The organism is Novosphingobium pokkalii (assembly GCF_014652855.1).
GTDB lineage: Bacteria > Pseudomonadota > Alphaproteobacteria > Sphingomonadales > Sphingomonadaceae > Novosphingobium > Novosphingobium pokkalii.
This window is the reverse complement of record NZ_BMZP01000010.1, coordinates 57226-146801: the sequence shown is the minus strand read 5'-3', so window position 1 is coordinate 146801 and position 89576 is coordinate 57226. Positions and strand designations below refer to the sequence as shown.

Here is an 89576-nt window from a genome sequence, read left to right as displayed (position 1 = left end):
AGAATCCTATTCAATCAGCAGCGCAAGCCCATATGCGATTCCCCTGCTCTTCAGAGGAGGGGATGGGGGTGGTGCGAAGCCTTGCGCCGGGTTTCAAGCACCACCCCCCGACCCCCTCCTCTGAAGAGGAGGGAGAGTATCAGCTAAATCAATCCCTTGGCTTTCAGCGACGTATGCCCCTCGCGGCCGATGATCACGTGGTCGTGCACGGTCACGCCGAGCAGGCGCGCGGCTTCCATGATCTTGTGGGTGATCTGGATATCGGCGCGGCTGGGCTGGGTGCTGCCCGAGGGGTGGTTGTGCACCAGGATCAGCGCGGCCGCGCCGATGGCGAGGGCCTTGGCGATGATCTCGCGCGTGTAGATCGCGCTTTCGTCCAGCGTCCCGTCGCTCACGATCTGGTCGAGCAGCAAGCGGTTCTGGGTGTTGAGATAGAGCACGCGCACCCGTTCGTGGTTGAGGTGCGCCATGTCGATGGTGAGATAGTCGATCAGCGCCTGCCAGCTCGACAGCACCGGCATTTCCTGCACTTGCGCACGGGCCAGGCGCCGCGCGGCCACCCCGGCAATGCGCAGTGCGGCGGCGGCGGCTTCCTTGATGCCCGGCACCGCTTGCAGCGCGCGCGGATCGGCGTTGAACACGCCGGGCAGCGAGCCGAAGCGTTGCAACAGCATGCGTGCCAGCGGTTTCACGTCCATGCGCGGGATCACGGTCATCAACAGCGCCTCGATGACCTCGTGATCGGCCAGAGCGTCGTCGCTGCCGTTGAGCAGGCGCCGCCGCAGCCGGGCGCGATGGCCGGACGGATCGTGCGCCGCCTCGCGCACCCGGTCCGGAATCGGGTCTACCGGCTGGGCGGGCCGTTCAGGAAAGAGTCGGGGTTCGTCCGGCATGACCTCTGACGGGCAAGATGGCGGGCACCGGAGCGACCGGCGCGCGTTGGCGGCAAGAATGTTGCAGTGATTTGCATTGCCCAAGCGCGGGCCATGCGCAAGAAGGGGGCGAATGGCGGATAATACCGATTTGGCGAAACCCGACGCATTGCCCCCTTCACGGCGGCCCCTTGTGCGCGGACGTTGGCGTGTGGCGCTCTGGGCCACCGGCACGGCGCTGCTGGTGGCGGGCGGTGGCCTGTGGCTGGCGCGCAACCGCATTGCCGATGGGGTGATCGCCGATGAACTGGCGAGCCTGGGCCTGCCGGCGCGCTATACCATCGTTTCGATCGGGCCGGGCCGCGAAGTGCTGGCCAACGTGGTGGTGGGCGATCCGCGCCGGCCCGACCTGGTGATTGACCGCGCCGAACTCAGCCTGGCCTGGAGCCTGACCGGCCCGCGCATCGGCCAGATCACGCTGGTGCGCCCGCGTCTCTACGGTACGCTGCACAACGGACACGCCAGCTTCGGCGCGCTGGACAAGGTGATCTATGCCCGCCCCGCGAGCAAGACGCCGTTCCGCCTGCCCGAGTGGCGCCTGTCGATCGTCGACGGGCGCGGGCTGATCGATGCCGACCAGGGCCGCGTGGCGTTCAAGGCCGATGGCGCGGGGGCGCTGCGCGATGGCTTTGCCGGAACGCTCGCGGTAGTGGCGCCGCGCCTGGCGCTGGGCACTTGCACCACCGGCCGCGCCACGGCCTTTGGCGAAGTGACGATCCGCGGCGAGCAGCCGCGCTTCGTCGGCCCGGTGCGGGTGGCCAATCTCGCCTGCGCGGCTTCGGGGCTGCTGGTGCGCGGCGCGGATCTCGATCTGGAAGCCCAGGCCGACCGCGATCTTGCCGGGCTGACCGTCAAGGGCCGCGTGCGCTCCAGCGCGTTCCGCGCCGGCACGGTTTCGGGCGAGACGCTGGGGCTGGATACTGCACTGGCGTGGCGTGACGGGGCCTTGTCGGGCCGCATGGCCGCCACCGCCGGCGGGGTCCGCTCCGCGCAGGGCGCCATCGGCCTGCTCGGGCTCGATGGCCTGGTCAAGGCGCGGCTGGCGGGCGGACCGGGCGGGGCGCCCGATGCCGAGTTTCGCGGCACGGTGGATGCGCGCGGCTTGCGGCGTGGGCCATTGCTCGACCAGGCGCTCGCCTCTGCCGAACAGGCCGTGGCCGGCACGCTCGCCGCGCCGATGGTGGCGCAAGTGCGCCGCCGCCTGCGCGAGGAAGAGCGTGGCAGCCGCTTTGCCGCCGATCTTACCGTCCGCCACACGCACGATGGCGCGTGGGACGTGGTCGTGCCGCAAGGCGCGCTGCGCGGAGGCAGTGGCGAGGCGCTGCTTTCGCTGGGCAAAGTGCGCGTTTCCGGCAGTGGCAGCACCACCCCGCGCTTCGCCGGCAATTTCGCCACGGGGGGCAAGGGACTGCCGCGCATCGATGGCACGATGGAGCGCCAGGGGCGCGGCGGCGCGCAGTTCCATCTCGCCATGGCCGATTATGCAGTCGGTGGCGGCCGCCTTGCCGTGCCCGAACTGGTGGTCGTGCAGATGGCGGACGGGGCGCTGGGCTTTTCGGGCGAAACGCGGCTTTCTGGTGCCATTCCCGGCGGGCGGGTGGAGAACCTGCGTCTTCCGGTCAGCGGGGCCTATGGCCGGCACGGAGCGTTGGCGCTGTGGCGGCGGTGCATCCAGCCCGCGTTCGATTCGCTCGAACTGGGGCAGATGGCGCTCGATGGCCAGGCGCTGACCATCTGCCCGGTCGATGGGCAGGCCATCGTTTCGGCCGGAAGTGGGCCTTTGCGCGTGGCGCTGGGCACGTCGGCGCTGCGCATGTCCGGGCGCCTGGGCGAAACGCCGTTGCGGCTGGAGACCGGCGCGGTCGGCCTGGCCTGGCCGGGCACGCTGACCGCACGGGGCGTGCAAGTCGCGCTGGGGCCAGAGGCGACCGCCACGCGCCTGACCCTGGCCGATCTGACAGCCAAGCTCGGGCGCGATTTCACCGGCACGTTCGCCGGCGTGGAAGCGCGCATGGCCGCCGTGCCGCTCGACATTACCGGCGCGACCGGCACCTGGCGCTATGCCGATGGCCGGCTGGCCCTGACCGATACCAGTTTCGACCTGACTGACCGCGCCAGCCCGGCCCGCTTTGAAAAGCTTGTCGCGCGCGATGCCGGGTTGACGCTGGCCGATGGCCGAATCGCGGCCCAGGCCCTGCTGCGCGAGGCAAAGAGCAACCGCCCGGTCGCCACGGTCAGCGTCAGCCACGATCTCGCGCGGGCCAGCGGCCATGCCGATCTGGTGGTGGACAAGCTGACGTTCGACAAGGATTTTCAGCCTGCGCAGCTCACCAGCCTGGCGCTGGGCCTGATTGCCAATGCCAATGGCGCGATCGCCGGCAAGGGGCGGATCGACTGGCAGGGCGACAAGGTCACGTCTTCGGGCCGGTTCGGCAGCCAGGGCCTTGATTTCGCCGCCGCCTTCGGCCCGGTGAAGGGGCTGTCCGGCACGCTGGACTTTACCGACCTGCTGGCGATGGAAACCGCCCCGCACCAGATCCTGAAAGTGGCCTCGATCAACCCCGGCGTCGAAGTGACCGACGGAACGGTGGACGTGCAATTGAAGCGCGACCAGGTCGTGCAGGTCAATGGCGCGCAATGGCCGTTCATGGGCGGGCGCCTCTCGCTCGAACCCACCACCTTGCGCTTTGCCTTGGCGGAAAACCGCAATTTCACGCTGGTGATCGATGGGCTCGACGCCGCGCAGTTCGTATCGCGGATGGAAATGGCCAACATTTCGGCCACGGGCGTGTTCGACGGGCGCCTGCCGGTGGTGTTCGATGCCAATGGCGGCCACATCGTGGGGGGTACGCTCGCCTCGCGCGGCGGGGGGAATGTCTCCTATGTCGGCGCGCTGACCTATAAAGACCTGTCGTTCATGGCGAATTATGCATTCCAGGCGCTGCGTTCGCTCAACTACAAGCACATGACCATCGCCCTGCGCGGCGATATTGCGGGTGATTTCGTCACCCAGGTGCAGTTCGGCGGCGTCAGCCAGGGGGCAGGGGCGAGCCGCAACTTCTTCACCCGCCAGATCGAAGGTCTGCCGATCCAGTTCAACCTCAACGTGCGGGCGCCGTTCTACAGCCTGCTGGGCACCTACAAGTCGATGTACGATCCCTCGGTGGTGGCCGATCCACGCACCGTCGGGCTGCTCGATGCCAAGGGCCGCGTGGTGCCTCGCCCCCCGGCCACTGTGCCCACCACGCCGGGCCAGCCCGCCATTCAGCCTTCAGCAAGTGGAACCATGCCATGAGCCGCTTAACGCATTGCCCTCTCTTGACCGTGCACACCGGCACTGCAACGATTGCCGGCAGCAAGGGCCGAAAGAGGGGGGCAGACGTGAGGCGCAGGGTGTTGGCCGCAGGCATGCTGGCGGGGGCCGCCGCCGCGCTTTCGGGATGCATTTCGGTCAAGGCGCCGGACAAGCCGATCGTCATCGAGTTGAATATCAACATCAAGCAGGAAGTCGTCTATCGCCTGGCCGGGGATGCCAGCCAGACGATCGACAAGAACAAGGACATCTTCTGAGATGGCACGCACGACTGCTTTTTCCGCGCTTATCGCCGCCGCCGTGGCCCTGCCGCTGGTGGCTGCTCCCGTGGCAGCGCTGGCGCAGCGCGATCCGGCCTATGCCGCCGCGCGCGCGGCCGGGCAGGTGGGCGAAAAGATGGATGGCTACCTCGGCTATGTCACGCCGCCCAACCCGGCATTGAAAGCCGTGGTGGACGATATCAACCTCAAGCGGCGCGCGGTCTATTCCGAAAAGGCGCAGGCCCAGAAGGCCACGGTGGAGGAATATGCGTTCACCTCGGGCTGCCTGCTGATCGCGCAGACGCAGCCGGGCGAGAAGTACCAGGCGCCCAACGGCACCTGGCAGACCCGCACCAGCGCCCCGCCGCAGCGCGATTCGCGCTGCCTGTAAAAAGGCTTTGTCGGCAGGGGCTTGAACCCTGCCTGTCGCAGGATTGACGCAAACGTATGCGCGCAACTGTGGCAAGTTCAGCGCACGGCGGTTGACTCGGGAAAACCCCCCGCCTAAGGGGCAGGCGCCCTCGGCGGGATGCCGTCGCGCGTGACATGCCCCGAAAACGGAGCGGACAGGTCTTGTCCGATGCGCTAGCGGAGCATGGCATGAGTGACGAACAGACCGACGCAGAGCCTATCGGTGAGGATGCACGCCTTTCCAGCCTGAACGCGCGGCTCGATGCCGCCCGCCAGAAGGAAGCGGCGCGCAAGCCGACGCCAGACCAGGAAAAGTCCGACGCGAACTATCGCATGGGCAACCGGGTTCTGGCCGAACTCATCGGCGGGCTTGCGGGCGGCGCGTTCATCGGCTGGGTCATCGACCAGTTTGCCGGAACGCGACCATGGGGGCTTCTGGTGATGCTGTTTGTGGGGATGGGCGTGGCCTTCCGCAATATCATCAGGATCTCGAACGGGCGTTCCTGATCGGGTCTTGCATCCGGTGGGTTTCCGGCCAGGACATTGGCCGGAGCAGGGGGCGCCTTGGTATTTTTGCGCGTAACGGGGACAAGCACTGTGGCCGAAGGTAAGGTCGATCCGGTACACCAGTTCACGATCGAGCCGCTGTTTGGCACCGATCATTGGTCCATCGCCGGGCACAACATTGCTTTCACCAACTCGGCGTTGTGGATGGTCATCACCACTCTGGTGCTGATCGTGTTCGTCGGTGGCGGCGCCAAGAAGGCGCAAGTGCCGGGCCGCTGGCAGATGGCGGTCGAAGGCCTCACCGGCTTTGTCGACACCCTGCTGCAATCCAACATCGGCGATGCGGGTCGCAAGTACCTGCCTTACGTGTTCTCGCTGTTCACGTTCATCCTGTTCGCCAACCTGCTCGGCCTGCTGCCGCTGGCGCTGGTGGGCATCCATCCGTTTACCGCCACCAGCCACTTCACGGTGACTGGCGTGCTGGCGATCATGAGCTTTGCGATCGTGCTGATCGTGGGCTTTGCCAAGCACGGCTTCCACTTCTTCTCGCTGTTCGTGCCGCATGGCACGCCGGCGGTGATGGTGCCGGTGATCTTCCCGATCGAGCTGATCTCGTTCCTGGTGCGTCCCTTCTCGCTTGGCCTGCGTCTGTTCGTGGCCATGATGGCGGGTCACGTGCTGCTCGAAGTGCTCTCGGGCTTCGTCATCTCGGGCACGAATGCTGGCGTCGGCACCTTCTTCCTGGCGGGTGTGCCCAGCTTCCTGCTGATGATCGGCATCTGCGCCCTGGAACTGCTGGTTGCCGGCATCCAGGCCTACGTGTTTGCCCTGCTTACCTGCGTCTATCTCAACGACGCGGAAAACCTTCACTGACCGTCACCACCACCTGATACCGATTCACACCGGTTTACGACAAAGAGGGAGTTTTTATCATGGACGCACAGAGCGCAAAGCTTCTCGGCGCTGGTCTCGCTGCCATCGGCGCCGGTCTGGCCTCGCTGGGCGTGGGCAATGTCTTCGCCAAGTTCCTCGAAGGCGCGCTGCGCAACCCCGGCGCTGCCGACGGCCAGCAGGGCCGCCTGTTCATCGGCTTCGCCGCCGCCGAACTTCTGGGCCTGCTCTCGTTCGTCGTCGCGATGATCCTGATCTTCGTTGCCTGAGGCAGCGAAGCGGACCGACTTGACTTCCGGCCGGGGTGATCCCCGGCCGGCCAGAACGACAAACAGGAAGCGCGGACCAACGCGATGCCCCAGATAGCCCAACTCGCCGCCACGTATGACAGCCAGATCTTCTGGCTGCTGGTGTGCTTTGGCCTGGTCTTCTTCGTCATCGGCCGGGGCATGCTCCCGGGCGTGGTGTCGACCATCGACCAGCGCAACAAGCAGATCGCCGACGATCTTGGCGCGGCGGAAGCCGCCCGGGCCGCCGCCGACGCCGAAGAACAGGCCTGGCGCATTGCCGAAGGCAAGCAGCGCGCCCAGGCGCATGACCTGATCGCCGCCGCCAAGGCCGACGCTGCCCGCACCACGCAGGCCGCGCTCGATGCCGCCGCTGCGCGGATCGAGGAAACCACTGCCGCTGCCGAGGCGCGCATTGCCGCCGCCCGCGCCGCTGCGCAGGGGGAAGTGCAAGACGTGGCCGCCCAGGCCGCGCAGGATATCGTCAGCCGCCTGGCGGGTCTTTCGGTTTCGGCCGATGAGGCACGCGGTGCGGTGCAGGGAGTGATCGCCCATGGCTAACGTGTCGGAAACGACGGCAACCGTCGAACAGCACGCCGGTGGCCACGAGGCGGCCGAACCCACCATTCACGGCATTGGCGCTGGCGCGATCGTCGCGGCTGCCATGTTCGTCTTCCTGCTGATCCTGGTGTGGAAGAAGGTGCCCGGCGCGATCACCAAGGGTCTCGACAACCAGATCGCTGCGATCCGCCGCGAGCTGGACGATGCCAAGGCGCTGCGCGCCGAAGCCGAAGCCCTGCGTGCCGAATATGCCACCCGCATCGCCAATGCGGAAAAGGACGCGGCCGCCATGCTTGAGCATGCCCGCACCGAATCCGCCGCGATCGTGGCCAAGGCTGAAGCGGACACGCGCGAGATCATCGCCCGTCGCGAAAAGATGGCAGCCGACAAGATCGCTGCCGCCGAACGCGCTGCGGTCGACGATCTGCGGGCGACGGCCGCTGCCGCTGCCGCCACTGCCGCCGGCCAGATCATCGCTGCCCGCCATGGCGCCGATGCCGACCGCGCCCTGGTGGACAGCGCGATTGCCGGGCTGACCCACTAAGTCATCCGGCTTCGCCACCAACCGATCAAGGCCCCGCCCGGGAACCGGACGGGGCCTTTTTCGTGCGCGTGAGAGGCCTCAGGCCAAGCCGGCACAAGCAAAAGGCCCGGAAAACCCATCGGGCTTTCCGGGCCTTTGCCTGTGCCAGACCGGCCGAGCGCGTCAGCGCGGCAGTTCCAGCGCGAACGCGGCATCCTCGGCATCGCGCCCCAGCACCAGCGGTACCGGGCCGGTGCCGGCCACGCTGCGCAGGATATAGGGACTGGGCGCGATCTGCGCCGTCGCCGTCTCGCCGGCGGGCAAGTGCAGCTTGGCAAAGCCGACCAGGGCAAAGGGGCTCTGCGCCAGATAGGCCTGGACCACTTCGCTGCCGGGGCGGGTGCCGGTGTTGGTCACGTCCACCAGAACCTGCCCACCTTCCACGCGGGCATTGGCGAGGGCGAAGCGGGTGTAGCCTTGCCCGGCGCCGAGCGGGAACAGCGCCTTGGTGCCCCTGGCCTTCATCCCACGATAGCCCACCAGCACGCCTTCGGCATAGGCCAGGTTGCCTTCAGCATCGGGGGTGAGGTCGAACGCGGGATAATCCGCTTCCTGCGCGGCCAGGGTCATCGGCAAGCGGCCACCGGGCTCGCGCCGGCCGCTCAGCACGTCAACCAGCGCCTTGCCGAAGTTCTGCCCCGGATACCATGCCACCAGCAGCGCAGCGGCATCCCGGGCAAAGCCGGCATCGAACGCATGGCCGACATTGACGACGATCGCGGTGCGCGGATTGGCGGCGCGTACTGCCTCTGCCAGCCGCAACTGTGCAGGATCGAGGCGGGTGTCGGCGCGGTCCTTGCTTTCCACGCTGGCATCAGCGGTTTCGCCCAGCATCAGCACCACGGCATCGGCCTGGCGCGCGGCCTCGACCGCGCGGGCCAGCATGGCATCGGGCGTATCGGGCGCACGCACGCCATACCACAGGCCCTGGACGCGGGCCGGGGCATAGCGCAGTTCCACGTCCACCAGCACGCGCTGCCCGGCATGCAGGGTGACGATGCCTTCATCGGCGTCGCCGGCCTTGAGCACGCCCATGATGTCGGACGCCGGCGGCTGCACATCGCGGCGCACCACCTCTTGCCCGTCAACCTTGAGCACCACCGGCCCGGTCGCGCCGGCATAGAAGCGATGCGGGCCATCGGCCTGCGCGGTGAACCAGCCACTGGCACGCACCGCGCCCACTTCGTTGAAGCGGCCCTGCTCGTGCACGCCGTGGAACCACACCAGCGAATTGGTCGCCCGCGTCTCGCGCGAGAGCGGTTCGGTCGCCAGATCGTGCCCGGCAAAGTATTCCACGGTCAGGCCCGTCGCACAGCCATCGCCCAGGTCCATGGCCGGGGTGACCGGCATGGACGGCAGGCGCGGCTGGGGATCGACGCCCGGTTCGTGGACGATCGCCAGTTGCCCGCCAAGCGCGGCCTCGATCGCCTGTAGCGGAGTGAGCGCCTCGGGCGTCACGGCAATGCGCGCGAATGTGCCGCCCTGATAGCAGGGCGCGGTGGCATTGGGGCCGATCACCGCCAGCGTGCGCAACGTGGGCGCCAGCGGCAACAGGCCATCGTTGCGCAGCAGGACAAAGCCGGCCGCCGCGCCTGCGGTGAGCAGTTCCTCGGCATCGAGCGTGGCGGGGGTCTTGGCGCCGCCGAACCGCTGGTTGAAGCGGATCACCCGCGCTGCGGCATCCTGCACGCGCTCGGCCGTGGTTTCACCCTGCGCCACGGCGGTTTCCGCCTTGGCCCCCAGGAAGCGGGCTGGCCCCGGCATTTCCAGATCGAGCCCGGCGTTGAGCGTGGCGGCGGTGGAATGCGTGGCGAAGAAATCGCTCATCAGCACGCCCCCATAGGCCCATTCGTTGCGCACGATCGCCAGCGGTCCGGCTGCTTCGGCACACCAGGCGCCGTTGATGCGGTTGTAGGCGGTCATGATCCCGCCGCAGCCCGCCGCGCAGGCCATCTCGAACGGCAGCAGATAGACCTGGCGCAGCGTCGCCTCGTCGATCACCGCGTTCATCGTGTCGCGCTGGGTCTCGCTGTCGTTGCAGACGAAGTGCTTGGCCACGGCCGCCGTGCCGGTCGCCTGGATGCCGCGCACCCATGCCGCGCCGCACAGCCCGGTCAGCAGCGGGTCTTCGGAATAGTATTCGAACGCCCGCCCGGCGAGCGGGCTGCGGGCCATGTTGACGTTGGGCGCGAGCAAGGCATCGACGCCCATGGCAATGGCATCGTTGCCCACCAGCGCGCCCATCTGCGCCACGAGATCGAGATCCCAACTGGCGCCCTGGGCCACCGGGGCCGGGGTGAGCACCGAGACATCGCGTTCGTCCACGCGGCCGCTGGCCACGCCCATTGGCCCATCGGCCAGCATCAGGCTGCGGGCGTTCTGTTCGGGGACGGCGCCGGTGGTCCACATCGTTGCCCCGGCGGTGAGGCGGCCGGCGTCGGTCAGAGAGAGGGTCATGCGGCACCTTTGGCAAATTGCATGATCTGGCGCGCCTGCATGGCCACGGCACCGGCAATCTCGGCGTCGGCCACAGTACCATCGGGGCCGAACGGCTTTTGCGCCACGGTGTTGACGGCAATGCCGAGCGGGGTTGGCCAGCCCCGCATGGCGTGGGTGATGCCGCGCAAGGCCGCGAGCGTCACGCCGGTGGCCTGCCACCCGGCTGCGCTCACCACCAGCCCGACCGGGCGCCCGTCGAAATAGGGCCGCGCATCGCGGGCCAGGTCTTCGAGCAGGTCGATCGCGTTCTTGACCAGGCCGGACACGCCGCCGTGATAGCCGGGCGATCCGATCACCACGGCATCGGCCGTGCGCACCGCTTCGACCAGGGCGCGCTCGCCCTCGGTACGCTCAGGGCTTTCCGGATTGAAATGGGGCAGGGCCTTCAAGGCGCTGCCTCCGAACATCTGCGTCTGGGCGCCCATGCTCGCGCAGGCCGCCAGCACCGCCGCCACCAGGCGTTCGGTGCTGGAGCCATCGCGCAGGGTTCCGCCGATCCCCACGATTTTCATGATCCTCAGGCTCCCTTGAGCGCGGGAATGACCTTGCGGCCCATCAGGTCGAGCGTCTGGTTGCCCAGGCGCAGTCGTTCTTCGGTCAGCGGGCCGGTGGTGGTGCCGCACAGCACGTTGCCGATGCCAAGTTCGGCATAAGGCTTGAGATGCTCGATCACCGTTTCGGGCGAGCCATGGAGGCACCAGGTGCCGATCCAGTCCTCGGTCAGGGCATTGGGCGTGCGATCGGTCTTGGTGTTGGCTTCGTCGCTTTCGGCGCGGGCGTTGAATTCGGCCTCCCGCTCGATCGCGTCCTGGTAGGAGCGCAGGATGGTCATCATCTCGTCGCGGGCCTGCTCGTCGGTTTCGGCGACATGCACGAGCTGGTAGGTGTGCGTGGTCCACGACAGCGCATCGCGGATCACCGCCTCGCTGTGGCCCGCTTCGAGCAGCAGGCCCTTGTAGATGTCGAAGTACTTTTTCACATGCGTGAACGGTTCGGTGCCACCGATCTTCGGCGGCGTGAACGCGGGGATGAACGCGGGCCAGCCATGCTTGGCGGCGCGGCGCGCGCTGCTTTCCTTCATCGCCACCGGCATCAGGCGGGCATGCTGCTCGCCATAGCTGGACGGGGTGATGCGCTGGAGCACGCGCCCCTGGTATGGCCCATTGTCGATGGTGACCGCCGGATCATCCATGCGCTTGGCCCACAGTTCCTCGGCCAGGGCGAGGTTGCGTTCGGCCAGCGTGCCGGCATCCTTGTAGTTGACGTTGAAGCCGATCATTTCCTCGGGCGTGGTGCCCGATCCCACGCCGACCAGCAGCTTGCCCTTGGTCAGGTGGTCCAGCACGTTGACCCGCTCGGTAAAGCGCACGGGGTGGTGCAGCGGCACCGACACCACCGAAAACCCGAAGTGCATGTCGGGCAGGCGCGCGGCGAGGTAGCCGGCCAGGATGAAGCTGTCGCTGGCCACCGGCATGTAGCCGTTGAAGTGGTGGTCGGGCATGAACACCGCCTCAAAGCCTTGGGCCGCGGCGTGCTCGGCATGGCCGATGAGATCAGTGATCAGGCGGCCATCTTCGGCCGGGCTCATCGAACGGGCATTCAGGAAAACGGAAAAGCGCATGATCTCTCCCCAGGATTGGTCCACGCGCGGCGGCAACATGCCCTCAAACCGGCTTGCCCCTTGATCCGCGCTGCGATACCATTTCGAATTAGAACTGTAATTATAATTTGTCCAGTGGGATTCTGCGCTTGGCGTCGGTTGGGAAGGGATGGCGATGATCGAGGCAGCACGCGCAACATCAACAATGCGGGAGCCCCGCCAGGAGCGCAGCAAGGCCTCGCACGAGCGGATGCTGGTCGCGGCCGAGGAGATTCTGGCGACTGGCGATCTGGATGCCCTGACGCTGGCCGCAGTGAGCCGGCGCGGCAAAGTCTCGATCGGCTCGATCTATTGCCGGTTCGATGGCAAGGACGCGCTGCTTCACGCCGTGCAATTGCGCGTGCTGGACCGCGTCGATGCGCGCATGCTGGCGCAGATCGCCATCGCGCGCGAGGAAGCTCGTAGCCTTGGCGCGATCGTGCCGTCGCTGGTGGAGTTAATGGCCGAAACCCTGCGGGCCTATTCGGCCTGGCTGCGCCCACTGATGCAGCGCGCCACCTTCGATCCGGTCGTCGCGCGGACGGGCAAGGCGTCCTATGCCGCCACCGCCGCCGCCGTTCGGGCTGCGTTGCTGGTCCACCGGGCCGAAATCCGCCAGCCCGATCCGGCGCGTGCGGTCGATTCGGCCTATCGCATTCTCTATGCCGCCATTGCCCGCTATCTTGGCTTCGGGTCCGCCACGGAGGCTGCCTGGGAAGGCGATTGGCTCGTGCTCAAGCAGGATCTGTCGCGCATGATCGCGGCGTTTCTGGCAACGCCGGCCACGCCATAGGCTTTGGCCGCGGTTCAGAACATGGGGTGGGAATTGGCCGATTGTGCCGGAATAGGCTGAATCACGTCCCAATGCTCCGCGATCTTGCCGTCTTTCAGCCGATAGAAATCGGCCACGGCAGCGCCGCGCGCGGCGGGATCGGGCTTCACGAACAGGTGGACCGCAGCCAGATCGCCATCGACCACGATATGCCGGATTTCAAAGCTGTGGCCAGGATCGGCAAACATCGTGGCGAGGCCTGCCACCGCCGCTTCGCGCCCATCGGCCAGGCCCGGATTGTGCTGGATGTAATCGGGCGCGACATAGGCATCGAACGCGGCGCGAACCTGACGCAGCGTATAGAACTGGTGGGCAAAGGCGGTAATGATCGCACGATTGCGTGCGGTCAGCGCTGCGTGATCCTTTGCCGTGGTGGTGGCGTGGGTTGTTTGCACTGCCCTGGCTTGGGACGCGACGGGCTGGGCAAAGGCCAGGGTGCCCATGATCATGGCCAGGGCCGGTCTAGCGATGGGATTCATGTCTGCTCTCCACGCCGTGTCGCGCGCGCCGGGGCGGCTGGTCGGCCCCGGCGCGCGCGCTGTCATGCTGCCTTGACGGTCTTTTCGTCGGTGTTGAAGGCGGGGAAGGGCAGGTAGGATACCCGCAGCTTCTGCCGCAGCGCCAGCTTGTGTTCCCCCGCCGGCAAGCCACCGGGATGGTTGACAATGATCGTCGCCGGCGTCCCGAACGCCCAACGGCGATCATAGGCCGTTTCCATCGCATCGAGCGAGATTGGCCCCAGGCCTTCGTCGAACAGCACTGCCTCGCGCGGCAGTTCGGTGCCATCGAGCGTCACGGCCAGTTCCTCGATCATCGAGAGGACCAGGCCCCGGTAATAGCCGAGCTTGGCTTCGAAGGCGAAGCCGGTGGGTGCGTCGGCCGGGCCGACATTGCGCACGCTCGCGCCATCGATCAGGTACTTGTCGAACATCACACGGTCTCCTTGGCGCCGAACTTGGCCTCGGCCTGGCTGATCAGGCGCTCGAACATCACGTGCTGGCGGCGCACTTGTTCGCGGCTGTCCACCTCGTGCACGTCCTGGATCCAGCGGTTGCCCTCGTATTCGCTCGACAGGGTGCCTTCCCAGCCGCACTTGACCAGTTCCGGGATCACTTCGTCGTAGGCGATCGAGGGATCGGTGCAGTCCTCGTCCATTTCATAGAACTTGGCCTGGATATGGCGGAAATAGGGGGCATAGTCGCCGATCCGCTTGGGGTTGGCATAGGGCGCGTGGCGCAGGCTTTCGGCCATGGCCACTTCGGCCTTGTTGCCGCCCATCTTCACGGCCACTTCATAGATGGTGTATTCGGCCATGATCTTGTCCTCATGGCTGTCCACGATGAACTGGGTCACTTCGGGCCGCGCGCCCTGGCGCTCGAACCGGGCGCGGAACGCGGGCGGATAGTGCTTCATGAAAATGCCCATGTCGGGCAGGATGCCCAGGTGGCGCGTGTTCAGGCGATCGGCCTCGTCGATCGTGCGCAGGATCCAGGCATGTTCGAGATGCCACGGAGCGTGGACTTCCACGCCCAGATGCACGTCGTACTGCTCGGCAAAGGGCACGCAGCGGGCCAGGATATCCGGGCGCACGAACACCAGCACGCGCATGTTGCGAATGCCCAAGCGGCTGGCCAGCTTGATATCGCGCACGATGCTTTCGACCTGCTCGTCATCGCTCATCAGGCTGTCCTTGCGCAGCTTGGTGTCGAGGAACATGTCATAGCAGGTGAAATGCGCGCCATGGCGGGCCAGCATGTCCTGCCAGCGGGCCACGTCCGCATCGCTCAAGTGCGGGAACTCGGGCATGTTCTGTTCGGGCAGGATCTCGATGCCCTTGGCGCCGATCGAGGCGCCGAAGGCTATGCAATCCTCCACGGTCATGCGGCCCAGGAACAGCTCTTCCTGGAAGGAATAGAGGCTTACGCCCCGGTGAATCTTGGACATGGCTTGCTTGGCTCCTTCAGGAACGGCGGGTGGCGGGAAGGGCAGGTGGCCGGCGCGGCACACCGGAGAAAGGGATCGGGCGGGGTGAGGCTGGTCCCTGTGTCGCACCGACGCGCCAGCCGCACCGGGCGGCAACGGCAATCGGCCCGGCGATAGACCTCGGCACGAACCAGGTGGCGATCACGGCTCTCCCCAAGCGAAACGCTTTCTCATAAATTAGAACTAGAGTTATTATTTGATATGCGGTATCGCTGGTGACGCCGATGCTGTCAAGGCGTGTGTGAGATTCGAATTATAGCACTGATAAAAAATGGAAAAATCCGTTTAAATTATCGCTGCTAAATTGAGTTGACCATCCGTCTCCGGCGGCATAATCAGAACAGGCATTTTGATTCATAAGTGGCGAATCACGGTGTTCGCCGCGCATATGGGGAGGACGTCGGATGAACCGCTTCGTTGCGGCACTGTTGATCGGTGCCAGCATGCCCGCCATCGCCACGGTGGCCCACGCCCAGGATAATGCCGCGCCACAGGTTGGCGCTGCCGAAGGCGCCGGCAATGGCCCGGGCCTGGCCGAAATCGTGGTGACCGCCAACCGCGCCGAAAGCTCCGCGCAGAAGACCGCCGTGGCGCTGACCGTCTATACCGGCGCCGATCTTGCCCAGAAGGGCATTGCCAACGTGCAATCGCTGGCCACCATGGACCCCAGCGTCAACGTCACCAGCAGCACCGGTTCGGCCTATGTCGCGGTGCGCGGCATCGCCTCGACCGACGTCACCGAAATTGGCGATCCCTCGGTGCCGATCGCGCGCGACGGGTTCTACACCAACCGCTCGTTCTCGATCGGCACGTCGATGTACGACATCGCCCGCATCGAAGTGCTCAAGGGGCCGCAGGGCACGCTCAACGGGCGCAATTCCACCGGCGGCCTGATCTCGCTGATCACCAACCGGCCCAGCGATACCGCCGGCGCCTATGGCTCGTTCGAAGTGGGCAACTACCGCGCGCTCAATGTGGAAGCGGGCGGCAACGTGCCGCTGACCGATACGCTCGCGGTGCGCTTCTCGGGCATTCATCGCCAGCACGACGGCTATCGCCACCTCACCGGCATCAACATCGACGGTGACGATGAAAACACCTCGTCGGGCCGCGTGCAGGTGCAGTGGAAGCCGGTCAGCAACGTCAAGCTCTGGGCTTCGTACCAGCACGATGACATCAACAATGTCGGCGACGTGGCGATGGTTTCCGCGCTGGGCACCCGTCCGGATTTCGGCGATGCGAAAAGCTTCCCCAACCAGGCGCTCACTTCCAACCGGATCAAGGGCGATCGGGTGCGCTGGGAAGGCACTGTCAACGATATCCTCGGCGATCTTTCGCTGACCTATGCCGGCGGCTGGGACAAGCAGAGCTGGGCGCACAAGCTCGACGCCACCGGTCCGGCCTATCCGGCGATCCGCAACTTCAACCAGAGTGAAGCGCCGACCACCTGGAACCATGAAGTGCGCCTGTCCAACGGGCAGAACAACCCGTTGTTCTTCCAGGTCGGGTTCTTCCACTTCCAGGAAACCAACACGATCAATTCGGGGATTTTGAACCTGGCGATGACCGGCGACTATGCGCCGGGCGGTCCGCTCTCGTTCCTCGATTTCTCCAACGTCTACGGCATCCACTTCGACTACCACGTCAAGACCAAGTCCGACGCGGTGTTCGGCCAGGTGGCCTACAAGCTGAATGACCAGTGGAAGCTGACGGTCGGTGGCCGCTACACGCGCGACGAGAAGGTGCGCACCGGTGGCGCCACGCTCAACTATCCCGCGCTGGCATTCCCGGAATGGGGCTTCGTCTTCCCGTTCACCACCGGTTACACGGACGGCGCCGGGCGGATGACCAAGTCGCAACCCACCTGGCACCTGGGGCTGGACTACAATCCGGCGGCCAATTCGCTGATCTATGCCAAGTATGATCGCGGCTACAAGTCGGGCGGGTTCAACTCCAACGGGTCGGCGGCTTCCATCCCCTATGGCCCGGAAACGCTGGATGCCTTTGAACTCGGCACCAAGAACCGCTTCCTCAACAATCGCCTGCAACTCAATGCCGACGTCTTCTATTCCAACTATCGCGGCTATCAGGCTTCGCAGACGGCAGGCGTGCTCAATGGCTCGGCCGGCACGTTCAACGTCGGTTCGGCCAAGATCTATGGTGCCGAACTGCAAGCCGTGGCGCTGTTCGGCGAAGGCGGGCGGATCGACCTCAATGCCGCGTGGCTGCACACCCGGTTTGGCGACAACATCACCGTTACCGACGGCGGCGGCACTGATCGACAGATCGGCGGCCACCAGTTGCCCAACGCGCCCAAGCTTTCGGTCTCGGGCGGCATCGAATACGCGATCCCGGCCTTTGGCGGCACGCTGACCCCGCGCGCCGATGCCAAGTACAGCTCTTCGTTCTACTATTCGGTGTTCAACACGGCCGACACCCAGTCGCGGCCCTATCTGACCGGCAACCTGTCGTTGCAGTTCGCGCCGCAAGGTGCGCAGTGGAACATCCAGGCCTTCGTGCGCAACGTGACCGACAAGGTCGTGCTCGCCAACGCGGCGCAGAACTTCAATTCCAACACCAACACCTATCAGTTCCAGCCGCCGCGCACCTATGGCGTGCGCTTCGGCTTCAAGATCTGATGGAGGCATGAAAAAAGGCCGGTCCGGGGCAAGCCGGACTGGCCTTGGTTGAAAGCCCGACCCGAAAGTCTTTCGGGTCGGGCTTTGGAGCGGGGCCGGGACAGCGGCCCCACGCCAGCGTGAGCGATCAGCGCAAGTCGAGCACCACCACCGACTTGGGCGGCAGCGTGACATTGAGCACGCCGTTCTGGATCGTGGCGGCGTTGAACGGTGCCGGGCGGACGGCATCGGGCGCGGCGAACGTGTTGTGGGCGTCCATCGCGGCAGCAGTCAGCACCTGGCCGCTGGCGCTGGTGGCGGCAAGGCCGGCCAGCTTGACCGTGACGGTATTGGCCTGGTTGGGATCGCGGTTCGACAGCGCGACGTGGACGGCCCCGGCCTTGTCCCGCACCGCCGAGCCACTGACGGCCGGCATCGTGAACTCGTCCTTGGCATACCACGGCGTGACGATGTCGATCGGCAGCACGGTGGCATCCTGCCACGGGCGGTACATCATGAACACGTGATAGGTGGGCGTCAGCACCATCTTGCGGCCCTCGGTCAGCACCATGGCCTGCAACACGTTGACCATCTGGGCGATCGCCGAAAGACGCACGCGGTCGGCATGGCGGGCAAAGATGTCCAGCGTGGTGGAGGCGACCAGCGCATCGCGCAGCGAGTTCTGCTGGCGCAGGAAGCCGGGATGGCTGCCGGGGTCCTGGGCATACCAGGTGCCCCATTCGTCCACCGCCAGGAACACGCGCTTGGCTGGGTCATACTTGTCCATGACGGCGCTGTGCCGCGTGATCAGCTCGTCCATGCGGCGCGCACCGGCCAGGGTTTCGGCCCAGCTATGTTCGTCAAAGCCCACGGCCGGCACGCGGGGCGGCCAGCCGCCACCCGGCACGGTGTAATAGTGCAGCGACAGCCCGTCGAGCTGGTCGCCAGCCAGGCGCATGATCGTGTCGGTCCAGGTATAGTCCCCGGCATTGGCGCCCGAGGCGATCTTGAGCACGCGGGTGCCTTCCGGCGCCTTGATGAACGTGCCGAAGCGGCGCGTCTCGTCGGCGGCATATTCGGGGCGCATGTTGCCACCGCAACCCCACAGCTCGTTGCCGATGCCCAGCAGTGGCAGGGCCCAGGGTTCCTTGTGGCCGTTACGGGCGCGCTCGTCGGCCAGGCTGCCGGCGGGGGAGGTGATGTATTCGACCCATTCGGCCATCTCGCGCGCGGTGCCGTTGCCCACGTTGCCGGAGATGTAGGCCTGCGCGCCCACCTGGCGCAGCAGTTCGAAGTATTCGTGGGTGCCCACTGCGTTGGGTTCGGTCACGCCGCCCCAGTTGGTGTTGATCTTCACCGGGCGCTTGCCTTGCGGGCCGATGCCTTCGCGCCAGTGATATTCATCGGCAAAGCAGCCGCCGGGCCAGCGGATCACCGGCACTTTCAACTCGCGCAGCGCGGCAACCACGTCGTTGCGGAAGCCGTTGGTGTTGGGGATCGACTTGTCGTTGCCTACCCACAGGCCGCCATAGATGCCGTTGCCCAGGTGCTCGGCAAACTGGGTGAAGATGCGCGCGTCATAGGTCGGCCCGGGGGTGTCGGCATGCAGCGTCGCGGTGGTCGGCGTGCCACCGGTATCGGCCAGCGCCGGGGTGGCGAGCGCGGTTGCGGCCAGCAGCAGGCTTGCTGCGGCGGTGCGGAGGGACGTGATCATGGTCTTGGTCGTCTCCCGAAACGGGGGTGCAGGATCAGTCGAAGAAAGCGTCGGTCGTGCGGCGGGTGCCGCGCAGGAAAGCATCGGCCACCAGCGTCAGCGGGCGAGCGTCCGCATCGCTCTGCCCCTGCGCGATCAGTTCGGCAAAGCGGGCGTAGAGGCCGGGATATTCCTCGTCGGCGTTGCGCAGCGTTTCGCCCGGCAAGGCCAGCACGGCGCCGCCCTGGCTCAGTTGCAGCGTGCCGCCATCGGTTTCCACCGCGATGTCCCAGCTTTGCGGGCCGGTCTGGCGCCAATCGAGGTCCATGTGGATCGGGGTGCCGCGCGCATCGCGGAAATGAAGATCGGCGGCGATCGGCGCGGCGCGGTTTTCCGGCACGTCCAGCACGGCCTCGGTCAGAAAGAACGGGTCGGGCAGGATATGGGTGATGATCGAAAGCGCGTTGATGCCCGGATCGAACACGCCCAGGCCGCCGGGCTGCCAGATCCAGTCCTGGCCGGGATGCCACACGCGCACGTCCTCGCGCCAGATCACGTTCACGCCGGTGATGCGCCGGCCGGCCAGCCAGGCCTTGGCCGGGGCAACCCCGGCGGCATGGCGCGAATGCCATGAGGCAAACAGCGTCACCCCGCGCGCGCCGGCCTGCGCGGCCAAGGCATCGACTTCGGCCACGGTGGCGCCCGGCGGCTTTTCCAGGAACACGTGCAGCCCCTTGTCGAGCGCCAGCCTGGCCAGGTCATAGCGCACTTGCGGCGGGGTGCAGAGCGCCACGGCGTCCACATCGGGCCCGTGGTCGAGCAGGTCTTGCAGAGTGCGGAAATGCGGCACGCCGTCCACCGTGCTGTCGCTGCGGCTGACCGTGGCGGCCAGGGTGAAGGCGGGGTTGCCGGCAATCGCGGGCAAGTGCTGGTCGTGGGCGATCTTGCCCATGCCGACCACGGCGACGCGGATCGGGGCCATGCTCACAGCGCCTTCACCGTGAACGGCACCGGCCCGGCTTCGGCGCGCGCCAGCGGGTTGTGCAGCGGCAGGGCAAAGGGTGCCGCGCTGATTTCGAAGGCATCGCCTTCGCGCGTGGCGATCCCGTCGCTGAACGAGAGCGTGGCCGTGCCGAAGAAGTGGACGTGAATGTCACCGGGGCGGCGGAACAGGCCATACTTGAAGTGGTGGTGTTCCAGGTTGGCCAGGCTGTGCGACATGTTGTTTTCGCCCGAAAGAAACGGCTTTTCCCACAGCGTGGCGCCATCGCGCAGCACGCGGCTGGTGCCGAGCACGTCGGCCGGCGGCGCGCCGAGCAGCAGTTCGGCGCCCAGCGCGGCCTGGCGCAGCTTGGAATGGGCCAGCCACAGGTAGTTGTGGCGCTCGGTCACATGATCGGAAAACTCGTTGGCCAGCGCCAGGCCCAGCCGCCAGGGCGTGCCGTCCTCGCCGATCAGGTAGATGCCGGCGAGTTCCGGTTCCTCGCCACCATCCTTGGCAAAGGCCGGCATGGTCAGCGGCTGGCCGGGGCCAACAAGCTGGGTGCCATCGCCCTTGTAGAACCATTCCGGCTGCTGTCCTTCGGCACCGGGGGCGGGCTTGCCACCTTCCAGCCCTTCCAGGAACATCCGCATGGAATCGGTCTGCTTTTCCGCCTGGGCAGCATCACGGTGCATCTTGTCGCGCCCTTCGGCCGAGCCGAGGTGGGTCAGGCCGGTACCGGTCAGCCAGACCCGCGCGGTGTCGCTGTGGTCGATCGCGGGCAGCAGCGTGCCGGCGGCGAGTTCCGCAGCGATGTCCACGCTCTGGCTACCGGCGCGGGCGGCGGCCGCTTGCGTCAGGCTCTGCCCGGCGGCAATCGCGGCCTGGGCCAGTTCGCGCACGGTGGCGGGGGATTCCAGGAATACGGCGGTATCCCCGGTGGCGAGGATCACGCGGCGCGTGCCATCGGCGCTGCGGTGCTGAAGAAGGCGGGTTGCCATGGGCAAGGGTCTTTCGCGAGAGAGCGGGATCAGAGCGTGAGCGTGCCGTCGATCAGGCGCGGTGCGCCGTCGCCGCGCGCCGCGTCGGTCAGTTCGGCAGGCAGCACCGCCGGGGCGAGGTTCTGATAGCTGACCGGGCGCAGGAAGCGGTCGATCGCCAGGCTGCCGACCGAGGTGGTGCGCGCGTCCGACGTGGCCGGGAACGGGCCGCCGTGAACCATCGCGTGGCACACTTCCACGCCGGTGGGCCAGCCATTGGCCAGGATGCGTCCGGCCTTGCGCTCCAGGATCGGCAGCAGCCGCGCGGCCATCGCCTCGTCCGCCGCATCCATGTGCAGCGTGGCGGTAAGCTGCCCTTCCAGGCTCTTGAGCAGGGTGGCGAGTTCGGCTTCGTCGGTGCAGGTCACCACGATCGAGCTGGCGCCGAACACTTCGTGGCCCAGCGCCTTGTCGGCCAGGAATGCCTTTGCGGTGGTGACGAACAGCGCGGCCTGGCCACAGGGGCCTTCGCCCGCCGGGCCGGTCGCCACGGTGTCCACCCCAGCCGAGGCGGCCAGCGCCTCGACCCCGGCGGCATAGGCGGCGTGGATGCCGCTGGTCAGCATGGTCTGCGCCGGAGCCACAGCCACGCCGTCGCGCGCGGCGGCCAGGAAAGCGTCGAGGCCTTCGCCGGCAATCGCCAGGACGAGGCCGGGATTGGTGCAGAACTGGCCCGCGCCCATGGTCAGCGAACCGACGAAGGCCTGGCCCAGTGCGGCGCCGCGCGCGGCCAGGGCGGCCGGCATCAGCAGCACCGGATTGATGCTCGACATTTCGGCATAGACCGGGATCGGCACTTCGCGCGCCTGCGCAATGCGGGCCAGGGCCAGGCCGCCACCGCGCGAGCCGGTGAAGCCCACCGCCGCGATGCGCGGATCGGCCACGAGCGCCGCACCCAATTCGTTGCCCGGGCCAACGAGATGGCCGAACACCCCCTCGGGCAGGCCGCAGGCGGCCACGGCGCGGGCAATGGCGGCGGCCACCAGAGCGCCGGTTTCGGGATGGGCGGGATGGCCCTTGACCACCACCGGGCAGCCGGCGGCGAGCGCCGAGGCGGTGTCACCACCGGCGGTCGAGAAGGCCAGCGGGAAGTTCGACGCGCCGAACACGGCCACCGGGCCGAGCGGGATCATGCGCAGGCGGATGTCCGGGCGGGGCAGGGGTTGGCGTTCCGGCAGGGCCGGATCGATGCGCAACTGCTGCCAGGCGCCCGCGCGCACCACGGCGGCAAACAGGCGAAGCTGGCCCACGGTGCGGCCGCGTTCACCCTCCAGGCGGGCACGGGGCAGGCCGCTTTCGCGCATCGCCGCATCGACCAGGGGATCGCCGATGGCCAGGATTTCCTCGGCGATCCGCTCCAGGAACACCGCGCGCTCTTCCCGCCCGGTGGCGCGATAGAGATCGAACGCCGCTTCGGCGGCGGCGCAGAGCCGGGCCACGTCGTCCAGTCCGTGCACGGCAAGGGCGGGGCCGTGCGGCTGGCCGGTGCGGGCGTCGATCGAGCGGAATTCGGTCATCGGAATCTCCATATTTACTCCGACATATTCCGCCCCGAGGGGAAACGCAATAATAGTCGTTTCGTGGCCGGGCGCGCCCTGCTAACCCAACTGGCCAAGGAGGCGACAGAGACAGTGACCGAACCGCAATTCCCGGACAAATCCGAAGAAGGAAAGGGAACGCAGGACGAGCGCGAGAGTGTCACGCGCGGCCCGGGAAGGCGGTTGCACGGCGCCATTGCCCACAAACTGGGCACCGCGATCCTCTCTGGCCAATATCAGCCAGGCGATATTCTTTCGGGCGAAGTCGCCTTTGCCGAGGAACTGAAAGTCTCGCGCAGCGCCTATCGCGAGGCGATCCAGGTGCTCACCGCCAAGGGCCTGGTGGCCAGCCGCCCCAAGGCCGGCACGCGCGTGTTGCCGCGCGACCGCTGGAACCTGCTCGATCCCGAAGTGCTGGCCTGGGCCTTTGCCGGGGAGCCGGATCTGCAATTCGTGCGCGACCTGTTCGAACTGCGCGCCGTGGTGGAGCCGGCGGCCGCGCGCCTGGCTGCGCAGCGCCGCGACAAGGCCGATCTCAAGGCCATGCGCGACGCGCTTTCGGCCATGCGCCGCCACACTCTGACCAACGACGCGGGCCGCGCGGCCGACCGCGATTTCCACGATGCCATCCTGCGCGCCAGCCACAATGCGGCGCTGCTGGTGCTGTCGGCCAGCATCGGCGCGGCGGTGCACTGGACCACCCGCTTCAAGCAGCGCGCACGCGAATTGCCGCGCAACCCCATTCCCGATCATGCCCTGGTCTATGAAGCGATTGCCGACGGCAATGGCGATGCGGCGGCCGAGGCTATGGGCGTGCTGGTGCAACTCGCCCTCGAAGACACCGCCAGCGCGATCCAGGCCGCCGTGCGGAGCTGATCCTCCCCGTATCGGGGAGGAAGCCTTCAGTCTGTGGTTTTGGTCTTCGCGCCCCACAGCGCGTAGAAGATGATGTAGAGTTCGCAGGCCGCGGTCAGCAGGAACGAGGTTTGCAGGCCAAAGGCATCAGCCAGCTTGCCCTGAACCACCACCAGCGCGCCGCCGGCAATGGCCATGATCAGCAGGCCAGAGGCTTCCTCGGTCAGCGGGCCGAGGCCCTTGATGCCCAGCGTGAAGATCGTGGGGAACATGATCGAGTGGAACAGGCCCACCAGGATCAGCGCCCACATCGCCACCGGGCCATGGGTGAGCACGGTGATCATCATCACCACGAAGGCGCCCACTGCCGCGAGCGCCAGCACGGTTTCGGCACGCACTTTCTGCATGATCGCGCCGCCGGCAAAGCGGCCGACCATCATGCCGCCCCACAGGAACGTGAGGTAACGGCCGGCTTCCTCGTGCGTCAGGTTGGCGATGTCACCCTGGCTGACGAAATTGACGAAGAGGTTGGCCACGCCGATTTCGGCGATCAGGTAGATGAAGATCGCGGGAATGCCGAACACCAGGTTGCGGTGCGACCAAAGCGAGTGATGCTTGCGCTCCTCCCGTGCCATGCGGCTGGTCGCGCTGCCCATTGCGGGCAGGGGATAGCGCGCGATGACCACGGCCAGCACCACCAGCACGGCCGCGACAAGGCCATAGGGCAGGATCACCGAATGCGCGTCGGCCAGGCGCTCGGCCGGGGTCAGTACGGTGCCGGCCACGGCGGTGCCGCTTTTGGACCGGCCCAGGATCAGATAGGCGCCGAACAGCGGCGCCAGCATCGTGCCCGCCGAATTGAGCGCCTGCACCAGAGTGAGCCGCGAAGACGCGGTTTCGGCCGGGCCGACCACCGCGACGTAAGGATTGGCCGCCACTTGCAGCAGGGTGATGCCGCTGGCGATCACGAACAGCATCACCAGCGTGACGCCGTAGGACGGGATCGAAGCAGCCACCATCATGCCCAGCGCGCCGGCCGCCATGATCAGCAGGCCGGTGACCATCGACATCTTGTAGCCGATCTTCTCGATCAGCTTGGCCGATGGGATCGAGGCGACGAAATAGGCAATGAACCACACGGATTCGATCAGCGTGGTCTGGGTATAGTTGAGGTCGAACACGGCGCGCAGGTGCGGCAGCAGCGTGTTGTTGATGACGGTGATGAAGCCCCACATGAAAAACAGCGTGGCCAGCAGCGCCAGGGCGCGGCCATAACCGGCGCCACCGGCTCGGCCATCATCGGGGGCTGCGGCAACCGTGGCCGAAGCAGCAACAGGGGGCATGTCCATCCTCTCTCGAAGGTTTGCGCACGAAGAGAGCGATGGGCGGCCGTCTTGCGAACCGGCTTGCGCTCTTTCTATTTGTCGGACTATATGTCGCCGCACGGCCACGTCAATGGCTGCGCACGTGTTTTCGCGTGGCGCCTGACCGGGGGCAAAGGCCGATCATGGGGCCGATCATGGAGACCAGGATGAACACGAAGGCCGCTTCTCTTGCCGCGCTTCTCGCGCTCGCGCCCTTTTCCGGCGCCCATGCTGCGCAGGCGAGCCAGGAGGCCGCCGGCACGCTGGCCGATGGCCAGCAGGTCGTGGCCGTGACGCTCAAGGCCGCCAACGGGGTTTCGGCCCGCATCCTCAGCTATGGCGCCACGCTCCAGGCGCTGGTCGCCCCCGATCGCGCCGGCAAGCCGGCCGACGTGCTGCTCGGCTATGACGACCTTGCCGGCTATGTCGATCATCCCAACTATTTCGGCGTCACTGTCGGCCGCTATGCCAACCGCATCGCCGGCGGCAAGTTCACGCTCGATGGCAAGACCTACCAGCTCCCGCTCAACGAAAAGGCCGCGAGCCTGCACGGCGGCGGCAAGGGGTTCGACAAACAGGTCTGGCAGGTCGTCTCGGTCAAGTCCGGGCCGGTGGCCAGCGTCGTGCTCAGCCATATCAGCCCCGATGGCGATGCCGGCTATCCCGGCACGGTCAAGGCTACGGTCACCTATTCGCTGGATGAAGCGGGCAACCTGACGATCGCGTTCGAGGCGACGACCGACAAGCCCACGATCATCAACATGACCAACCACGCCATTTTCAACCTGGCCGGGGAAGGCGCGCCGCAGGGCGCGATGGACCATGTCCTGACCATTCCCGCCAAGGCCTTCACCCCGGTCGATGCCACGCTGATCCCCACGGGCGAATTGCGCCCGGTGGCGGGCACGGTGTTCGATTTCACCAAGGGCCGCCGCGTTGTCGATGGCCTGCGCGACGGGCGCGACCAGCAGATCGTGTTCGGCCGTGGCTATGACCACAACTTCGCGCTGGACAAGGGGCTTACCACGCAGCCCGAACTGGCCGCGCGGCTGGAAGACCCCGCCTCGGGCCGCGTGCTCGAAGTGCTGACCACCGAGCCGGGCGTGCAGTTCTACGCCGGCAATTTCCTGGACGGCACGCTGGTCGGCAAGCAGGGCCACCTCTATCGCATGGGCGATGGCATCGCGCTGGAACCGCAGAAGTTCCCCGATGCGCCCAACCATCCTTCGTTCGTTTCCGCGCGCGTCGATCCCGGCAAGCCCTATCGGCATGTCATGGTCTATCGCGTCTCCACCTCGCGCTGACAGGCAGACATGACCGAGCACAAGACCCCCAAGCTGCGCAGCCGCGCCTGGTTCGACAATCCCGACAACATCGACATGACGTCGCTCTATCTGGAGCGATACCTGAATTTCGGGATCAGCCTCGAAGAACTGCGCAGCGGCAAGCCGATCATCGGCATTGCCCAGACCGGCAGCGACCTGTCCCCCTGCAACCGGCACCACCTGGTCTTGGCCGAGCGCATCCGCGAAGGCGTGCGCGAGGCAGGCGGCATCGTGCTGGAATTCCCGGTCCATCCGATCCAGGAAACCGGCAAGCGCCCTACCGCCGGGCTCGATCGCAACCTGACGTACCTCGGCCTGGTCGAAGCGCTCTATGGCTATCCGATCGATGGCGTGGTGCTGACCACGGGCTGCGACAAGACCACGCCGGCGCTGCTGATGGCGGCCGCCACGGTCAATATCCCGGCCATCGCACTGTCGGTCGGCCCGATGCTCAACGGCTGGCACAAGGGTGAACGCACCGGTTCGGGCACGATCGTGTGGAAGGGCCGCCAGATGATGGCCGCCGGCGAACTGGATGCGGATGGCTTCATCAAGCTGGTCGCTTCGTCCGCGCCGTCCACCGGTTATTGCAACACGATGGGCACGGCCACCACGATGAACTCGCTGGCCGAGGCGCTGGGCATGATGCTGCCCGGCTCGGCGGCGATCCCGGCGCCCTATCGCGACCGGCAGGAGTGCGCCTATCACACCGGCAAGCGCATCGTCGACATGGTGCGCGAAGACCTCAAGCCGTCGGACATTCTCACGCTCGATGCGTTCCACAACGCCATCGTCGTCAATTCCGCGATCGGCGGATCGACCAACGCGCCGATCCACCTGGCCGCGATTGCGCGCCACATGGGCGTGGACCTGCCGCTGGAGGACTGGCAGCGCCTGGGCCACAAGGTGCCGCTGCTGGTCAACCTGCAACCGGCCGGTGAATACCTGGGCGAGGATTACTATCGTGCCGGCGGTGTCCCCGCCGTGGTGAGCCAGCTCATCGAGCAGGGCCTGATCCGCGAGAACGCCATGACCGTCAACGGCCGCACCATGGGCGACAACTGCCGCGGCGTGGCGATCGAGGACGAGCGGGTGATCCGCCCGTTCGCGCAGCCTTTGGTGGAAGAAGCCGGGTTCCTGGTGCTCAAGGGCAACCTGTTCGACGCCGCGATCATGAAGACCAGCGTGATCAGCCAGGAATTCCGCAGCCGCTATCTGTCCAATCCGGCCGATCTCGATGCGTTCGAAGGCCCCTGCGTGGTGTTCGACGGGCCGGAAGACTATCACCACCGCATCGACGATCCGGCCACCGGCATCACCCCTGAAACGTTGCTGTTCATGCGCGGTGCGGGGCCGATCGGTTATCCCGGCGCGGCCGAAGTGGTCAACATGCGCCCGCCGGCCTATCTCATCACCGAAGGCGTCAGCGCGCTGCCGTGCATCGGCGATGGGCGCCAGTCGGGCACCTCGGGCAGCCCCTCGATCCTCAACGCCAGCCCGGAAGCGGCGGCGATGGGCGGGCTGGCCCTGCTCGAAACCGGTGACCGCGTGCGGATCGACCTCAAGGCCGGGACTGTCAACGTGCTGGTGTCCGACGAAGAGCTGGCCACGCGCCGCGCTGCGCTGGAAGCCAAGGGCGGCTATCCCTATCCCGCCAGCCAGACGCCGTGGCAGGAAATCCAGCGCGCGCTGGTTGGCCAGATGAACACCGGCGCCATTCTGGAAGGCGCGGAAAAGTACCAGCGGATCGCCCAGACCAAGGGCCTGCCCCGCGACAACCACTGACGGGGTCTTGCCTGAACGCCGGCTTGCAGAAATTGCGCGCCGGCGTTCAGTCGTTCTCCACGCCGGCATAGCCCGGCAGATGCAGCGCCGCATGGCTGCGGGCCAGCTCCAGCCCTTCGCGCAGGGCCTGGTCAAACTTGTTGGCCAGCTTGCGCGGGCCGATGTGATCGCGAAAGAAATCGGCCCAGAGGAATTCGGCATAGGGCCGCGTGGTCTTGGCAAAGCCACCGGCGCGCCGCACGTCGCCGGCCAGCGAACGCCACGGATCGTCTTCCAGCTTGCCCACGTGATGGGGCAGGGCCTTCCATTCGCGCCGGCGCCCGCGCGCATCATAGGGATGCAGCCAGTTGTTGGCATCGAGGAACGCCAGGAAGCGCTTGCGCGGCAGATGCTCCAGCCGGGCGATGATCGAGACCAGCACTTGCTCCACCCCCTCCAGATGCAGCGCCAGGGCGAGATGATGGTGATCGAGCATCCAGAGCTGATCGTCCGGCCCGATCACCGCCGGGATCATGTGCGCGCCGAGGAACTCCCCGGCCGCGCTCGTTTCCTGGCGGCGCAGCCAGTCACGGCGCTTGCGCTCCACCTCGCGCAGGCCCACGGTCATCTGCGTGGGCCGCAGATCGGCGATCGCCACGGTCTTGAGGATCGGCTGGATCGGTCCGGACAAGCCCATGCGTTACACTCCGTGACTCATGTCTGCGCCCGTGCTGGAGCAGTACCAGTCTGCGCCAGCGCGACGGCATCGGCAACGCTGAACGTGGCATCGCGCGCCAATTCGTCCAGCCCGGATGCAGCGAGCACGGCCCGCGCGCGATCATGGGTGCGCGCCAGGATCAGCCGGCCACCATGCGCCAGCAAGCCTGCGTGCAACTCGCCGATCGCTTCGGCGGCGGTGCTGTCGAGATCGTCGCTCTCCTCCAGGCTCAGCACCACCACCCGCGTTCCCCGGCCCTGAGCGCGTCGGGAAACCAGGCCCAGCACGGTTTCGGCATTGGCAAAGAACAGCGGCGCATTGGGGCGATAGATGGCCAGGCCCGGCACCGCCTGCGCCGTGCTATGCGCGGCGCGGTCTACGTAATCGTGGCTCTCGCCCAGCCGGCCCAGTTCGCTCAGCGAAGGATGGGCCAGGCGATAAAGCAGTTGCGCCAGGCTCAGCCCCACCGCCAGCAGCAGCCCATCGAGCACGCCCAGCGTCAGCACGCCGAGCGCGGCAACCGGCGCTGCCCAGCGATCGCGGCCCAGCTTCCACGGGCGCAGCAGCGGCGCGGGAGACAGAGCATGGGTCAGCGCCGCGATCACCACCGCCGCCAGCACCGGCTGCGGCAGGCGCGATGTCAGCGGTCCGCCCCACAGCGCCAGAACCAGCAGCGCCAGCGCGGCGATCACTCCGGCGGCGCGGCTGGTCGCCCCGCTCGCCGCGTTGGCCGATCCGGCGGAAAACCCCGCGCCCACCGGCATGCCCTGCGCCAGCCCGGCCATGGCATTGGCCAGGCCCAGCGCGGCGAGCTCGCGATTGGCTTCCAGCGTTTCCCCCCGCGCCAGGGCCAGGCTGCGCATCGTGCCCCAGCTTTCGGCAAACAGGATCAGCACCAGCGGCGCCGCCAGCGGCACCAGTCGCAGCCATTGCGCGGGATCGCAGGGCAGCACCGGCGCTTCCAGCAGCAAGGGGGCCGGACCGGCCTGGGCAATCCCCAGCGCGGCAAAGCCGGGCAGGCTGGCCCCGGCCACCCCCAGCACCAGCACGATCAGCGCGCCCGGCACGCCCGGCCAGCGCCGCAAGACCAGCAGCAGCGCCAGCGCGGCGAGGCCGCAAGCCAGCGTAGCCCAGTGCCATTGCCCCCCATGTGCAACCAGCGCCCAGGCCACCACGCCCACCGAACCATGCGGTGCGGGAAGCCCGACCAGCGCCGGCATCTGGCGGATGATGATGGTCAGCGCCAGGCCCAAGGCAAAGCCGCGCAGCACCGGCCGCGCCACGAACCCGGCCAGGCTGCCCAGCCGCGCTGCCGCCAGTCCGATGAACAGCACGCCAATCAGCAGGGTCAAGGCCGTGGCATTGGCCGCCGTCGTGCCATTGCCCGAGGCCAGACTGGCCAGGCTCGCCGCTAGGATCGCGGCAGAGGACGACGTGGGCGATACCACCGCAAACCGGCTGCGCCCGATCACCGCATAGGCCAGCCCGCCGACCACGGCAGCGATCAGCGCCCGCCCCGGCGCCAGTCCGGCAATCCCGGCATAGGCCACTGCTTCGGGCAGCATCAGCCCGGCCATGGCCATCCCGGCCAGGGCATTGCGCACATGGTTGGCCATCGGCACCTCCTGCCCGGCCTTGTGCGCGCTTGGCGCACGACCGGCAAGGGACGGGTGGGCATGGTGCCCAGCGATGCCACCAAAATGATTGGGCTCTGATTTTGCAATGAAATGAAATCATTCCAGGGCGCAGTTCGAGATCTTTTGAGGGAGACCCTTGTTGCCGCGCTCTTTTCCGACGCTTGCTCTCGCGCTGGCCGCCGGCAAGGACCGCTTCGTCCTCCTCAGCCGCACCATCACCGCGCACACGCTATACCAGGCTGGCAGCGTCATCCCTGTGGGCCACGTCGCCACCCTGCGCTTCATCAGCTTCGGCGCCGAAGGGCTGCCACCCGCCTTCGCCGCCTATGCCCCGCTCGCCATCCCCGCGCGCGACGTGATGGCGGCCCTGGCACCCGCCTATGGTGTGGACGCGAAGGTGCCCGCCGGATGAGCGCGGTGACCGGCGTGGGGCGTTAGACAATGACCTTTCGGCCTCTCCGTTCGGCAGTTGAGCGCAGCCTGGTTCCGGCCAAGCGGCGCGGGCAAATCCGGTCGGGCGATTTTTCGCCTGGTTGCAGATATTGCCGATAGGTCAGTTACACGCGCGCCTCGATCTCATCACCGATCGAATGCAGCGGATGCGAACTCTCGATTGATATGACATTGTAGTTCTATGGCAAAATTTCCTTTCACCGTCCTTGGCACTTCGCGCCTTGGTGTCGAACCGCGGTGCCAAGCCTGTCGGGCTGGAGCATCGGTTTCGTTCAACTGGCGGTACGCCAATGAACGGAATTGTCCGGAAGATTTGAGCCGGATTCAGCAGCTTGTTCATTGGATTGAATTACGGCGCGGCTCGCTTCATCAATGCATTGTGTGCAGCGAGGTCTGGCATCTTGACGGCAATGCTGAGCGGATGACGCATGTTCATCCAAAGCGGCTTCCCCTCGTCCTTGAGTGGAATAAAGCTGAAATAGTCTTGCCCCCTTCGGTGGTCATTACTGTTGAAAGCATTGGGCCGACGCCACCGGACTCCTACGGAAACGGGATCGAACAGCGGGTTACCCCTTGTGAAGTTGTGACTCATTCCGGCGAACGTTTTCGGAATGCAGTTATTTGCGTTCAGCTAGATGCTCCTGTTCAGGAGCACATGAAATTTCGATTGGGTACCGAGATTTCGCAGGTAAAAGAAAGCTTATCTGCACTGCCGCGGAAGGTGCGAGAGGCAAGCAGCCGCGCGCCGGAGATGCGCATGGGCTTCTCACCGACGTTAATTGTTATGCCGGACAACCGCCAATTTGTAATGAACGGCATGACGAATTTTATGGAGGTCCCAGGTTACGCGGCTTCCGAAGCCCGGCTCGCGGACGGCAGTTACTTCTCTGAAATTCCGACACCAAGTCTCATTCAAACCCCGAACGATGTGACTTTTTTCGTCGTGGACGGGGATCCCGGTTGGGTTGCTGAAGCGAGAACGGTTGTTGGGTCAACGTCCGCACCCAAGCGCTGGTTACGTAAGCTGAGCCGACGAGAGTGACATTTGGCCGGGAATCCGCTTTCCACCAATTTCGGTGGCCCCGAGATACTGAACTCATTTACGTGACTTGGTGTGGGCGGCCGGGCGGAAAATCCACACGAAGCCACGAAGACCAACAGCTTCTTTGTGGCTTCGTGTGAAATACCGATTTGATATTGCCTCGTGCTTGGTAGCTGTGCGTGGCTGTCAGGCAAAGCCGGGCCCCGGATCAAGTCCGGGGTGGCACCAAGTATCTTGCAAATTGAGATTTTCGTCGACCCGGACTTGATCCGGGGCCCACCGCAACGCCCGCGTGTTCCAAAATCCGCGGCACGCCAGTCCGTGCTTACCTAGCGTCGCTCAGCCAACAAGCCCGCGCGTTGTTCCGGTGGTGGCAGGCATTGCGCCTTGTCGGTGCGCGGGGTGAGGGTGCAGTCCCACCACGCGCCTTCTCCGCCGTTGGTGCGGTCGCGGCGATAGGCGAAGGCCAGGGTGTCGAGGCTGCCCGAGCCTGTGTTGCCGCGCCAGCCCAGCACCAGGCAGGTGGGACGGTGGCCGCAGGCTTCCAGAGCCTGGATGGCGTAGCGGCCGGGAAACAGCGCAGGGTCGAAGGTCAGGCGGATCGTGGCCGTCTCGCTCGGACCACTCGCTCCCGTCGCGGCGTCGTGGCGCGCCAGCAGGGCGGCGCGGCCCGGGGCCATGGCGGCCGGGGGCGCATCATCCAGCATTGCCAAGGCGCCCGTGGCCGAAAGGCGGGTGTTGGCCGAAACGCCTTCGTCGCTGTCGGCCAGCCCGGCTAGGAGCGCCGGGTCTTGGCCCGCCTTGGCCGCATCATGCGCCGGGGAAAGCGCGGCCAGCTTGAGTTCGAGTGGTTCGGCCGCAGGATCGCCGGCGTGGCGGCGAAACGCGGGTGCGGTGCCCCACCAGCCTTGCCAGCGATAGAACAGGTGCGCACCCACTTGTGCCAGCTTGGTCAGCGAATCCCGCCATTTGGGCACCACGTAATCGGCATGGTAATGCGTGGCCCAGCCGACGCGGGGATCGACCGCACCGGCCAGGGCCGCGCCGGCAATGGCGCGCGCCCGGGCCCAGGCTGCCGGGCCGGGATGGCGCGTGGCCAGGCTGCCATCGCAGGTGAACGTGAACTGGCAACCGGTCACGCGCTCGGAGCCCTGGAACACCACGCCGCAGACGCTGGCGGCAAAGGCCGGGTGGCGCGCGCGGTTGAGCACGACCTGGATCACCGCCCGCTCGCCCGAGGGATCATCGCCAGCCTCGTACCAGGCGGCGGCGGCCAGGCAATCGCGCGCCCGCTCGTGGCCTGCGGCCAGCGTTGTCGGCATCACGAAAGGCGCGGCCGCCACCGGGGCATCGGCAATCGCCACCGCTGCATTGGAGGCACGGGCGTCTTGCGCGCTGACCGCGAGCAGGGCCGCCGGATCGGGCAGGGCCGGGGGCGGCGCGGTCGGTGTCGCCAGATCCACACGCAGCGCGCCATGGTCCGGCGCCGGGGCAAGCACCCGCAGCAAGGCCGCCAGTCCCACCAGGAACAGCAGGGCGATCGCCGCGCGCAAGGCCAGTTCGGCCCGCTGCGCTGCGGTGTCGGGTGGGGCAGCTTGCGCTGGATCAAGGGGGGTGCTGGCCATGGCGGAGGCGCGGCTCAGAACACGTATTTCAGCGTGATGGTGGCGCGGTTCTGGTCGTATTCGCGCGGCTTGGCGATGTCGGCGTTGGTGCGGCCCAGGGCGTGGCGCAGCGCGCCTTCCACCTGCACGTGCGGCGCGGCCTGCCATGTGGCAGACAGCCCCGCGCTGGCATAGTGATCCTTGCGCGATCCGCCGCGAAAGCGGTTGACTGTATAGCTCACGCTTGGCCGCAGGATCAGCGTGCGCAGCAATTCGTGCGCCGCGCCCAGGCTGAACTGCTGCAGCTCGATCCCGGCGACGTCGATGATCGGGGAGCGCTGGATGGTCTTGTCCGCCGCCAACGACAGCGTGGTGAGCGGTGTGACGTGCCAGCGCAGGTTGATGTCATAGGCCAAGCCCGCGATCGTGGGATAGAGCCGGCTGGTGAAGCGCTGGTGCAGATAGCCCAGCGCCACCGTGCCCTGGATCAGGCGATCCTGGCCGAAGGCAAGGCCGGCCATCACGGCATAGCCATGCGAGCGGCGGGTCGCTTCGGCGGGGTTCTCGTGCGGATAGCGCGTGGCGTTGAGCTTGAGCGCCACCGACACGGCGACGGCCGACGAAATCGGGCAGATGATTTTCGCGCCACCGGCCACGGCCTGGTAATCGCGTTGCGACAGCACGATGGTGGTCGCGCCATCCTGGCGGTTGAAGTAGTGGAACCGGTCGAACCGCAAGTCGAACGCCAGGCGGGTGGCGCCTACCGCCTGTTCCACGCTGCCGCCCAGGCTGACCTGGCGAAAGGCGATGGGCTTCACCCCGAACAGCGTGTCCCCGGTCGTGCCGCGCGCCTCGATCCGGCGGTCGATCGCGGCATCGAGATTGAGGTGCGTGTCCCGCCCGATGTCGATCCGGGTGGCAAGCCCGGTACCATAGCGATCGGTGCCCTCCGCACCGTGGCGGGCATAGCGCTCGAACAGGCCATCGGCGCGCAGGGTAAGCGCATGGCGATCCCATTGCGATTGCACGGTAACGGCCGGCGCGAAATCGGCCCCGATATCGGAGACGCGCGGCACGCGGCGGGCATAGAGATCGTCGGTCGCCACCACGCCGAACGCCACTGTGGGCAGGATGCGCAGCGAGCCGGCCTGGAACCCGGTGCCTTCCAGCCCCGGCCTGATCCGGTTCTCGACCGTTTCCGGCCCGGAGCGCCGCTCTGCCCCGCTTTGCCCGGCGGCCAGCACAGGCCATGACAGCGCACCTGCCAGCGAGCCCCATTGCATTGCCCTGCGGCTCCAGCGCGCGTAGCACCCGTGCCGCCGGTTCCCCTGCCGATGCTGTCGCACCTCGCCTCCTGCCACCATTGCCATGGCCGGGGTGGTATCATCCGCTCGCCAGCCTCGCGGCAGCAATCGCCGCCATTTCTGAGGCAGTTGCCGGTGCGCGCCATCAAGGCGGAACGGGCCTTCGGGCTGCCAGCCGTTGCCGACTGGGCGGCAGGGCCGTGCTGGCCCCGGCAAAATCTTTCCGTTTCAGCGCGGTGGACTTTTGAACCGATCCGCCGCCATTTGCCGCCAAACTCGGGACAGTTTCCCTCAGGCATTGTGCGTAGCGGCTTTGCCCCGGCGTTAACGATCGCCGGCAAGCATTCGTTGAGGGCTGTTATGTCACGGACGACAGTGTGAACCACCTGCTCGCCCGATTTGCCCCTGCGCAACTTGTCCGCCTTGGACGGATTCTGGCGTTGTTCGCGGCAACGGCGATGACCGCCGGCTATGTCACCGGGCTGGCCACGCCCGAGAGTACGGCGGTCATGGCCTTTCTTCTAGGCCTGCTGATCCTGCTGTCCGCGCCGGACCAGCGCAGTTCCGAATTGCTCGGCGCGCAGGCGGTGTGGATGACGGTGGCAGAGTTCCTGGCGGCGGCTCAATCGGGCCAGATGCTGTTCTGGCGCTGGGCGGTATCGATCGCGGCGCTGGCGGTGGTGATCGTGCCGCTCAAGATCCAGCACTTGCGCAGCCTGGCGCGCAGCCACCCTTATTCGCCGCTGCGAGACCTGGAGCGACGCGCACCGGCGGCCAGTTCCGCCGTGCTCAATGGCCGCGCCCGCGCGGTGCGCTCCAGCAAGGCAGGCTCGGGCAACGAGTCCGGCTCAGCCCCGCGCGGCGCGGCATCGGGTCGCTGATAGGGCATTTGACCCGAGACGGCCAGCGCTGCCAGTCGTGCTGCGTAGAAATCCAGCAGTCGGGCGATCCACATGTCTGGCGACAGGGCAAGGTCGGTAGGCAGGTTTATGGCCGCCTCGCTCATTGCGCGGACGCGCGCATTGTCTTGCGCCAGTTCTCCCAGAACCGTGGCAAAGGCGGCCGTGTCGCGCGGGTCTACCGCCACGCCGGCGCCGTGGCGTACCAGGTCTTCCGCCAGCAATGCCGTGCTGGGCAGCACCACCGGCAGGCCTGATCGTGCCGCTTCCATCGCCACCAGGCCATAGGGTTCGGGATAGCGGCTGGGCATGACCAGCAGCCTGGCCCGCTGCGCCACGCGGGCGATTTCGGGCGGGGAAAGGCGCCCGCTGAAGCGCGCTTCGGGATAGCGCGCGCGCAGGCTGCCTTCCAGCGCGCCGGTACCGACCAGGCGCAGCGGCACTCCGGCGGCGCGCGCGGCGGCGGCGGCCAGATCGGGGCCTTTGGTTTCTTCCAGGCGGCCCACGAACAGCACTTCGCGGTTGTCTTCGGCGGCGATGCGCTGGGCAGACCATGGCACCACCGGGTTGGGCAGGGCGTGGATCGCATCGCGCGGAATGCCGGCACGCGCCAGATAGGGCGCCATGCCGGCATGAATCGCCAAGACCGGTGGTGAATGGGCCGGATCGAACACCCACGTCTGGATCGCATGGCGCACCACGCGCAGCAGCTTGTGGCTGCGGCTGTGACGGTCGCACGGCGCGGTGAGGCAGGCGCGCGATAGCGGCACCAGCGGGCAGGGCTGCCCGCTGCGCAGATCGGCAAAGGCGCCATTGGGGCAGGCCAGGAAGAAGTCGTGCGCGGAAATCACCAGTCGATCGCGCACCGGGGCCAAGGCATGGAGCACGGCGGGGGAGAGAATCTGCAACCAGCCATGCAGGTGATAGACCGTGCGCGGGGTATCATGCTGCGCGATCCACGCGGCCACCATGCGCCCGGCCCGGCGGTTCCACAGTGCGGCCATGGCCGCTTCCACCTTTGGTCGGGAGAGCAGGCGACCCTGGCCCAGCGCCACGCAATCAATCCCGGCGGCGGCCAGGTTGCCGTCGTCCCCGGCATCGCCCACCAGCAGCGTGACCGCGTGGCCCAGCGCGCGAAATGCGCGTGCGGAGGTCAGCGCCAGGGCACTGGCGCCTCCCATGGGACGCGCCAGATCGTTGATCACCACGATGCGATCGATCGGGGCGCCACGCATCAGGCTGGCACCGGCGTGGCGACTTCGGCTGGTGCGGGGATGGACGCCGGGGTTGTCACGGGCTCTGCCATCGGTATGGGCAGCGCCTCTTTGGCGGTGGCCGCCAGCAGGCGCTGCCCCAGGCGGCTGACATCGGCGCGGGTGCGCGCGATCAGCGCGGCGAGTGCCGTGCGATCCACGCCTTCGGCCAGCGCGGCCTGAACCAGTTCCACCATGGTCGGCAGGGGTAGCGCGGGGCCATCGACGGCGTAGCGCGCGCGCCCGGCAAGGGCGAAAAAGCTGGTGAGCTTTTCGTCCCACGTCAGGCCGATGGTGGGCACGGCAAAGGAATGCGCGGCAATGCAGGCATGCATGCGATGCGCGATGATCAGGTCACAGCCGGCGACGAACACTGCCAGATCGGCCGGGGTGGCAAAGGGCGCTGCCACGCTGACGCGGCCCCGGCCCTTGCGCGGAAGGCCGCCGTGCCAGCCTGCCGCTGGCGGCTCGGCCGTCCAGCGGTGGGCATGGCGGGCCAGGCAGGCGCGGTCTTCCGGGCTGCCGTTGGTGAACAGGATCACGTGCAGCCCCTGCTGGGCGAGGGCGCTGGCCAGCGTGCCGTACCAGGCGATCACCGCCTCGTCATGCAGGGCACCGGCCTGGCCGGCGTCGCGGCCATGGTGCTGGCCCATGTGATAGCGCAGCGCGAGCGGCGCGGTGATACACAGCGCCACGCGGCGTTCCTGCTCGGCCGGGGTGCTGCGCGGGGCGCGGGTATAGTGCAGGCTGGCCAGCAGCCCCGGATCGCCGACCACTTCCGCAGGCGGCAACCCGGCCGGTTCCAGTTGCATGGCCCAGGCCTGGCGACTGCGCTCGTCCCGTACCGCGGCATGGGCCAGATGGCGACGGGACAGCGCACGGGCGAACAAGGCCCGGCCACGTGGCGACCAGTGCGGGCTCGCCCCCACGGCATGCACCGCCAGCGGCAGGCCGCGCCGCGCCACTTCGGCGCTGGCGCCGGCCAGCTTGATCGGGAAATTGAGATCGGCATCGGTCAGCAGGTTGCCACCGCCGATCACCACAGCGGCCACGCCAGACAGCCCAGTCCGCACGTGGCGGCGCAACACCAGCCGGCTGAGCAGGGTGAGCGCGGTTGCCGCCGCGATCTGGCGCAGGGCCGGCGGCACCGCTTCGAGCAGCGCCAGCACACGCCCCCGGCGCGGGGTGCTTTGTGCGGACCAACCGGTGCGGCCGGCAATGTCGATCGAATGGACGCGCGCGCCGCCCAGTGCCTGCGCCAATTCTCGTTCCAGGCATTCGGCCAGCAGGCCATCGCCCAGATTCGGGCTGTATTTCACATTGAGCAGGGCCACACGCAGGGCGGCGCCACAAGAGTCGGGGGCAGGCGACATGGCGGACACGGTCCTCGGCCGGAAACGGAAAAGGGCATCGGAACCCGCGCCAGTGGCGCCATCCCGATGCCCTTAGTGTTCCCGTCTTGCCGCGCTGCGGCAAGAAACGATGCCGCCGGAACCCAACCGTTACGGAGCCAACCGGCTGCCGGCGGCCTGCGTCTGTTTAAGGAGTCAGCCCGCCGCCAAGCACTTCATACAGTGTGACCATGTTGGTGGCCCGTGCCAGGCGCGCCGTCACCAGGCTCTGGCGCGCGGTATAGGCGGTGCGTTCCGCATCGAGCGGTTCCAGGAAGGTGTCGATGCCGTTCTGGTAAAGCGACTGGGTGATCCGCGCTGCCTTTTCGGCATTGGCGAGATAGCTTTCCTGCGCGGCCACCTTGTCGTCGATCGTGCCGCGCCGGGCGAGGGCATCGGCCACTTCCTGGAACGCGGTCTGGATCGTCTTTTCATAAGACGCGACGGCGGCATCGCGGCTGGCCTTGGCATAGGCGAGGTTGCCGGCGTTCACGCCGCCATCGAACACCGTCTGCGTGGCACTGCCGCTGGCGGTCCAGGCAAAGGTGCCGCCGTTGAACAGGCCCGACAGGCTCGAACTGGCCAGGCCCAGCAGCCCGGTGAGCGAGATCGAGGGGAAGAACGCCGCGCGCGCGGCGCCGATGCGGGCATTGGCGGCCTTGAGCGTGTGTTCGGCCTGAAGCACGTCGGGCCGGCGCAGCAGCACGTCGGACGAGAGACCGACCGGCAAGCTGGCAAGCGTCTGCCGTCCGTCGCCCAGTGTGGTGGGCAGCAGGTTCTCGGGAACCGGCTGGCCCGCCAGCAGGTCCAGCGCGTTGCGATCCTGCGCGACGGCGGTGGTATAGTCCGCGACGTCGGCCCGTGCGGTGTCGAGCGCGGTCTGGGCCTGGGCGATGGCCAGCTTGGTGCCCACGCCATTGGCTTCGAGTTGCTGGGTCAGTTGCAAGGTCTTGGCGCGCGACTCATAGGTCGCCTTGGCCACGGCCAAGGCGTCGCGGTCTGCCGCGAGTGTCAGCCAGGCGGTCGCCGTTTCCGAAATCACCGTGATCTGCGTGGCCTTGCGGCCTTCGTCGCTCGCCAGATAGGCTTCGAACGCCGCCTTGCTGGTGTTGCGCAGCTTGCCGAACAGATCGACTTGATAGGCCGAAACGTTGCCGCTTACCTCATAGTTCTCGGTCTTGATCGTGCTGGTGCGCGATAGCGAGGCGCTTGGCCCGGCGGTCACCGTGGGCAGCAGCGCTGCGCGATCGACCTTGTAGGTGGCGCGGGCCTGGGCCACGGCGGCCACGGCGCTGCGCAAGTCGCGGTTGCTGGATAGCGCCAAGGCGATCGTGTCGCGCAGTTGCGGATCGGTGAAGAACGCCTGCCAGCCGATGGCATCCACGCCCGTGGCCCCGTCGGCCAGCGTCGGATAGCTGGCGCCCTGGGGCAGGGTGGGGGCGACCGGCAGGTCTGGCCGCACATATTTGGGCGCGAGGTTGCACGCCCCCAGTGCCAGCAGGGCAACACCGCAGAGCGCGGCTCGGGCGGTTTTCACGACGGGCGCGCTCATGCCTGCGCCTCCTTTTCGGAATCGGGCGTATCGGGCGTGGCATCGCGGCCATGGAAGACGCGCTTGACCAGCACGAAGAACAGCGGAACGAGGAAGATCGCCAGCAGCGTGGCCGAAAGCATGCCGCCCAGCACGCCGGTGCCAATCGCGCGGCGACCGTTGGCGCCCGCGCCGCTGGCCACGGCGAGCGGAATGACGCCGGCGATGAATGCAACCGAGGTCATGATGATCGGGCGGAAGCGCAGCCGCGCCGCTTCCAGCGCGGCATCCACCGGCTTGAGCCCGCGATGCAGCGCCGCTTCGGCAAACTCCACGATCAGGATCGCGTTCTTGGCCGAAAGCCCGATCGTGGTCAGCAGCGCCACCTGGAAATAGATGTCGTTGTTGAAGCCGCGCAGAGTCACGGCCAGCACCGCGCCGATCACGCCGAGTGGAATGACCAGCAGAACCGAGACCGGCACCGACCAGCTTTCATAGAGCGCGGCCAGGCACAGGAAGATGAAGAAGATCGAGGCGCCATAGAGCAGGCCGGTCTGGCTGCTGGCGGCGCGCTCCTGATACGACAGGCCGGCCCAGGCGACGTTGTACCCGCCGTTGAGCTTGCCCGCCAGGTCTTCCATCGCCTGCATGGCCTGGCCCGAACTGACGCCGCTGGCCGGGTTGCCGACCACTTCCTGCGCGGCGATGCCGTTGAAGCGCGGCAGCACCGGGGCGCCGACGGTCCAGTCGGTCTGGGCAAAGGCGGCGAATGGCGCCATCTGGCCGTTGGAGCCGCGCACGTACCATTGGCCCAGGTCCTGCGGCTTGCTGCGATAGGGCGCGTCGCCCTGGACATAGACCTTCTTCACGCGGCCGCGATCGACGAAGTCGTTGACGTAAGTGCCGCCCCAGGCGGTAGACAACGTGGAGTTGACGTCCGACGGGGCGATCTGGAACGCGGTGATCGCCTCGTCATTGAGCGAGACGCGCAGTTGCGGGGTGTCTTCCAGGCCCTGGAGCCGGGCCTGGGCGACGCGGCCACTGCCGTTGGCGTCTTCCACCAGTTGCTTGCGCGCGGCGGTCAGCGCGGTGCGGCCCTGGCCTTCGCTGTCCTGCAAATACATGTCGAACCCGGCCGAGGCGCCCAGCCCGCGAATGGCCGGCGGCGAAAGCACGAAGATCTGGGCCTTGCTGCCCATCTTCGTGGCGAACAGCTTGTTGAGGCGGGCCGAGATGGCCGAGGCGCTGCTGTCGCTGCCGGGGCGATCGTCCCAGTCCTTGAGCAGGATGAAGCCCATCCCGGTGTTCTGGCCGGATCCGCCCTGGCCGCGCCCGGCGATGATGAACACCGCGCGGATATTGTTGCCTTCGGTCTTCTGGATCAGGTCCTGCGCCTGCGCGGCCACCGCCTGGGTCTGCTCCATGGTGGAGCCGACCGGCAGGGTATAGCTCATCATCAACTGGCCCTGGTCCTCGTCGGGCAGGAAGCTGGTGGGCAGGCGAGTGTAAAGGAAGATCATCGCGCCGATGATGCCGGCGAAGACCAGCATCCACGGCAGTGGGCGGCCGACGATCCCGGAAAGACGGCTCTGATAGCCGTCCTGCAAGCGATCATAGCGGCGGTTGAACCCGGTGAAGAACCGGCCCTTGGGCTTTTCCTCGCGCTTGAGCAGCGTGGCGCAGAGCGCGGGGGTTAGCACCAGCGCCACCATCACCGAAAGCCCCATGGCCGAGACAATGGTGATTGAGAACTGACGATAGATCGCGCCGGTCGAGCCGCCGAAGAAGGCCATCGGAATGAACACGGCGGTCAGCACCAGCGTGATGCCGATCAGCGCGGAAGTAATCTCGCCCATCGATTTGACCGTGGCATCGAGCGGCGAGAGATGCTCTTCGTGCATCACGCGCTCGACGTTTTCGACCACGACGATGGCATCGTCCACCAGCAGGCCGATCGCCAACACCAGGCCGAACATGGTCAGCGTGTTGATGGTATAGCCCAGCAACGCAAGGATGCCGAAGGTGCCGAGCAGCACCACCGGCACGGCGATCGCCGGGATCAGCGTGGCGCGCCAGTTCTGGAGGAACAGGAACATCACCACCACGACCAGGGCGATGGCCTCGAACAGCGCCTTGACCACTTCCTCGATCGAGATCTTCACGAAGGTGCTGGAATCGCGCGGATAGGCGATCTGGTAGCCCTCGGGCATGTCCTTGGCGAGCTCGTCCACCTTCGCCTTGACGAGCTTGGCGGTCTGCATCGCATTGGCGCCCGAAGCCAGGCTGACGGCGATCCCCGTGGCCGCGTTGCCGTTGAGCGTGTTGATCGAGGAATAGCTTTCCTGGCCCATCTCCACGCGGGCCACGTCCGACAGGCGCACTTCGCCGCCATCGGCATTGGTCTTGAGGATGATCTTCTTGAAATCGTCCACGGTCTGGAGGCGCGAGCGCGCGGTGACCGTCGCGTCAAGGCGCTGGCCCTGCGGCGCGGGCAGGGCGCCCACTTCGCCAGCGGCAACCTGCGTGTTCTGCGCGGTAAGCGCGGCATTCACGTCGGAAGGCATCAGGTTGACCGCAGCCAGCTTGGCCGGATCGAGCCAGATGCGCATGGCATAGGACGAGCCATAGACGTCTGCTGAACCCACACCCTCGACGCGCGAAAGCGGGTCCTGGATCCGCGTGGTCAGGTAGTCGGCGATGTCGGCGTTGGTGCTGCGGCCGGTGGTGTCATAGAGCGCCATGACCAGAAGCTGGTCGTTCTGCGCCTTGGTCACCGAAACGCCCTGCTGCTGCACCACGGTGGGCAGGCGGCTGGTGGCGCGCGAGATCGCGTTCTGCACCTGCACCTGGGCCGTATCGGGGTTTGTGCCCTTTTCGAACGTGGCCGTGATGTTGGCCGAGCCGTTGCTGCTGGTGGAGGTGAAATAGAGCATGCCGTCGATGCCCTTGAGCTGTTGCTCGAGCACCTGCGTCACGCTGTTTTCCACCGCCGAGGCGTCAGCCCCGTTGTAGGTGGCGCTGATCGAGACGGTCGGCGGGGCGATGTCGGGGTATTGCTCCACCCCCATGGTGGTGATGGAAAAGGCGCCTGCTGCCATCACGACGATCGCGATGACCCAGGCAAAGATCGGCCGGTTGGCAAAGAAGCGCGAAAGCATGGAGCGTTACTTCGCCCCCCCGCTTGCCGGCGCGCTGCCGGCCGGGCTGGCTTTCACCTTGGCGCCCGGCTTGGCCTTGATCAGGCCTTCGGTGATCACCTTGTCCCCGGCCTTGAGGCCATTGGTCACCAGCCAGTTGCTGCCCACTGGCGTTTCGGCGGTCACGTCGCGGGTTTCGGCCTCGCCCTTGGCGTTGACCACCAGCAAGGTGGCAGTGCCGCGCGGCGTGCGGCTGACCGCGCCCTGCGGCACCAGAATGCCGTTGGGCACGATGCCCTGGACCAGCCGCGCCTTCACGAACAGGCCGGGCAGCAGGTCACCCTTGGGATTGGGCACGGTCACGCGCAGGATCACGGTGCCGGTTTCGCTGTTCACGTCCACGTCGGCAAAGTTGAGGCGACCTTCCACCGGCCATTCCGTGCCGTCGGCCAGGATCACCTTCACCGGGGCAGAGCCATCGGGCGCCAGCTTGCCCGATTGCAGCGCGCGGCGCAGCGCCATGTAATCGTTGCTCGATTGCTGGATGTTGACCCACATCGGGTCCAGCTTCTGGATCTTGGCCAGTGCGTCGGTCTGACTCGACGTCACGAGCGCGCCCTTGGTCACGCTCGACACGCCGATGCGCCCGCTGATCGGCGCGAGGATGCGGGTGAAGCCAAGGTTCACCTTGGCCGCCTGCAACGCACCTTCATAGGCCATGACCTGGCCCCGCGCCTGGTTGTAGCTCGCCAGCGCGTCGGCGGCATCCTGGCGGGAAATGCCGCCCTGGTCGGCCAGCACCTTGTAGCGTTCGGCCTTGAGGCGCAGCGATTCCACCGTGGCGCGCGTCGCGGCGAGGTTGCCGGCGGCCTGGCTCGCCGTGGCGGCATAGCTGCGCGAATCGATCTGGTAGAGCGGCTGGCCGGCGCGCACCATGCTGCCTTCGGTAAACAGGCGCTCCATGATGATGCCGGTCACTTGCGGGCGCACTTCGGCAATCTGGCTGGCCACGGTGCGACCCGATAATTCCGTGGAAACCGGAACGGCCGTGGGCGTCGCCACGATATAGCCGACGGCGGCGTCCTGCTGGGGCGGGCCGTCCTGGCCCTTGCCACAGGCGCCGAGCATCAGGGTGGCGCCCAGCGGCAGGGCCGCCAGGGCCAGCGGATGGAAGGCACGGCGCGCGGCGCGGCGGAGGACCGGAAACCGGAGAGGGGAGGCAACCGGAAGACTATGCAGCATTCTTTCACCGACTTGTGTGATTCGGTGGGTCGCGTAGCACAGCCTTGCCTGATCGAGTGGCGCGAAAGGCACGTTTGCAACGCGCTGCGACACTTTGAGACAAGTACCGGCAACCCACGGAAAGAGCTTCGGTCGGGAACACAGAACGGCGATGGAGGCAAGTCTTAACCTGCGCAAAAACCCTTTCGGGTGTTTGTGGGAACGACAGGTCTGATTGGGCGTTTGTTCAGGTTACTTCGCAAGCCATGGCCCGGGGCAAAGTACCCCGGGCAGGGCCAAGGCCGGCGCTCAGCGCGCGGCGTAGAGCAAGCGGCCCGGCCCGAGCAGGCCCAGCACGTGATCGATATCCCCGTTGGAGACGGCAAAGCAGCCCTGGCTGCGGCCGACCCGGCCCTGCATGCTGGCGATATCGGGTCCGACGTAGCTCGCCGCGTGGATCACGATCCCGCGCACCTGGGCCAGGTTGTTTTCCGGGTCCAGGCCGATCAGGCGGCGCGAACGGCCATGCCGCCCGTAATAGGTGTCACCGGTCAGGAAGCTGCCGCTGCACGATGCTTCCGAGCCATATTCGTTGGACAGCCGTTCGACCCAACCCTTGTTGGCCGGATCGGAGCCACGGCCATGGGCCACGAGGTGGGAGGAAAGGATGCGCCCGCTGGCGACATCGACGAGTTGCATCCGCGCCTCGCGCGACGGGGCCGAAAAGTCGACGATGCCGATCACGTCGCGCGCGGCGACATGGTCGCCATGATCGCGCAGTGCACCAAGAGCGCGGGTCAGCAGTGTCGGGCTGTCGGCCACGGGCGAAGGCGGAGGAAGCGTGGTCGCGCCGGGACCAAGGCCAGGTGCCCAGGCACCGTTGGAACCCTGGATGGGCGCAATCGCTTCTGCTGCCGCGCGCGGAAACAGCGCCGAGGCCGCCGATCCGGCAAGTGCGCCAAGGAACTGGCGCCTGCCAAATGTCATGATTGCGAGACCCCGAATTGGAAAATGCGTTTTGCTATGGGTCTCAAACTGGCGTCGGTTCCCGCCGCTGCCAAGGCTGGGGAAGATGAGATGCGACGAGTCGTGCCTCACATCCCACTGGCCGTTGATTGGCCGGGAACCGTTTCGCTCCCGCCTTTAGCCTATGATATATTGCAGCGCGAAGGGCAGCCCCGGCGCGAGGCTGCCCCCTATGCGTCAGAATACGAGTCAGGCCGGAAGATCGGCAAAGGTGCCGGCGGCGGCCACTTCGGCCACCGGCTTGCGGCCGCTGGGGGCTTCGCGTTCCTTGAGAAAGTCGGGCAGCTTTTCCGCGCTGTCCTGGCGGCCGATGGCCACCGCCGCTTCCACGCGCCAGCCTTCGGGCACGCCCAGCACGCTGCGCGCCTTGTCGAAATCGATGCCGGTCATGCCATGGGTGTGATAGCCCAGCGCGGTTGCCTGGAGCGCGAGCAGGGCCCAGGCGGCGCCGGCATCGAAGCTGTGGCTGTGGTTGGGATTGGCGGTGCCGTCATCCTTGCGCATCGCTTCATCCGAAACGATGAACACCAGCGCGCCGGCATCCTTGGCCCAGCCCTGGTTGAACGGAATCAGGATATCGAGGAACGCGGCCCAGTTGGCATCGCCCGGCACGGCATAGAGAAAGCGCCAGGGCTGATAGTTGAACGCCGAAGGCGCCAGGCCGGCCGCTTCGAAGATCACGGCCAGATCCTGCGCCGGCACGGCGTTGCCATCGAACGAACGCGGCGACCAGCGGTCCACGATCAGGGGCAGCACGCGGGGATCGGCAGTACGGGTGGTCATGGGATCGAATCCTCGTTGGGGAAAACGCTGGAACGCTGTCTGGCGGCTTTTGTGCTTTTCGAAAATCCCAATATTTCTGATAAGAATGTTCAGTTCTGTTGAATGGAGTAACGCCGCATGGACGTGGGACAGCCCAGCATCGACCAGATCCGCATCTTTCTGGCGGTGGTTGACGAAGGCACGTTCAACGGCGCCGCGCGGCGGCTGGGGCGGGCGATCTCGGTGGTCAGCTATGGCATCTCCAACCTGGAGGCGCAGCTTGGCGTGGCGCTGTTTGATCGCGAGGGTTCGCGCAAGCCGCAACTGACCGAGGCGGGCCGCGCCGTGCTGGCCAGCGCGCGGGCGGTGGCAGACGATGTCGATGCGCTGATGGCGCGGGTGCGTGGCCACAACCAGGGGCTGGAGGCCGAACTCACCCTGGCGGTGGACGTGATGTTTCCCACAGAGACGCTGGCCCGGCTGCTCCAGGATTTCCTGATGGCCTTTCCCACCGTGGACTTGCGCCTGCACGTGGAAGCCCTGGGCGCGGTGGCCGGCCAACTGCTCGATGGCCAGGCCGACCTGGCGATCACCGGGGCGGTGCTGGTGGATGATCCCGCGCTTGATCGCATGGCCATCGGCACGGTGGAATTGGTCCCGGTGGCTGCGCCCGGCCACCCGCTGGCCCGCATGGCGCCGGTTCCGCCGGGCACCGGGCGGCAATACCTGCAACTGGTGCTGACCGATCGCTCGGCACTGACCCAGGGGCGCGATTTCTCGGTCCTCGCCGCGCGCACCTGGCGGCTGGGCGATCTGGGCGCCAAGCACGCCTTGCTGCGCCAGGGCATCGGCTGGGGCAACATGCCGCGCCATGTCGTCGCCGATGATCTGGGCAGCGGGCGGCTGGTGCATCTCGCCATGCCCGAAGGGGCAGAGATCGTCTATCCGATCCACGCCCAGTGGCGGCGCGACAGCCCCGCCGGCCCGGCGCGGACTTGGCTGCTGGAGCGGCTTATGGCCAAGGATTGCGCGCGCGATGCGGCCCGGCGGAGCGGCGACGCACCATCCTCATGACGGATCGATGACATACGCAGGCAGGGTTTGCCGTCAAACTGTCACCAAAACGGCATCAATCTGAAACGGGGCGGGGCTAGGCGGCGCGACGCACCATCCCCCGATCCTGCACGGGGGCAATAGCCATGAGGGATTGCCATGCGTCGCGTTTCTGCCCTGCTTGCCGGCTGCGCCGTGCTCTTTGCCCACCCCGTTCTCGCTGCCGAAGCGGCAGCGCCCGCGCCCGAAGCCGCCGATGCGGCTGCCGGTGAAAGCGGCCCGCAGATCGTCGTGCTGGGGACCGGCCAGACCCGCCAGACCCAGGAAATCAAGACGGCGGACCTCGCCGTTCTCGCTTCGGGCACCAGCCCCTTGAAGGCCATCGAAAAGCTGCCCAGCGTCAACTTCCAGTCGGCCGACGCTTTCGGCAACTATGAATGGTCCACCCGCGTGACCATCCGTGGCTTCAACCAGAACCAGCTCGGCTTCACGCTCGACGGCATTCCGCTCGGCAACATGAGCTATGGCAACAACAACGGCCTGCATGTCAGCCGCGCGATCAGCCCGGAAAACATCGGCGTCACGGCCGTCAGCCAAGGCTCGGGCGCGATCGACACGCAGTCGACCAGCAACCTGGGCGGCACGCTCGAATTCAAGTCGATCGATCCGGCCGACCTGCTGCGTGAACACCACGTCGCGATCGATGCCAGCGGCTCCTATGGTTCGGCCGAAACCTGGCGCGGGTTTGGCCGCGTGGCCGTGGGCACGCCCGATGGCGTGCGCGGCTTCGCCTCGCTGCAATACCAGAACGGCAACAAGTGGAAGGGCGATGGCCAGCAGCGCACGCTGATGACCAACGTGAAGTTCATTGCCCCGGCCGGCGCCATCAACCTGGAAGGCTGGTACAGCTATTCCGATCGCGTCGAGCAGGATTACCAGGACATGTCGCTCGAAATGATCGGGCGCCTGGGCTATGATTGGGACAACTTCGGCCCGCACCAGTATGCCACCGCCATCAACGTGGCCGACATTGCCAACAACATCGACAATTACAACAACACCACCGGCCTGCCCGGCAAGGATGGCCTGTCGGACCAGACCGGCCTGCCGCCCAGCCGTCCGGCCGCCGGCACCACGTTCCCCGGCAAGATCAAGTCGGTGGACGATGCCTATTACGATGCCGCCGGCCTGCGCCGCGACTGGGTCTATGCGTTCGGCGCCAGCGGCCCGCTCGGCGACAAGATCTCGTTCAACATCAAGTCCTACTATCACCACAACCGCGGCCAGGGCCTGTGGGGCACGCCTTATGTTCCCAGCCCCAACGGCGTGCCGATGTCGGTCCGCACCACCGAGTACGACATCAAGCGCGAAGGCGTGTTCGGCAGTTTCACCTACGATGCCGGTATGAACAAGCTGACTGTCGGCGGCTGGTTGGAAAACAACGATTTCCAGCAGGCCCGCCGCTTCTATGCCTTCACCAGCCGCACCACGCCGGGGATCGACTTCCACCACTTCCTGAGCAACCCGTTCTACACGCAGTGGGCCATGGCCTATAACACCACGACGTATCAGTATTACGTCATGGACGATGTCGATCTCGGCGCGCTCAAGCTCAACCTGGGCTGGAAGGGCTTCGACGTGGAGAACAAGGCCTCCAAGCTCGCCGCGCAGAGCACGCTGGCGACCGGCAGCCTGAAGGCGCGCGACTGGTTCCAGCCCCATGCCGGCCTGACCTACAAGCTGGGCGGTGGCACCGAACTTTTCGCCGGCTTCACGCAGGTGACCCGCGCGTTCACGGCCGACGCCACCTCCAGCCCGTTCTCCACCAACCAGGCGGCGTTCGACGCGATCAAGGCCAATCTCAAGCCCGAGCAGTCGGACACCTACGAAGGCGGCCTGCGTGTGAACCAGGGGCCGTTCAACGCGGTGCTCGGCGGCTATCTCGTCAACTTCCGCAATCGCCTGCTCACCATTCCCACTTCGCTGGGCATCGTTGGCGCGGCCAACGTGGTGCAGAACGTGGGCAACGTGCGCTCCTATGGCCTGGAAGCCGTGGCGAACTACAAGCTGCCCTACGGGTTTGCCCTGTTCGCATCGTACAGCTACAACAACTCCACCTATCGTGACGACGTGGTGACCACCTCGGGCGTCAAGGCGACTGCCGGCAAGACCGTGGTCGATACGCCCAAGCACCTGGCGCGCGGCGAAATCTCGTATGACAGCAGCACGCTCTTTGGGCGCGTTGCGGTCAACTACATGTCCAAGCGCTATTTCACCTATCTCAACGACCAGTCGGTGCCGGGCCGCGCCCTGGTCGATGCCACGCTGGGCTATCGCATCGATGTTGGCCAGCGCACCCCGCTGGAAATCCAGGTCAACGGTACGAACCTGTTCAACAAGGACTATGTCGCCACGATCGGTTCCAACGGCTTCGGCTTCTCGGGCGATGCCCAGACCCTGCTCGCCGGTGCTCCGCGCCAGGTCTTCGTGACGCTCAAGGCCGGCTTCTGATCGCGCCTCGCGCCGGGCCTCGTCCCGGCGTGATTCGCCGCCAAACGCCCCGCTTCGGCATGCCGAGGCGGGGCTTTTTTTGCGTGACACACTTTGCCACGCAGCGACGGAAATGGCGGTAATCCGCCGAAAATCCTGCGAAAAATGTCAGGTTTCGGTCAAATGTGACAATCGCTGACATGCCGGCGTCACAAAAGTGCAGCCATCGGCACTTAGGGGGAGGCGCGAAGGGGCTTTCTAGGCCTCACCAGTGAGGGAAATCCGATGTTGAAGAACACTGTTCGTGCCGGCCTGTTGGCCGGGGCGGGCGCGCTTGCGCTGAACGCCATGCCGGCTTTCGCGGCCGAAACCGCACCGGCTGCCGATGTCGCGGCAGAAGCGCCGGCCAGCGATGCTTCTGCCGGGGAAAAGGGTCTCGCCGAAATCGTGGTGACCGCCACCAAGCGCGAAACCAACCTCCAGAAGACGCCGGTTGCGATCGCGGTGGTGAGCGATCAAGTCATCAAGGATCGCCACGTCCAGAGCCTGCTCGACCTCGCCGACGGCGGCGTGCCTAGCCTGCGTGTCGCCACCTTTGAAGCCCGCCAGTCGGCGCTGACCGTGGGTATTCGCGGCATCGTGCCGTTCGACCAGAACCAGACCGCGCGTGACACGGGCGTTGGCGTCTATATCGACGGCATTTATCTGGCCCGCTCGCAGGGTCTCAACGCCGCACTGTTCGATGTGCAGCGCATCGAAGTTCTCAAGGGTCCGCAGGGCACTCTGTTCGGCCGCAACACCGAAGGTGGCGCGGTGAGCATCGTGACCAAGGAGCCCACCGGCAAGTTCGACGGGCGCGTTTCCGTCGGTGTGGGCAACTTCGGCAGCCATAATGCCGAAGGCCACATCGATCTGCCGGAATTCAACAACATTGCGATCAAGCTCGATGCAGTGACGCAGCACCAGGATCCAACCGTGAAGAACCCGCTTGCGGGGCAGGCCGGCTGGAACCAGTACGACCGCACCGGCGGTCGCGTGTCGGCCAAGTGGACGCCCGCTCCCAATTTCTCGGCGACCGTCACCTATGACAAGGCCAAGGACGAAAACACGCCCAACTATAGCCAGCTGATCACCTACAACCCGCTCGGGAAGACGGTGGGCCAGTATGTGCAGAGCGGCAGCAGCTACATTCTGGCCGCGCCGGGCACCACCACCGCCTGCTCTTCGTGCATCGCGCCGCTCTCGCCGCTGATGAAGGCAACCGGCGACAACCGCGTGAAGGTCGCGCCGATCGGCGTGCCGCAGCAGCCCAGCATCGATCGCACCGAAGGCACGGCGCTGCACCTGAATTACGATCTGGCGCCGCACGTGCAGCTGCGTTCGATCACGGCATGGCGCACCGTCTCCACCGAGCAGTGGGACAACTCGGGTGGCGCGGCCCGCACGATCTATGCGCCGAACACGAACTTCAGCCGCTACAGCCTCTCGTTCCTCAACCAGCGCCAGTTCAGCCAGGAACTGCAACTGGTCGGCAGCCTGCCGCAGGTGGACTACGTGCTGGGCGCCTACTACTTCAGCGAACGCGCGCAGGAACAGGCGGCCACGCCTTCGTCCAACAAGTGGAACGCCGACGGCACCGGCTACACCATCAACAGCGAAACGGTTTCGGGCACGGTCACCTCGTCCAACCAGGGCTGGGCCATCGGCCAGCAGTTCCTGCAACGCGCCAGCCAGGCTTTCGCCAAGAGCTATGCCGCGTTCGGCCAGGCCACGTTCACGCCTGACGCGCTGAATGACAAGTTCCACCTGACCCTTGGCGGCCGCTACACGCACGACAAGCGCAACGGGTTGCTCTACATCGTGCAGAACAAGGCGACGAATTTTACGTTCAATGCCACGGTCAACCGTTTCGATCCGCTGGTGGTGGCCGCTGTCGATCTGTCCGACACCATCCATGCTTATGCCAAGTATTCCACCGGCTATCGCGCCGGCGGTGCGAACAGCCGTTCGCAGACTTTCGCAGCGTTCGGTCCTGAAGCGGTGAAGGCGTATGAAGTCGGCGCCAAGATGGACCTCATGGACCATCGCGTTCGTCTCAATGTGGCCGGCTATATGATGGACCGCACTGGCACGCAGACGGATTTCGACAACGTCGATACCGATCCGACCAGCCCCACGTTCAACCTTCACACCGAGGAAACCCGCAATGCGCCGGGCACCTCGCGCATCCGTGGTGTGGAAGCTGACTTGACGGTCCAGCCGGTCGAAGGGCTGACCCTCAATGCGTCCTATGCTTATACCTACACGCACGTACCGGCCACCGCGAACCCGTTCCTGAACAACATTCTGTATCAGGTCTATGTGGTCTATACGCCCGAGAACGCGGCCTCGGGGGCGATCGACTACGTGTTGCCGGTTCATTCGAACGGCAGCGAACTGCGGCTGCATCTGGATGCGGCCTACGCTGATCCGCAGTACAGCTTCCAGAACGAATCCACCAAGACCGACTCCAGCTTTGTGGTCAATGGCCGCGTTTCGCTGGCCTCGGTGCCGCTGGTGAACGGGACGACCGCCACGTTCGCGCTCTGGAGCCGCAACCTGTTCAATACGACCTATATCTACCGGCGTTCGGCCGCAAACGCGAGCACGCTCGGCGACTATGGTAACTTCAACCCGCCTCGCACGTTCGGCGGTGAAATGCAGATCAACTTCTGATTGCATCAGGGTTTGAATGCGAAAGAGGGCGGCGGGGCAACCTGCCGCCCTTTTTCTTTGAGGCTGTGCAAGGCTTTCCACCACCCCCCAACCCCCTCCTCTAAAGAGGAGGGGGCAAAGGCAAAAAGCCCCCTCCTCTTTAGAGGAGGGGGTTGGGGGTGGTGCGGAGCCTAAAGCGATCTGAAAATCAAGCCGCCTGCCGCGTCCCCGCCAGCACCGCTTCATAGCTGGCAAACAGCTCGCGGAAATGGTCATCCATCGTGCGGGGCGGGGGCAGGTCGGCGCGCGGGCCGTCGAGGCCGCTTTCGCGTGCCAGGCAATATTGCGCCACCGCCTCGGTCGCGGCAGCGGCATTGGCGGATTCATAGATCCACCCGCCCGAAGCGCGGGCCTGGTCGCTGGCGCCACCCTGGTCTGGCGCGATCAGCGGCAAGCCGCTGGCGCGGGCCTCGGCGGCGACCATGCAGAACGTTTCGGCCTCGCAGCCGTGCAGCAGGGCATCGGCGCTGGCCATCACGCGGGCCAGTTCATGGCGCTTGGTGATCGGTGCCAGCACGCGGATATGCGGGTTGCCACCGATGCGCCGCTCGATCGTCTTGCGCTCGCGCCCCTGGCCGGCCAGCACCAGGCCCACCGGGCGGCGGCTGCCGGCGGCGGTTACGGCATCGACCAGCATGGGCCAGCGCTTTTCCGGCGCGAACCGGCCCACGCCGAGCAGCAGCGTCGCATCCTCGGGCAGCTCGCACAGCTCCAGCATGCCTTTGCGCAGCGCGAGATCGCGGAAATCTGGCGAGAAGATGCCGGGATCGACGCCCATCGGGTTGGTCACCACCCGGCTCAGGCCGCCGGCGGTCAGCCGGTCAGACAGACTGGCGCTGGCGCTGACGATCATGTCATAGCGCTCGTCCAGCCGCCGCAGGTGCCGCCAATAGCGCTCGAACGCCTTGTCGATCGTCGGCCGCGTGGCCACCCCGTCGAACCAGCGATAGGCATAGGCCGACAGCGGATCGGCATGCATGATCAACGCGCGCGGGGCCTTGCCGGGCCAATCGGCAATCACGCTGGCGCTGCGCCAGGGAGACGAAGCCTCGACGAAATCGGGCTTTTCCTCGTCCAACGCGGCATAGAGCGCGGGGATATCGGAAAACCAGCGATAGTTGAAATCGAGCGGGAAGAGCTGGCTTTTCAGCCAGCGCACCCGGCCACCCTGGCCGCGTTCCTCGACATGGTCGCGCTGGCCCGGGGCAATGACGGTAACATCGTGCCCCAGGGCCGCGCCGGCCTTGAGCTTGCGATCGACATAGGTGCGCACCCCGCCGCCCTTGGGCGCGTAGAATGCGCTGACATCGACAAGCTTCATTATGCGCCCTTGAGTGGCCCCACCGACATCAATCCGTTACGGTAATTCATCACGATCCGCAACGTGGTCGGCCCGTTTCCGGCCGAAACGGTGGCGCTGGCGGCCTTGGGCTTGGACCAGCCCAGGCGCGGGTTGCCGGAAAAGCCGATCCCGTCGCGCTGCCAGTTGAACTTGCGGTTGTTGTCGCGGTCATGCAGCACCGAGACGGTGTATTGGCCGGGGCCGGGCAGGCGCACGCACAGGCGCGGCGTCGGCTCGGCCGGGGTGTTCACTTCCACGCGGCGAAACGTCTTGCCCGCGCCGACCAGCACGTTGTCGTCGGCCAGGAAATCGGCGTCGTTGGCCGGATAGACTTCCAGCTTGAGCCGGCCGGTGTGGTCTTTCAGGCCGAGGATATCGACCAGGAATGAAGGGCCGTGCTCGCCGGGGCGGCACTGGCCTTCGGCCTTGCCCAGATCGGGCGTGGACGGCGGCAGCGGGCCGGCAGCGCCCAGCATCAAGGCGGCCGGGATGATTGCGACAGGCGCCAGCGCCATCAGGGGCAAGCGGGCCAGCTTGTTCACGCATTCTTCTCCTTCTGCACAAGATCCAGCAGCATCAGGCCGATGAACAGGATCACGTGGGTGGCAACGATCAGCATCGATATCATCGCGATCATGACATCAGTCTGAACCCCCTTGCCCACGATCAGCGGCGTGATGCCGGCAAACGCGATATCCTTGTTGGGAATGAACGGCAGGCGGGCCACCAGAAGGCGGATGGTGGAAAACAGGATCCAGGTGCCGATCGACACCTCGGGCAGGATGAGGTGCCACGACAGCGCAGTAAAGCCCATCCCGGCGGCGATGCGCAGGCAGTGGATCGCGAACACGAACCACAGGTCCGGGCCGGACAGGCTGAAAATACCCTTGCGCAGGAAAGTGATCACCAGCGAGGTGGCCAGGGCGAAGGCGATGGCCGAGACGATCAGCCAGGTGTTCTGCCCGAAATCGACCCGCCCGCTGACATACCAGGTGATCCCCATCATGAGGATGGTGATGATGTTGCCCGCCAGCGCCGAAAGGATCGCCACGTCCTTCACCGCGCCGAAGGGCGACCCCTCCATCTTCACGTGGCGCCGCGCCCAGTCGTAGAAATAGACTTCCCCGACATAGCCCAGCAGAAGTTCGTTGCCGACCAGCTTCTTGAGCAGCGGCGCGAGGCCCGAGATGGGAATGCCCCAGAGCTTGCGGAAAATGACCCAGTCGGCCACCGGCCCGGCGAAATAGCTGGCGGCCAGCACCAGCCAGATCAGCGGCGAGCGCGGGATGATCGACACCACCATCAGCCAGTTGAGCTGGCGCAACTGCCACAGCACGGCGCACAGGATGGCCACCGACACGGCGGGGCCAAGATAGGCGCTCCATTTGCGCAGGCCGCTGGCTTGGGGAGCGGTCTCGGGAATCGCAGGTGTCGTCATTGTGTCTCGTTCAGGCCCGGGCGCGGCGTTACCGCGAACGAAGCCGCCGCGCCATCCGCTTTCTGCGAGACGGCCGGTGCGACGGGTCCGCCCGTTCCGGGCAGCGGGTGATCAGCCATGAACCAGTCGCTGCATTTCAACGACATAGCTCTGGGCGGCAATTTCCACGGTGAAGCGGCGCGCCTGGGCGCGGGCCGCCGTCGAATCAAAGGGCAGGGCGGTGATGCGGTCCATCGCCCCAGCCAGCGCCGCCTCGTCGCGCACCGGCACCAGCAGGCCGAAGCGGCCATGGCCCAGCAGATCGGCCATGCTCACGCTGCAATCGGTGGAGACCACCGGCAGCCCGGCAGCGAGCGCCTCGGGCACCACGGCCGGCACGCCTTCATAGTCGGAAGACATGACCAGCGCATCGGCCGCCAGCAGCGCGTCGGACACCGGATTGACATGGCCGGGCAGCGCCACGCGCCCGCCCACGCCTACGCCCAGGCCCAGGCTGCGGGCCAGGGCTTCCAGTCCCTTGCGCGCGCCGCCTTCGCCCAGGATGGTCAGCCGATCGCCGTCGCGCGCGATGCGGGCAAAGGCGCGCAGCAGCAGCGGGAAGTTCTTCTGCGCCGCCAGCCGCCCGATCGCCAGGAAACGGCGCCCTGCGGCGCGATCGTGCGGCGGCCGGGGCAGGGCTTCGAGATGGGCGATCTGCGCTTCGTCCAGCGCCGGATCGTCGATGATCGCCACGCGATCGGGGGCCACGCCCATCAGCGTTTCCAGTTCCGCCCGCATCGGCTGGGCCATGCCCACCACGCGATGCAGCAGGCGGCCCTGGATGCGCAGCCACAGCCGGTAGAACGGCCGGGCCACCGCGGGCAGGTCGGCCCGCGTCAGGTCGTTGCTGATCTTGGCCAGGATCGGCGGGCAGCGCTTGCCCAGCACCAGGCGCATGACCACGGCCACCACGGTATAGGAATTGCCCGCGCAGAACAGCACGTCGGGCCGGTGGTGGCGGATGCGGCCGGGAAGGCGCAGCATCATCCACAGCGTTTCCCACGCGGCGGTGGGCAGGCCATGGCTGTTCAGCACATCGGCATCGAGGCCGGGCCATTCGCGGCGCATCGCCCCGTCGGTGCGGCCCAGCACCAGCCGTGCGTCCACCCCTTGCGCCAGCCAGGCCCGGTGCAGGCGCAGGGCAACGCGCTCCACCCCGCCCGGCTCGAAGCTGTGCAGGAACGTCAGGACGCGCAGGGGACGCGGCGTGACGGCGGTCAAAACAGGCTCGCCGGGCCGGCCAGGCTGGCATAGCGGGCGGGCACATGGCTTTTGGCAAAGCGGGCCAGCGTGGCATCGATCGAGCCGAGCAGCGCGGGCACCGTGGTGTCGCCGGGATGCACCGCCACGCGCACCGTGCGGGTCAGCGGCAGGGCCTGGCGCGCCAAGGCGGAAAACCACAGCGAGGAACGGATGCGCGCCTTGCTGCGGCTGGCCCAGGTGATGACCGGTCCCTTGGCCAGCACTTCGCCGGTTTGCGGGCGCCACACTTTCATGTGGTCTTCGGCCAGGGCAAAGCCCACCTCGGCCATCGCCGCGTGGGCGCCGGGGCCATAGAGCCAGGCCGGGGCGATGAAACCGGCCACCGGGCGGCCCAGGATATCTTCCACCAGCGCCTTGCCCTCGCGCATGCGGGCCACGGCCTCGGCGCGCGGCAGGTTGAGGAATTCGCCTTCGCCAGCGGTCATGTGCTTGCCCTTGAACCCGGCAAGCCCCTGGTCGGCGGGCGTTTCATCCTTGTGGCACCAGCCGTGCAGGAACATCTCGATGCCCATGTCGGCCCACTCGCGCAGCCGCCGCTGAAACGCGGCATTGCCGGCGAGCGGCGCGCCGCGCCAGTGATCGGGGATGACCAGCATGGCAAAGTTGCCGGTGCCCAGATGGCCCGACAGCCGCTCGGCCAGGGCATCGACCTGGCCCTCGAAACGCGGGCTGACATCATGGATCGAGGCCAGCAGCCGCTTGCGCGGCGCATCAGGGGTGGCAGGTGCTGTCATGCCGGAAACGCTCGTGATCCCTTTCGTGGTGGCGCCAAGGCCCCCCTTGCGCCGCCGGCCCGTTAACCGGCCAGACGGCCGGTCGCAACTGCGGGCCTGTCGCAATTGTCGGCAAAATGCAACCGGGTTCCCGCCGTTTGCCACCGGGCGCAAACCGCTTTCGCTTCGTCGCCGGCTTATTGTCTATCGCCAAGATTGAGTTATCTCTTGTTCATGTCGGGACGTAAACCGAGTCGACCGGCCGGCTTCCTTGGTGGGAGAACTTGTATGGCCCATGAACATGCCTTTGCCCGCACCCTCGATCCGATCATCCTGACGGTTCCGGGGATTGACAATTCTGGCCCTGATCACTGGCAAACCCTTTGGGAACAGACGCTTCCCGATTGCCATCGCGTCGATCTGGGTCTGTGGAGCGATCCGCACCGCAACACCTGGGTCAACAAGCTGGCCCTGGCCATCCAGCGTGCGCACGAAAGCGCCGGGCGTCCGGTCGTGCTCGTGGCGCACAGCCTGGGCTGCCTTGCCGTGGCCTGGTGGGCGGAATACGAACGCCTGGCCAACGGGCTCCACGCGCCCGATCTGCCGGTGATCGGCGCCCTGCTGGTGGCGCCGCCCGACGTGGAAGACGGCGTCAAGGACCGCCGCCTCACCCGCTTCGCCCCTGTGCCCGAGGCAGACCTGCCATTCCCGGCGATCGTCGTCGGCAGCCGCGATGATCCCTATGCCACGCTCGCCGCCACGCGGCGCCTGGCCCAGCGCTGGGGCGCGCGCTTTGCCGACGCCGGCTCGGCCGGTCACATCAACGCGCAATCGAGCCTGGGCGAATGGGCGTTCGGCCGCCTGCTGCTCAACCGCCTGCTGCCGCGCCCGCTCTCGCTGGACGATGGCCAGGCCAGCTATGTCCCTGCGCCGCGCCGGTTCATCGATCCCGCGCTGCGTCGGCTGGGGGCGTGAGGCGCGGTTTCGCAGGGGCTTCGACAAGCTGCGGACAGGCCCTTCGACAGGCTCAGGGCGAACGGAGAGTCAAAACAAATCTGGAATTCCGTTCGGGCTGAGCTTGTCGAAGCCCCTTGGCCAACATGCGCATTGTCAGCCCAACGAAACCCCCTCGCTCCGGCTAACGCGAAAGCCGGGCCGGGTATCCGGCGGCGCCTGCCATGCCACACCGGGTGTCGCCGGATCTTGCCAGCGGGCCGCGTCCATCGCGGCGCCGTCCAGTGCCAGCCACTGCCCATCTTCCGGAAACCGCGCCATGTCGCCGGTGGCGCGTGCGGCGGCGAGCCCTGCCACGAAGTGCTCCAGATCGCGGTCGCGACGTTCCCAGTCGATCCAGGTCAGCGCATTGTCCTGCGCATAGGCGTTGTTGTTGCCTTGCTGGCTGCGGCCGAATTCGTCCCCGGCGGTCAGCATGATCGTGCCGGTCGAGGCAAACAGCGTGCCGAGCAGGGCGCGCAGCGCGGCCTGGCGGCGAGCCAGCGCGGCGGGATCGTCGCTCGGCCCTTCCACGCCGTTGTTCCACGAATGGTTGTCGTCGTGCCCGTCGCGGTTGTCTTCGCCATTGGCGTGGTTGTGCTTGACGGCATAGGCCACGCAATCGGCCAGGGTGAAGCCATCGTGCGCCGCCAGGAAATTGACGCTGCGGCAGGGCGCGGTGTCGCACGGGCCGAACATGTCCGCCGATCCCGCCAGCCGCGTCGCCAGTTGGCCAAGCCCGCCATCGCCACGCCAGAAGCGGCGCGCATCGTCGCGAAAGCGGTCGTTCCATTCCAGCCAAGGCGCCGGGAACTGCCCCAGTTGATAGCCGCCCGGTCCGATATCCCATGGTTCGGCAATCAGCACGCGGTCGGCCAAGAGCGGATCGGCGGCAATCTCTGCAAAGATCGGCGCATCGGCAGCAAAGCCCGGCCCGCGCGCCAGCACCGGCGCCAGATCGAAGCGGAAGCCATCGACGCCGGCATGGCTCACGAAATGGCGCAGGGCATCCAGCGTCATCGCGCGCACATGGGGCTGGGCAAAGTCCAGCGTGTTGCCACAGCCGGTGTCGTTGATCAGTTGCCCTTGCGTGTCATGGGCATAGGCCTGGTTGTCCAGCCCGCGCAGGCTCAGGATCGGGCCGGCGGCATCGCTTTCCCCGGTGTGGTTGAACACCAGGTCCAGGATCGTGCCGATGCCGTGCGCGCGCAAGGTCGCCACGGTCTCGCGCAGCTCGGCCACGCCGCCGGGGCACAGGCCGGGATCGAGCGCCATGAACGCCACCGGGTTATAGCCCCAGGCGTTGCGCAGGCCCAGCGGCGGCAGGTGCCGCTCGTCCACCCAGGCCACGATCGGCATTAGCTCCACCGCGTCGACGCCCAGCTTGCGCAGATGGGCCAGCATTGCCGGATGGGCCAGCGCCGCCACCGTGCCGCGCTGATGCTGCGGCACATCGGGGTGCAGCATGGTGAAGGCGCGCACGTTCACTTCATAGATCAGGCCGCCCGGCGCGAAGACGGGCGGGGCCGGCGGCACCAGCGGCAGGGGGCCGGGCACCACTGCTTTCGGCACCAGCGGCGCCGTGTCCACGCCAAAGGTCGATAGCGCGGGATCATAGGCAAAGCGCCGGTCCAGCGCGACCGCATGGGGATCGACCAGCAGCTTGGCCGGATCGAACCATAGCCCGCGCTCGGGCGCCCATTCGCCTGCGGCGCGATAGCCATAGCGCACCCCGGCATGGTCGCCGGGTAGCGTCAGTGTCCAGTCGTCACCGTCGCGGGCCATGGCGTGGCGGGTTTCGCCCGCGCCAGCGAACAGGCAGAGCCACACCGCTTGAGCCAAAGGCGCGCGCACCCGCCAGGCGGTGCCGCCGGGGGCGGGATGCGCGCCATATGCCATCAGGTGATTACATCGGGCGCGGTGCGGCCGGTATGCGCGGCAATGCCCGCCACCGCGTCGGCGGCCGCGATCAGGTCGGCGAGCATCTCGCTGGTCTCGCGATCGAGATAGCCATCGGCCGGTTCATAGCGTTCGAGATAGACCCGCAGCGTGGCGCCTTCGGTGCCGGTGCCCGAGAGGCGGAAGACGATGCGCGAGCCGCCCTCGAACAACACGCGCAGGCCCTGGTTGGCGCTGGTGCTGCCATCGACGGGATCGAGGTAGGAAAAGCTGTCCGCCTCGGCTACGGTCAGCGCGCCAAAGCTCTGGCCCGGCAGGCTGTCGAGCCTGGCTTTCAGCCCGGCCATCAGCGCGTCGGCCTGGTCGGTGGGCAGGCCTTCGTAATCGTGGCGTGCGTAATAGTTGCGGCCATACGTCGCCCAATGCTCGCGTGCCAGTTCGTCCACGCTGATCTTGCGCACGGCCAGGATGTTGAGCCACAGCAGCACGGCCCACAGCCCGTCCTTCTCGCGCACGTGGTCCGATCCGGTGCCCGCGCTTTCCTCGCCGCAGATCGTCGCCTTGCCGGCATCGAGCAGGTTGCCGAAGAACTTCCAGCCCGTCGGCGTCTCGAACGCGGGAATGCCCAGCGCTGCCGCCACGCGATCGGCTGCCGCGCTGGTCGGCATCGAGCGGGCAATGCCGGCCAGGCCGCGCGCATAGCCGGGCGCGACGTGGGCATTGGCCGCCAGCATCGCCAGGCTGTCGGAGGGGGTGATGAAGCGGCCCTTGCCGACGATCAGGTTGCGATCGCCATCGCCATCCGACGCAGCGCCAAAATCGGGCGCGTCGGCGCCGAACATGGTGTCGAACAGGGCCTTGGCATGAACCATGTTGGGATCGGGATGGTGCCCGCCGAAATCCTCCAGCGGCACGCCATTGCGCACCGTGCCGGCGGCAAAGCCCAGCCGCTTTTCCAGGATTTCCACGGCATAGGGCCCGGTCACCGCGTGCATCGCGTCAAACGCCATGGTCAGGCCATCGGCCACGGCGGCGCGGATCGCGGCAAAGTCGAACAGCGTTTCCATCAGATCGGCATAGTCGGCCACCGGATCGATCACCGAAACCTGGCAATCGCCCACGGTCACGCTGCCGCAGGTGTCGAGGTCGATGTCCGCCGCGTCCACCGCCAGCCAGCGGTCGATCGTCTGGGTGCGGGCATAGATCGCCTCGGTCACGCCTTCGGGGGCCGGGCCGCCATTGGCGATGTTGTACTTGATGCCGAAATCCTCGTCCGGCCCGCCGGGGTTGTGACTGGCCGACAGGATCAACCCGCCGCTCGCCTTGTAGCGCCGGATCACGTTGCTCGCCGCCGGGGTGGAGAGGATGCCGCCCTGGCCGACCAGCACCTGGCCATAGCCATTGGCCGCCGCCATGCGGATCGCCTGCTGGATCACGGTGCGGTTGTGATAGCGTCCGTCGCCGCCGATCACCAGGATGCTGCCGGGCGCGCGCTCCACCACGTCGAACGTCGACTGGATGAAATTCTCGGCATAATTGGGCTGCGCAAACACGCGCACTTTCTTGCGCAGGCCCGAAGTGCCCGGCTTCTGCCCGGCATAGGGCGTGGTCTGGTAGGTGGTAATCGTCATGCTGCCCCCGCAAGTTGGCGATAGAGCGCAGCATAGGCCTGGCCGCTGCGCTTCCACGAAAAGTCAGTCTTCATGCCCGTGCGCTGCATTTGCGTCCAGACATCGCGTTGTCCGTAAAGGGCAATGGTGCGCGTTATCGCATCTGCGAAAGAAGGATAGGTGACACCGTGAAACGTCACGCCGGTTGCCGCCTGGCCATGGATCGCGGCGAGGTTGGCATCGACCACGGTATCGGCCAGGCCCCCGGTGTGCGCCACCACCGGCACGCAGCCATAGGCCAGGCCATAGAGCTGGGTCAGGCCACACGGCTCGAACCGGCTGGGCACCAGGATGGCATCGCCGCCCCCCTGCATGCGGTGCGAAAGCGCCTCGTCATAGCCGATGCGCAGGCTCACCCGGCCGGGATGGCGCGCGGCGGCGGCATGCAGGCCGGCCTCCATGGCCGGATCGCCCGATCCCAGCAGCGCCAGCCGCCCGCCCAGGCCAACGAGGTGATCGATCACCTCCAGCAGCACGTCGATGCCCTTCTGCCAGGTCAGCCGCGTGACGCACACGAACAGCGGGCCATCGCTCTGTTCCAGATGGAACTCGCGCTCCAGCGCCCGCTTGTTGGCCTGCCGCCGCGCCAGCGAGCGCCAGGAATAGGTCTGCAACAGATGGCTGTCTGTTTCCGGGTTCCACACCGCCGGATCGATGCCGTTGACGATGCCGTGCACACGATCGGCCTTGGCCGCGATCAGCCCTTCCAGCCCCATGCCGAACGCGGGATCGCGGATCTCGCGGGCATAAGTCGGGCTGACCGTGGTGATCGCGCTGGCGCTTTCCAGGCCCGCTTTCAGGAAGCCGACGCCGCCGTGATACTCCACCCCGTCGATCGCCCAGGCCCACGAAGGCAGCTCCAGCAGGGCGAAGATGTCTGAGCCGTAATAGCCCTGGAACGCCATGTTGTGGATGGTCATCACCGAGGGGATCGGCGTGCCAACGGGGGCAAAACGCAGATAGGCCGGGGCCATCGCCGCCTGCCAATCGTGCGCGTGGGCCAGATCGAACGCCAGGCCTTTCACCGCGCCGCCCGCCACATCGGCGGCCGCGCGGGCAAAGGCGGCAAAGCGGCGCCAGTTGTCGCCCCAGTCGCGCCCAGCCAGATCGGCATAAGGCCCGCCTTCGCGCGCGAACAGGTTGGGGCTGTCCACCACCAGCAGCGGGTGCCCATTGAGCTTGCCCGATAGCAGCCGCGCCGGCTCGCCCAGCAGGCTGTCCCACTGGTGGATCGCCTTGGTCTTGCCCAGCGCTTTCACCACCGCGGGATAGCCCGGCAGGATCGTGGTCATTGCCACGCCATGCGGCGCGACGGCATCGGGCAGGGCGCCCACCACATCGGCCAGGCCCCCGGTCTTGATCAGCGGCACCGCTTCGGACGCGATGGAAAGAACACGCAAGGTCATTCCGATCTCCCCGACATGCCAGCCGGATTCAAGCTGCCGTTGCTCCTTCCCATCGTCACCCCGGACTTGATCCGGGGTCCAGCTTGCGGCCTGTGGCGGAAGAAGCGGAAAGAAGCGGGACCCCGGATCAAGTCCGGGGTGACGACAGGTTTGTCTGCCATGGGCTTTCCTAGACCAGCTTGTCGATCATCGCCTTGGTGATGAGGCAGACCCCGTTGTCGGTGCGGCGAAACCGCCGTGCGTCCAGTTCTGGATCTTCGCCCACCACCAGGCCTTCGGGAATGCGCACGCCCGAATCCAGGATCACCCGTTTCAGCCGCGCGCCGCGCCCGATGTTGCAATAGGGCAGGATCACCGCTTCCTCGACGCGGGAGAACGAGCCCATCTTCACCCCGGTGAACAGCAGACTGCGCTTGGCCAGCGCACCCGAGACGATGCAATCCTGGCTGATCAGCGAGGAAATCGCCATGCCGCGCCGTCCTTCCTCGTCGTGCACGAACTTGGCCGGGGCGGCGATGATCTGGTCGGTCCAGATCGGCCACTCGCGATCGTACATGTTGAGCGCGGGCACGGTGTCGGTCAGATCGAGGTTGGCATCGAAATAGGCGTCGAGCGTGCCCACGTCGCGCCAGTATTCGCCAATTTCTTCGGCCGCGCGGATGCAACTGTCGGTAAAGCGGTGGGCCACCGCCTTGCCGTGCTGCACGATGTAGGGGATGATGTCCCCGCCGAAATCGCGGTTCGATCCGGGCGTTGCCGCATCGCGGCGCAACTGGTCGAACAGGAACTGTGTTTCAAACACATAGATGCCCATCGACGCCAGGGCATGGTCGGGATCGCCGGGGATGGTCGGCGGGTCGGCCGGCTTTTCCACGAAGCTGGTGATCACGCTGTTCTCGTCCACCGCCATCACGCCAAAGCCGGTCGCCTCGGCCTTGGGCACCACCAGGCAGCCCACGGTCACGTCCGCCCCCGAATTGACGTGCTGTTGCAGCATCAATTCGTAGTCCATCTTGTAGATGTGGTCGCCCGCCAGGATGACCATGTGCTTGGGCGCATGGGCCTGGATGATGTCGATGTTCTGATAGACCGCGTCGGCCGTGCCTTCATACCACAGCAGTTCGGAAATGCGCTGCGAGGCGGGCAGGATATCGAAGCTTTCGTTGCGTTCGGGGCGCATGAAGTTCCACGCGCGGTTCATGTGCCGGATCAGCGAGTGCGCCTTGTATTGCGTGGCCACGCCGATGCGCCGGATGCCCGAATTGATCGCGTTCGACAGCGCGAAGTCGATGATCCGGCTGACCCCGCCGAAATAGACCGCCGGCTTGGCGCGGTTGTCGGTCAGCTCCTTCAATCGGCTGCCACGCCCGCCGGCAAGGACATAGGCCATGGCATCGCGGGCCAGCGGTTGACTGTAGGACTTGCGCATCGTTCCTCCTGCCCGTTCACTCGGTATCGGTTTGCAGTTCAAACATCATGGCGGACAGCGGCGGCAGGATGGCAAAGGCCGCCCCGTCCTGCGCCACGATCTTGCCGGCATTGCCCTGGCCACTGCCGCCATAGATCGCGGCATCGGAATTGAGCACTTCGCGCCACACCCCGTCCTGCGGCACCGGCAGGCGATAGTGATCGTGGCAGGCCGGGGTCATGTTGCACACCACCAGCACCGGCGCGGCGCCGGGCGCGCGGCGCACCCAGGCAAAGACGCTGGCCAGCGCGTCGTCCACCACCAGCCATTCGAACCCTTCGCCTTCGCAATCGCGGGCGTGCAGCGCGGGCAGGGCGGCATAGGCGCGGTTGAGATCGCGCACCCAGCCCAGCATCCCGGCATGGGGCGCGTGTTGCAGCAAGTCCCAGTCCAGCTCGCGCGCCTCGCTCCATTCGCGGCGCTGGGCAAATTCCTGGCCCATGAACAGCAGCTTCTTGCCCGGATAGCCCCACATCAGCCCATAATAGGCACGCAGCGAGGCAAACTTCTGCCAGTCGTCGCCAGCCATCTTGTTCAGCAGGCTGCCTTTGCCATGCACCACTTCGTCATGGCTGATCGGCAGCACGAAGTTCTCGCTGAAGGCATAGACCAGGCCGAACGTGATTTCGTCGTGGTGATAGCGCCGATGCACCGGGTCGCGGCCCATGTAGCGCAGGGTGTCGTTCATGAACCCCATGTTCCACTTGAAGCCGAAGCCCAGGCTGGACGGCCGCTCGCCCTCGTCGAGCGCGGGCTGGGTCACGCCGGGCCAACTCGTCGACTCTTCGGCCACGGTAATCACGCCGGGGCAGGTGCCATAGACCGCCTGGTTCATCGCCCGCAGGAAATCGACCGCTTCCCAGTTTTCGCGCCCGCCCTGGGCATTGGGAATCCATTCCCCGCTCTTGCGCGAATAGTCACGGTACAGCATCGAGGCGACCGCATCCACGCGCAGCCCGTCGACGTGATAGCGCTCGGCCCAGAACAGCGCGTTGTTGACCAGGAAATCGCGCACTTCGCGCCGGCCAAAGTTGTAGATCGCCGTGTTCCAGTCCGGGTGGAACCCCTGGCGCGGGTCTTCGTGCTCATAAAGCGCGGTGCCGTCGAACCGCGAAAGGCCGTGGGCATCGGTGGGGAAATGCGCCGGCACCCAGTCGATCAGCACGCCCAGCCCCGCCTGGTGCGCGCCATCGATAAAGCGGGCAAAGCCCATCGGATCGCCAAACCGCGCCGAGGGCGCATAGAGACCGGTCGTCTGGTAGCCCCAGCTCGGATCATAGGGATGTTCCGACACCGGCAGGAATTCGACATGGGTAAAGCCCAGGTCCACCGCATAGGGAATCAGGCGGTCGGCAAGCTCATCCCAGCTATAGAACTCGCGCCCATCGCCCGGCTTGCGCCACGATCCGGGATGCACTTCATAGATCGAGATCGGCAGGCGGCGCGGGTCGGCCTTGGCCCAGAACGCGCGGTGCGCCGCGTCGCCCCATTCGTGCGGCGCGGCGTCGAGCGTGACCGAGGCGGTGTGCGGGCGCAGTTCGGCAGCAAAGGCAAAGGGATCGGCCTTGTAGGGCTGTACCGTGCCATCGGGTCCGACGATGCGATACTTGTAGGGGCGGCCGCCGGCAATGTCGGGCAGGAACAGTTCCCAGATGCCGGTATCGGTGCGGCGGCGCATCGGGTGGCGCGTGCCGTCCCAATCGTTGAAATCGCCCACCACGCTCACCAGCCGGGCATTGGGCGCCCAGACCGCGAAATGCACGCCGCGCGCGCCTTCGTGGTCGATCACATGGGCGCCCAGCTTGTCGAACAGGCGGTGATGGGTGCCTTCGCCGATCAGGAAATCGTCGATCGGCCCCAACACCGGCCCGAACGAATAGGGGTCGGTCACGTCCCAGGCATAGTGGCCGGCGTGGCAGCGATACCGCACCGGCTGGCGTTCGCCCGCCACCGGTCCTTCGAACAGGCCACGCGGATCGACCCTTTCCAGCACCCCCAGCGAAGTACCGTCCAGGGCAAAGGCTTCGACACGTTCGGCCCCGGGCAGGACGGCGCGAGCATAAGCGCCAGAGGGGCCGGGATGCACCCCCAGCAACGAGAAAGGATCGGCATGGCTGCCGTCGAGCAGCGCTGCAATGGCTTCCGCCGGGGGATGCAGGGTCAGGATGTCAGACTCCCCAGATATCGCGGGCGTATTCGCCGATGGTGCGGTCTGACGAGAACCAGCCGACATTGGCGATGTTGCGGATCGCGCTGGCCCGCCAGCCTGCCTCATCTTCCCAGCGCGCATCCACGCTGCGCTGCGCCGCGTGATAGGCGTCGAAATCGGCCGCGACCATGAACCAGTCGCTGTCATAGAGGCCGCCCATCAGCCCGGTGTAGCGGTTTGGATCGTCGGGCGAGAACACCCCGCTGGCAATGGCCGAGATCGCCTGCTGCAATTCGCGGCTGCCCTCGATGATCGCGCGCGGGTTATAGCCATCGGCGCGGGTCTGGGCCACTTCCTCGGCGGTCAGGCCGAAGATCACGATGTTGTCGTCGCCCACGCGGTCCTTGATCTCGATGTTCGCACCATCGAGCGTGCCGATGGTCAGCGCGCCATTGAGCGCGAACTTCATGTTGCCCGTGCCCGATGCTTCCATGCCGGCGGTGGAAATCTGTTCCGACAGGTCGGCCGCAGGGATTATGCGCTCTGCCAGGGTCACATTGTAGTTCGGCACGAACACCACCTTGAGCAATCCACCCACCGATGGGTCGGAATTGATGCGGCGGGCAATGTCGTTGGCCAGTTTGATGACCAGCTTGGCGTTGTGATAGCTCGGTGCCGCCTTGCCCCCGAAGATCTTTACGCGCGGGGTCCAGTCCCGTTCCGGGTGGCTGCGAATTTGATCGTAGAGCGCGACGGTTTCGATCAGGTTGAGCAACTGGCGCTTGTATTCATGGATGCGCTTGATCTGCACGTCGAACAGCGCATCGGGATCGATGCGGATGCCGGTCAACTGCTTGAGATGCCCGGCCAGCGCCACCTTGTTGGCGCGCTTGACCTCGGCAATGCGCTCGCCAAGCTGGGCGTCGGTGGCCAGGGCGTTGAGATCGGAAAGCTTTTCGGCGTCATCCAGGAACGCATCGCCGATCGCATCCTTGATCACGCCGACCAGGCGCGGGTTGCACTGCTGCAACCAGCGGCGCGGGGTGACGCCGTTGGTCTTGTTGTTGATGCGCGTGGGATAGAGCGCGTGGAGATCGGCAAAGACCGTGCTTTTCATCAGCTCGGTGTGCAGCGCGGCCACGCCGTTGATCGAATGCGCGCCCACGAAGGCCAGGTTGGCCATGCGTACGCGCCGCTCGCCGCCTTCGTCGATCAGGCTGATCGCGGCAATCGCGCGGTCGTCGAGCCCCGCCTTGCGCGCTTCGCGCAGCACGCGGCTGTTGATCGCATAGATGATCTGCATGTGGCGCGGCAGCAGCCGCTCGAACAGGGGCAGGGGCCAGCTTTCCAGCGCTTCGGGCAGCAGGGTGTGGTTGGTATAGCCCACGGTGCGCTTGGTCACGTCCCAGGCTTCGTTGAATTCCAGGCCATGCACGTCCACCAGGATGCGCATCAGTTCGGCCACGGCCACGCTCGGGTGCGTGTCGTTGAGCTGGATCGCCGCCTTGTCGGGCAGGGTGCGCACATCGCCATGGTATTGCGCGTGGCGGCGCACGATGTCCTGGATGGACGCGGAGGTGAAGAAGTATTCCTGGCGCAGGCGCAGTTCCTGGCCCGCCGGCGTGCTGTCGGCCGGATAGAGCACGCGCACCAGCGCATCGGCACGCACCTGCTCGGCCAGGGCGCCGGCATGGTCGCCGGCGTTGAAAGCGTCGAGGCGAATGGGATCGAGTGGGTTGGCCGTCCACAGCCGCAGGGTGTTCACCCGCTTGCCCTTGTAGCCCACCACCGGGGTATCGACCGCATTGGCTTCCACCTTTTCGTGCGGGTGCCATTCCACGCCATCGCCGTTGTCGACGACTTCGCCGCCAAAGCCGATCAGATAGGCGCTTTCGCGGCGGTCGAATTCCCAGGGATTGCCGTGGGACAGCCAGGTTTCGGGCAGTTCCACCTGCCAGCCATCGTCGATGCGCTGGCGGAACATGCCGTTCACATAACGGATGCCATACCCATAGGCGGGAATATCCAGGCTGGCGAGGCTTTCCATGAAGCACGCGGCCAGGCGCCCCAGGCCGCCGTTGCCCAGCGCGGCATCGGGCTCCAGCTCTTCCAGCGCGGCCAGGTCGAAGCCGTGGCTGGCCAGCGCCTTTTCCATTTCGCGCGTCAGGCCCAGGTTCGACAGGGCATCGCGCAGCAGGCGGCCGATCAGGAATTCCAGGCTCAAGTAGTAAACCCGCTTGCCGCCTTCGTCATAGGTCTTGCGGGTGGATTCCATCCAGCGATCGATGATCACGTCGCGCAGCGCCAGGCAGGTGGCGGTATACCAGTCATGCGGCTTGGCCGCGCGTTCGTCCTTGCCCACCCGGTGGCGCAGCACATCGATGATGTGGGCGTCGATCTCGGCAACCTTGGACGTGATTTCTAGGCTCATGGCAACTGGCTCCACCTGCTTTGGGCCGCGCCATGCTGCATCCCCCGGGGCGCAACATGGACCGGGCCGGTTATCCCGGCCTTTCGTTGGCTCCTGCCCCCGTGTCGCGTGACGCCGCAGCCGCCCCCTTGCGACATGCGGCCACGGCCGGCGGCTTGTCGTCGCAGCCCGGATTGCCCCCGGCCACGACCTCCCGTTCCAAGGGGTAAGCCAGGCCAGGGCCCGCCGACAAGCGCAGAGTTGTAAACAATGCCGGAATGGCGCGGATCATGCGGATCGGCTGTCGATACCTGCCTGAACATCGGCCCCATGACGCGCATCCCCCCAAGGCCCTGCGCGCTGTGCTGCACGTCTGGCCTGCGATGGAAACGCTAGGCGCAATTCCTGCGCCTGTCTGCCTGTTCAGGGATTGAATACGATTGCAGGGTGAGGGGGCTTATGGAGGGGGCATGGTGAGGGGGGCTTCGACAAGCTCGGCCCGAACGAAATGGCAGTTCAGAATTCCGTTCGGGCTGAGCCGAGTGGAGCGAAAGTTCCGAATTCCGTTCGCCCTGAGCTTGTCGAAGGGCCTCGCATGAAAGCGCAGGCCCTGACCTCCTACCGCAACCCGATCCGCAATCCGGCCCACAGCGTGCGCGGGGTGCCGATGTCGATCGTACCGCCCGAATTGCGCGTGACGATGGTGGTGTCGAACAGGTTCTCGCCGCGCAGCACCAGGCTGGCCCAGCCGGTCAGCGGCACCTGGGCAAAGGCATCCAGCGTGGTTGCCGCGCGCAAGGGTGCGGTCTGGAGATCGTCTTCATAGGCAAGGCCGACATGGCGCAGCGTCAGCGCGCCGGTCCAGCGCGGGGCAGGGTGCCAGGCGAGCGTCGCACTGCCGGCGATGCGCGGCGTCTGCGCCGGGCGCATGCCGTCCAGCGCCGTGCCGGGCGCTTCCACCTTGGCATCGGTCCAGGCCAGGCTGCCGTTCAGCGACACCGTGCCGGCGGTCACTTCTGCGCCGAATTCCAGGCCGCGCGCGTGCACGGCGGCCACGTTCTGGCGCTGGCGCACGGTGGTGTTGCCGCTGGTAGAGAGCGTGACGTTGGCGATCGCGTCCTTCACCTTGTTGTCAAAGGCCGTCAGCGACAGCTTCACGCCCTTGGCCGGGGTCAGGTCGATCCCCGCCTCGAAGCCCAGCAGGCGTTCGTTCTTCAGTGCCGGATTGCGCTGCGTGGTGGTCAGCGACACGCCGCCATTGCCATTGGGCGCGGCCAGCGTGAACGAGCGATAGAGTTCGTTGAGCGTCGGCAGGCGCAGCCCGGTATAGGCCGCGCCGCGCAGCGCGGCCCAAGATGCCGCGTTCAGCACCGCGCCAGCGCGCCAACTGCCCTGCCAGCCCTGCCGCGCGGCGACCGTGGGGTCGCCCGCAGAACTGCTGGTCACGGTGCCCGCCGCATTTAGTTCCTGGTAGTGCCCCTGGGTGATCGCCCAGCGATCGGCGCGCGCGCCAGCGGTCAGCACCAGCGGGCCGAGCGTCCAGTCATCCTCGATGAAGAAGCCCACGTCATCCGTGCGCCCGCCGGCCCGGCGCCGCGCGGTGACCAGGCCGGTCGTGGCCGACAGCGCGTTTTCCCTGGTCTCGCCATCGGCCCGGCGCCAGTCTGCGCCCAGCTTGAGCACATGGCCTCCGCCCACCGGCGGGCGCAGTTCCAGCTTGCCGCCGAGGCCCGTGGAAGGGGTGCCATACTGGTCCAGCGTCTTCTTGAAGCTGGTGGAACTGACCGTCACTGCGTGGAAATCGCGCGCCTGGACATAGGCCAGTGCATCGAATTGCCAGGCGCCGCGCCCCACCAGGCGCAGGCTGCCGTCCTGCCCGCTGATGCCGTTGTCGGCGCCGGCAAAGCGCAATGTACGGTTGTCCTCGAACGCGGCCACGCGCGCCTGCAATTCCACCTCGGGCGTCAGCGGCGCGACCGCGCGCACGCCGGTGGACCAGCTATCATAGCGCGCCCGCACGCTGGCCGGCACGCGCTGGCTTTCCGGTGTGGTCCAGAACCCCTGGCCGCGATCCCATCGGCCCGTCACGACGGCAAAGCCCTGGCCCAGCTTGGGCGCCAGTGCGCCCGAGACGGTGGTTTCGCCGCGATCGTCGACCATGGCCTGCGCATTGAGCAAGCCAAGGGCATTCGCGCCGGCGCTGGTCAGGTCCACCGTGCCCGCCACGGCCCCGGCACCGAACGCGCCCGATCCGCCGCCGCGTTGCACGCGCACGCCCGCCAGCCGTTCTGGATCGATCGCGCTCATCGGGATATAGCCAAAGAACGGGTCGGCCATCGGCACGCCATCGAGCAGCACCAGGGTGCGGCTGGTGGCATTGCCGCCCAGCGCGCGCAGGGTGATGCCCTGGGCGGAAGGGTTGGACGCGCGGCTGTCTGACCGGCGGTATTGCTGCACCCCGGCGGCCGAGAGCAGGGCATCGTCGATTCGCCCCGATGCGGTGGCCTGCAACTGCGCAGCGGAAATCGTCTGGGTGTGATAGGCCGGCGCCGCCGGGCTTTCGGCCAGGCCTTCGCCGGTCACCACGATCGTCTGGCCATCGCCTGCGTCTGCTGCGTCGGGGGCTGCGGCATGCACGGGGGCGGGCAGGGTCAGCGCCAACGCGCCCAGCGCCAGGGAAGCCCGATAGACAGAACGCAATTTCGCAACGCTGGCACGCACTTGGCTTATTCCTCTCCTGACGGTCCGGTTGCCCCTTATGGTCGGGGCTGGGCGCCTCGTCATCCGTGATTGTTATGGTTTTTCCCGTTTGGGCCGTCGGTTGCGGCGCCATGGCCACAATCCGCAAGTTTCCCGCCAGCGCACGATGGCGCCTCGCCGGCCGCCGCGCCATTGACCCAAGGAACAATGCCCGCCCCGGATTGCGGCCAAAAAAAAGGCCGCACCAGATGGGCGGCCCTTGGAAAGTTTGGGAGAGGATGCCTGAAAGGCCCATCCCTTTTGTCTGCCGCAGCGCAAATGTGCAAGTGCGAAAAGTGGGTCAAAGGTTGCGTAAAATGCAATTGTTAAGCGGGGTGCAAGAAACGCTCTTTCCTGAACGGAACCTGTCAATTCGGTCAATTTGATATATATCAATGACTAAGCTGGATTGTTCCGACTGCAACTCACCCCCTTGAATGCGGAAATTGCAAACGCTCGCGGGTGTTTGCCTAAGCGAAATACCAGGTCAGCCGTTTGCCCTTTGGGGACGTTTTGCGCGCCGTGAAACGCAACCCCGTTGCAGGGGGCAGGAATGATTGCTATAAATCATAACATAATTGGGAGACTCACGATGCAGTTTGAACGGCTCAATCCCCTGGATGGATCGGTGGCCTCTTCCGCGGCCGCAATGCAGGCGGCCGAAATCCCCGCGATTGCCGCCAAGGCGGGCGCCGCGTTTCCGGCCTGGGCCGCGCAAGGCCCCAATGCCCGCCGCGCCGTGTTGATGAAGGCTGCTGCCGCGCTTGAGGCGCGCGCCGATGCCTTTGTCGAGGCGATGATGGGCGAAATCGGCGCGACCAAGGGCTGGGCGCTGTTCAACCTGGGCCTGGCCGCCAGCATGGTGCGCGAAGCGGCCGCACTCACCACGCAGATTTCCGGCGAAGTGATCCCGTCCGACAAGCCGGGCTGCATCGCCATGGCCCTGCGTGAGCCGGTCGGCGTGATCCTGGGCATTGCCCCGTGGAATGCGCCGATCATCCTGGGCGTGCGCGCCATCGCGGTGCCGCTGGCCTGCGGCAATGCCGTCATTCTCAAGGCGTCGGAACAGTGCCCGCGCACCCACGCCCTGATCATCGAGGCCTTTGCCGAAGCCGGCTTCCCCGAAGGCGTGGTCCAGGTCGTCACCAATGCCCCGGCCGACGCCGGCGCGGTGGTCGGCGCGCTGATCGATGCACCGCAGGTCAAGCGCATCAACTTCACCGGCTCGACCGCCGTGGGCAAGATCATCGCCACGCGCGCCGCCGGGCAGCTCAAGCCCTGCCTGCTCGAACTGGGCGGCAAGGCACCGCTGATCGTGCTGGAAGACGCCGACCTCGATGAAGCGGTCAAGGCTGCGGCCTTCGGCGCCTTCATGAACCAGGGCCAGATCTGCATGAGCACCGAGCGGATCATCGTGGTCGAAGCCATTGCCGCCGAATTCGCCAAGCGCTTCAAGGCCAAGGTCGAAACGCTCGCCGTGGGTGATCCGCGCGAGGGCAAGACTCCGCTGGGCGCCGTGGTCGATGCCAAGACCGTGGCCCACTGCCAGTCTCTGGTGCAGGACGCGCTCGATCACGGCGCCACGCTGCTGATCGGCGGCGAAACCACGCAGAACGTGCTGATGCCCGCCCACGTCGTCGATGGCGTGACGCAAGCGATGAAGCTGTTCCGCGACGAAAGCTTCGGCCCGGTTGTTGGCGTGATCCACGCGCGCGACGAAGCCCACGCCATCGCACTGGCCAACGACAGCGAATATGGCCTGTCGGCCGCGGTCTTCACCCGCGACACTGCGCGCGGCCTGCGCGTGGCGCGCCAGATCCATTCGGGCATCTGCCACGTCAACGGCCCGACCGTGCACGATGAAGCACAGATGCCCTTCGGCGGCGTCGGCGCCTCTGGCTATGGCCGCTTTGGCGGCAAGGCCGGCATCGACAGCTTCACCGAGCTGCGCTGGATCACGATGGAAACCCAACCCGGCCATTTCCCGATCTGATTTCCCGAAACAAGAAGAACACCGAAAGGACAAGACCATGGCAGAAGAACAGGCCGTGCGCGCCGAAGAGGATACCGTTGCCGTCACCATCGAGAACCGCATCGCCTGGGTGCGTTTCAACCGGCCGGAAAAGCGCAACTGCATGAGCCCCAAGCTCAACCGTCAGATGCTCAAGGTGATCGAGGAACTCGAATTCCGCGAAGACGTGGGCGTGCTGGTGCTCTCGGGCGAGGGCGATGCCTGGTCGGCCGGCATGGACCTCAAGGAATACTTCCGCGAAACCGAAGCGCAGGGCCTCTGGGCGATCCGCAAGTCGCAGCGCGAAGCCTATCGCTGGTGGAACCGCCTGCGCTGGTATGAAAAGCCCACCATCGCCATGGTCAATGGCTGGTGCTTTGGCGGCGGCTATGGCCCGCTCTATGCCTGCGATATTGCCGTCGCTTCGGATGATGCGCAGTTCGGCCTTTCGGAAATCAACTGGGGCATCCTGCCTGGCGGCGGCGCGTCCAAGGTGGCGGCCGATCTCATGCCGTTGCGCAAGGCGATGTACCACGCGATGATGGGCGAAAACCTCACCGGCCAGCAGGCTGCCGCGCAGGGCCTCGTCACCGAATCCGTGCCGCACGACCAGCTCAAGGCTCGCGTCCAGGCTGTGGCCGAAGCTCTGCTCAAGAAGGATGGCCACGCCCTGCGCGCCACCAAGTGGGCGGTGCGCCGCATGATCGACATGACCTATGAAAACGCGGAAGATTACCTGATCCGCGCGCAGGAAGCGCTGCACAGCTATGGCGGCGTCGCGGCCCGCAAGGAAGCCACGCGCCAGTTCCTCGATGAAAAGAGCTTCAAGCCCGGCCTCGGCACGTTCGACACGTCCAAGATCAAGGACTGACCGCTTTCTCCATCGGAGACGCAAGCAAGACCCCGGTGCCTTCGCGGCGCCGGGGTTTTGCACATCTGGCATCGCAAAAAGAGGTTGTGCGAGAAACCAATCGGGACCAGTTTCCGGCGCGAAAAGGAGTGCCCCCCATGACACCGCCGATGAAACTGACGTTGCCCCTGGTTTCGCTCGCCGCCTTGACTTTTTCTGCTTCGCCCGCGCTCGCGTCCGGCCATGCCGAGGCCGAAGCGCAGACGCTGGACTTGTCCAAGCAGACCATTGCCATGCGCTCGGTCCAGGGACCGGGCAACGAGACGCCCAAGGTTGCCGCGCTCTATCGCGACACCCTGATCAAGGCCGGCTGGTCGCCTTCGGACATCGAGATCGTGCCGGTGGACGACACCGCCTATCTGCTGGCCACCTGGAAGGGCAGCGATCCTTCGCTCAAGCCGCTGGTGCTCTCGGGCCACATGGACGTGGTGGAAGCCAAGCGCGCCGACTGGCAGCGCGATCCCTTCGTGCCGGTGGTGGAAAACGGCTACCTGTTCGGGCGCGGTGCGCTCGACATGAAGTTCAACGCCGCGCTCGCCGTTTCCACCCTGATCGAGATGCGCCACAAGGGGTACAAGCCCAAGCGCACCATCATCATCGCGTTCTCGGGTGACGAGGAAACGACGATGAAGACCAGCCGCCTGATCGCCGAACGGCTCAAGGGCGCAGGCCTGGTGATCAACGTCGATGGTGGCGGCGGCATGCTGGCCGAAGACACCGCCAAGCCGCTCGCCTGGACCTGGGATGGTGCGGAAAAGAACTATGCCGATTTCCAGCTTGAAGTGACCAACCCCGGTGGCCACAGCTCGGCCCCGCGCAAGGACAATGCCATCGTGCAATTGAGCCAGGCACTGGTGGCGATCGGCGCCTATCACTTCACCCCCGAACAAAGCCCGCTGACCAAGGCATTCTTTGAAAGCGCGGCCAAGATCACGCCCAATCCGCAAGTGGCCGGCGCCATGCGCGCCTTTGCCGCCGATCCCACCGACGCCGATGCCATCGCCACGCTGCGCAGCTTGCCCGAATTCATCGGCCGCATCGAAACCACCTGCGTGCCCACGATGGTCAACGGCGGCCACGCGCTCAACGCCCTGCCGCAGCGCGCCACGGCCAATATCAACTGCCGCATCTTCCCCGGCCACAAGCGGGAAGACATCATGGCCGAACTGGCCAAGGTGGCCAACATGCCCGTGGTCAAGTTCTCCGACGTGACCGAAGGCTCCACCCCGTCGCCGGCCAGCCCCATGCGCCCCGATTTCGTCAACGCGGCGAACAAGGCGATTCACCTCGCCTATCCCGGCATCGCGGTGATCCCGGCCCAGGCATCCGGCGCGTCGGACTCGATGTGGTACCGCGTCAACGGCGTGGACGCCTATGGCGCCAGCCCCGTGCTGATCAAGGACAGCGAAGAATTCGCCCACGGCCTCAACGAACGGGTGCCTTTGTCCAACATCGCGCCGGGCGTGGTCTACTTCACCAGCCTGTTCACCGACCTGTCGAAGTAAAAGCGAAACAAAAAAGCCCCCTCCTCTTCAGAGGAGGGGGTTGGGGGTGGTGGAGGCGGGGCGCCGAGCCCACCAAAAAAGCCAAACCCCGGATCAAGTCCGGGGTGACGTTGAATATAGATTAGATATCAATTTCTTCGTCACCCCGGACTTGATCCGGGGTTTGGCTGCATCTTTGTCTAAGCCACACCCCCACAAACCGTCCCCAGGAACCGCCGCGCAATCGCCCCGGCTTCCTCGCTCGAAAAGCACTGCGGCGACAGGCACAACTCCAGCCACAGCCCATCGACCAGTGCGGTGACCGCAATCGCCGCATGGCGCAAATCGGCTTCCGCCACGCCCGCTTCGCGCAGCAAACCCTCAAGCCTGGCGCGATAGCCGGCATATTGCTCGTCGTGCTGGCGCGCGATCTGCGGCTGGCTGGTGACCAGGCTCCAGAACGCGATCCATGTCGCCAGCAGCGCGGGCTGGGCGATCGGCGCGGTGAAGCTCGCCGTGACGAAAGCTTCCAGCCGGGCGCGGGGCAGGGGCGGCGCGGCGGCCACGGCGGCATCGAGCGCGCGGGTGACCATGGCATCGACATGGGTATAGGTTTCGGCAATCAGCGCGTCGATCCCGGTGAAATAGTGGCCGACCAGGCCCGGCGAAACGCCCGCTTCCTGGGCGATCGCGCGTACGCTGGCGCCATTGGCGCCCGCGCGCGCGAGCACGCGCATGGCCGCCTCGATCAGGCTCTGTCGCCGCGCGTCGGGTTCGGCCCGGCGCGGCAGCGCAGCGGGGCGGGGCTGGGTAGCGCGTTTGGGCCGGGTGTCGGCAGCTTGCATCTTGCACTTCCGGATGATTGTTGTACGATCGTTCAATAAGGCGACCGGCGGGGACTCATTCATGACCGATCTTGCTCTTGATGAACACCGCGATTTGCACATGGCGGCCTGCGCCGGGCAGAACGCTGCCGCCGATCCCGATGCGGACTGGAGCCTGCCGGGCTGGATCTATCGCGATCCCGAATTCGCCGCGCTGGAAATGGAGCGGATCATCCGCCCCTCGTGGCAGATCGTCTGCCACGAAAGCGATCTCGATCAGCCCGGCGCCTGGCGCAACCTGGCCTATTGCGGCGAAAACGTCATTGTCGTGCGCGGCGAGGATGGCGCCCTGCGCGCCTTCCACAACCTCTGCCGCCACCGCGCCATGCGCCTGGTGGAAGGGGCGGCGGGCTGCGCGCGCAAGCTGGTGTGCCCCTATCACGCCTGGACCTACGAGACCGATGGCCGGCTGACCGGGGTGCCGATGAAGCGCGATTACCCTGCGCTCGATCTCGCGCAGAACGGCCTGTTTCCGGTGGACCTTGAAGTGTGGCACGGCTTCGTCTTCGTGCGCCTGGAGGATCGCGGCTTTCCCTCGGTTGCCGAGATGATGGCGCCCTATGAAGCCGAAGCGGCGCCCTATCGCCTGGCCGAGATGCGCCGCATGGGGGATGTGCGCGAGCGCCCGCGCGCGGTGAATTGGAAGAACGTGGGCGACAACTATTCCGACAACCTGCACATTCCCGTGGCCCACGGCGGCCTGTCGCGCATTTTCGGCAAGTCCTACGAGATTTCGGCGGCGCCCTGGGCCGATCGCATGAAAGGCGATCTGGTCGATGCACCCAGCCCGCATTTCTGGGAGCGGTTCTACCAGACGCACCTGCCGCGCGTGCCCCATCTGCCCGATGTGGCGCAGCGCCGCTGGCTCTATTACAAGCTGTGGCCCAACATGGCGTTCGATATCTATGCCGACCAGGTCGATTTCATGCAGTGGCTGCCCACATCGCCCACCACCTGCACCTTGCGCGAAATGGTGTTCAGCCTGCCCGACAGCGCCACGCCGCCACAGCAGCGCCGCACGATGAAGCTGGTGCGCTATGCCAACTGGCGCATCAACCGCGTGGTCAACAGCGAAGACACCTGGCTGATCGAGCGCGTGCAGCAGGGCATGCATTCGCACCGCTATGGCGCCGGCCCGATCGGCCGCAGCGAAGTGTGCCTGCGCAGCTTTGCCCGCAAGATCCGCACCTTGATCCCCGAGGCCAGGCTGCATCACCAGCCGGAGCCGGGCTGGAGCAAACCTCATCCGTCGCCCCGGGCTTGACCCGGGGCCCCGCGCCGGGCTTCGAGTCAGGCCCGGGGCGACGAACGCATAACCGACAATCCCAAGATCCCACGAAGGAACCCACACGATGAGCAACCGCTACGACGCCCTGATCATCGGCGGCGGCCACAATGGCCTGGTCTGCGCGTTCTACCTTGCCAAGGCGGGCATGAAAGTGCGCGTGCTGGAACGGCGCGACATCGTGGGCGGCGCCTGCGTGACCGAGGAATTCCACCCCGGCTTCCGCAATTCCACGGCCAGCTACACGGTCAGCCTGCTGCGCCCGCAAGTGATTGCCGACATGAAGCTGGCCGATCACGGCTATCGCGTGCTCGAACGCCAGATCAGCAATTTCTTCCCGTTCGCCGATACTTATCTCAAGCTGGGGGGCGGCGCCGATCGCACCCGCGCCGAATTCGCGCGCTTCTCGCAAAAGGATGCGGATGCCTATCCGCACTACGACGCCGCGCTGGAAAAGGTGGCGCAAGTGCTGCGCGATCTGGCGCTGCAATGCCCGCCCAACGTCGGCGGCGGGCTCCATGCGCTGGCCGCGGCGGCGAAGCAGGGCTGGCCGCTGGCCAAGATGGACCTGGCCGCCCAGCGCGACCTGCTCACCATCTTCACCCGCTCGGCCCGCGAATTCCTCGATTCCTGGTTCGAGGACGATCACGTCAAGTCCGCCTTCGGTTTCGACGCGGTCGTCGGCAACTTTGCCGGCGTGTCCACACCCGGTTCGGCCTATGTCCTGCTGCACCACGTCTTTGGCGAAGTGAACGGCAAGCTCGGCGCCTGGGGGCATTCGGTGGGCGGCATGGGCGCGATCACCCAGGCCATGGCCAAGGCCTGCGCGCTGGTGGGCGTGGAAATCAGCCTGGAAAGCCCGGTGGACAAAGTGCTGGTCAACAACGGCAAGGCCGCCGGGGTCAAGCTGGTGGGCGGCGAGGAGCTCTACGCTCCGATCGTCGCTGCCAATGTCGGCCCGGCGCTGCTCTATCGCCAGTTGGTCGATCGCAGCGACCTTGCCCCCGATTTCGCCCACGCCATGGACGGCTACAAGACCGGTTCGGGCACCTTCCGGATGAACGTGGCGCTATCGGAACTGCCCGATTTCACCGTGCTGCCGGGCAAGGCCCAGGCCGAACACCACACCGCCGGGATCATCATCGCGCCGGGCATGGACTACATGGACCAGGCCTATGACGACGCGCGCGTCCACGGCTGGTCCAAGAAGCCGATCGTCGAGATCAAGATCCCCAGCACCGTGGACGACAGCCTGGCCCCGGCCGGTTGCCACGTCGCCAGCCTGTTCTGTCAGCAGTTCAGCCCGCAACTGCCCAATGGCCAGAGCTGGGACGACGTGCGCGAGCAGGTGGCCGACCACGTGATCGACACGATCACCGAGCACGCGCCCAACTTCAAGAACGCGGTCATCGCCCGCCAGATTCACTCGCCGCTCGATCTGGAGCGCAAGTTCGGCCTCATCGGCGGCGACATCTTCCATGGGCGGATGAGCCTGGAACAGCTCTGGGCCGCGCGCCCGGTGCTCGGCCACGGCGACTATCGCGCGCCGATCAAGGGCCTCTACATGTGCGGTTCGGGCACCCATCCGGGCGGCGGCGTGACCGGCGCACCCGGCCACAACGCCGCCGCCGAAATCATCCGCGACCGCTCCCTCCTGTGGAAAATGCTGCACCGCTGACCGCAACATGGCAAAGCCCCCTCCTCTTTAGAGGAGGGGATTTGGGGGTGGTGCGAAGCCTCGCGCAACACCCCGAAAAAGAAGCCAAACCCCGGATCAAGTCCGGGGTGACGGCCGTGGCGATCGCTGCCGCTCCCGCACCAGCAGATAGACCGGCAAGCCCAGCGCCACCAGCACCAGGCCATAGGCGATCGCTTCCAGCCCCAGGCCCCACAGCGCCCAGGCGTTGAACAACGCGGCCAGCGCCGCCAGCACGACCACCCAGGGTTCATCGCGCAGCAGGCGCATCGCCGCCGCCATCGTCGCCACATAGGTCAGCATGCCCGCCGCCAGGCTGAGCGAGGCGATGAAGGTGAACAGGTTGCCCATGTCGCGCCCATAGTTGAGCAGCGTGATCACGGTCAGCAGCACCGACGAGACGATATGTGCGTTGATCGGCGTGCCGGCGCGGGTTTCCTTGCCGAACCAGGCGGGAAACAGCCCGTCGCGCGCCATGGCCCACGGCACTTCGCCCTGCACCAAGATAAAGCCGTTGAGCGTGCCGAAGGCGCTGATCGCGGCGAATACGGCGACGATCCCGGAAATGTCGCCGCCCAGCCGCCGCCCGAGGAATTCCGCTACCGGGGAAGGGGAGTGCGCAGCCGCATCTTGCGGCATGTACGCCTGGAACGCCAGCGCGATGCCCAGGTAGATCAGCCCCGCCAGGACCACGCCCCACAGCGTGGCGCGCGGCACCACGCGGCCGGCGTTCTCCACCTTGTCCGATGGCACCGTGGCCGATTCCAGGCCGAGGAAGCCCCAGAACGTGAGGCCGGCCGCGCTGGCGATCAACGTGGGCGAGAGCGCCACGGGCGGCTGTGCTACATGCGGCGTGCCGCTGAGCATGAGCCACAGCGCCAGCCCGATCAGCCCGACCAGCGGCACCAGCTTGAGCGCCGTGGTCACCAGTTGGACGTCACCCGCGCCGCGCACCCCGCGAATGTTGACCAGGGTGAGCAGCCACACCGCCCCCACCGCCAGTGCCGCCGGCGCGCCCGGCGCGTGGCCCAGCCAGGGCAGCGGCAGGCTGAGGTTGGACACCACCGCCACGGCCAGCGCGCCATTGCCGGTCCACACCATCGTCCAATAGGCCCAGGCTGCGGCAAAGCCCGCACCCGGCCCGAATTGCTGCATGACATAGGCAAATGGCCCGCCGGGCAGCGGCTGGCGCGCGGAAAGCCGGGCAAAGACGGTGGCCATGCACAGCGATCCGGCAATCGTGATCACCCAGCCGGCAAGCTGGTTGGCGCCCAGCGGCGCCAGCGTGGCGGGCAGCAGATAGATGCCCGAACCGATCAGGTTCCCCACCACCAGGGCCAGCGTCATCCAGAAGCCCAGTCCCCGTTTTGCTGTGTCGTTCACGCCATAATTCCCCTGGGGCTTTGGTTGCGCGCGAGACTAACGCTTGATCGCGCGGCGTCACCATGTTTGTTGTGCTCCCCGATGACCACCGTGACCCTTGCCCCGCGCCCGGCCTACGATCCCCGCCTCGTTGCCGCCGCCGCCGCGATGAACGCCAACGACCTGCCGCGCGCCGAACCCCTGCTGCGCGGGTTGCTCAAGGACGATCCGTTCGACGTGCGCGCCATTCGCCTGTTTGCCGAGCTGGCGGGGCGCATCGGCCGCTATGCCGACGCGGAAAACCTGCTGCGCCGCGCGATCGAGCTGGACCCGGGCTTTACCCCGGCGCGGGCCAACCTGGCGCTGGTGCTTTATCGCACCAACCGCGCGGCCGAGGCGCTGGAGCAACTGGCCCAGGTCACCACCGAAGATCCCGAAAACCTCGGCCATGCCAACCTGGCCGCCGCCGCCAATGGCCGCATCGGCGCCTTCGATGCCGCGCTGGCGCTCTATGAGCGTGTGCTGGCCCAGGCGCCCGACCAGCCGCGCGTGTGGATGAGCTATGGCCACATGCTCAAGACCGTGGGCCGCCAGGCCGATGGCATTGCCGCCTATCGCCGCGCGATCACTCTGCTGCCGGGGCTGGGGGAAGCGTGGTGGAGCCTTGCCAACCTCAAGACCGTGCGCTTTGCGGACGACGATATTGCCGCAATGCAGCAAGCGCTGGCCGATCCCGCGCTGGACGCGGAAGACCGCTGGCACCTCGATTTCGCGCTGGGCAAGGCGTTCGAGGATCGCCGCGAGGCGCAGGCTGCCTTTGCCCACTATACCGCCGGCAATGCCCTGCGCCGCCGCCGCATTCCCTACAAGGCCGATGAAACCACGGCGACCGTGGACGCGATGATCGCCACGGCCACGCCCGACCTTTTCGCCGCGCGGGCCGGTGCCGGATACGATGCGCCCGATCCGATCTTCATTCTCGGCATGCCGCGCGCCGGCTCTACCCTGGTCGAGCAGATCCTCGCCAGCCACAGCCAGGTGGAAGGCACCAGCGAGCTGCCCGATATCGCCCAGCTCGCCCGCAAGGTGCCGAATTACCCGGCGGGTCTGGCTGATCTTCCCCCGGCCGAACTGCGCGCCATGGGCGAAAGCTATTTGCACACCACACGCATCCAGCGCCACACCGACCGGCCGCTGTTCATCGACAAGATGCCCAACAACTGGGTCCACGCGCCGCTGATCCGGCTGATCCTGCCGCGCGCGCGGATCATCGATGCGCGCCGCCATCCGCTCGGCTGCTGCTTCTCCAATTTCAAGCAGCATTTCGCGCGCGGGCAGGGCTTCTCCTATGATCTCACCGACATGGGGCGCTATTATGCGGACTATGTGCGGCTGATGGCGCATCTTGATGCGGTGCAGCCCGGCACGGTCCATCGCGTGATCTACGAACGCATGGTGGACGATACCGAAGCCGAAGTGCGCGCGCTGCTGGCTGCCTGTGACCTGCCGTTCGAAGCCGCCTGCCTGGCCTTCCACCAGACCGAGCGCGCCGTGCGCACGGCCAGTTCCGAACAGGTGCGCCAGCCGATCTTCCGCGAAGGCACGCAAGGCTGGAAAGCGTTCGAGCCCTGGCTCGATCCGCTCAAGGCCGCGCTTGGCCCGGTGCTCGACACATATCCGCAGGCACCGCAACAGTTTGCCTGAAAGCGGCAATGCGTTGCAAAAGTGCCACGGTCATCTGTGATCGATTGGTGGCACTTGTAACCGCTTGACGCATGATCATGTCGCAGCGCACACCTTGCGCACAAGAAATGCAACAGGGTGGGTTAAGCATGCGTATTGCTTCGGCGGGTCTCCCGCGTTTTCTGCTGATGACCAGCACCGCGCTTCTGGCGCCGGCCAGCATCGCGATGGCGCAGGATGCCGCGCCCCAGGCTGCTCCCCAGCCGGCCGATGGCGGCAACGTGATCATCGTCACCGCGCAGAAGCGTTCGGAAAACCTCCAGAACGTGCCGATCTCGATCCAGGCACTCGGCACGCAGAAGCTTGATCAGCTCAACGTCTCGAACTTCAACGGCTATACCCAGCAGCTTCCCACGGTCGTGGCGCAGAGCTCGGGCACGCCGGGCACCAACATCATCTACATGCGCGGCGTGGCCTCGGGCGGGGACGGCAACCACTCCGGCCCGCTGCCGTCGGTCGGCGTCTATCTCGATGAACAGCCGGTCACCACGATCGGCGGCAATCTCGACGTCCACGTCTATGATATCGCCCGCATCGAAAGCCTCGCCGGCCCGCAGGGCACGCTTTACGGCGCTTCGTCCGAAGCCGGCACGATCCGCATCATCACCAACAAGCCGGACACCTCGGGCTTTTATGGCCGCATGGATGTGGAAGCCAACCAGGTCCACAAGGGTGGCACCGGCGGCAAGGTGGAAGGGATGATCAACATCCCGCTGTCGCCCAAGGCCGCGCTGCGCGTGGTCGGCTATTACGAAAAGGATGCCGGCTATATCGACAATGTCGCGGGCACGCGCAGCTTCCTGCCCGAAGGCACCGGCATCACGATCAACAACAGCCAGTACGTCAAGAAGAACTACAACGACACCGAGATCGCCGGTGGCCGCGCCCTGCTCAAGGTCGATCTGGACGACAACTGGACCGTGACGCCCGGGATCATGTATCAGGATACCCGCAGCCACGGCAATTACGGTTATGATTCCAGCGTCGGCGATCTTCAGGTGCAGCACTTCCTGCCCGAATATCGCCGCGACATCTTCGCGCAGGCCTCGCTCACCATCGAAGGCAAGATCGGCTCGTGGGATCTCACGTATGCCGGCGCCTATCTCGATCGCAAGACCTTCTCGTCGAGCGACTACACCGACTACGCCGAAGCCTATGACTCGCTTTATTCGGGCGCGGGCGGCCTCGCCGGCTACTTCTATTACAAGGACAATGCCGGCAACCAGATCAAGCCGATCCAGCAGGTGTTCGGCCAGGATCACTTCAAGAAGATGAGCCACGAATTGCGCATCGCTTCGCCCACGGGCGAAAAGGCGCGCTTTGTCGGCGGCCTGTTCTACCAACGCCAGTCGAACCTGATCCACCAGGACTATCAGGTCGCAGGCCTGGCCGACCTGCTTTCCGTTAACGGCAAGCCGGGTACGCTGTGGCTGACCCAGCAGAACCGCGTGGACAAGGACTATGCCGCGTTCGGGGAAGTCAGCTATGATTTCACGCCGACGATCACGGCCACGGCCGGCGGGCGTTACTTCAAGTATGACAACTCGCTGATCGGGTTCTTCGGGTTCGGTCGCAATCCGGCGTTCTATCAGGGTGCAGATGGCAATCCGCCGCCCAACGCCGCCGGCTCCACCCGCACCGGCGTTGCCGGTTGCTACACCACCGATGGGCTGACCTTGCGCAACGCGCAGCTTGCCGGCGAAACCAACATCACGCTGCTGCCGGCTGCCGTTGGCGGCAGCCCGTGCACCAACCTGGGCGATTACGTGAACGGCGGCGTGGTGCCCAAGCGCGCCAAGGGCGACGGTGGCACCTACCGCTTCAACCTGACGTGGAAGCCCGAAAGCAACGTCACCGCCTATATCACCGTTTCGCGCGGCTTCCGCCCCGGCGGCATCAACCGCCGCGCCGATGTGGACCCTTACAAGCCGGACTATCTCACCAATTTCGAAGCTGGCCTCAAGACCACGCTGTTCGATGGCCTGCTGCGCCTCAACACGGCGGTGTACCTGCAGAACTGGAAGAACTTCCAGTTCGCCTATCTCGGCGCCAACAGCTTCACCGAAATCCACAACGGCCCGGACGCGCGCATTCGCGGCGTGGAATTCGATGCCAATGTGGTCAAGGGCGGGTTCTCGTTCAACCTGGGCGGTGCCTACACCGATGCCCGCACCACCAAGAACCTCTGCGCCGTGGACGACCTGACCTATTCGTGCTCCGGCTCCGGCAATTACGTCGCCGCTCCTGCCAACACCCGCCTGCCGATCACGCCGAAGTGGAAGCTGGCCAGCACACTGCGCTACAGTGTTCCGGTTGGCGCGGCCAAGGTCTATGGGCAGGTCAACGCCACCTATCAAAGCTCGGCGTCGTCCGATCTACGCACGGCCGCAATCCAGCCGGGCACGGGTGAATTGATCAACCCGGCCGAACTGCTTGGCCGCATCGCCGCTTTCACTCAGGTCAACTTTGCCCTGGGCAGCGAATGGGACAAGTACTCGCTCGAACTGTTCGCAACCAACGCTTTCGACGAACGCGGCCAACTGTCGCGCTATGTTGCGTGCGGCGTGTGCTATAATCGTGTCTACATCGTGCCCAACCAGCCGCGCACGCTCGGCATCCGCGCCGGAGCCAAGTTCTAAGCCTCAGAAACAAAAGCCCCCTCCTCTTCAGAGGAGGGGGTTGGGGGTGGTGTGAAGCCTTGCGCCACGCTGCCAGCAGGCTTCGACAAGCTCAGCCCGAACGGGTGTGGTCAGTCAATTTGCCCCATACAGCGGCCTGCAAAGCCTCCTCCTCTTCAGAGGAGGGGGTTGGGGGTGGTGCGAAGCCTCACGCCACGCAGCCAATGGACATAGACAAACTCAGCCCGAACGGCCGTAACGATCAGAGAAAAACCTCAGATCATCAAGGCTTGTCCAGCACATAGCCCAGCGCGCGCACGGTGCGCAGCGGATAGCCGGCCCCGGCGTCGCGCAGCGCGCGGCGCAGGCGGCTGACCCAGGCGTCCACGGTGCGCTCGTCGATCGGCTGGCCCTGCTTGCCCAGCGCGGCAATCAGTTGCTGGCGGGAAAAGACCTGGCCGGGCTGCTCCATCAGATAGCGCAGCAGGCGCAGTTCGTTGGGCATCAGGGCAATGGCCTTTTCCTTCCACCGCGCCTGGAGTGCGGTCAGGTCCAGGCTCAATTCGCCCAGTCGCAGCGTGCGCGCCACCGCCTCGCGCTCGGGCAATTGCACCGAAAGCACGCGGTCCAGCACCGTGCCCCGGTCGATCGGGCCAAGGATATAGTCATCCGCCCCGGCGCGCAGCGCGCGGCGCTTGGCCTCCGCGTCGTCCTCTTCCAGCACCATGGTCACGTGCGCGGCTTCGGTCTGCATGTCGGCGCGCAGCCGGCGGCACAGCTCCAGGCCGGAAAGCTCGGGCAGCAGCCAGTCGACAAAGGCCCAGGGGCGCCCGTCGAGCAGCGGCAGCGGCCCGGCGCCATGCCAGGGGTGAAACACAACTTTCAGGTCGCCATGGGCGAACGGGTCGTGGCCGCCTTCCAGCGGGTTGGTCAGCAGAATGTCGATCTGGCGCATGGGCCTGCCTGTTGGGGGAAACAACAGTGGCCTTAGTGTCTGCGCTTTGTGACGGGCTTGTGACGGTATCGGGCGATTTGTCACATTCCAGGGAAAATTCGTGTCGCCCTGATAGCGGCAAACCAGCCAGGTTGCCCGGTGCGGCGGGGCGGGGAGAGAATCGCGCCGCCGCACCGGGCATTCGGTTACACCGGCAGGCCGACGTAGTTTTCCGCGATGCTGGTCTGGGCGGCGCGGCTGGTGGCAATATAGTCCAGTTCGGCCACCTGCATCGCCCGCTCGAACGGCCCATCGTCGGGGAAGCGGTGCATCAGCTTGGTCAGCGACCAACTGAAGCGCTCCGATTTCCACACCCGCGCCAGCGCCTTGGCGGCATAGCCGGCAATCGCGTCGGCATCGCCGGCCTTGAAGAACCCGGTCAGCGCCTGCGCGGCATAGTGCACGTCGCTCGCGGCCAGGTTCAGGCCCTTGGCGCCGGTAGGGGGCACGATATGCGCCGCATCGCCGCACAGCAGCAGGCTGCCATGGCGCATCGGCTCGAACACATAGGAGCGCAGCGGCGCGATCGACTTCTCGATCGAGGGACCGCGCGTCATCTGTGCAGCGGCATCGGGGCCAAGGCGGATCGCCAGTTCGTCCCAGATGCGCTCGTCGCTCCAGTCCTCGATCTTCTCGGTCAGCGGCACGTCCACGTAATAGCGGCTGCGCACATGGCTGCGCATCGAGGCGAGGGCAAAGCCGCGCTCGTGGTTGGCATAGATCAGCTCGTGGTTGCACGGCGGCACATCGGCCAGGATGCCCAGCCAGCCGAACGGATAGACCCGCTCGTATTCGCGCGCCACTCTGGCCGGAATGGCCTTGCGCGACGGGCCGTGGAACCCGTCGCAACCGACGATGAAGCGCGCGTCCAGCCGTTCCTGCCGGCCTTCATGGGTGAAGGTCAGGTAGGGCGCATCGCTCTCGATCTCGTGCAGGGCCACATCGCCCGCGCCATAGAGCACCGGCAGCCCGCGTTCGGGCGCGGCGTCCATCAGGTCGCGCGTCACTTCGGTCTGGCCATAGACGGTCACCGTCTGGCCGGTCAGATTGGCCACGTCGATGCGGATCAGGCGCTCGCCATCGGCCAGGTTGAAGCCTTCTTCCACCAGCCCCTCGGCCTTGAGCCGCGCGTCGAGGCCCAGCCGCTCCATCAGGTTGACGGTGATCGCTTCCAACACCCCGGCGCGGATGCGGCCCAGCACATAGTCGCCGGTCTGGCGCTCCACCACCACGCATTCGATCCCTTCGGCGCGCAGCAGGTGGCCCAGCAGCAGGCCGGCGGGGCCGGCGCCGACGATGGCAACGTGAGTCTTCATCGCTCTTGTCTCTCCCTCGGCAGCCCGTCCGTCGCGGCCGCCACACCCCGCTTTCTTGACATCGCCGCGCCGCTGCCGGAAGGCATGGGGCTGACATAAGATGGCACTTTCAGGACAGCGTGATGGCGCAGACCAGCATTCCCAGCTATGCTCTCTATGGCGAGGCGCAGGGCGGTCTCTCGGCCGGTTTTGCCCATATCGAAACGATTGCCGCGCGCTCCTCGCTGCATGATTGGGAAATTCGGCCCCATCGCCATGCCGATTTCGTGCAACTGCTGCTGGTGCACAGCGGACAGGCATGGATCACGTTCGACGGGGCCGAGCAGGCGCTGGCCGGGCCGCTGGCGGTCATGGTCCCGGCGGGCGTGGTCCACGGCTTCCGCTTTGCCGCCGATGTCGTCGGCCATGTCGTGACGCTGGGCGCCGATTTCACCGGCCGCGCGCCGGCCCCGGCCGATCCGCTGCACCGCGCCCTGGCCCAGGGCCAGGCAGCGCCCCTGCCACCCGAAGCCGCCCGCCGCGCCGCCTGGCTCGCTGCCGAAATGCTGGCCGCGCAGGCCGATCGCAGCGCCGGCGATCCGCTGCTCCTGTCACTGGCCGAAACCCTCGCGCGCTGCGTGGCGCAGGATGCCCCGGCCAGCGGCCCGGCCCCCGACACCCGGCTCGACCGCTTCCGCCAGCTCGTCGAAATCCACTACCGCAGCCACCGCGACCTGGCATTCTACGCCGCCGCGCTCGGCACCACCCCGCGCACGCTCTCGCGCCTCACCGCCGCGCGCCTGGGCTGCTCCCCGATGGACGTGGTCCACCGCCGCCTCGCGCGCGAGGCGCACCGCCTGCTGCGCTACACCAACGCCACCGCCGCGCAGGTGGCGGGCGAACTCGGCTTTGAAGACCCCTCCTACTTCTCCCGCTTCTACCTGCGCCTCACCGGCCGCCGCCCGGCGCAGGATAGGGCAGGGGGCGCATGATCGGCCTTGCGCATGGCGGGCCTTCCGCTATGAAATCTTCACAACCGTGAAATTGCGCAAGGGAGAGGCCCTGTGGCCCATATCAAGACCACCCATGTCGGCAGCCTGCCGCGGGGCGAGGAGCTCACGCCGCTGTTGCTCGCGCGCGATGCCGGCAAGCCTTATGACGCTGTCGAGTTCGACGCCAAGGTGGGCGCCGCCGTGGCCGAGGCGGTGCGCCAGCAGGTGGACGCGGGCGTTTCGATCGTCAGCGATGGCGAGCTGGGCAAGGTGGGCTATTCCACCTACATGATCGAGCGGCTGTCGGGCTTTGGCGGGCATATCGATCGCAAGCCTGCGGCCGACCTGGCCGAAGTGCCGGGCCTTGCCAAGAAGCTTGCGGCGATCATGGGCGCCCAAGAGTTCGTGCGCGCTTCGTGCATCGGGCCGGTCAAGCTCGTCACGCTCCAGCCGCTGCACGACGATATCCGCCGCTTCCGCGCCGCGCTCGATGCGCATGCCGCGCCCGAAACCCAGGCGTTCATGAACGCGGCCTCGCCGGGCCTGATCACCGCGTTCCAGGTCAACCGCCACTATCCCAGCCACGAGGCCTATCTGGCCGACCTCGCCGATGCCATGCGC

General features: G+C 66.5%; 67 protein-coding genes (1 of these 67 running past the window's edge). 28 read left to right on the top strand and 39 right to left on the bottom strand.

The genetic code is table 11. From position 1 onward, the window contains the following. Positions 1-143: 143 nt before the first annotated feature. On the bottom strand, positions 144-893 hold the full coding sequence (gene radC / locus IE191_RS12445; protein WP_191324684.1) for a RadC family protein: 750 nt from the start codon (positions 891-893) through the stop codon (positions 144-146). A gap of 172 nt (positions 894-1065) precedes the next feature. Here radC and IE191_RS12440 point away from each other — a divergent pair, with 172 nt between their 5' ends. The 8 genes from IE191_RS12440 (at position 1066) to IE191_RS12405 (ending at position 7706) form a co-directional block, all read left to right on the top strand. Then, positions 1066-4227, top strand: a complete 3162-nt coding sequence (locus tag IE191_RS12440; protein WP_229815319.1) for an intermembrane phospholipid transport YdbH family protein — start codon at positions 1066-1068, stop codon at positions 4225-4227. A gap of 86 nt (positions 4228-4313) precedes the next feature. Continuing rightward, entirely contained in the window at positions 4314-4502 is a 189-nt protein-coding gene (locus IE191_RS12435) for a YnbE family lipoprotein (RefSeq protein WP_229815317.1), read from the top strand. Between the two features lies 1 nt (position 4503). Further along, on the top strand, positions 4504-4896 hold the full coding sequence (locus IE191_RS12430) for a YdbL family probable chaperone protein (protein WP_191324682.1): 393 nt from the start codon (positions 4504-4506) through the stop codon (positions 4894-4896). 209 nt (positions 4897-5105) lie between these two features. Beyond that, positions 5106-5423: an AtpZ/AtpI family protein gene (locus tag IE191_RS12425; protein ID WP_191324681.1), complete on the top strand. Its 318-nt coding sequence runs from the start codon at positions 5106-5108 to the stop codon at positions 5421-5423. A 90-nt stretch (positions 5424-5513) separates the two neighbouring features. After that, positions 5514-6296 (top strand): F0F1 ATP synthase subunit A, encoded by a 783-nt coding sequence (locus IE191_RS12420; protein ID WP_168554386.1) that lies wholly within the window; start codon positions 5514-5516, stop codon positions 6294-6296. 59 nt (positions 6297-6355) lie between these two features. Then, positions 6356-6583, top strand: coding sequence for a F0F1 ATP synthase subunit C (locus IE191_RS12415; protein WP_022677864.1), 228 nt, complete (start codon positions 6356-6358; stop codon positions 6581-6583). An 84-nt stretch (positions 6584-6667) separates the two neighbouring features. Further along, the gene (locus IE191_RS12410) at positions 6668-7162 is read left to right on the top strand and encodes a F0F1 ATP synthase subunit B family protein (protein WP_191324680.1); all 495 of its coding nucleotides are present in this window, start codon (positions 6668-6670) and stop codon (positions 7160-7162) included. Continuing rightward, positions 7155-7706 (top strand): F0F1 ATP synthase subunit B family protein, encoded by a 552-nt coding sequence (locus IE191_RS12405; RefSeq protein ID WP_191324679.1) that lies wholly within the window; start codon positions 7155-7157, stop codon positions 7704-7706. Before IE191_RS12410 ends, IE191_RS12405 begins: the two co-directional genes overlap by 8 nt. Before the next feature lie 162 nt (positions 7707-7868). Here the strand turns inward: IE191_RS12405 and IE191_RS12400 are convergent, their stop codons facing one another. Genes IE191_RS12400 through IE191_RS12390 form a run of 3 tightly spaced genes read right to left on the bottom strand, consistent with a single transcriptional unit; the run spans position 7869 to position 11865 of the window. Continuing rightward, entirely contained in the window at positions 7869-10202 is a 2334-nt protein-coding gene (locus IE191_RS12400) for a glycoside hydrolase family 3 C-terminal domain-containing protein (protein ID WP_191324678.1), read from the bottom strand. Next, the gene (locus IE191_RS12395) at positions 10199-10756 is read right to left on the bottom strand and encodes an NADPH-dependent FMN reductase (RefSeq protein ID WP_191324677.1); all 558 of its coding nucleotides are present in this window, start codon (positions 10754-10756) and stop codon (positions 10199-10201) included. Before IE191_RS12395 ends, IE191_RS12400 begins: the two co-directional genes overlap by 4 nt. A 5-nt stretch (positions 10757-10761) precedes the next feature. Continuing rightward, on the bottom strand, positions 10762-11865 hold the full coding sequence (locus IE191_RS12390) for an LLM class flavin-dependent oxidoreductase (protein ID WP_191324676.1): 1104 nt from the start codon (positions 11863-11865) through the stop codon (positions 10762-10764). Positions 11866-12049: 184 nt separating this feature from the next. Between IE191_RS12390 and IE191_RS12385 the strand changes: the two genes are divergently transcribed. Then, complete coding sequence (locus tag IE191_RS12385) at positions 12050-12676, top strand: TetR/AcrR family transcriptional regulator (RefSeq protein ID WP_191324675.1); 627 nt, start codon at positions 12050-12052, stop codon at positions 12674-12676. Positions 12677-12690: 14 nt separating this feature from the next. On the opposite strand, the gene IE191_RS12380 is transcribed toward IE191_RS12385, so the two are convergent. From IE191_RS12380 to IE191_RS12370, 3 genes are read right to left on the bottom strand one after another with little or no spacing between them, the layout of a single operon-like run. Beyond that, entirely contained in the window at positions 12691-13260 is a 570-nt protein-coding gene (locus IE191_RS12380) for a nuclear transport factor 2 family protein (protein WP_229815315.1), read from the bottom strand. Next, on the bottom strand, positions 13257-13646 hold the full coding sequence (locus tag IE191_RS12375) for a C-glycoside deglycosidase beta subunit domain-containing protein (protein WP_191324674.1): 390 nt from the start codon (positions 13644-13646) through the stop codon (positions 13257-13259). Before IE191_RS12375 ends, IE191_RS12380 begins: the two co-directional genes overlap by 4 nt. Next, complete coding sequence (locus tag IE191_RS12370) at positions 13646-14659, bottom strand: sugar phosphate isomerase/epimerase family protein (RefSeq protein WP_191324673.1); 1014 nt, start codon at positions 14657-14659, stop codon at positions 13646-13648. The genes IE191_RS12375 and IE191_RS12370 overlap by 1 nt, the downstream gene beginning before the upstream one ends. A 443-nt stretch (positions 14660-15102) precedes the next feature. Here IE191_RS12370 and IE191_RS12365 point away from each other — a divergent pair, with 443 nt between their 5' ends. Continuing rightward, positions 15103-17337: a TonB-dependent receptor gene (locus IE191_RS12365; protein WP_191324672.1), complete on the top strand. Its 2235-nt coding sequence runs from the start codon at positions 15103-15105 to the stop codon at positions 17335-17337. Between the two features lie 127 nt (positions 17338-17464). Here the strand turns inward: IE191_RS12365 and IE191_RS12360 are convergent, their stop codons facing one another. The 4 genes from IE191_RS12360 to IE191_RS12345 are packed head-to-tail and all read right to left on the bottom strand — an operon-like array spanning position 17465 to position 22548. Continuing rightward, on the bottom strand, positions 17465-19030 hold the full coding sequence (locus IE191_RS12360) for an alpha-N-arabinofuranosidase (RefSeq protein ID WP_191324671.1): 1566 nt from the start codon (positions 19028-19030) through the stop codon (positions 17465-17467). A gap of 34 nt (positions 19031-19064) precedes the next feature. Continuing rightward, positions 19065-19991 carry a Gfo/Idh/MocA family protein gene (locus tag IE191_RS12355; RefSeq protein WP_191324670.1) on the bottom strand — a complete coding sequence of 309 codons (927 nt, stop codon included), beginning with the start codon at positions 19989-19991 and terminating at the stop codon, positions 19065-19067. 2 nt (positions 19992-19993) lie between these two features. Then, positions 19994-20992, bottom strand: coding sequence for an AraD1 family protein (gene araD1, locus IE191_RS12350; protein WP_191324669.1), 999 nt, complete (start codon positions 20990-20992; stop codon positions 19994-19996). Between the two features lie 29 nt (positions 20993-21021). After that, the gene (locus tag IE191_RS12345; RefSeq protein ID WP_191324668.1) at positions 21022-22548 is read right to left on the bottom strand and encodes an aldehyde dehydrogenase (NADP(+)); all 1527 of its coding nucleotides are present in this window, start codon (positions 22546-22548) and stop codon (positions 21022-21024) included. 204 nt (positions 22549-22752) lie between these two features. Between IE191_RS12345 and IE191_RS12340 the strand changes: the two genes are divergently transcribed. Further along, complete coding sequence (locus IE191_RS12340; RefSeq protein ID WP_191324696.1) at positions 22753-23445, top strand: FadR/GntR family transcriptional regulator; 693 nt, start codon at positions 22753-22755, stop codon at positions 23443-23445. A 26-nt stretch (positions 23446-23471) separates the two neighbouring features. On the opposite strand, the gene IE191_RS12335 is transcribed toward IE191_RS12340, so the two are convergent. Then, a complete protein-coding gene (locus IE191_RS12335) occupies positions 23472-24767 on the bottom strand; it encodes a sugar MFS transporter (protein WP_191324667.1) in 1296 nt (431 codons plus the stop codon). Between the two features lie 188 nt (positions 24768-24955). Between IE191_RS12335 and IE191_RS12330 the strand changes: the two genes are divergently transcribed. Both IE191_RS12330 and IE191_RS12325 read left to right on the top strand, forming a co-directional pair. After that, positions 24956-26092, top strand: coding sequence for an aldose epimerase family protein (locus IE191_RS12330; RefSeq protein WP_373299284.1), 1137 nt, complete (start codon positions 24956-24958; stop codon positions 26090-26092). 9 nt (positions 26093-26101) lie between these two features. Next, complete coding sequence (locus IE191_RS12325; RefSeq protein ID WP_191324665.1) at positions 26102-27898, top strand: IlvD/Edd family dehydratase; 1797 nt, start codon at positions 26102-26104, stop codon at positions 27896-27898. Between the two features lie 46 nt (positions 27899-27944). Here the strand turns inward: IE191_RS12325 and IE191_RS12320 are convergent, their stop codons facing one another. Both IE191_RS12320 and IE191_RS12315 read right to left on the bottom strand, forming a co-directional pair. Further along, on the bottom strand, positions 27945-28574 hold the full coding sequence (locus tag IE191_RS12320) for a ParB-like protein (protein ID WP_191324664.1): 630 nt from the start codon (positions 28572-28574) through the stop codon (positions 27945-27947). A 17-nt stretch (positions 28575-28591) separates the two neighbouring features. Then, positions 28592-30211 (bottom strand): SulP family inorganic anion transporter, encoded by a 1620-nt coding sequence (locus IE191_RS12315; RefSeq protein WP_191324663.1) that lies wholly within the window; start codon positions 30209-30211, stop codon positions 28592-28594. Between the two features lie 160 nt (positions 30212-30371). Between IE191_RS12315 and IE191_RS12310 the strand changes: the two genes are divergently transcribed. Beyond that, entirely contained in the window at positions 30372-30644 is a 273-nt protein-coding gene (locus IE191_RS12310) for a hypothetical protein (protein WP_191324662.1), read from the top strand. Between the two features lie 222 nt (positions 30645-30866). Next, positions 30867-31727, top strand: a complete 861-nt coding sequence (locus IE191_RS12305) for a hypothetical protein (RefSeq protein WP_229815313.1) — start codon at positions 30867-30869, stop codon at positions 31725-31727. A 329-nt stretch (positions 31728-32056) separates the two neighbouring features. Here the strand turns inward: IE191_RS12305 and IE191_RS12300 are convergent, their stop codons facing one another. From IE191_RS12300 to IE191_RS12260, 9 genes are all read right to left on the bottom strand, one after another. Beyond that, positions 32057-33352 (bottom strand): cell wall hydrolase, encoded by a 1296-nt coding sequence (locus tag IE191_RS12300; RefSeq protein WP_191324660.1) that lies wholly within the window; start codon positions 33350-33352, stop codon positions 32057-32059. 14 nt (positions 33353-33366) lie between these two features. Continuing rightward, entirely contained in the window at positions 33367-34614 is a 1248-nt protein-coding gene (locus IE191_RS12295; protein ID WP_191324659.1) for an outer membrane beta-barrel protein, read from the bottom strand. A 754-nt stretch (positions 34615-35368) separates the two neighbouring features. Next, positions 35369-36769 carry a glycosyltransferase family 4 protein gene (locus tag IE191_RS12290; protein ID WP_191324658.1) on the bottom strand — a complete coding sequence of 467 codons (1401 nt, stop codon included), beginning with the start codon at positions 36767-36769 and terminating at the stop codon, positions 35369-35371. Then, on the bottom strand, positions 36769-38160 hold the full coding sequence (locus tag IE191_RS12285; RefSeq protein ID WP_229815311.1) for a polysaccharide pyruvyl transferase family protein: 1392 nt from the start codon (positions 38158-38160) through the stop codon (positions 36769-36771). Before IE191_RS12285 ends, IE191_RS12290 begins: the two co-directional genes overlap by 1 nt. A gap of 166 nt (positions 38161-38326) precedes the next feature. Beyond that, positions 38327-39730 carry an efflux transporter outer membrane subunit gene (locus IE191_RS12280; protein WP_191324657.1) on the bottom strand — a complete coding sequence of 468 codons (1404 nt, stop codon included), beginning with the start codon at positions 39728-39730 and terminating at the stop codon, positions 38327-38329. After that, positions 39727-42867: an efflux RND transporter permease subunit gene (locus tag IE191_RS12275; protein WP_191324656.1), complete on the bottom strand. Its 3141-nt coding sequence runs from the start codon at positions 42865-42867 to the stop codon at positions 39727-39729. Before IE191_RS12275 ends, IE191_RS12280 begins: the two co-directional genes overlap by 4 nt. 6 nt (positions 42868-42873) lie before the next feature. Continuing rightward, positions 42874-44088 (bottom strand): efflux RND transporter periplasmic adaptor subunit, encoded by a 1215-nt coding sequence (locus IE191_RS12270; protein WP_191324655.1) that lies wholly within the window; start codon positions 44086-44088, stop codon positions 42874-42876. Positions 44089-44376: 288 nt separating this feature from the next. After that, positions 44377-45054, bottom strand: a complete 678-nt coding sequence (locus IE191_RS12265; RefSeq protein ID WP_191324654.1) for a murein L,D-transpeptidase catalytic domain family protein — start codon at positions 45052-45054, stop codon at positions 44377-44379. A 228-nt stretch (positions 45055-45282) separates the two neighbouring features. Further along, positions 45283-45876, bottom strand: a complete 594-nt coding sequence (locus IE191_RS12260; protein WP_191324653.1) for a nitroreductase family protein — start codon at positions 45874-45876, stop codon at positions 45283-45285. A gap of 117 nt (positions 45877-45993) precedes the next feature. Between IE191_RS12260 and IE191_RS12255 the strand changes: the two genes are divergently transcribed. The 3 genes from IE191_RS12255 to IE191_RS12245 all read left to right on the top strand — a co-directional run bounded on the left by IE191_RS12255 (position 45994) and on the right by IE191_RS12245 (position 52113). Next, positions 45994-46929, top strand: a complete 936-nt coding sequence (locus tag IE191_RS12255; protein ID WP_191324652.1) for a LysR family transcriptional regulator — start codon at positions 45994-45996, stop codon at positions 46927-46929. Positions 46930-47067: 138 nt separating this feature from the next. Further along, on the top strand, positions 47068-49419 hold the full coding sequence (locus tag IE191_RS12250) for a TonB-dependent receptor (RefSeq protein WP_191324651.1): 2352 nt from the start codon (positions 47068-47070) through the stop codon (positions 49417-49419). A 264-nt stretch (positions 49420-49683) separates the two neighbouring features. Continuing rightward, positions 49684-52113: a TonB-dependent receptor gene (locus IE191_RS12245; RefSeq protein WP_191324650.1), complete on the top strand. Its 2430-nt coding sequence runs from the start codon at positions 49684-49686 to the stop codon at positions 52111-52113. Between the two features lie 187 nt (positions 52114-52300). On the opposite strand, the gene IE191_RS12240 is transcribed toward IE191_RS12245, so the two are convergent. From IE191_RS12240 to IE191_RS12220, 5 genes are all read right to left on the bottom strand, one after another. Then, positions 52301-53473: a glycosyltransferase gene (locus tag IE191_RS12240; protein ID WP_191324649.1), complete on the bottom strand. Its 1173-nt coding sequence runs from the start codon at positions 53471-53473 to the stop codon at positions 52301-52303. Then, positions 53473-53970 (bottom strand): DUF2141 domain-containing protein, encoded by a 498-nt coding sequence (locus IE191_RS12235; protein ID WP_229815321.1) that lies wholly within the window; start codon positions 53968-53970, stop codon positions 53473-53475. Before IE191_RS12235 ends, IE191_RS12240 begins: the two co-directional genes overlap by 1 nt. Positions 53971-54032: 62 nt before the next feature. After that, positions 54033-54932 (bottom strand): hypothetical protein, encoded by a 900-nt coding sequence (locus IE191_RS12230; RefSeq protein ID WP_191324648.1) that lies wholly within the window; start codon positions 54930-54932, stop codon positions 54033-54035. 111 nt (positions 54933-55043) lie between these two features. After that, complete coding sequence (locus IE191_RS12225; RefSeq protein ID WP_191324647.1) at positions 55044-56192, bottom strand: glycosyltransferase; 1149 nt, start codon at positions 56190-56192, stop codon at positions 55044-55046. After that, positions 56189-56968 (bottom strand): DUF2334 domain-containing protein, encoded by a 780-nt coding sequence (locus tag IE191_RS12220; RefSeq protein ID WP_191324646.1) that lies wholly within the window; start codon positions 56966-56968, stop codon positions 56189-56191. Before IE191_RS12220 ends, IE191_RS12225 begins: the two co-directional genes overlap by 4 nt. A gap of 267 nt (positions 56969-57235) precedes the next feature. Between IE191_RS12220 and IE191_RS12215 the strand changes: the two genes are divergently transcribed. Then, the gene (locus IE191_RS12215) at positions 57236-57922 is read left to right on the top strand and encodes an RBBP9/YdeN family alpha/beta hydrolase (protein WP_191324645.1); all 687 of its coding nucleotides are present in this window, start codon (positions 57236-57238) and stop codon (positions 57920-57922) included. A 135-nt stretch (positions 57923-58057) separates the two neighbouring features. Here IE191_RS12215 and glgX read toward each other — a convergent pair whose 3' ends face one another. The 7 genes from glgX to IE191_RS12180 form a co-directional block, all read right to left on the bottom strand. Further along, positions 58058-59839: a glycogen debranching protein GlgX gene (gene glgX, locus IE191_RS12210; protein ID WP_191324644.1), complete on the bottom strand. Its 1782-nt coding sequence runs from the start codon at positions 59837-59839 to the stop codon at positions 58058-58060. Beyond that, entirely contained in the window at positions 59839-61470 is a 1632-nt protein-coding gene (locus tag IE191_RS12205) for an alpha-D-glucose phosphate-specific phosphoglucomutase (protein ID WP_191324643.1), read from the bottom strand. The genes glgX and IE191_RS12205 overlap by 1 nt, the downstream gene beginning before the upstream one ends. Next, a complete protein-coding gene (glgA, locus tag IE191_RS12200; RefSeq protein ID WP_191324642.1) occupies positions 61467-62915 on the bottom strand; it encodes a glycogen synthase GlgA in 1449 nt (482 codons plus the stop codon). Before glgA ends, IE191_RS12205 begins: the two co-directional genes overlap by 4 nt. A 169-nt stretch (positions 62916-63084) precedes the next feature. After that, positions 63085-64344, bottom strand: coding sequence for a glucose-1-phosphate adenylyltransferase (gene glgC / locus IE191_RS12195; protein ID WP_191324641.1), 1260 nt, complete (start codon positions 64342-64344; stop codon positions 63085-63087). A 16-nt stretch (positions 64345-64360) separates the two neighbouring features. After that, positions 64361-66541 carry a 1,4-alpha-glucan branching protein GlgB gene (gene glgB / locus IE191_RS12190; RefSeq protein ID WP_191324693.1) on the bottom strand — a complete coding sequence of 727 codons (2181 nt, stop codon included), beginning with the start codon at positions 66539-66541 and terminating at the stop codon, positions 64361-64363. 10 nt (positions 66542-66551) lie between these two features. Next, entirely contained in the window at positions 66552-68963 is a 2412-nt protein-coding gene (locus IE191_RS12185; protein ID WP_191324640.1) for a glycogen/starch/alpha-glucan phosphorylase, read from the bottom strand. Between the two features lie 597 nt (positions 68964-69560). Next, positions 69561-71663, bottom strand: a complete 2103-nt coding sequence (locus IE191_RS12180; RefSeq protein ID WP_229815309.1) for a TonB-dependent receptor plug domain-containing protein — start codon at positions 71661-71663, stop codon at positions 69561-69563. Positions 71664-72273: 610 nt separating this feature from the next. Between IE191_RS12180 and IE191_RS12175 the strand changes: the two genes are divergently transcribed. The 3 genes from IE191_RS12175 to IE191_RS12165 all read left to right on the top strand — a co-directional run bounded on the left by IE191_RS12175 (position 72274) and on the right by IE191_RS12165 (position 76107). Continuing rightward, positions 72274-73674: an aldehyde dehydrogenase gene (locus IE191_RS12175; RefSeq protein WP_191324638.1), complete on the top strand. Its 1401-nt coding sequence runs from the start codon at positions 72274-72276 to the stop codon at positions 73672-73674. 37 nt (positions 73675-73711) lie between these two features. After that, positions 73712-74563 (top strand): p-hydroxycinnamoyl CoA hydratase/lyase, encoded by an 852-nt coding sequence (locus tag IE191_RS12170; protein WP_191324637.1) that lies wholly within the window; start codon positions 73712-73714, stop codon positions 74561-74563. A gap of 137 nt (positions 74564-74700) precedes the next feature. Then, entirely contained in the window at positions 74701-76107 is a 1407-nt protein-coding gene (locus IE191_RS12165) for a M20/M25/M40 family metallo-hydrolase (protein WP_229815307.1), read from the top strand. A gap of 179 nt (positions 76108-76286) precedes the next feature. Here IE191_RS12165 and betI read toward each other — a convergent pair whose 3' ends face one another. Further along, the gene (gene betI, locus IE191_RS12160; protein ID WP_191324636.1) at positions 76287-76931 is read right to left on the bottom strand and encodes a transcriptional regulator BetI; all 645 of its coding nucleotides are present in this window, start codon (positions 76929-76931) and stop codon (positions 76287-76289) included. A gap of 100 nt (positions 76932-77031) precedes the next feature. Between betI and IE191_RS12155 the strand changes: the two genes are divergently transcribed. Continuing rightward, on the top strand, positions 77032-78234 hold the full coding sequence (locus IE191_RS12155; RefSeq protein WP_191324691.1) for an aromatic ring-hydroxylating oxygenase subunit alpha: 1203 nt from the start codon (positions 77032-77034) through the stop codon (positions 78232-78234). An 88-nt stretch (positions 78235-78322) separates the two neighbouring features. After that, positions 78323-79933 carry a phytoene desaturase family protein gene (locus IE191_RS12150; protein WP_191324635.1) on the top strand — a complete coding sequence of 537 codons (1611 nt, stop codon included), beginning with the start codon at positions 78323-78325 and terminating at the stop codon, positions 79931-79933. Positions 79934-80029: 96 nt separating this feature from the next. Here IE191_RS12150 and IE191_RS12145 read toward each other — a convergent pair whose 3' ends face one another. Further along, the gene (locus IE191_RS12145) at positions 80030-81334 is read right to left on the bottom strand and encodes an APC family permease (protein ID WP_229815306.1); all 1305 of its coding nucleotides are present in this window, start codon (positions 81332-81334) and stop codon (positions 80030-80032) included. An 81-nt stretch (positions 81335-81415) separates the two neighbouring features. On the opposite strand from IE191_RS12145, the gene IE191_RS12140 reads away from it, so the two are divergent. Next, a complete protein-coding gene (locus IE191_RS12140) occupies positions 81416-83017 on the top strand; it encodes a tetratricopeptide repeat-containing sulfotransferase family protein (RefSeq protein WP_191324634.1) in 1602 nt (533 codons plus the stop codon). A 128-nt stretch (positions 83018-83145) separates the two neighbouring features. After that, positions 83146-85695 (top strand): TonB-dependent receptor, encoded by a 2550-nt coding sequence (locus IE191_RS12135; RefSeq protein WP_191324633.1) that lies wholly within the window; start codon positions 83146-83148, stop codon positions 85693-85695. A 262-nt stretch (positions 85696-85957) separates the two neighbouring features. On the opposite strand, the gene IE191_RS12130 is transcribed toward IE191_RS12135, so the two are convergent. Together IE191_RS12130 and pobA are read right to left on the bottom strand one after the other, a co-directional pair. Beyond that, entirely contained in the window at positions 85958-86629 is a 672-nt protein-coding gene (locus IE191_RS12130) for a response regulator transcription factor (protein WP_191324632.1), read from the bottom strand. Positions 86630-86814: 185 nt separating this feature from the next. After that, positions 86815-87984 (bottom strand): 4-hydroxybenzoate 3-monooxygenase, encoded by a 1170-nt coding sequence (gene pobA / locus IE191_RS12125; RefSeq protein WP_191324631.1) that lies wholly within the window; start codon positions 87982-87984, stop codon positions 86815-86817. Positions 87985-88106: 122 nt separating this feature from the next. On the opposite strand from pobA, the gene IE191_RS12120 reads away from it, so the two are divergent. Next, complete coding sequence (locus IE191_RS12120) at positions 88107-88955, top strand: helix-turn-helix domain-containing protein (protein WP_191324630.1); 849 nt, start codon at positions 88107-88109, stop codon at positions 88953-88955. 72 nt (positions 88956-89027) lie between these two features. Then, positions 89028-89576: the 5' end (the start) of a cobalamin-independent methionine synthase II family protein gene (locus IE191_RS12115; RefSeq protein ID WP_191324629.1), read on the top strand. It continues 585 nt past the right edge of the window; only the first 549 of its 1134 coding nucleotides appear in the window; its start codon is at positions 89028-89030; its stop codon lies off the right edge, out of view.

Bases quoted from the DNA above. Each gene is read 5' to 3' on its own strand.
- radC (WP_191324684.1), bottom strand. From the start codon at position 893: ATGCCGGACGAACCCCGACTCTTTCCTGAACGGCCCGCCCAGCCGGTA.
- IE191_RS12430 (WP_191324682.1), top strand. From the start codon at position 4,504: ATGGCACGCACGACTGCTTTTTCCGCGCTTATCGCCGCCGCCGTGGCC.
- IE191_RS12425 (WP_191324681.1), top strand. From the start codon at position 5,106: ATGAGTGACGAACAGACCGACGCAGAGCCTATCGGTGAGGATGCACGC.
- IE191_RS12415 (WP_022677864.1), top strand. From the start codon at position 6,356: ATGGACGCACAGAGCGCAAAGCTTCTCGGCGCTGGTCTCGCTGCCATC.
- IE191_RS12410 (WP_191324680.1), top strand. From the start codon at position 6,668: ATGCCCCAGATAGCCCAACTCGCCGCCACGTATGACAGCCAGATCTTC.
- IE191_RS12405 (WP_191324679.1), top strand. From the start codon at position 7,155: ATGGCTAACGTGTCGGAAACGACGGCAACCGTCGAACAGCACGCCGGT.
- IE191_RS12400 (WP_191324678.1), bottom strand. From the start codon at position 10,202: ATGACCCTCTCTCTGACCGACGCCGGCCGCCTCACCGCCGGGGCAACG.
- IE191_RS12395 (WP_191324677.1), bottom strand. From the start codon at position 10,756: ATGAAAATCGTGGGGATCGGCGGAACCCTGCGCGATGGCTCCAGCACC.
- IE191_RS12390 (WP_191324676.1), bottom strand. From the start codon at position 11,865: ATGCGCTTTTCCGTTTTCCTGAATGCCCGTTCGATGAGCCCGGCCGAA.
- IE191_RS12385 (WP_191324675.1), top strand. From the start codon at position 12,050: ATGCGGGAGCCCCGCCAGGAGCGCAGCAAGGCCTCGCACGAGCGGATG.
- IE191_RS12380 (WP_229815315.1), bottom strand. From the start codon at position 13,260: ATGACAGCGCGCGCGCCGGGGCCGACCAGCCGCCCCGGCGCGCGCGAC.
- IE191_RS12375 (WP_191324674.1), bottom strand. From the start codon at position 13,646: ATGTTCGACAAGTACCTGATCGATGGCGCGAGCGTGCGCAATGTCGGC.
- IE191_RS12370 (WP_191324673.1), bottom strand. From the start codon at position 14,659: ATGTCCAAGATTCACCGGGGCGTAAGCCTCTATTCCTTCCAGGAAGAG.
- IE191_RS12365 (WP_191324672.1), top strand. From the start codon at position 15,103: ATGAACCGCTTCGTTGCGGCACTGTTGATCGGTGCCAGCATGCCCGCC.
- IE191_RS12360 (WP_191324671.1), bottom strand. From the start codon at position 19,030: ATGATCACGTCCCTCCGCACCGCCGCAGCAAGCCTGCTGCTGGCCGCA.
- IE191_RS12355 (WP_191324670.1), bottom strand. From the start codon at position 19,991: ATGGCCCCGATCCGCGTCGCCGTGGTCGGCATGGGCAAGATCGCCCAC.
- araD1 (WP_191324669.1), bottom strand. From the start codon at position 20,992: ATGGCAACCCGCCTTCTTCAGCACCGCAGCGCCGATGGCACGCGCCGC.
- IE191_RS12345 (WP_191324668.1), bottom strand. From the start codon at position 22,548: ATGACCGAATTCCGCTCGATCGACGCCCGCACCGGCCAGCCGCACGGC.
- IE191_RS12335 (WP_191324667.1), bottom strand. From the start codon at position 24,767: ATGCCCCCTGTTGCTGCTTCGGCCACGGTTGCCGCAGCCCCCGATGAT.
- IE191_RS12330 (WP_373299284.1), top strand. From the start codon at position 24,956: ATGAACACGAAGGCCGCTTCTCTTGCCGCGCTTCTCGCGCTCGCGCCC.
- IE191_RS12325 (WP_191324665.1), top strand. From the start codon at position 26,102: ATGACCGAGCACAAGACCCCCAAGCTGCGCAGCCGCGCCTGGTTCGAC.
- IE191_RS12320 (WP_191324664.1), bottom strand. From the start codon at position 28,574: ATGGGCTTGTCCGGACCGATCCAGCCGATCCTCAAGACCGTGGCGATC.
- IE191_RS12315 (WP_191324663.1), bottom strand. From the start codon at position 30,211: ATGGCCAACCATGTGCGCAATGCCCTGGCCGGGATGGCCATGGCCGGG.
- IE191_RS12305 (WP_229815313.1), top strand. From the start codon at position 30,867: ATGGCAAAATTTCCTTTCACCGTCCTTGGCACTTCGCGCCTTGGTGTC.
- IE191_RS12300 (WP_191324660.1), bottom strand. From the start codon at position 33,352: ATGGCCAGCACCCCCCTTGATCCAGCGCAAGCTGCCCCACCCGACACC.
- IE191_RS12295 (WP_191324659.1), bottom strand. From the start codon at position 34,614: ATGCAATGGGGCTCGCTGGCAGGTGCGCTGTCATGGCCTGTGCTGGCC.
- IE191_RS12290 (WP_191324658.1), bottom strand. From the start codon at position 36,769: ATGCGTGGCGCCCCGATCGATCGCATCGTGGTGATCAACGATCTGGCG.
- IE191_RS12285 (WP_229815311.1), bottom strand. From the start codon at position 38,160: ATGTCGCCTGCCCCCGACTCTTGTGGCGCCGCCCTGCGTGTGGCCCTG.
- IE191_RS12280 (WP_191324657.1), bottom strand. From the start codon at position 39,730: ATGAGCGCGCCCGTCGTGAAAACCGCCCGAGCCGCGCTCTGCGGTGTT.
- IE191_RS12275 (WP_191324656.1), bottom strand. From the start codon at position 42,867: ATGCTTTCGCGCTTCTTTGCCAACCGGCCGATCTTTGCCTGGGTCATC.
- IE191_RS12270 (WP_191324655.1), bottom strand. From the start codon at position 44,088: ATGCTGCATAGTCTTCCGGTTGCCTCCCCTCTCCGGTTTCCGGTCCTC.
- IE191_RS12265 (WP_191324654.1), bottom strand. From the start codon at position 45,054: ATGACATTTGGCAGGCGCCAGTTCCTTGGCGCACTTGCCGGATCGGCG.
- IE191_RS12260 (WP_191324653.1), bottom strand. From the start codon at position 45,876: ATGACCACCCGTACTGCCGATCCCCGCGTGCTGCCCCTGATCGTGGAC.
- IE191_RS12255 (WP_191324652.1), top strand. From the start codon at position 45,994: ATGGACGTGGGACAGCCCAGCATCGACCAGATCCGCATCTTTCTGGCG.
- IE191_RS12250 (WP_191324651.1), top strand. From the start codon at position 47,068: ATGCGTCGCGTTTCTGCCCTGCTTGCCGGCTGCGCCGTGCTCTTTGCC.
- IE191_RS12245 (WP_191324650.1), top strand. From the start codon at position 49,684: ATGTTGAAGAACACTGTTCGTGCCGGCCTGTTGGCCGGGGCGGGCGCG.
- IE191_RS12240 (WP_191324649.1), bottom strand. From the start codon at position 53,473: ATGAAGCTTGTCGATGTCAGCGCATTCTACGCGCCCAAGGGCGGCGGG.
- IE191_RS12235 (WP_229815321.1), bottom strand. From the start codon at position 53,970: ATGCTGGGCGCTGCCGGCCCGCTGCCGCCGTCCACGCCCGATCTGGGC.
- IE191_RS12230 (WP_191324648.1), bottom strand. From the start codon at position 54,932: ATGACGACACCTGCGATTCCCGAGACCGCTCCCCAAGCCAGCGGCCTG.
- IE191_RS12220 (WP_191324646.1), bottom strand. From the start codon at position 56,968: ATGACAGCACCTGCCACCCCTGATGCGCCGCGCAAGCGGCTGCTGGCC.
- IE191_RS12215 (WP_191324645.1), top strand. From the start codon at position 57,236: ATGGCCCATGAACATGCCTTTGCCCGCACCCTCGATCCGATCATCCTG.
- glgX (WP_191324644.1), bottom strand. From the start codon at position 59,839: ATGGCATATGGCGCGCATCCCGCCCCCGGCGGCACCGCCTGGCGGGTG.
- IE191_RS12205 (WP_191324643.1), bottom strand. From the start codon at position 61,470: ATGACGATTACCACCTACCAGACCACGCCCTATGCCGGGCAGAAGCCG.
- glgA (WP_191324642.1), bottom strand. From the start codon at position 62,915: ATGACCTTGCGTGTTCTTTCCATCGCGTCCGAAGCGGTGCCGCTGATC.
- glgC (WP_191324641.1), bottom strand. From the start codon at position 64,344: ATGCGCAAGTCCTACAGTCAACCGCTGGCCCGCGATGCCATGGCCTAT.
- IE191_RS12185 (WP_191324640.1), bottom strand. From the start codon at position 68,963: ATGAGCCTAGAAATCACGTCCAAGGTTGCCGAGATCGACGCCCACATC.
- IE191_RS12175 (WP_191324638.1), top strand. From the start codon at position 72,274: ATGCAGTTTGAACGGCTCAATCCCCTGGATGGATCGGTGGCCTCTTCC.
- IE191_RS12170 (WP_191324637.1), top strand. From the start codon at position 73,712: ATGGCAGAAGAACAGGCCGTGCGCGCCGAAGAGGATACCGTTGCCGTC.
- IE191_RS12165 (WP_229815307.1), top strand. From the start codon at position 74,701: ATGACACCGCCGATGAAACTGACGTTGCCCCTGGTTTCGCTCGCCGCC.
- betI (WP_191324636.1), bottom strand. From the start codon at position 76,931: ATGCAAGCTGCCGACACCCGGCCCAAACGCGCTACCCAGCCCCGCCCC.
- IE191_RS12155 (WP_191324691.1), top strand. From the start codon at position 77,032: ATGGCGGCCTGCGCCGGGCAGAACGCTGCCGCCGATCCCGATGCGGAC.
- IE191_RS12150 (WP_191324635.1), top strand. From the start codon at position 78,323: ATGAGCAACCGCTACGACGCCCTGATCATCGGCGGCGGCCACAATGGC.
- IE191_RS12140 (WP_191324634.1), top strand. From the start codon at position 81,416: ATGACCACCGTGACCCTTGCCCCGCGCCCGGCCTACGATCCCCGCCTC.
- IE191_RS12135 (WP_191324633.1), top strand. From the start codon at position 83,146: ATGCGTATTGCTTCGGCGGGTCTCCCGCGTTTTCTGCTGATGACCAGC.
- IE191_RS12130 (WP_191324632.1), bottom strand. From the start codon at position 86,629: ATGCGCCAGATCGACATTCTGCTGACCAACCCGCTGGAAGGCGGCCAC.
- pobA (WP_191324631.1), bottom strand. From the start codon at position 87,984: ATGAAGACTCACGTTGCCATCGTCGGCGCCGGCCCCGCCGGCCTGCTG.
- IE191_RS12120 (WP_191324630.1), top strand. From the start codon at position 88,107: ATGGCGCAGACCAGCATTCCCAGCTATGCTCTCTATGGCGAGGCGCAG.